Consider the following 115,343-nt stretch of genomic DNA (forward strand, 5'->3'; position numbering starts at 1 on the left):
TTAATGGTAAGATGTATGTGCTCGAAGAAGCTTTTAAAGCCGATTACGCCTTTGTAAAAGCTTGGAAAGGTGACGAAGCCGGAAATCTAATTTTTAAGGGGACGGCCCGTAATTTTAATGCATGCATGTGTGGTGCCGCAAAGGTAACGGTCGCAGAAGTAGAAGAATTGGTTCCCGCAGGGGAATTGGATCCTAACCAAGTTCATGTACCCGGTATATTTGTCCAACGAATTTTTCAAGGAAAGAGTTATGAAAAACGAATAGAACAACGCACCGTACGTCAAAGAAACTGATATTAACGAACCATGTTGGATAAGAACGGAATCGCCAAGCGAATAGCACAAGAAGTCAAAGACGGGTATTATGTGAATCTAGGCATAGGTATCCCCACTTTGGTTGCCAATTTTGTACGCGATGACATCGATGTCGAATTCCAAAGTGAAAATGGTGTATTGGGTATGGGGCCATTTCCTTTCGAAGGAGAGGAAGATGCAGACATTATTAATGCCGGTAAACAAACGATTACGACCTTGCCAGGGGCTTCTTTTTTTGACTCTGCGACCAGTTTCGCAATGATTCGGGGGCAGCATGTAGATTTGACTATTTTGGGCGCCATGGAAGTTGCTCAAAATGGAGATATAGCGAATTGGAAAATACCCGGTAAAATGGTAAAAGGAATGGGAGGGGCTATGGATTTGGTGGCTTCTGCCGAAAATATTATTGTCGCCATGTTGCATACCAACAGGGCGGGAGACTCTAAATTGCTTAAGAAGTGTACATTGCCTTTAACGGGCGTGGGCTGTGTAAAAAAAATCGTGACAAATTTGGCCGTTTTAGAGGTAACCCTTCGTGGGTTTAAATTGCTAGAGCGAGCACCCGGAGTTTCTGTGGAAGAGATACAAAAAGCTACCGAAGGCACTTTGTTTTTTGATGGTGAGGTGCCCGAAATGCAACTATAACAGGTAATAGGAACTTTTTTATCGGGACTATCCCATAAATAGGTTGTGTTATCAAACGAATATGAAAAATTGGTCGGCGTTTTTAGTTTTATGGTTTGTAGTACCATTTTACGCTCAAACTTCTGAAAAGACCATTTCAGGCAAGGTGACCGATGTATGGGAAACACCGATTCCTAATGTAAACGTTTTGCTAAAAGGTACCGACCGCGGAACACAAACAGATGGTGACGGGTGGTTTTCGTTAAGAGTACTTACCAAGGAGGTTTTGCTAATATCCGCCCTAGGATATGGTAGTGTTGAAATTACCGTGCCAGAAACGGAGGAAGAACTTAAAATTGTCTTATCTCCAAGGGCAACTGAATTAGATGAAGTGACCGTAGGGAAAAGGAAACGAAAAACCCAAAAGGACATTTTGGCCGAATTTCCCGAAAATCCAAATCTTTTAAAAACCTCAATGGGTGTTTTAAACAAGGATCGTTCTTCATCGGCCTTGCGGGTAATCAGTGGCAAAGAATTGGTGGCTACTGGACCTGATTTTTTATCTTCTTTAAAGAACCTTAGTCCTAATATGAGGGTCGTTAGACCCCCTTTTGCCCCTGATGTTGAGGTGTATTTGTTCAGAATCGTTTATACTTCCCTTGATGATGAACTGGATATACCTCCGAAAGCTATTTTTGATGTAGATGGATTTATACAAGAGACCGCGCCAACATATCTGTCAGCACACGATATAGACCGTGTAGCGATACTCGAGCGCAATGCAGCGATTACCAGATATGGGCCAAGGGGTACCGGAGGTGTTATTGTAGTCAACACCAAGGCCACGACCCAAATGAACCAATTTGGGGTAGACGAGCGTTATGATAATTCCGTTTTGCATGACAGTCTAAGCGAACTGTTTATAGACCAAAGGTATTATGTGCCAAAACCTCCTGATTACATGGAAGCTTATATAGAGACCACCACCGCAGAGGAAGCAGAGGGGTTATTGGAAAGGGACATAGAACTTTACTCTAAAAACCCGATCTTTTTTTTAGATTTGGCTTATTATTTTAGGGAACGTTGGAAAGATTACAAGACTTCAGATAAGCTACTTAAGCAGGTTCATCAACGCTTTCCGGAAAATAGTACAGTATTAAGGTCGCTGGCATACAGATATGATATTTTGGGGAGAAAGGATAAAGCTTTAGATCTGTTCCTAGAAATTTTGAAGTTAGATTCGTCGGTCGCTCAATCCTATTGTGATGTAGCGAATGCCTATGCTGAAAAAGGAGATAATAAGAAAGCCTCGATGGTCTATGAGAGCTACCGGGAAGTCAGGAATAGGAGTAGTATTGCCTTCGACAAATATGGAGCAGACCTAATGATGACTATTGAATCCCTTAACAACCTGCAAGCCCGAAAAGAAAAAATAAGTTGGAAAAAATTGGAGAACGAGGCAGGGGTTGAAATTTCGAGAACGCGAATTGTTGCAGCTTGGAGCAACCCTAAAATTAGTATAGGATTTCAAATTGTAAACCCTGAATCAATGTACGATACTTGGGAAAATACTGGGAAGCTAAATGAAATGCAAGAAGGGCAAGCACTTAGGGGGTATGCTAGCACACAATTTTTTCTTGACGATGACAAAACAGGCGAATGGCAGTTGAATCTACAGCATTATAAAGGAACGGCCCAAGATCCTACCTATTTACATATATCGACTTTTTTTGACTATGGACTTCCTACCCAGCGCAAGATATTACGATTGTTCAAATTGACACCAGAATATGAGGTTACGGGCCTTCTCACCGTAAACACTCAATCGAATACTATGGTTAGTGATTAAATATTGTATGTTTAGGGAAAAATTTGGGAGAGATTATTCCTTATTAGGATGTCTATGGTACTAAAGTGAAATTGTCAATATTCAATTTGGCTTTTATCCGGTTGTTCCATTTTAACAAGCTCTTGTAGTCATTGCCCTGACGGGTTTCCTTTTTAAATTTTTTTACTTCGGATGAGGCTCCAACGTGCATTTCGTCATAAACTGATTTTACTTCATCAAAGGTCATATTCTCGGTAATCCGGGAAGCTCCCAATTGCCTATACACCTCATAAATATCAAAAATAATATTATAATAGACCAACTTATTCTTTGCGCGCTCTTCGCTGAATCGAGAAGAATTAATATCCAACAAAGTTCGGCTTAGCATTTTTTCGATCCCATTTTCATCTTTATAGCTATCCACAACATAACAAATATTGATATTGGCTTTGCTATTTCGAGAAGTTTTGCTTTGTAGTTGTTCAAACGGTGTATCGTAGGCTTTGCCTGTTGTTAAATCTTTTCCTGGGTTAGTATTTATCCCGTCGTTTTCATTTTCTTTCGAAGACATATCATCTATATGTTTCCATTTAAGCCGTCTTTCGTTTTGCCAAGAAAGAACTGTGGGGTTTGTATATTTTAAGTCATCTAGTGGAATGTAATTATCATAATTAATCAGGAACCCATTTTTTTTCATAAAATCCATCGACCTGTTTTCGCTGATACTCTTAGGGAATTGGTAGTTGGTCTCCCAGAAATCGTCGGATGCCCGCAAGGCAATCATTTTGTCATAGTCGTTGTTAAAAGGAATCGTCTTGGTGAAATAGGGGTCTTTAAAAAAAGTGTCGTAGTCAAAGAAGTATAGAAAAGTTTGGGAATTAATGGTCTCAGAAACCTTTTTGGATTCATAGCCCATTCTAAAGGTAAGGTTCAGATACTGTATTTTTTCGAGGTCCATGGGATTAAAAACAATGTTGAGCAGAATTTCCTTGGGGGTCAAGACAACATCTTCATTGATTGAAGTCAATGCTTTTGTTATGGGGTCGTTGGTCCAAAGTTCAATTTTTTTGACCACCAAAAGCTGAGGATCTACCAACATTTTTCCATGAAACAATCTGCCATTGGCCTCTTTAGGCGAAAATGAAAGAGATACCTCCTTCTCGCCACAGGTAATGCAGTCATCAATTTTCACATCGTATTTTCTTTGAATGGCGTTAGAAGTCAGATTGCCCGGATAATCGGGAAATATTTGCTTTGAGGTCCCAAAAAGCTGAAAGTCACTTAAAATTTTAGTGTTGTCCAAGCTATAGAACGGGAACGATTTGTTTTGGCCAAACCGGCCACTTTTGACCCGGAGTTCTAAAATGCCCTTAGCTAAATTTTGTTCGCTATTGTAGAAACCCTCTACTTGCTCGATAGGAATATTTCTTGTAGAGGAATTCATGGTCAAAAAGGCCTTGCTGGCCGTTGTATTTATGCTCTTTCGGTACACGGCTATAATCCTGTCCAACAATTTATAGGGATAATCTTTGGCTTCACCGGCGGTTAGAATAACCTCGTCCAACACAGAAACATCCATTTTTAAATAAAGTTTGGACTCTTTCTCGAAATAAGATAGCGCTGCTTTTTTTGGTTTAAACCCTAAGTGTCTTATTTCTAACGAATCCTTATAAAAATCGCTGTCGACCGCGAACTTACCATCTTCGTTTGCTATGGTATATTGGGTTTTTGTACCGTAAATCCTTATCGTGCAATAGGGCAATGGATCATTTGTCGTCTCGTCATAAATAAACCCTTCTATTTTCGACTGCGCCATACTTTTTGTGCAAATGATGATGATTAAAAGAAAAATGATTTTTTTCATACCACTAATTTCTTCCCAAATGTATTGCTACACTAAAATAACCGTTTTATTTGTGAGGTGTGGTTTAATCGGAGGTTTATTGACAAGGTTCGTCAAAAAGGGTGTGCCCAAATTTTTTATGTAGTGGTTGTGTCTGTGGGCCTATGGAAAAGGGTCGGGTTATTGATAAAAGTCCTACCCCTGCTATTTTTAACGTGCACATTTAATAAGATGGTGGAGATCTATTCGATACTTTTTTGAAATACGTCTTTTACAACACAAAGAGAACCGTTCACAACATTAATTTCGAACCTTGCCCTCTTCAGTGTATATTTATCTTGTAATTAATTAGAAGTCTCCAATATCATTGGACCCCCAAATCAGAATTTTTAAAAATATACTTAACTATGGAAGCCCAAATTAACCACACCTCAACCGAAAAAGAGATTCAAGTGTACAAAAACGATTTTTTAAGTGGAATCGTAATGTTGGCAAGAAAGCTGTTTATGCTATAACAGTTTTTGAACAAAATTTAAAAAAGGAACGACTAATCTATAGTCGTTCCTTTTTTGTTTTAATTCGTTCTCGGCCAATTTGGTCAAGAGAAGCGATGTGGTCACCTAACAATGGTTTTATTGCACCACATCGGGGAAATTCCCTATATGCAAAACTTTATTCCTTTAGCACTTTTATGAACTCCGTATTCCCCTCTTCATCCATAACATTGAGTAATAACAGTCCTTTCGGGGCACTGGAAACATCAACGGCAAAACTGTTACCTACCGAATCGATAGCGCCTTGTTTTATCATAACGCCAGATAGCGTATACAAAGCAAACTGGGTATAAGAAGCATTTGCTGGTAACGTAACATTCATACTTCTTTGCACTGGGTTTGGATATACCGATATTTTCGAACTTTCAAGTTCGGGTTCGGTCGAGATTCCTTCTCCTATCCGGGCCTTAAACGAACTTGATTTTGGGCTTACAGTAAGGTAAACGCTGGTTTGGCAGCCATTTGCCGAGGTCAACACATATGTACCGCTGTCGGAAGAAGTTAAATTTTGAATTCTGTAGTTGTCGCCTACTGTAGAACCATTGGGTCGTTTAACAGTAAGCCCGATGCCATTAGGAAGCATACTAAAGGTTACATCTTTTCCTTCTACGGCTGTGATGCTGCTACTTCCACTTCCCCATACACCATTAACCCGGTATTCCGATGTTATTCCCGTCGAACAACTATTGTTGTTCGAATTGCTACCAGAGGAGGATCCGCCGACACTTAAGTTTAAGGTCGTTTGGCAGCCATTTGCAGAAGTGAGTATATAAGCCCCGCTATTTGCAGAAGTTACCTTTCCAAGCCGATAATTATCCCCTACGGTTGATCCGTTGGGGAGTTTAATAGTCAGTCCAACTCCATTAGGAATCATACTCAATATTACGCTAGTACCCTCGGCCAGACTAAGATTATTCTGGCCACTCTGCCAAGACCCGTTTAAACTATATTCAGGAGTAATGTTTCCTGAAGGACAGTCGTTACCGGAATTGCTATTGTCATTGCCACCGGTTGAGTTTCCTACTGTCAGGTTCAAAGTGGTTTGACATCCATCTTCAGAGGTAATTATGTAGCTTCCCGCATCGGCTTCCGTTACCTTACCGAGCCTGTAATTGTCACCTGCGGTCGAGCCATTTGGCAAGGTTATGGTGAGGTTTTTTCCATTTGGGAGCATACTCAAAACAATATCTGTACCCTCAGCCACTGTTAAGCTCTTTTGGCCACTGGCCCACGACCCGTTCAAGCGGTATTCTGGAGTAATATCGCCTGAAGGGCAATCATCTTTTGCACTACTACCGGGATCTCCAACAGTCAAGTTTAGGGTTGTCTGACACCCAGTTGCAGAGGTCAACACATATGCCCCGCTATCAGCTGTCGTAACTTCGCCGAGCTTAAAATTGTCTCCTGCCGTTTTGCCATTTGGAAGCTTGATAGAGAGTCCTATTCCATTTGGAATCATGCTTAATATAACATTCGTGCCTTCGGCAACGTTCAGATTGGTTTGTCCGTTTTGCCAAACCCCATTCAGACTATATTCTGGAATAACAGTGCAAGAACCGTTACTATTGTTATTGCTGTTCTGGGAACCTTGATATTCGTGCGGGCCTATGTCAGGTGTTGAAACCAATGAATTACCATTCAAATCAGTGGAACGTGCAGAATAGGCTACTCCTGCATTTATGGCAGGGCTGGTCGCTTTTAGCTTATATTTTGCGGATTGGGTTCCTGAATTGGTGAATAACGGGTTGGTATTCTTCGTACTTGAAAAGCCGGTAGTCGGTGTTGTAAAAGAATTATTATGAAAGATATTGTTATCGCCATCAACCGATATACTCCCTGAACTTATTGTAGCCCATTTCTTTGAGGTGGAATTAATAACAATATTATTTTTAAAATTCATTGAGGTTCCTGAGTTATAGTAGCGTATACCTCCAGACTGCCCATCAAAAACATTATTGTAAATGTCAATATTCTTGCTTGTCGTGGTTTCGTAACTTCCTTCGCCAAAAGAGACAATTCGACGACCACCTTTGAATACATTGTTAAAGACTTTGATGTTATTAGGGCTCGCTGAGGAAACCATTGGATTATATCCCTTAACTATGAATAGCAGTGCAGCATGGTCGCATTCGAGATAGTTGTTTTTCAAGGTTATATTGGTCGCCCCGTTTTCAATTGTAACTTGGTTGTCATCGGAGCCAGTCATACTATTACCTTCAAAAACTGCTCCCGATGAACTGGGATATCGTACCTCTATAATGGTTCTATAGATAAGATTATCTTTCCAAGTGTTGTTTCGGCCACCTCCATTAGATAGACCATGGCCGTTATGGGAACCACTGTGCAAACGATAAATTCTATTGTTTTCAAAGGAATTATTGGCGGCTGTATTTGAATCGTTTCCTTTGTAGCGGGTCGTAAGATAATAATCGGTCTGACGACTCGTGTCATCGTTACGATATTCATTGTACTTTATGGTATTGTTATTTCCTTTTGAAGAGGTATGTGGATCGATAAAAATAAATGCATATGCCGAATTTTCACCATAACAATTGCTAACCGTATTATTATTTCCTCTGATATAAACTGAAGACCCCTGGTAACCTTTTGTATCTAAACTTAGATCGGAGAACGCAAGATTGTCGAGCTTGTTGTTATTTCCTTGTACCAGTACAGCATAACCTGCCCTTCCATACGGATCGTTAAACCCAATATTATGAAGTTCGATATAATTACCTCCTACAAAGATTGCGTATGAATCACTGGAATTGGTTGGTTTTATTACCGGGAAACCGATTGAATTTATTGAGTTTCCGTAATCCATTGTGCCATAGGCTTTGCTTGAGATATCGCCTGGACTAGAGGTGTATCCCCTAAAAACAATAGGTTTAGAGCTTGTGCCGCTTTGCTTGAACCAGAGGCCGGATACATTATAGCTTCCAGATTTAACGTATACTACATCTCCAGCCTGAACTCTGTCAACAGCAGCGTCCCAGTTCCAGGCAGAAGCTTCCGAGAGTCCGCTATTACTAGATTTTCCACTTGTGGTTATATAATAAGTCTTGCTCTGAGCTGTTAGTGATTGAAAAAAAGAAACGGATAAAATAAGTAGGGTTAAAACGTATTTATTGTAGGTCATGGTACTAGTGTTCTAGAAAGATTAATAGTTTAAAAAAGTGGGGCGCTTTTCTTTATTTAATTAAAATCGATTTATGAATTGAAAATGGGTTTATTTAATAGCTAACGCTGTAATTTCTTCAAATTTTAAAATGGTATTTTATTGGGGCATTCCCAAAAATTGATTTATATCTGTTTATAAAATGGGGGAGTTTGAAATGTTACTAAGCCTTCAGTATCTTTTACTTTTTTAAAACTTTTAAAAATTCACTATCACCATTGTCATTACTTACATTTAGAAGGATTAAGCCTTTTTGTGCTTTTGAAACGTTTATGGCAAAATTGCTTTCACCGGTTTCAATTGTTCCTTCCTTAATCAAAATACCAGAGGTGTTGAATAACCTATAGGTCGTGTAATTGGAATGATTTGGTATGGATACATTAATTTCTCTTTGCACCGGATTAGGATATACCGTAAGCTCATCAACTGCATTTTGTAAGGTTAAATAATCTTGCGCTGCTGCATTTGCTTCTTCAGGGTTAAATCGGACCTTCAATGAAGTTCCTTTGGGTTCAACAGAAAGATTTATAACGGTTTGGCAACCATCTTCTGAGGTTAGTAAGTAAGTTCCACTGTTGGCTGCGCTTATGTTTGTAAGGGTATGATTGTCGCCAACGATAGAACCGTTGGGTAGTTTAATGGTTAGCCCGACCCCGTTGGGAAGCATACTCAATGTCAAATCTTCTCCTTCGCTCACACTAATGTTGCTGTCGCCACTTCTCCATAATCCGTCATATCTATACTCTGGAATAATATTACCCGCTGGGCAGGTATTGATAACCTCATCGCCTACGGTCAAATTCAAGATGGTTTGGCAACCTTCTTCAGAGGTAATAATGTAGGTTCCGCTATCTGCTGAGGTCACACGGCCTAAATGAAAGTTGTCTCCTACGGTCGAACCATTTGGGAGCTTAATACTAAGGTCCGCTCCGTTGGGCAGCATACTAAGTACAACATCGGTTCCTTCACCAACATTCAAATTGCTTGTTCCGCTGGCCCAAACACCGTTTAACCTATATTCTGGAATAACATACCCTGTTGAACAATTTGTGTTGTTCGAGCCATCACTACTATTATTATCTGAATCTCCTACGCTTAAGTTCAAGGTTGTTTGGCAACCGTCTTCCGAAGTGATTACGTAGGTGCCGCTGTCTTCCGAGGTGACTTTGCCTAGTGAATAGTTGTCTCCAACGATGGAACCGTTAGGCAATTTAATACTTAAGTCAACTCCGTTAGGCATCATACTTAGTAAAACGTCGGTTCCCTCATCGACATTTAGACTGTTTTGACCACTGTTCCAAGTACCGTCTAATCGATATTCAGGAACAATTGTTCCTGCTGCACAACCATTGTCATTAGCGTCATTGCCACTAGAACCAACACTTAAGTTCAACGTAGTTTGACACCCATCTTCTGAGGTTAACAAATAGGCGCCACTATCGGCAGTGGTCACCTTGCCCAGGTCGTAATTGTCACCAACTGTAGCTCCGTTCGGAAGTTTGATCGTTACCCCTACACCATTGGGATACATGCTTAACGTAACATCGGTGCCCTCTTCTACATTCAGATTGGTGGATCCATGGTTCCAAGCCCCGTCCAAGCTATATTCTGGTGTAATGGTTTCTGTACAGTTTTTACCTGTTTCTTCGGTACCGCCAACTTTCTCCATACGGTCAAAATCCCCTGCGGAGTAGGCCAAGTATATTTCTAGGGCAGAATATCCCGCGTTATTGATTACTTGATAACTTCCAAAGTTGTAGCTTTCCTTTACTTGACTACTAGAAGTGATACTATGTGATGATTCAAAACTGTCAGGTATATGGTTGTTATTGCTGTCTGTTGGGGCTGATCCGCTTTTGATACTAGGGAAGGAACCACTACTCGCCGATCCCCCATTGCCATTTTTATATTGATTAATAAGTCGGCTATCTACAGCATCGTGATTCGAAAAGCTAGCACCTACATGCGGCAATAAGCTACTCTCTATTTCCGATGCAGGTATGGCCGAACCAACAAGCCCTGAGGTTTTATAAGGTGAAGATTTGATGTAAGGGGAAAGGTTGGAGCTATATTGCCCTTGCCCTGAAATTTGAATGTTTCCTTTAATATAGGCATGGGTATTTGATGTCGACCCGGTTCCATCACTTTCTCCATTTACAGAAGTGGAACCTTTAGAACTTACTTGACTAGAGGCCTTATACTTATTATTTAACACTGTGAATTTTGTGCCAAGACTAGTGTTCGTTCTCCATAGTGCGCCATGGACCAAATTATTGACCATTTCATATTGTAATTTGGAAGACTGTGGGTGATTGCTTCTTATATTTCTTTCCCTATTATGTATAAAAAGATTTCTAAATACAGAGATATTTTCATTTTTCTTATAGCTTAAAAGGCCATAATTGCTTTCCGCAATTATGCAATTTTGAACCGTAACATCTTTGATGGTCGAGCCCGAAAAATTTCCAACAAGTGATAGGTTTTCGTCCCTTGCCCAGCTCAGACTACAATGGTCAATGATTATATCTTCGATATGGGTTCCATTATAGGCCGATATGTTGATGCAATCCTCATTACTTCCTGTACTTGAACTTGATTGCCGGATTCTCAATCCTCGAATAATAACATTTGAGGCACTAATACGTATTTCACCACCTTTTATCAATATACCATCGCCAGGTGCTGTTTCGCCGGCAACCGTAACGTTTCCAGCGCTATAAGGAATATCGAGATAGTTGCCTCCACTATGGGTTATCGTCCCTGATACCTTGAAAACAATAATTCTAGGACCGGTCATCTTGAGGGCGGCATCCAGACTTCCCGAACCACTTGAGTTAAGATTGGTAACCGCAACTATTCTTCCGCCTCTTCCACCAGTGGCATATTTGCCATATCCTTCGGCGGTGGGAAAAGCTTTTTTAGAGGAAAGTGTTATGGTAGGTATTGGAGGGTTTGGATAGTAACTATTCGATTTGATAGTGGTAGAGCCGTTCGCTGTCTCAGGTAGGTGCGTATAAAAAACAATAAGAATTGCACAGAAAAATGTGGTAAGTAAAAATTTCGTCATTTAGGGCAAATATTGGGGGTATTAGTCTAACTGATTGGTAATGAAATCTCAAAACCGCGGCAAAGATGCCTTAAAAGGCTCCCCAATTATCTTAAAAAAGTCTTAAAAAAGAGTTAAACTCGACGAAATGCAACAAAAAAAATCGTTATACGGACAAAAAAATCGACAAAGTGCGAAAATTCTTCGTTTTATGTTCACTTTAACGAATTTAAAATGTTAATGGCCTTTTTTAAGGTAGCTTGTGTTTTTGCAAAGCAAAATCGAAGTTTTTGGTTGTCTTTTTGATCGATATTAAAGACTGAGATGGGAATGCAAGCCAGCCTGTGGTTGGTGATAAGTTTTTGGGCATAGCTTACATCATTTTCGTCGGTTAATGCTGAATAGTCCAATAGTTGAAAGTAGGTACCTTGGGAGGGAAGTACCTTAAAGGAAGACTGGTTCAAGGCATTTATAAAATAGTCTCTTTTTTTTTGATAAAAGTCAGATAATTCTAAATAGTGCTTTGGTTCTTGGAGGTATTGGGCCAAGGCCCGTTGCGTCGGGTGGTCTACACTAAATACATTAAATTGGTGAATCTTTCGAAATTCTTGCATCAATTCGGCTGGGGCGACACAGTAACCTACCTTCCATCCCGTCACATGAAAAGTTTTGCCAAAAGAACCACAGACAATGCTACGAGATGCTAAATCTGGGAAACGAGAGACACTTTCATGTGTTAAATCGTCAAAAACAATATGTTCGTAAACTTCATCGCTAATTAGAATAATGTCGGTACCCAAAAGACTTTGCTGTAACGCTAGCATATCATTTTTTGAAAGAAGGGTTCCGCTTGGATTGTGTGGGGTGTTTATTATTACCATTTTGGTTTTGGGCGTTATTCGGACCCGAAATTTCTCCCAATCTATTTTAAAGCGATCCCCGTTCATTTCTACTAAAATTGATACGCCCCCATTAATCGCTATTGCCGGTTCATAGCAATCATACGCGGGTTTGAATACAATAACTTCATCGCCCTGATTTACAAATGCAGTAATTGCAGTATATATTGCCTGTGTGGCACCTACGGTAATGGTGATTTCTTTTTCGACATGGTAGCTCTTACCATGAAGTGCTTTTATTTTTTGAACAATGGCTTCGCGCAACGGAAATGATCCAAACATCGGAGCATATTGATTATATCCATCGCTCATTGCTTTGGTTACTAATCGCATTAATTTCGAATCGGCTTCAAAATTCGGGAACCCTTGGGAAAGGTCGATGGCATTATGCTGTCTGGCCAAGTTGCCTATTGTTGTGAAAATGGTGGTTTTTGCGTTCGGAAGTTTAGAGGAAATATTTTTCATATGCAACGACGTTGTAAATCGGATGAATTTGATAAAAGTACGAAAACATCGATGCGTTTGGCCATAAAAAAACCCCGGCAACAGCGCCGGGGATAATTATCTCAAATTGTTTTATTTATACAATCTAGGCATGTTGCTCTTCGTGTTTTCCCTCTTTAATTTCCTCAATCAATTTTGAGTTGAATGCGGGTAAATCGTTGGGGTTTCTACTGGTTACGAATCCTTGGTCTACAACGACTTCTTCATCTACCCAGTTTGCACCGGCATTTACTAAGTCGTCTTTAATAGAATTAAAACTGGTCATCTTACGACCTTTGACGACGTCTGCGCTTATAAGTGTCCAGGCAGCATGACATATGGCCGCTACGGGCTTTTCCTGCTTAAAAAAGTCTCGAACGAAAGTTAATACCTTCTCTTCCCTTCTTAATTTATCCGGATTGATGACACCACCAGGTAACATCAGAGCATTATAATCTTCAGCTGTTACTTGGCCTATGGTCTTATCGACTGTATACGAATTAGACCAATTTCCATTGGCCCAGCCTTTAATTTCTCCAGATTCAAGACTTACAATATCCACTTTAAAGCCTTCTTGCTCCATGGCTTCCTTTGGAGACTTTAATTCACTTTCTTCAAATCCATTTGTAGCTAAAATTGCTATCCTCTTCATAGGTGTTATTTTTTAATGATTATTAATATAATTTAGTAGCAATATACAAGCAACACATGGGATAGGTTGACGGAAAACAAGTTGATTTTTGCTCTATTGATACGATTGTAAATGCTCGATGACCTTTGTCAAACATTCATCGAGTTCTTTTTTTATTTCGGTTTCCCAGAATCTAAAAACTTTATAGCCCAACCGGTCCAATGCTGCGTTCACCTCGCTGTCACGCTGCATATTACGTTCGATTTTTGCAATCCAAAATTCACGATTTGTTTTTACTTTGGGTTTTCGTTCTTTCCAGTTATAACCGTGCCAATATTCGCCATCAATAAAGATTACGGTCTTATATTTGTTTAACACAATGTCGGGTTTGCCAATCAATTTTTTGTAGTCGACACGATAACGGTATCCAGAAGCATATAAGGCCTTTCGAAAAGCCAATTCGGGCTTGGTGTTCTTTCCTCGGATTTTTCCCATGATTTTAGATCGTTCAGGGGTAGTGTAAAACCCTGATTCTTCATTGAAGCGAGGGACTTTAATGCGTTCTTCGGAATACTTTTTGGACATAGTTTAAAATACAAAAAAATCCCAAAATCCATCATTTGGACTTTGGGATTTTTTACGTTCCGTTAGAGTCGGTATACAAGGTTATGTTATTCGGCAATACGATTTGACTCCGAAAAACCTGATCTATCCTTTTGAAGTGGCACTCAAATATTCCCGATTCATACGGGCAATGTTTTCTAAGGAAATTCCTTTAGGACATTCGATTTCGCATGCACCGGTATTGGTACAGTTTCCGAAACCTTCAAGATCCATTTGTCGCACCATACTTTGAACACGTTCTGTAGCCTCTATCTGTCCTTGAGGCAATAAAGCAAATTGAGATACTTTAGCCGAGGTGAAAAGCATGGCACTGGCATTTTTACATGCGGCAACGCAAGCACCACAACCTATGCAGGTCGCGGCGTCCATCGCCTTATCGGCATCATGTTTGTCAATAGGAATTGCATTGGCATCGACGGTATTTCCAGAGGTGTTTACCGAAATATACCCACCTGATTGTTGTATGCGGTCAAAAGCACTACGGTCTACTATTAAATCTTTGATTACGGGAAATGCGGTAGCACGAAAGGGCTCGATAACTATAGTGTCACCATCTTTAAATTTGCGCATATGTAATTGGCAAGTAGTCACCAAGCGATCCGGGCCATGTGGTTCACCATTAATTTGAAGGGAACAAGTGCCACAGATACCCTCACGGCAGTCATGATCGAATTCAACGGGTTCTTCTCCTTTGTTTATGAGCTCTTCATTAAGAACATCCAACATCTCCAAAAATGACATATCTCCTTCTACATCTTTTAAGACATAGTCAACAAGTTCGCCGGAGGATTTGGCGTCTTTTTGGCGCCATATTTTTAGGTTTAGTTTCATAGTTTTTGTTTTGTTGTTGGTTGATTGCTATTTGTATATGCGTAAACAATCACCATAAACTATTTATAACTTCGTGTTTTCAATTCTATATTCTCGTAAACCAAATCTTCTTTATGCAAGACGGCATTTTTGGGTTCGCCTTTAAACTCCCAAGCCGCTGCATATTTAAAGTTTTTGTCATCGCGCAGGGCCTCGCCTTCCGGAGTTTGGTATTCTTCCCTGAAGTGCCCACCACATGATTCATTGCGATGTAAGGCATCTTTGGCAAAAAGCTCACCTAGTTCTAAAAAGTCGGCTACTCGTCCTGCTTTCTCGAGTTCTTGGTTCATCCCCTCCATTTTTCCTGGAATCTTTACGTTCTCCCAAAAATCGGCACGCAGCGCGGAAATTTCTGAAATAGCTTCCTGCAAATCTTTTGCGTTTCGCGCCATTCCACATTTGTTCCACATAATTTTACCCAATTTCTTATGGTAGTGGTCGACGGAATGTAGGCCCTTGCCGCCCATAAGTTTCTCCAATCTTTCAGTAACTGCATTTTCAGCCGCATCAAATTCAGGGGAATCTGTTGGTATTTCCCCAGTTCTAATGTCTTTGGAAAGATAATCGCCAATGGTATAGGGCAATACGAAATAGCCGTCGGCCAAGCCTTGCATCAATGCCGAAGCTCCTAATCGGTTAGCACCGTGATCGCTGAAATTAGCCTCCCCGGCACAGTAACAACCTTCAATGGTGGTTTGTAGGTTGTAATCGACCCAAAGGCCACCCATAGTATAATGTACGGCAGGGTAGATCATCATTGGGGTCTCGTATGGGTTTTGATCTACGATTTTTTCATACATCTGAAAAAGATTCCCATATTTAGCCTCAATAACTTCTTTTCCTAATTTGGTAATTTCTTTATCATCGGCATTTTTTATACCGTGTGTCATGGCTTGTTCTTTACCATACCGCTGAATCGCTGAGGCAAAATCAAGATAAACGGCTTCCCCTGTTTTGTTAACCCCGAAACCGGCATCGCAGCGTTCTTTAGCAGCTCTTGATGCAACATCGCGAGGCACCAAGTTTCCAAAGGCAGGATAGCGTCTTTCCAAATAATAATCCCGATCCTCCTCTTTTAATTGGATCGGTGTCAATTTACCTTCACGAATCGCCTTCGCATCATCAAGTCGTTTGGGTACCCAAATACGGCCATCATTTCGCAACGATTCTGACATCAATGTTAATTTCGATTGATGTTCTCCAGATACAGGAATACATGTGGGGTGTATTTGTGTGTAACAGGGGTTGGCAAAGAATGCGCCTCTTCGGTGTGCTCGCCAAGCGGCCATTACGTTACTTCCCATGGCATTTGTAGACAAAAAGAAAACATTGCCATAGCCACCAGTAGCCAAAACAACGGCATGTGCCGAGTGGCGTTCGATTTGACCGGTAACCAAGTCACGGGCGATGATACCTCGCGCCTTTCCGTCGACAAGCACAAGATCCATCATTTCATGACGGTTGAACGGTTTAATTTTTCCTCTGTTGATTTGACGGTTCATGGCTGCATAGCAACCCAATAATAACTGTTGTCCGGTTTGACCTTTTGCATAAAAAGTTCGAGACACAAGCACCCCTCCAAAAGAACGGTTGTCCAATAATCCGCCATATTCACGTGCAAAGGGAACACCTTGTGCTACGCATTGGTCAATAATATTTCCTGACACTTCGGCCAAACGGTATACGTTGGCTTCCCTTGAACGATAATCACCTCCTTTTATAGTATCGTAGAACAATCGATAATTACTGTCCCCATCGCCTTGGTAGTTTTTTGCGGCATTAATTCCACCTTGTGCGGCAATGGAATGCGCACGACGCGGTGAATCTTGATAGCAAAAGGTCTTTACGTTATAACCCAATTCGGCTAGGGTTGCAGCTGCCGCACCACCGGCAAGGCCAGTACCTACAACGATAATATCTATATTGCGTTTGTTGGCAGGGTTTACAAGGTTAATGTCGTTTTTATGTTGAGTCCACTTATTGGCCAATGGCCCTGATGGAACTTTTGAATCCAATATGCCCATAATTAGTGTGTTATCGGGTTAAAGTGATGGAATAAGGCAATAAAAATGAATCCCAACGGGATGGCTATTGCATATATCTGGGTGAAGGTTTTGATACCGGGAGTGTATTTGTTATTAACCCCCATACTCTGAAAAGAGGAGGCAAAACCATGCCACAGGTGTAAGGCCAGCAAGACAAAGGAGATTACATATAAAATGGTACGCCAAAAAGGCTCGAACTTTTCAACGGTTTCCTCATAATATCGGGTAGGGTCCTCTGTGTTGCCCGTTAGGTATTTGTAGTCTATTTCATGAATCCAAAAATCATATAGGTGAAGCCCTAAAAATGCAAGAACCACCAAGCCGGTAATAATCATATTTCGGGATACCCAAGATGCATTTGCCCCACCGCTATACTTTTTATACTTTATTGCCCTCGCCTTATTGTTCTGAAGTTCGAGCCTGATGCCCATAACAAAATGGATAATAACCCCAGCAATCAGAATAGGCTGTAAAATAAACTGCACCAAGCCGTTGTAACCCATAAAGTGAGACCAAGAGTTAAAGGTATCGGGAGCGATAACAGAGGTTATGTTTATTACAAAATGTTGTCCGAGAAAGAAGACTAAAAAAAGTCCCGATAAGGCCATGACGACTTTTCGGGCTATCGAAGATTTTATCAATCCGCTCATTGTAGATTAGGTTGGAGTTAAAAATGAATGCAGACAAAATTAGTCCATAGCCTCGGCTTTAACAAACTTTGCAGAGGATTAGTATCATATTTAGACCCATTTTAATCTAGTTGACAATTTGCTCTTAAACATCGTTATATGGCCTAATCTGGAATGTTAAACCGCTCGGCGATCCCTTCATAGCTCATTTTCGAATAGTCTAGAACTTTTGTTTTTGAATCGATTTGCGGGCCAGTTTCTGACGGTATCCCCCCTGGGATTATGACATAACGATAATCGCCATTGAGATGAGGGGCGCCAATATCTAGATTATTGGTAGAGAACACCCGTACGGCTATAAGGTCATCGTTTATATCAAAAAGACGAAATTCATAGTGTTCGTTGATGCTCCCGAAGAAAGTGTTCGGAATGGGATATATGAACGAACCCTGCCGGGCAAATACTAGTATTACCCCGGTATCATGTACCAATTGGGTCAACTCTGGAGCAAACATTTCCCATTGCTCAAAAGAGTCATCGATTGTTTCTGGGAAGTCAGAAGGAATCCAGTCTGAATAAATGACATTGGCGGTTCCGGTTGCACCATCTTGCCCATCATTGCCAGGTTCACCCTTAGGGCCTTCCGGGCCTTGTTCGCCCTGATCACCTTTTGGTCCTTGTTCCCCCTGTTCACCTTGATTGGCTGCCGCACCATCTTGGCCCGGATCACCTTTATCGCCTTTGGGGCCTTGCTCACCCTGTATACCTGGTTCCCCTTGTGGACCAACGGTGTCATCTTTTGAACAGGCCACAATTAGAGTTACCATTAAAAGAGTGGCGAAAAATTTACGTGACAATTTCAGTTTTGCTCTCATAATCTTTGATTTTTGTGGATTAATACTAGTGCTAATTCAAGCTAAGACAGCTGCATCATCCAATGCATCTTTTACGGTACCACTTCGTTAAAAATAATTCTGTAACTATCACCATGAGATTTTGTTCGTTTCTAGCCCGATCTCAATACCTATCGGAGTCGATTGCCCTATACATCATTTCAACTTTACACTGGTACAAACCTAAGAGCTATTCGAGATATGAATGTCCTGAATATTTAAGAGCCAAAGAAATAGGACGCAATATAGAACGCTGATATACAGGGTTATGTGTTGAATTTATGCCATTTAAAATCGAAAATGGTTCATCTGTAATCGATTTGCGACCGTTCTTACAAAAGCGCATAAAAAGGTATTTTAGGTGTATTTTTTTACATTTTATGATTTTCGTTTTGGGGGGCTTGCTTTAACTGCCAGTGGCTTACATAAAACGAAGTGCAAGGTGGGAGCTACCTCAGGCAGATCGGTCCCGAATAGCGTGAGGCGCTGATATAGCTTGGTTTTCCTTGAACTGGGAAGGTGTGATACCCGTATGTTTTTTAAAGGCGTTATAGAATGCGGATTTAGAATTGAAACCAGCTTCTAGACCAACGGATACAATGGTATAGTGTTCATATTCTTTGGAGTGTAAATTTCGTTTTACATCGGCTATACGGTAGCCGTTGATATAGTCGATAAAACTTCTTTTGCTGATTGCATTCACCATACTTGATAAATACCCGGATGATATACCCAATACCGCTGCGGCCATGCTCAAACTGAGATCAGAATTTGTGTAAATCTTATCGAACCGCATAAGGTGCTGCAACTTTTTAAAATAAATATTATCGGGTGTAAAGGTATTTTTGGAACGACTACTCAGTTCCTTTATTTTCTGGGCGCACAAGGCCGCAATAATCGTTAATAAATATAGGTGCTTTTCGGTAAAAAAATGCTTTTCCGGATGTTCGGAATCAATAACTCCAAATAACTTATCGCCTATAAGAATGGGGACGCATATTTCGGAAAGTCTATTTTCGTCGTCAACAATATAACGGGGATCTTTTGAGGTGTCTTGAATCAATTCTGCTTTCTTGTTTTTTGCCACACTTCCAACAATACCATCGCCAAGCGGAATTGAAATTTGGTTATGGATAATTGTATCCGAAGGATTTTTTTGTCCGTAGGCGGCACACTGGAGGAGAAGTTCTTTTTCCCTATCGAACCTATAAATGACACAATCCACGAAGCCTAGTTGATGTATGACGTTCGTGGTAATATCCCATAGTACCTCTTCCACCGATTCCTTATTGCGGAGTGATATGGAGAAAAAACTGATCGCCATTATTTTATCTAGACGGTATGTCGTATGATTCTTCATCAATAATAATCCCTATTGATATACTTTTTTATGTTCCTTCACTTGAACTTTGGAAACAGTTACTCCTTTTAAAAAAAAATGGGCCCTAAATAAAGAATGCCGACAATTTGGTCTTGTACCATATGCCGTTATCTGTCGCTTACAGACCCAAATGATAGTCGTGAACTTAATTTCATAATAAAGGTAGCTAGTGAAGAATAGGAAACGTAGCACATATGTAACAGGGTATAAAAGAAATGTAACAAGCAATAGCTTCATTAAGTGAAATAGCTTGACGTAGAATTTCACATTAGTTGTATTTTTTGACCCTAAAAGAGTATGGTTTTCATTACATGATGTATAGATGGCAAAAGCGGAGTCTTTTCGATAATTTTTACCTCTAGACTCGGCATATTCCGTTTTTTAACCGATATTCATATTCCTAAATAAAAAAGCACTCGGTTAAATAATGAATATTGGTCTTCTTTCTGTAAGCATGAATGTCTATTCTACAAGAAGGATAATGCAAGAGGCTGAAGAATTAGGCCATTATGTCGAACAAATAGATCACACCAAATGTGCGGTGAAACTTGGTTCGGGAAAATCTAAAATCTATTTGGGGGATGAAGACATCACCAACGAGTTTCATGCGATTATTCCTAGAATCGGTACAAAAGTTACACGGCATGGCGCTGCAATTGTAAAGCAATTTGAAATGAACAAGGTGTTCAGTTCGGCGCGTTCTTCCAGTATTATAAATGCCCGTAACAAAGTTCGTACGTTACAGATTATGGCGAATAGGGGCATTCCGGTACCCGAAACCTTATTCTCGATTAACCCCGATAATATTGAAGAACAAATCAAGTTACTGGGCGGTGCCCCAGTAGTGATTAAGTTACAAGAAGGCACTCAGGGATTGGGAGTGATTCTGGCCGAGACCAAAAAATCGGCAAAGTCTATTATTGACACCTTTTATAAAATGGACACCAGTATTCTTGTTCAAAAATTTATTGAAGAAAGTAATGGGGAAGACATACGCATTATTGTAGTAGGAGATAAAGTGGTAGCGAGTATGAAACGCCGTAGTACTGTAGACGATTTCAGGTCAAACCTTCATCGAGGCGGGAATACGGAAGAAGTTAAATTATCAGACAAAGAAAAAAGTATGGCGTTGAACGCTGCAAAATACGTAGGCTTGGGTGTGGCAGGAGTAGATTTGATACGGTCAAAAAAGGGCCCGTTACTTATTGAGGTCAATGCCTCTCCTGGTTTACAAGGTATTGAAGCAACTACTGGAGTTAATGTGGCACGCGAAATTGTATGGTATGTTGAAAGGAATGGGAGTAAGAGCAAGAGAAGAAAAAAGTAGAATTTAAGCGGTTGTCATATGCAGTTTCAATCTTTGAGAAAAAGTGAAGATATTATTATAGGAGGGGAAACGGTCTCTCCAGGAAATTCCAGATTATTGCAAATTAGTATTGATAGGCTGCCTACCGGTACGTTGATCGATATTCCGGTCTATGTGTTCAACGCTAAAAAACCCGGCCCGCACTTACTGGTTCAGGCAGGGTTACATGGTGATGAAGTCAACGGTGTTGAAATTGTGAGACGCATGTTACACGAGAAACGCTTTCGCGTAGCGCGGGGTGCGGTAATCGCCGTTCCCATTCTCAATATTTTTGGATTTATTCATTTTTCTAGGGACGTGCCTGATGGCAAAGATGTCAATCGTAGTTTTCCAGGAACCAAATCGGGTTCAATGGCCAGTAGAATGGCCTACCATTACACCTCCGAGATTCTTCCGCAGATTGATTTTGGAATTGATTTGCATACTGGTGGAGGGCAGCATCATAATTTTCCTCAGGTGCGTTATACCAAGGGAGATGAAAACAGTAAAAAATTGGCAGAAATATTTGCGGCACCCTTTTCCTTTTCCTCGAGGTTGATAAAGGGTTCTTTCCGAAATATTACATATCGTCTGGGCATACCTACCATTGTCTTTGAAGCGGGTGAAAGTATGCGTTTTGACAACTGTGCTATTTTAGCGGGTATGCAGGGTATTTTGAATGTGCTTGCCCATTTTGACATGGTCAACAAACTTGAGCCGCAATATGCTGAACGAAGTGGAACAATTTCACTTTCCGATCGCAAATGGTTACGTGCGCCAACTGCAGGAATGTTTATTCCTGAAATAACCAATGGTGGTAAAATCAAAAAGGGACAGACACTTGGTATGGTTTCCGATACATATGCCAAAAAAGCTAAAAAAATAAAAGCTCCTTTTGATGCATATGTGATTTGTATAAATCACCAGGCCGTGGTCAATCAAGGAGATGCACTCTTTCACGTGGGGAAAGTTCTTCAATAGTCTAAAATTTAACTGGAACACGTTGTTACGCCAAACGTTTTTTATATTTAAAATGCGAACGAACAAAATCAATAATAGACCATCTGGTCTGTTAATTGGTTTTTGATGGAAATAGTCTTGCAATTCTGACATATAATCGAGGTTTAGTGTTCAAAGTCGATGGCCGATTATTCAGAATGACAAAAGAGACAGAAGATAAGCGACCAGGTGGTCGGAAACCCGAAACATTGGTTAGTTAAGGAGTGTCCATATCTTTTAATTGAATGGAAAGCGCTTTTGTAGACAATTGTACTTCGACAAGGCTTAGAATTAATGAAATCATTAGGGCCAACAAGCTGACGCCAAATATTAAATTGGCCCAAAACCTTAGTTCTACATAAATTAGAAACATAGTTATTACGGCCAGTAAAAAGCTGAGTATGGCGACGGCCTGCATATTTTTAATTATCGATAGTCTTCTTCTCAATTTTCTTACTTGAAGGCCGACTTCGGGCGATTCGGTTTCCTGAAATTTTTGATGCAACTGCCGAATAAGTGCGGCAATTGCCAAGTAACGTGCGTTATAGGCCAGCATGGTTAATGAAATGGCCGGAAAAAGTAAGGCGGGAATGCTAAGCGATAGTTCCATTTAATTCTTTTCGAAAGTACGAGAACTTGATGTAGTAGCTGTTGGAAAATCTTCGGGAATTTTTTGGGTAACCTTTCCTGTAGCGGCCCATTCAGACCCCCGAAGCATGCTTGTCAAAAACCCGACGCATTGTACCGAGTAGTCGACATGTCCCATAATATTGTGAAAAACCCGACCCTTGCCATAGGTCAAGGCCATTAACGCTGGTTCATGTCTGCCTGTTCCTTTGTTTTCTGTATCGGAATAAGCCGTGGCCAAAACTGTCATGTTTTCCGCAGGTCCTCTAAGACTGTTGTAAAGTTCATCTTTAGTGTGCATCCAAATTAAGGGCATTCCCTTTGTAATCGGATGATTGGTTTGACGTATTTGAATCTGATATTCACTTTGCGGCCCATGTGCCCCTCCCTTACCAGGGGAAGCGTCGCGAATCAGTTTGCCTTGATCGTTATAATAAACGTAAGGGCCGTCTTTCTCGTTACGTTCGCCCCAACCGCCAAGACCGATCATTTTATTGTAAGCCTCCCATTTAGGGAAAGAATTATCGGCCGCATGAAAAACGACTAAACCTCCACCGTTTGCAATAAATGTTTCAAGGTTCTTTTTTGTTTTCTCAGGCCAGGGCGCCGCATTCCAACCGAAGTTACAAATAACCAAATCGTATTTTGAAAAATTGGGATTATAGTTCGGGTCTGGTTTCGGTTTGTCAAGACTTTGGCTTTCCGGCATACCATCAATAGCGTATGCCTTTAAAAAATCATCGCCTTTCCAGGTAAAAGCTGTTCGTTCTACATCGACCGTAAACAGCCCGGTATCTTCCATTTGGCTTTTTAACATATATGTGATTTTGGGCCATTCGTTGTGGTTATTCTGACCATCAATAATAAGTGTCTTGATTATTTTAGAAGATTTTTTGGATCGGTTTTGCGAATAAACCCATGTGCACGCAAACAATGCTATTATCGCGATGAACAAGCTGTATTTTTTCATGAAGTCATTTTTTAACGGTTTCAATATAGTTAAAAATTCTACGATTCATGAAGATGCTTGTGGCTAAAACCATCTAGGCTTGCGTTGACTGATTCTTAACTTCACAAATTACGGTTGTTAATACCTTCTGGTTTTTTGACTGCCTTTCTTAATCGTAAAATAGTCAACAGTAGCGTTCCTAGTTTTTTATTTAAGGAGTTTTTATTTCAAAATCCGTTTGCGTCTTTTTCCCATTGCCGGAGATTATTACCGTGTACTTTCCTTTGGGTAAATACGTTTTGCCATTTTCTGCTTTGGGAAGCTCCTTTTTATTGTTTTTTAAGTAAGATGCCTTCCCACTTTTTGAAAAGGCAAGGTCATATGATAGAACATTAAGACCTTTGTCGGCCTGTATTTCCGAAGAACTTACTGTAGTACCGTCGGCAGACTTTATCGTGGCCAGAAAGCTACTCGCTTTCGAGGAATAGAAGGTTAAATCTAGTCCCGGAGTAGTGGGTTTTGACCATGCCCCGGAAGCATGGCCCCAACTGGGATTATAATGGATATTATCGACCTCGAAGAGGTGCAGGGCTTTGCCTAGAATATTGGCGGTCATTTTTTGAAGAGGTGAAATGTCGGCTTTGTAAATACTTCTTCCATGTGTGCCGACCAAGAGATGTTTGGCAGTGGGTTGAATTACAAGGTCATGAACCGCTACATTTGGCATTCCGTTTTGGAAAACCTCCCAGGTCGTCCCACGATCGAAAGAAACATATAGCCCGTTATCGGTACCCGAGAATAGCAGGTTTTCGTTTACAGGGTCTTCAATAATCACATTTACGGGCGACGCCGGAATGGTATTCGAAATATTGTTCCATGTTTTTCCGTAATCTTCGCTAACATAGATATAAGCTTTAAAATTGTCCCAACGATACCCATTTAAACTGACGTAGACCCGTTGTTTTTTGTGTTTTGAGGCCACTACACGACTTATCCAAAGGCTGGTTCTGTCATTTGACACATCTATGTTCTTGTCAATTGGCGTCCAACTAGCTCCCCCGTTTTGGGTGACTTGAATACGACCATCATCACTTCCTGCGTAAATAAGTCCGAATTTAAGGGGAGATTCCGAAATGGTGGTCAATGTTCCGTAAGCTACGTTGCCCTTTCGATTGCCTTGTGTCAAATCGGGGGAAATGGTTTCCCAACTGTTGCCTTGGTCAAGTGAACGGTGCAAGTGATTACTGCCCAAATAGAGAATATCTTGATTGTGGGAAGAAAGCAAAATAGGAGTTTGCCAATTGAACCGGTACGGATGTTCGCCCAGTTCATGTTTTGGCTGAATGTATTTTCGTTTGCCTGTTGATAGGTCTATACGCGAATAATTACCGAATTGAAACCCCGTATAGATGATGTTATTGTTTCTGTTATCGATTTGGATCTGCATACCGTCTCCGCCCAGTATAGGTTTCCAGGGGTATGATCCGGTTTGATGCCATTTGTCATTTTCTACCGCGGTGTGCGGCCCCATCCAAACCCCGTTGTCTTGCAGGCCTCCATAAATGTTATAGGGTCTTTGATTGTCTACGTTTATTGCGTAGAACTGACCCGCTGAGGGAGAATTATTTTTAATCCAATGGGCGCCATCGTCATAAGATATATTCACGCCCCCGTCATTACCATTGATTAAATGACCCGGCATTTTTGGGTCTACCCAGAGGGCATGGTGGTCGGCGTGAACATTGGCACCACTAATTGATGAATAGGTCTTACCGCCATCATCAGATTTTATTAGCGGAACACCTCCGATATAAATTTTGTCACGCTCTTGGGGAGCGACCCGTATTTCGCCAAAATAATAACCGTAGCTATAAAACAGATTATCAAGATAATTGGTGTTCATTTTTGTCCACGTCGAACCGCCATCATTACTCCGGTATACTTCGGCTCCTACGACAGGGGTGTCGAATAGCCGTGAATTGGCATCCTCCAGATAATTAGCCAGATCTACCGGTCTAGTCGCGCCACTACGCACCATTTGTTTTATATTCTCAGCCCTATATTTTTCTCGAAACCCATTTGTTTTTAAAAATTCATTGAGCTTTTTGTCGTCTAGTTTTAGAAAACCTTCTACGTCCATCGACTTAAAATCTTCCTTGGTCAATACATCGGTTTTTTTGGTATTATCGGCTTTTTCCGGTCTGCGAAACTGATTGTCGTATAGGGCATATATCGTATGCTCGTCAAAAACGGCCAACCCGATACGACCGACACCTTCACCTGTTGGTAACCCACTGTCTTCCGTCGACAAAATTTTCCAACTATTTCCGCCATCTGTACTTTTATAAATTGCAGAAGCTGCCCCGTTACCCTTAAAATCCCATGCTTTTCGATCCTTTTCCCAAGCAGCGGCGTACATGATTTTAAAGTTTTTGGGATTAGTGGCTACATCAATTATACCCGTACTATCGTTGATAAAAAGAGTTTTTGTCCAAGTCTGGCCACCATTGGTTGTTTTGTAAATACCGCGATTTTCGTTTTGTGAGTAGAGGTGTCCGGTTACGCCGATGACCACTTCGTCGGCATTTTCGGGATTGATGACGATACGCCCGATATGTTGGGAGTCGGGCAATCCCATGTGTACCCAAGTCTTTCCATGATCGATTGATTTTAATATACCGATACCTGCGTAAGAGGATCGTGATGCGTTGTTTTCACCCGTACCAACCCAGATGGAACCCGATTTCCAATCCACGGCGATATCGCCGATATTTTGAGTGTCGGAATCATCTAAAACAGGTGTAAACGATGTTCCATTGTTATTGGTATACCACAATCCCCCGGAGGCATAGCCAACATAGAACTCAATCGTATTGTCGGGGTTGACGTCTACATCGACGACACGACCACTCATTACGGAAGGCCCTATATTCTTCAGTGGAATATTTTTGACCAATGACCGTGCGGCAAGCTGTCTTTTCTGTTGGAGGGCATTCATAACCTCGGTTTCCATTGTGGGAACGGGTTGGGAAATGCCAAGCAAACCTATACCTAACAAGATAACCAAGCATGCAATTTTCATTCTAAAATGGTTTTAAGAGACTGTTTTTAATTGGTGAGCGGAAGATACGGAATTACAAAATCACCAAATATGTAACAAAATAGAATTATAAAAGAAAGAAACAGACTACCTATTGTGCAAATCATCGATTTTAGTCTTAAATAATTTCGTTAAACCTTAATTTTCTGTTAAATTGACCTCGTTATACGTTGCATCGCTGTTCGCATTTGGTCAGTGGTCAACAAAGAAATATAACCAACTTTAAACCTTAAGGGACTTTATTTAAGTCCCTTTTTTTGTTGCTCCTTATCGAATCTTTATTTTTGGGATATGAAATATGATTTGATAAGCAACAGACTATTCAGCAAAAACCGCAAAAAGTTCATGGATCGAATGGAGCCAAAGAGCATTGCTGTTTTTAATTCCAATGATATTTATCCTATCAGTGCCGACAGCACACTACCCTTCCAACAACATCGCGACATATTTTATCTCAGCGGTGCCGATCAAGAAGAAACCATTTTAGTGCTTTTTCCCCATGCCATGGATAAAAAGCACCGTGTAGTATTGTTCGTGCGCGAGACCAATGCCCATATTGCAGTTTGGGAAGGCGAAAAATTAACTAAAGAAAAGGCTACGGAAGTTTCCGGTATCGAAACGATATATTGGTTGTCAGATTTTGAAAAAATATTTTTCGATCTGATGACCGAGGCCGATACGCTATATCTGAATACCAATGAGCATTACCGCCAGGCGGTTACTACCCAAACCCGGGAGGCTCGTTTTGTCGAAAAGGTAAAGCACGATTTTCCGGCGCACAAAGTTGCCAAGAGCAATCCTATTTTGCAGCAAATACGCGGGGTAAAAGAGCCCGAGGAAATTGAGTTGATGCAAAAGGCCTGTGACATTACCGAAAAGGGATTCCGTAGGGTGCTCGAATTCACAAAACCGGGGGTTTGGGAATATGAAATCGAGGCCGAACTATTACATGAGTTTGTTCGTAACCGTTCAAGGGGCTTTGCATATTCGCCGATCATTGCTTCGGGCAACAATGCCAATGTGCTCCATTATTTGGAAAACAACAAACAATGTTTAGCAGGGGATTTGATTCTGATGGATACCGCTGCAGAGTATGCCAATTACTCTAGCGATTTAACCCGAACCATTCCTGTAAGCGGAAAATTTACATCGCGGCAAAAGGAAGTCTACGAAGCGGTACTCCGCGTAAAAAATGAGGCGACCAAAATGATGGTGCCCGGTACGCTTTGGGCCGAATACCATAAAGAGTGTGGTAAAATAATGACTTCCGAACTGTTAGGCTTGGGACTGTTGGATAAAGCCGATGTACAAAATGAAGACCCTAAATGGCCCGCCTACAAAAAGTACTTTATGCACGGCACCAGTCATCATATCGGGCTCGATACCCATGATTACGGCGAACTTAAAACGCCGATGAAGGCCAATATGGTATTTACCGTCGAACCAGGCATCTATATTCCCGAAGAGAAAATGGGTGTACGTCTCGAAGACGATGTGGTCATTCAAAAAGAGGGAGAACCCTTTAATTTGATGAAAAACATTCCCATCGAGGTCGAGGAAATTGAGGAACTGATGGCGAAATAGTTTTTGGGCGTTGGTGATTAATTATAAAACTTAGAAGCACCTCCCCTTAAGTAAGGGGAGGTGGCCCTGACATTTTAGTCAGGGTCGGAGGGGTTTGCTATAAAATTAGATGCTGTATTGGTTCATTTTCTTTAATCATGCAGTAGAAAATGGGTGGACAATCGGCCTAAATTTATCTTGCTTCTTGGCCCGAGTACAACTACTTTCAGGTATCAGACAATAAAATCATTAAGACCAATTTTAAACAAAACGCTATTGGTTATTATCTAAACAAAGAAATTTATGAACACCTATAGTATAAAATAGGTTAAGGTATATTTAACTTATGGTAAGCAAGTTGCTTTTTCCGTGATTTAGTATTATGTTATCCAATCGCTATTCACAAACGTGAAGGATAATGCAAACAGAAAAAATCGCCATGTGGTTAAACGCATCATGTTTACTTGAATTTCAAATACCGGTTCCTACTCCGTTTTTACTAATGCTGCGTCCGCGGAGTGGAGGGAATCAGTGGATTGCGCGTGAAGAATATGTTTTGTCACCGAGCACGCCGGTGAATGAGTTTACAGATATGTTCGGCAACCTTTGTCAGCGACTGGTTGCGCCAGCAGGATATTTTTCTGTGCGAACATCTGCCCATGTGGAAACGGCGGACTCCTCTGATACCGCCCCGAATGCTCCATTCATCGAAGTACAACAATTGCCTGATGAAGTATTGCCTTTTCTTTATCCAAGCCGTTATTGTGAGTCCGATCGATTTACTGAAATGGCTGCATCACTTGTAAGGGGGCTTTCAACCGGTTATGGTCAATGTACTGCCATCGTAGATTACGTGCGAAGCACGATACAGTATACACCAGGTGCAGGGCAGCAGATCATCAGTGCTACAGAACTAAACCAGTCTAGTAGCGGAGTATGCAGGGATATGGCTCATTTGGGAATAGCTTGCTGCCGAGCGCTATCGATACCTGCCCGCATGGTAGTGGGCTATCTTGAGGGACTTGAGCCAATGGATCTACACGCATGGTTCGAGGTCTATGTTGGAAATCGTTGGTATACACTCGATCCTACACAAGCTGAATTAAAAGGAGGGCGTATCGCAATCGCTTATGGTCGCGACGCAGCCGACGTTGCTATCTTTACACAATTCGGAAATCCCGTAGGTCTTTTGAATATGAATGTTAGCGTTGAACGGATGCCAAGACCGAATTACTAAAACAATGAAAGATTTTTACTAAGTAGGCCGATTTAATTTGCTGCTGAAAAAGTAGATATTCCTAAAAATCCTAGAGAACAACAAGTTTGTAGCCAATATTTTTTGGTATAGGTATTGCTCAAATAATTACTGTTTCCGCTCCAATACATTTATCGCCCCAAAAACCACTACGGCAGGCACTGTCCAACCCATACTAAATTGACTTAACGGAATATAGGTGGGTAGCGAACCCAATACAGCTTCCCATCCGATACTATTTAAAAAATCAGGAATACTAAAAAGTATGGTGGTAAGGACCACTGCTTTAAAAACCTGGGAGGATGCATACCGTTCGGGTACGACATTTAACAAGATCAAAACAATGGTAATCGGGTAGATAAACATCAGGGCCGGTAGGGCAATGGCGATAATGTAATCGACTTTAAGCTGCCCCATAACCACACCGAGTACACAACCGATAATAGCCGTAATAATATAGGCATTTTGTGAATTATGGATCCGGCTTTTGATAAAATCGGCAGTTCCCGTAACAATCCCCACTGCCGTAGTAAAACAGGCCAACCCCACCAACAAGCTTAAGAATAGGTTGCCGATGTTTCCCAAGGAAGCGATGCTTATGCCCTGAAGCAACGAAGTTCTAGAGATATCAGCATCGAATTCTGAGTGCAGCACACTCCCTGTAATAATAAGTCCGGCATAGATAAGGGTGAGCGCGATTCCAGCAAGAAAAGCTGCTCGTCTGATAAGGACCTTCTTTTCTTGATAGGTTGCTTTCTGGTTTTTCAAATTGATAGAAACAATAAGTACGCCACCTACGACCACGGCACCAATGGCGTCAAAAGTTTGGTAGCCCTCGAGAATACCATCGGAAAAGGGGCTCATAAAAACCGTCTCCCCAAAAAGAAAATCGCATGAAAAGAGGGTAATACCGATAATTGCGAGTAGTATCAAAATAATGGCGGGGGTCAACAGCTTTCCGAGAATATTCAAGATTTTAGAGCGGTTGATGGCAAAAACAAAGACCAAGACGAAATACCCGATACTCGTGGTCAGTGGTGATATATCAAAAAACGGAGCTATGGCCATTTCATGGGTGACCGCCGCGGTACGAGGAGATGGCAGACTCGCCGAAATCACGTAGATAAGCAGCGAATACACTAGGCTGAATGTTGGGGAGACTTTTTTGGCAAAATCGAAAAGAGTGCCCTGAAGTTTGGCGTGGGCCAATATTCCGAAAATGGGAATGATGACTGCGGAGATACAAAACCCAAGTGCCACCAACCACCAAAGTGCGCCAGATTTAAAGCCTAAAAGGGGTGGTAATATAAGGTTGCCGGCACCAAAGAAAAGCGAAAAGAGCGCAAAGGCGGCAACAAAGATTTCTTTGGTTCGGTTCATGGACTTTTATTTCGGTCGAAATATAAATGTTAATCGCTCTACTAGGGAGCGTCTAAGCACAAAAAACAGTCCGTTTGTCGAAAATATGTCATTTATTTAACAAAACACCCAATAAAAGACAGGTGAGGGCGTTCGTAGTATAGATTATCGTCATTAATGATACGATGGTCACCAAACTGATTTTGAATAAGATCCCAAAGTCTTATTTGCCACTTCTTAAAACCTACATTATGAAAAGAGTATTTTGCCATATTTTTGGCCACCACTACTCGGTGTCTAAAAAAGTCACCCTACACATCAAAGAGTACAAATGCATTCACTGCAACAAGCAGGTTACTACCGACGTAAGCGGAAGTCTTTCTGAATTAACCCCTGAGTTGCAAGACATTAATAAAACTTTAGAAGTTATTTATCAAAAAAGACATAGGGCTGCACAACAAGTAGCTTAACACTGAACTTTATTCAGTGTCACCTATGCTTTGGCAAAGGAATTCCAGCCCTGAGCGGTCAACGGAATTTTAGAATTATTCCTGGAAATTAAGAAAGCACCTTCATTCATGTCTGTCGTATGCCCCACAACAGTCAGGTTAGGATTGCCCTTTATTTTCGGGAATTCTTTTTGGTCTATGGTGAACAACAATTCGTAATCTTCCCCACCACTTAGGGCAACCAATGTGCTATCTAATTTAAACTCTTCGCAACTTGAAATTACTGTAGGGTCCAACGGAATTTTATCCTCGTACAAATTGCAGCCCACATTGCTATTCTTGCACAAATGCAATATTTCCGAAGATAGCCCATCGCTAATGTCGATCATTGAAGTCGGGTGCACGTCTAAACTTTTTAATAGGGCCACAATATCTTGTCGTGCCTCGGGCTTCAATTGCCGTTCCACGATATAAGAATAAGGTTCGAGGTCGGGTTGGCTGTTGGGGTTCACCTTGAATACTTCCTTTTCACGTTCCAATACCTGAAAGCCCATATAGGCGCCTCCCAAATCACCGGTAACGACCAAAAGATCGTTGGGTTTTGCCCCGCTGCGATAAACAATTTCTTCCGAGACGGCTTCACCAAGGGCTGTTATGCTAATAAGCATTCCCGTACGTGAAGATGTTGTGTCACCTCCAACAACGTCGACTTTATGTACTTTGGCGGCCAAAGCAATTCCTTCGTAAAGTTCTTCAAGGGCTTCCAAGGGAAAACGATTCGAAACAGCAATGGAAACCGTTATTTGGGTTGCCTTTGCGTTCATGGCATAGATATCGCTGAGATTGACCATTACAGCCTTGTAGCCCAAGTGTTTTAATGGCATATAGCTGAGGTCAAAATGTACGCCCTCTACTAAAAGGTCTGTGGTGACGATTGTTTTTTTGTCTTTGAAATCCAACACGGCGGCATCGTCTCCGATTCCCTTTATGGTTGATTCATGATTGATGGGGAAATCTTTCGTCAAATGGTCGATGAGTCCGAATTCTCCTAAGGACTCCAAGGTTGTTTTTTCTTGATTCTTATCTTCTAACATATGGCAAAAATACGGAGTAATTGCGAAAACTCTGGCTTTGAAGCGGGCTTTTGCTGTGGTGGAGAATGAATAGACAACACCGGATAAAAAAATAAAGCTGATGTTCGGCAAGAACATCAGCTTTATTCATTAAAAACATTGCTGTTTCCTGTTAAATGTTATCCTAAAGAATAACCGTCACTATAGGTACGTTTTACGTATTTATTGGCCGGTTCGAAGTTGGTGATCTTCATGTTAGCGGCATCCCATTGCAATCGTTTTCTTCCATAATATTGCGATCCACCAGACCAGAAGCCTTTGCTTTCTGCATTTGGGTCTATTTCAAAATAGGCCTTCAATGCCAAGTTACCGATAAGAATACTTTCTGTAAACGGACCGGCATAATCAAATGAAGAACTGGTTTCGGCATTGCCGTAACCTGCCATACAAGCATTTACCCATTGTAGGTAATGACCCTCAGGAACCCGGGCAATGGTCTCTTCAACTTCAAACTGTTCGTTGAGCGTCAACGGCAGTAATCTTGGGTTGGCACCGTAACAATCGGCGAGCAATTTTCCTTTTGTACCTATGAAAAGTACACCACCATCCCAGTTTCCAAGTGCTTCGTCATCGCCCATTTCCTCGGGTCGTTCGGGTAATAGTCCACCATCCATCCAAGTAACCTTCACGGTACCTTTACCATCGGTTCTTGGATAGCTCAAATGAATTTTGCTCGAATTCGGAAAACTTTTGGGGTAATCCGCTGTTTCAAATTTCCCTTTAAAGGAATCAGAAACGCTACACTCTACATGACTCGGATAAAGAATAGGGAGTATTCTATACACAGGGTCCATAATATGACAGGCCATATCACCTAGGGCACCAGTTCCAAAATCTGACCAACCTCTCCAATCAAAAGGCAGATAAGCATCGTTATAGTCCCGTTTTTCGGCAGTTCCCAGCCATAAATCCCAATTTAAACCTTTTGGTATTTTATCTTTTTTTGTTGGGGTTTGGAGTGCTTGGGGCCAAATGGCACGGTTTGTCCAGCATTTAACGGTGTGCACATCGCCAATGATCCCTGTATCATATATTTCTTTCATGGTACGTACGCCATCACCTGAGCCGCCTTGATTGCCCATTTGCGTGACGACCTTGAATTTTTTGGCAGCTTCGGTCAACATTCTAGCTTCCCAGATATCATGGGTAAGTGGTTTTTGAACATAAACGTGTTTGCCCATTGCCATAGCTTGATAGGCAGCGACTGCGTGGTTATGATCAGGGGTAGATACTGAAACGGCATCAATGTTGTCTTTTTCCTTTTCGAGCATATCCCTAAAGTCGTGGTAGTAATTGGCTTTTGGAAACGACGCTCTAGATTTAACCGCCTGCCTGTCATCGACATCACAGAGGCCAACAATATTCACATTCGGGCTTTTTGCGAACGATGCAATATCGCTCTCACCTTTTCCCCCAGCACCAATACCGGCGATATTTAGTTTGTCACTTGGCGGTATAAAACCAGGACCTCCCAATACATGTCTTGGTACAATCATAAATCCTGCTGCGGCGAGTCCCGAGCTTTTTACAAAATTCCTACGGGAGGTGTTGTTTAATGGGGTCTTTTTTTTAGACATAATTTTTGAAAATTTTCTATTTTTTAAAAATGGATTTGAATTTAATTTAATTTTTTATAACGAGCATAAAGATATTTTAATAAATTTTGTTAATAAATATATTACTAGCCTTAAAACATGCACTAACATTGTGATATTCGTTAATTATGCCATGGAGAATAAAAATATTAAACGTAGGTATATGTGCTGATAAACCATCAATTAGGGCTTTTGTTTCCTCCTGAAGATTAATCGCTTAAGTGGCGGTCAGTTTATTTTCATACTTCTATTTGTCTTCTAGTTTTAATACACCAAAAGCCTAAATATACCATTACATTCAAACATTTCCGTATCCCTTCGGGCATTATCTTGTTTTTTGCCAGGATCACTTTCTCTTACGAACATGCTGTGAGCTATAATCGACCTGAAGCTACCTCTTGGGTATTTAGATCGGTCATAGACAATCAACCGAGAGTGTTGGCGGTTAGCTTGAACGAAGAATTATATACGTGCCATTTACTTGCCGATCTCAGGAACCTTGAGGGGAATAAGGGAGAATTTTTATGTAGAATTTCAAAGGTATATAAATCGAATGAACGGGCCGACAAAATATTTAAGGTAATCAGGGATGATGGGTCGGTGTTCCGGTAGGTGCTGCATAAGCTGAAGGCCTATTGTAAATAACTTTAGCGCTATAAGGTTTGTTGATTTCGTTATTCGTTATAATAATGTTAGGAATCATGGTAGAACCCTACTAATACCGTATATTTGTAAACTATTTAGAACGAAAAAAAACAATGATACAGGTTTCAGAAACAGCTAAGAAAAGGGTGGTCAGCCTTATGACGGAAGAAGGTTTTGATGCCGCGAAAGACTATGTACGCGTTGGTGTGAAAAGTGGTGGGTGCAGTGGTTTGTCCTATGAATTGAAATTTGACGACAAATTTGACGAATCTGACAAAGTGTTCGAAGATAACGCGGTTCGTATCATCGTGGACAAGAAAAGCTTTTTGTACCTAGTCGGAACTACATTGGAGTATTCCGGCGGACTGAACGGAAAGGGGTTTGTGTTTAACAACCCTAATGCGCAGCGTACCTGCGGATGCGGGGAGAGTTTCTCCCTATAGACATAGAATTTGAGGGAAGAAAAGTTTTTCAACTTGAAAATCTTCGAATTTATAATTTGAAAAGTATGGCATATACAGAGGAAGAATTAAAAAAAGAACTCGAAACGAAGGAATACGAATACGGATTCTACACGGCTATTGAGTCTGATACGTTCCCGAAGGGATTGAATGAGAGCATTGTTCGCGCTATCTCAAAAAAGAAAAATGAACCGCAATGGATGACCGACTGGCGTCTAGAGGCTTTTCGTATTTGGGAAGAAATGGAGGAGCCCGATTGGGCAAATGTGAACTATCAAAAACCAGATTTTCAGGCAATCAGTTATTATTCGGCCCCCAAAAAAGATCCCAAAAGATCATTGGATGAAGTCGATCCTGAGCTATTGGCGATGTATAAGAAATTGGGAATTTCTGTTGATGAGCAAAAGAAACTGCAAAATGTTGCTGTTGATATTGTAGTTGATTCCGTTTCGGTGGCAACCACATTTAAAAAGACCTTAGGAGAAAAGGGAATTATTTTTATGCCCATTTCGGAAGCTATTCAAGAACATCCGGAATTGGTCAAAAAGTATATGGGTACGGTCGTTCCTAAGACCGACAACTTTTATGCAGCTTTGAATTCTGCCGTGTTTACTGATGGGTCTTTTTGTTACATTCCGAAAGGGGTAAAATGTCCCATGGAATTGTCGACCTACTTCAGAATTAATGAGGGCGGAACAGGTCAATTCGAACGAACTTTGGTAATAGCCGATGAAAGTAGTTATGTAAGTTATTTAGAAGGCTGTACTGCACCGTCAAGAGATGAGAATCAGTTGCATGCCGCAGTGGTTGAACTGATTGCCTTAGATGATGCCGAAATAAAATATTCCACGGTACAAAACTGGTACCCTGGGGATAAAGAAGGGAAAGGCGGGGTGTACAACTTTGTAACCAAAAGAGGGTTATGTGAGAATAATTCAAAAATTTCTTGGACACAGGTGGAAACAGGTTCTGCTGTTACGTGGAAATATCCTTCCTGTATTTTAAAGGGAAATAATTCAGTAGGTGAATTCTACTCGATCGCCGTTACCAACAATTTTCAACAAGCGGATACTGGTACCAAAATGATTCATTTGGGTAAGAACACCAAAAGCACGATTATTTCAAAAGGTATATCGGCAGGAAAATCCCAAAATAGTTATCGCGGATTGGTTCAGATTGGTTCAAGGGCCGAAAATGCCCGAAACTTTTCACAATGTGATTCCCTTTTGATGGGGAATGAATGTGGGGCGCATACTTTTCCTTATATCGAGGTAAAGAATAAAACGGCTCAAATTGAACATGAAGCGACGACCAGTAAAATAGGGGAAGACCAAATTTTTTATTGCAATCAACGGGGAATCGAAACCGAAAAAGCCATTGCTTTGATTGTAAATGGGTTTAGTAAAGAAGTATTGAATAAACTTCCAATGGAGTTTGCTGTGGAAGCACAAAAATTATTGGAAATTAGCCTTGAAGGCTCAGTAGGATAGTAAAAAACACCATAAAGTAGATTGAATATGTTGAAAATCAATGACCTACATGCACATGTAGACGATAAAGAGATTTTAAAGGGAATCAACCTAGAGGTAAAGGCAGGGGAGGTACATGCAATCATGGGGCCTAACGGTTCTGGTAAAAGCACGCTAGCTGCTGTAATTGCAGGTAAAGAAGAGTTTGAAGTAACCAAAGGTTCGGTGTGTTTAGATGGTGAGGATTTAGAAGATGCAGCTCCCGAAGAACGCGCACATAAAGGAATTTTCCTATCATTCCAGTATCCAGTGGAAATCCCCGGGGTATCGGTCACCAACTTTATGAAAACGGCTATAAATGAATCGCGAAAAGCCCGCGGATTGGAAGATATGCCGGCCAATAAGATGCTCAAGCTCATTCGTGAGAAATCTGAATTGCTTGAAATTGACCGTAAATTTTTATCGAGATCCTTGAACGAAGGGTTTTCCGGAGGTGAGAAAAAGCGTAATGAAATTTTTCAAATGGCCATGTTGGAGCCGAAATTGGCTATTCTTGACGAAACTGATTCTGGTTTGGATATTGATGCTTTGCGCATCGTGGCCAATGGTGTCAACAAATTGAAAAGTAAAGATAATGCGGTCATTGTCATAACCCATTACCAAAGATTATTGGAATATATCGTTCCTGATTTTGTCCATGTACTACACGATGGTAAAATTGTAAAATCCGGCGGTAAGGAACTTGCTTTCGAGTTAGAGGAAAAAGGGTACGATTGGATTAAACAAGAAACTGTAGTTTAATGAGTAAAGCGTATGCGGTAGGCAGTGAACAGTACTGTTTACGCTACACTATTTACTGCTTACTGAGAAAATATGGATTTAAAAGATAAATTAGTTTCATCATTTTTAGCCTTTGAAGATAAGGTCGATGTGCATAATCCTGTACACGATATTCGGTCAGAGGCGATGAAGACTTTCGAGGCGAAAGGTTTTCCTTCAAAAAAAGAAGAAGCTTGGAAATATACTTCGTTGAACAGTTTGCAAAAAGTAGACTTTAGTATATTCCCGAAAGAAGAAAATACCTTGGAATACCATGACGTAAAGAAATACTTTCTGCACGAAATAGATTCCTATAAAATTGTTTTTATCGATGGTATTTATAGCTCTTATCTTTCGGAAACAACGCATGATGGTGTCGACATTTGTTTGATGAGTGCCGCACTTACAAAACCGATGTACAAACAGGTAATTGATGTGTATTTCAATAAAATTGCGTCTAAAGACGATTCACTTACCTCGCTGAATACTGCCTTTAGCCGTGAAGGGGCCTATATTTATATCCCCAAGAACAAAATGCCTAAAAAACCCGTTGAAATTTTACATTTTGCTACGGGTAATGAGGCTTCACTGATGTTGCAACCACGTAATTTGATCGTTGTTGAAGAAAATGCCGAACTTCAAGTTATTGAAAGACATCAAAGTATTACGGGCAATGAGGTGCTTACCAATTCGGTAACCGAGATTTTTGCGGCCAAAAATGCCATTGTAGATTTTTATAAAGTACAGAACGATGCGGGTACGGCGTCTTTGATAGACAATACCTATATCAACCAAAAAGATAAAAGTGTGGTAAACGTGCACACTTTTTCATTTGGAGGAAAATTGACGCGTAATAATTTGAACTTTTTCCAAAACGGGGAGTATGTCGATTCTACCATGAAGGGTGTAACCATTATTGGAGAGAAACAACACATTGACCATCATACATTGGTGCACCATATTGAACCCAATTGTGAGAGCCATCAAGATTATAAGGGTATTTATGGTGAAAATGCGACAGGTGTTTTCAACGGAAAGATTATTGTAGACAAAATTGCCCAAAAAACTAATGCCTTCCAACAGAACAATAATATTTTGGTTAGTGACAAGGCAACTATCAATACAAAACCGCAATTGGAAATTTTTGCTGATGATGTAAAATGTTCCCATGGTTGCACTATTGGGCAGTTAGACGAAGATGCCCTATTCTATTTACAGTCAAGGGGAATTCCAAAGAAGGAAGCCCGTGCTTTGCTGATGTACGCTTTTGCCAATAATGTATTGGCGAGTGTTAGAATTCCTGAACTTAAAGTGCGGATCAATAAATTGATTGCCAAGAAATTAGGGGTTAACCTCGGTTTTGATCTGTAAAATATAGTAAGGATCAAATTACTTATTGCTGTTCCGAGGCTTGCACAATCTGTACAAAAATTAGTTTACTTCCGATATGATTGAAACAGTACATGATATTCAAACTATTCGCAAAGATTTTCCCATATTGAACAGAAAGGTTAATGGGAAGCCTTTGGTCTATTTAGATAATGCGGCGACCTCACAAACGCCCCAGCAGGTCATTGATGCTATTGTAGATTATTATCACAATTTCAATGCGAACATACATAGAGGCGTTCATGCGCTTTCGCAGGAGGCCACGGATAAGTACGAACAGGCACGTCAGAAAATAAAGGAACATTTCAATGCGGCGAAATCACAGGAAATCATATTTACTTCTGGAACTACCCACGGTATAAATCTTGTGGCAAATGGATTTACATCCCTCATAAAGAAAGGAGATGAAATTTTGGTGTCAACGATGGAACACCATTCGAATATTGTGCCGTGGCAGATGCTTTGTGAGCGAACAGGGGCAATTCTTAAGGTGATTCCCATGAACGAGGAAGGAGAATTGTTGATGGAGGAATATGCGAAATTACTATCTGGACGAACAAAATTGGTATTCTGTAACCATATTTCGAATGCATTGGGCACTATCAACCCGATAGAAGAAATCATTGAAAAGGCTCACAAGGTAAGCGCCGCTGTTTTAATTGATGGTGCACAGGCTGCCCCACATGTAAAGGCAGATATGCAGGCTTTAGATGTGGATTTCTATACGGTTTCTGCCCATAAAATGTGTGGTCCTACAGGGGTAGGTGTTCTCTACGGTAAGGAAGAATGGTTGAATAAGCTACCGCCCTATCAAGGAGGAGGCGAAATGATTGCCGAGGTAACCTTCGAAAAAACGACCTATGCCGATTTGCCCCATAAATTTGAAGCGGGAACGCCTAACATTTGTGGAGGTATTGCTTTTGGTGTTGCATTGGATTATATGAACGCCATTGGTTTCGATGCAATTGCGGAATATGAGCATGAACTTTTGCAATATGCTACCGAACGGCTGTTAACCATCGAAGGGCTTAAGATTTACGGAACTGCCAAAAATAAGACTTCGGTAATCTCCTTTAATATTGGTGATATTCATCCGTATGATATCGGTACGATATTAGATAAATTGGGAATAGCGGTTCGCACGGGACACCATTGTGCTCAGCCTATAATGGACTTCTACAAGATTCCCGGAACGGTTCGGGCCAGCTTTAGTTTTTATAATACCAAAGAAGAGGTAGATGTGCTGGTGGCTGGGGTAGAACGAGCCCGAAACATGCTTTTATAGGCAATCAGTTATGGTTTCCTTAAAATATTGAATACCAAGCTTACTTATCGTATTTTTACACAAAATCAGTCTATGATGATTAAAGAGATACAAGAGGAAATAGTAGATGAGTTCTCAATGTTCGAAGATTGGATGCAACGGTACGAATATATGATCGAACTGGGTAAATCACTACCATTGATCGACGAAAAATATAAAACAGAAGAAAATATAATTAAAGGGTGCCAAAGCAAGGTCTGGGTCCATGCCGAATTGGAAGACGATAAATTGGTGTTCACGGCAGATAGTGATGCGATTATAACGAAAGGCATTATTGCTATTCTAATACGGGCTTTTAGCAACCAAAGACCGCAAGACATTATTAATGCCGATACGGCTTTTATCGATAAAATAGGACTTAAAGAGCATTTATCGCCTACCCGGGCAAACGGATTGGTTAGTATGATCAAACAGTTGAAGTTATATGCAGTGGCATACCAAACACAATTGAATTAGAAAAAATGAGCGAAGAAACAACAATAGACACCCAAGATCTGGGTGAAAAAATAGTAAAGGTTTTAAAAACGATTTACGATCCTGAAATTCCTGTAGACATTTATGAATTGGGTTTGATTTATGACGTTTTTGTGAATGAGGATAATGAGGTAAAAATACTAATGACTTTGACATCACCCAACTGCCCGGTTGCAGAAACTTTACCTGTTGAGGTCGAGGAAAAGGTGAAGTCGTTGGATGTTGTTAAAGATACAGAGGTAGAAATTACTTTCGATCCACCATGGACCCAAGATTTGATGAGTGAAGAAGCGAAATTAGAACTTGGGTTACTTTAATTTTCTTGGTTTGAAAAAATGATGCCGTGATCAGAGCGTATAGTCGAGCGGCGATTGGAAATTTATTATAGCCTTAATTAAATATGTCGGAAGAAATTATAAACAGGGTTGCGCAGAGCAAACTGCTTACTTTTGATCTTGAGGATTATTATCCCCAAGGCAAGAGAATGCTTCTTGATATCAAAGATTGGCTCCATGAAGGTTTTATTCTTAGGGAAAAGGAATTTCGAAACCATGTTTCAAACCACGATTGGAGTCAGTATACCGATGCTTTTGTGGCCCTTCACTGTTCGACAGATGCTATTGTGCCAGGTTGGGCGTATATGCTTGTAGCCACTAAACTGCAGCCCTTTGCAAAAAAAATAGTTCAAGGAAATCTTGAGCAAATGGAAACTATTCTCTATCAAACCATTATTGAAAACATAGACGTTTCCGAATTTAAAGACAAGTCTGTTATAATCAAAGGCTGTAGTCATAAACCGGTTCCGCCTAACGCATACCTATCGATAACCACTCGCTTAGTGGGCGTAGCCAAGAGCATAATGTATGGCGAGGCCTGTTCTTCCGTACCCCTTTTCAAGAGAAAATAATAGTCAAGAACCCTGTTTTATCTTCTGTCAACAATTCTTACATTTGCCCCATCATAACTATATTAAAAACACAAAACCATGAAGAAGTTAGTATTATCGGCAGTTGCTGTTATGTTTGCCTTTTCGGCAATACAGGCACAGACGTTAGATGAATTAAAAGCAGAAAAAGCATCAAAAAATGATTCCATTGCTGCAATTCAAGGAAGGGTCAATGCCCTTCAAGGAAAAATCGATGCTTTTCCGGGCTGGAAAAAAGGAGCTTTTGGCACCATAGGGGCCAACATCTCCGGGTTCAACAATTGGTACTCCCAAGGAACGCCCAATAACTCCGCCGGAAACATAGGTGTAACAGGTAATGTATTCGCCAACTTAAACAGGGATAAGTTTTTCTGGAGAAACTCCGGAAATATTAATCTACAGTGGGTGAAATTAGATGATAAGGATGATCCAGCCGATGATGATAGCTTCAACGGTACCACCGACGTTTTTAATATTACTTCTTTGTACGGGTATAAATTGAGCAAAAAATTTGCGATTTCTGCCTTGGGGGAATATCGAACGTCGATTATCAATAATTTCAACGACCCGGGATATCTTGACCTTGGGTTAGGTGCTACTTGGACACCTATTACGGATATGGTGGTAGTAATACATCCTTTGAACTACAACTTTGTTTTCACAAGTGAGGATAATATTTACGAATCGTCTGCCGGTGCTAAAATAGTAGTTGACTATACGAAGAAGTTGGGGAAGGTGAACTTCAAGACAAATTTCTCAACCTTTCAGAGCTACAAGAGTTCCGATTATTCAAACTGGACTTGGATAAACTCTTTCGGTTATACACTTTGGAAAGGCATAGGCCTTGGGTTTGAATTCGGTTTAAGAAACAATAAACAAGAGGCTTTGGATTATGCCTTAAATGGCCCAAACCCTTCTGCAGGTGCTACTTTTGACAATATAGATGTAAAGACACAAAGTTATTGGATGTTCGGGCTCAACTATGCTTTTTAAATAGCCGTTAAACCCTGTTTACCCTAAATCAATTATAAAAAGAATGCCCTCCAAATTTTTGGAGGGCATTTTTAGTTAAGTAGGATACGTTAAATTTGGCGGTTGCACAGTCAATAAAAAAACAAACTTTCTTTGTCAGAAAGTATTTGATAAGCAGCGGTTAAGAAAAAGTTTTATCGGGACATAACGCTAAATATTAAATACAATACGAATGTAATTTCACGCTTTTAAAATGCTAAATTTTTGTTGTGAAACTAATCCAGGTTGTTGTCAAATGGAGATATTCGCATGTTTCATCGATGAAATGCACCTGATTATTTCTATAAAATCTGATTTTTACTAAAAAACCCTGACCGTAAGGTCAGGGCAATTTTTTGGTTAAGTAGGTATGCTGTAAGATTTGATTTTCGATTGCTCGAACAAGCTTTTTAGGTCAAGTGCCGATTTGGGGTCAACACTTTAATTTCGGTTAAGATCACAGTTCGATTTGGTTCCGATAGCTATCGGTTAACACTATCACTTAATTACACTGTAAATGTATGTCAGATATGCGTTTTCTTGAAATTATTGTTGTGAACGAAGTTTAAAATGTTGTGAAAAATATAAGTGGTATTGTTTCTCCGATGAATAACCTGAATGTTTTATATGGTCTGAAATACAGTTTGTTAGGGCTGGGGGTCGAAGTAAGTGTTAAGCTCCGACATATCATTAGGTGTTTGCAAACAAACAGAGGTCATTTTTTCATTTTCACATAAAATTGTAATAGGTTGAAATAGGGTCAAAAAAAAACCTCGAGATGAATCGAGGTATTTTTTTAGTTAAGTAGGTATGCTGTAAGATTTGATTTTCGATTGCTCGAACAAGCTTTTTAGGTCAAGTGCCGATTTGGGGTCAACACTTTAATTTCGGTTAAGATCACAGTTCGATTTGGTTCCGATAACTATCGGTTAACACTATCACTTAATTACACTGTAAATGTATGGTGTATCTGCGTTTCTTTGAAATTATTGTTGTGAACTAAGAGTAAAATGTTGTGAAAAATAGCAACGGTTCGTTTTCTTCGACAAACGGTATTAACGAGCGTGAAAACGGAAGTGCAAATATTTCTAATTGTATGTCTGAAGAATAGACGCTAAACTATTTAAATCACGGATGGGTCTTTTAATAAAGCTCTAAAAGTCAATATTCATCCAAGTGTTCGGGATATAAAAAGTTGTTATAGGGAAAGCGAGTTACATGAATATCGCGCACCTCTTCATATACCCGAGTACGAAACTCATCTAAATTTTCTTTGTTCAATGCAGAAATGAAAAGTGCATTTTTCCCCACACGTTGCATCCATGTTTTTTTCCACTCCGTTATGGTAAAATGTTTGGATGTTTTTTCGGTCATCAGGTCATCGTCATCGATGGTTTCGTGAACATATTGATCTATTTTGTTAAAGACCATAATGGTTTCTTTATCGGCACTCTCTATTTCATCTAAAATTTGGTTTACAGAGGCTATATGCTCCTCGAAATTAGGGTGTGATATATCTACAACGTGCAATAGCAAGTCGGCTTCGCGTACCTCGTCGAGCGTACTTTTAAAGCTTTCGACCAATTGTGTAGGCAGTTTTCGAATAAATCCTACGGTATCACTTAAGAGAAAGGGAAGATTGCCAATAACAACTTTTCGAACCGTAGTATCTAGAGTTGCAAAAAGTTTGTTTTCGGCAAAAACATCACTTTTACTGATGACGTTCATAAGCGTAGACTTTCCGACGTTCGTATAGCCCACCAATGCAACTCTTACCAATGAGCCCCGGTTGCCTCGCTGGGTTTCCATTTGCCTATCGATTTTCGTCAATTTTTTCTTGAGCAACGAAATACGGTCGCGAACGATACGTCTATCCGTTTCGATTTCTGTTTCCCCTGGGCCACGCATTCCAATACCTCCCTTTTGACGTTCTAAGTGTGTCCAAAGGCCGGTCAGCCTTGGTAAGAGGTATTCGTATTGCGCCAATTCGACCTGGGTTCGGGCGTAGCTCGTTTGGGCTCGCTGGGCGAAAATATCAAGTATTAGGCTGGTGCGATCCAAAATTTTACAGCGAAGCTGCTTTTCAATGTTACGCTGTTGACCTGGGGTTAGTTCATCATCAAAAATAACGGATCCAATGTCATTTTCCTTTACATAGGCTTCTACCTCCTCCATTTTTCCGCTACCGATTAAGGTTTTAGGGTTGGGGGTGTCCATACGCTGTACGAAGCGTTTGGCAACTTCGCCACCGGCCGTATATGTCAAGAATTCTAACTCGTCGAGATATTCGGTCACTTTCTTTTCATCCTGTTCCTTGTTCAGTACCCCGATTAGAACGGCTTTTTCGTATTCTATGGATTTCTTTTCTAGCATAACTTTATTAAAGTGCAAATTTAAGCAATACTGACCAAGCAATTTTCGTAAATTTATTTGCTCAAAAAAAAATCATGCTTTTTTCATTCTTCAAGCGAAGTAAAAGGAGGCAACTTCACACCATTGCATTCTATAACTTAGAGAATCTGTTCGATACCAAAGATGATCCTAAAACCTTGGACGATGATTTCACCCCAAAAGGTGCTAAAAAGTGGTCGAATAAACGTTACAGAAGAAAGCTTTATAAACTGGCCAAGACCATTTCAGAGATAGGTAACGAGCATACCACCGCTCCGCCGGCCCTTGTCGGAGTTGCCGAGGTCGAGAATAAAGATGTGATGGAAGACCTTATCGGGTCAGAGCCTTTATGTGATATCGATTATGATTATGTGCATTATGATTCGCCTGACGAAAGAGGTATCGACACTGCCTTGATCTACCGTAAAAGCAATTTTACCGTAAAATATTCAGAACCCATTACCCTGTTCGTAAATAACCCCAATGGCGAGCGTGATACCACGCGCGATATTCTCTATGTGTTAGGAGAACTCAACGGAGAAGAAGTACATGTTTTCGTAAACCACTGGCCATCTCGTCGAAATGGTGTAAATGAAACAAATTATAAAAGGGTAATTGCGGCGGAAACATTAAAAAGGTATATGGCCAAGATAGAAAGAGAATTTGTTGACCCCAATTATATTATTATGGGTGATTTCAACGCTGGGCCTAAATCGGAAAGTATCAAAAACTTGATGGAGTTGCCATATTTGTACAATCCCATGGAAAAATTGCACATACCACATGAAAGGGGAAGTGTGAATTATAAACGTAGTTGGAGCTTGTTCGATCAGATTATGGTTTCACATAATTTTTTGAACCATAAAAAAGGGACACATAGTTTTGCCCACGCCAATATTTTTGATGAGGTTTTTTTGACCGAGTTCAAAGGGAAATTTAAAGGCACGCCATACCGTACATATGTTGGGCGTAAGTACATAGGAGGCTACAGCGATCATTTTCCCGTTTATATTCAACTAAAGTTTAATGGATAAGACTTTTGGTGTTTGAAAATCAAACTTTCTTGATTTCACTTTCATCTAATAGTTCGTCGTTCCGCAATCTCAGAAAAACCTGAGCCGTGGTAACCACATCCAATTCACAATAGTTGATTATACGATCTAAATCGTTTTCCTTGTAAAAGACATCGCGAACCATACTGCCATCGATATCTTCCTTAGGAGATGGTATACCCAGAATGTTGGCCATCAGTTTTAAAGAAGTGAAGTGCTTATAATCACCAAATTTCCAGAGATCCATAGTATCTAAATGCGGCACCTCCCATGGCTTTTTTCCGAACAGATTTAACTTATAAGGAAGCTCTATACCCTGAATAATCATTCTCCGTGCTATGTATGGAAAATCAAATTCTTTAGCATTGTGTCCGCACATCAAATGTTTAGACCCACTGAAATGACCATTCAATAGGTTTTTAAATTCTTTCAATAGTTTAGCTTCAGGGCCATGAAAACTCGTGGTCCGGAATGTTCTTAGATCACCTTTTAAATGAAAATAACCTACTGATAAACAGATGATTTTTCCGAATTCGGCCCAGATTCCTGCACGGTCATAGAACTCCTCTGCCGTGAATTCATCTTTACGCTGATATCTTGTCTTCTGCTCCCACAAATCTTTCCTTTCATCATCTAATTGGTCGTAATTTTCATTTTCCGGTACGGTCTCAATATCCAAAAATAGAATATGCTCCAAGTTGATTTTTTGTAACATTTTTATACCGATGTTGTATTATTGAATTGAAGATACGAACAAATTTTTGGAAGACATTGCCTACAAACATCATTCTCGATATAGAGTTGTTTGGATATTGGATGATTTTGTATAAGTCGCGGTAAGGTAGACTGTGTAGTCTATTTTTTATTTTTAGTAGGGGGTTCTTTATTTTAGTATCTCGTTTTGTGGAGATATCCTGGCGACAAACGGAAGGTGTAAACCTTTTTATCAGTAATTACACTACTACAACAAACCTATCAGTCGGTTGTCAATCAAAAAGCGATTGCTGTTTTACGGGGTTTTCATGATTTAAAAGCCATTTCTTACGATGTAAACCGCCAGCATATCCTGTTAAAGACCCATCGCTACCAATGACGCGATGACACGGAATGACAATCCATAACGGATTTTTGCCGTTAGCCGCAGCGACCGCACGAATGGCCTTTATATCGCCTAAGGTTTTAGCGAGCTCTAGATATGACATAGTTTTGCCGTAAGGGATATGCCGTAGCGCTTCCCATACTTTTTTTTGAAAATCAGTGCCCTTGGGATTTAAATTTATAGTGAAGGCTCGGCGCTTTCCCTTGAAATATTCTTGCAACTGATGAATCGCATCTTCCAAAATTTTGGGAAAAATAGCATCAGGTTCTTGATTGGAATCTAATATAGTAATTGAGGACAACCCCAACATGTCCCCTTCAATTTTTACCATACCGAGCGGTGTTTTTATATTAGCTGACTCCATTATTCTTCTTTAGGAGCTTTTTCAATGACTCCGATTCGCTTGGCACGCTCTTCCCAATTCTTTCGTGCCAATTGTTGTAAATCGGCCACATTATCGCTCTCGTCCATGATTTCAAGCCCTAAGAGGGTTTCGATAACATCTTCCATGGTAACCAGACCGCTAATCGAGCCATATTCGTCTACGACCAAGGCAATGTGTTCTCGTTTAGATATCAAAGTATTGAATAATTGAGGGATTGGCGTGTCTCGGGCTGTAATTAGAATTTCTCTTTTAATTTCTGATAAGGGTAGGTGACCATTATCGTTTACCATTTCCTCTAAAATATTGTCTTTGAGAACAAATCCGGTGATATTATCTACCTTACCATTATAGACCGGAATACGCGAAAATCGCATTTTAGGATTATTTTCGAAAAATTCTGCGATAGTTTTATCCTCTGCCGCAATTTTTACTACGGCGCGAGGTGTCATAATGTCTTTGACCAGAACTTCGTCGAAACGGAGTAGGTTTTTAATAATCGTAGATTCAGATTTTTCAAAAACACCCTCCTCATGTGCGATATCGGTCATGGCCGTAAAGTCTTCGCGGCTTAAAACGCTTCCGTGATGCCCCTTTCCTCCCACTAGTTTGGTAAACAATTGTAGTACCCATAAAAGACCGGTCCATTTTAGGGCCAATACCATAACTTTTAAAGATTTAGCGGTGAAATTGGCCAATTGTCTCCAATAGGTGGCTCCAATTGTTTTCGGAATAATTTCAGAGGCTACTAAAATTAAAATGGTCATGATTGTCGAAACGACACCGACCATAAGATCTTCTGTGAATTCAATACCTAAAAATGTTCTTTGGGTAGTACCGTATAATTCTGAATAGGCAGCTTTGGCTTGTACCCCCACCAATATTGCACCTACCGTATGCGCTATGGTATTTAGTGTAAGAATGGCAATTAGAGGCTTATCGACATCATTCTTTAATGTTTCCAAGGTATCTGCGTAGGTCTTGCCTTCTTTTTTCTTGATGTTTACAAAGGTGGGATTGATGCTGAGTAAGACGGCTTCTAAGACCGAGCACAAAAATGAAAAAAAGATAGAAATAACCGCATAAAAAACCAACAGGCCCATAGAGTCAGATTAAGATACTAAGATACCAATAAATAAAGAATCACTTGATGCTATTGCGATGGTAATTTGCCCTTATAAAAAACTTGTTGAACAGCTGACCGTATATTCAATTTGTATAAATTTTGGTTCTTCCTTGTCGGATTTACACGATTTGAAAGAAAGATATAGACCAGTTTTTCCACGGGATCTGCCCAGATAAAAGTGCCGGTGAAACCACTATGACCGAAACTTTCTGGGCTCACCTCAGGGGCAGGATACGCGTCTTTTAAAGGAAGTTCTGCGTTATGTAAGAGCGGTTTATCAAAGCCCAATCCTCGACGATTATCATTTTCAGGGTATTGTACCCGGCTAAATTCCCTCATGGTAGCTTCCGAAATATACGTCTTACCATTATAGTTGCCATAATTCTGATATAGCTGCATAATTTTAGCCAAATCAGTTGCCGAAGCGAACAGCCCTGCATTGCCCGAAACACCGCCCAAAAGGGATGCATTTTCATCATGTACCCAATTTTTTGTGAGTTCATGCCTAAAAAGGGTATCCATTTCGGTGGGTACGATTGTATTGGAATAATTTTTTGTTTTGGGATTGAAACCCATTGTGGTGGCCCCTAAAGGCGCATAAAAATTGCTCGTTAAATACGTTTCATATGACTGGCCCGTAAGGTTTTCGATGAGTTTAGGGAAAATTAGGAAGGTCAGCCCCGAATATTTATATTTTTTTTCATCGCTTACCTTAGAGCGATTGATCATGCGATACATTTTACGGTTAAACCTATCCTTTATAAAAAGATGTTCGTAGGCTTGGTGGGTGTACCCCTTTTTTGGAGTAGACTTTACAAAGCGTTTTTTAATGGCCCCATTTTTTTTAATGACCTTATCAAGAAATACAATATAAGGCACGAGGCCAGCTTGATGGGCGAGAATTTCCCTTAGGGTCAAATCTTTTTTATCCTTTCTTTTGCGCCAGGGTTTCCAGTAGGTACTGAAGGGCAGGTCGAGATTGAGTTTGCCTTCGTCTACCAATTTCATAAGCGCCGGTAGTGGTCCTGTAATTTTCGTGACGGAAGCAAGGTCATAAATATCGTCTAAGGCTACTTTCGTCTGGTTTTCATAGGTGTGAAATCCGTAAGCCTTATGAAAAATTATCGTATTGTTCTTGGCAACCAAAACCTGTGCCCCAGGGAAAGCCCGCTGCTGAATGCCGAAGGCCATAATCGAATCTACTTTTTGATGGATATAAGTGGAATCTAACCCTACCTCGGAAGGAAAGCCCTTAGAAAGACTAGTGTTTTGAGCACTCAGGTATGAGAAAAATAAAATACTGGTAAGTAGATTGATTGCGTTGTATCGTGCCTTTTTCATATTGTCGAGCTACCACCCTGAATATTGGGGCGGTTCTATTTGATTGAGTTTTAAATATACGATCAATTGACCACGATGATGTGTGACATGGTCTTGAAGTAAATTCATAATTTGCATTTTTGTCTTTCTCCCGGCAAAAAAATCTACTTTTTCAGCAAGTTTTTCTGTTTCTAGGTTTGCAATAAGGGAGGCCGACACATCAAAACTAGTTTTTAGGGCGTCGATAAGCTGTTTTTTTGTGGGCGTTGTATTCGTCTGCTCTTTTTGGAGGCTGCCGTCGCCGAAATAGGTTTTACTTAACCAATCGATATTCCCTTTGATATGAATTAGCTGCTCCGCAAAAGTTTTTTGCTTCTCGGTCGGTTTATATGCGTACTGAGATTCTGGCATTGCTTCGGCCAATTGAATTAAATAAATTTTTGAATTTCCCCATTTTTCAAGAAAGGTGTCGATAAAGAGGTTTTGTGACATAGCATTCAAATGAATTAAACCAAAGAGTATAAAAAATATCTTTTTCATTTGGGAAGTTTCATTCTAAATATAGGTCCTGGTTATATTTTATCCTAGTAATTGCACGGCATCTTTAGCGAAATAACTCGCGATAATATTCGCACCGGCCCTTTTAATGGCGGTTAACTGCTCCATCATCACGGCATCATGATCTAACCATCCTCTTTCGGCTGCGGCTTTTACCATGGCGTACTCGCCGCTGACTTGATATACGGCCACCGGTACATCGACCTCATTTCGTATTTCCCGAACAATGTCTAAATAACAGAGGCCTGGTTTTATCATCACAATATCGGCTCCTTCATCAATGTCCATTTCCGTTTCCCGAATCGCCTCGAATCGATTGCTAAAATCCATCTGATAGGTCTTTTTGTCCTTGGGCACGTTTTTGATGTCTACCGGGGCAGAATCCAAGGCATCTCGAAAGGGGCCGTAAAAAGCTGAAGCATATTTAGCGCTATAGCTCATAATACCTGTATCGGTAAAGCCTTCGTCTTCCAAGGCCTCTCTGATGGCAAGTATGCGACCGTCCATCATATCACTCGGAGCTACAAAATCGGCTCCGGCTTTGGCGTGACTAACACTCATCTCTGCAAGCAGTTCGGTTGTCTCATCATTTAAAATTCGTCCTTCGGCTACAATGCCGTCATGGCCAAAAGAAGAGTACGGATCGAAGGCCACATCGGTCATAACCAACATACCCGGACACGCATTCTTAACGGTTTTAATGGCACGCTGCATTAGTCCGTTCTCATTAAGTACTTCGGTACCTTTGTTATCTTTTAACGTATCGGGTACTTTTACAAAGAGCAATATCGCTTTCAGTCCCATTTGCCAGAGTTCTTTTACCTCTTTTTCTAAATTGTCAAGGCTTAACCGATAATAATCGGGCATTGAGGTAATTTCTTCCTTAATCGTTTTGCCTTCCACCACAAAAAGTGGAACGAGAAAATCGTTTGGCGAAATGGCAGTTTCTTGTACTAAAGAACGAATGGCAGATGAAGTTCGCAGTCTTCGGTTTCTTTTAAGTGGATACATTTATACGTTTTTGTTGTTCAATTTCTGAATCCCTATCACTATTTTGAGACATCGACAGAATCTTTTGATTGTTCATGGCATGTGATAATATGGCTCAAATCTTTATCTAATTCAAATGTACGCCATAGTAATGAATCCTTTTTTAGTTTAACCGGATTTTGATCTGAGTCGATATAGTTTCGAAGAGAGGTAATGATAGGGTCATCAAAGCTTCTTATTTTTAAAATAGAGTTTCCTCCGGGGATGCTGTAGGCATCCTCAAAATCATAACAAGATACCGAAACGGTGTCACCTATTTGCAGACCCAAATCATAAAAACAATCAGTGCGGACAAATTTTTGGTTGGCATATGAATCTCTTCCTACTTCCTTGATTTTGAAAACTTTTTCGATTTCAATAATTCCTTCCTGTACCGTGTATAAAGGACCTGCATTTTTGTTCGGCTTTTCAAGCTGCTTCAATATACCAACGAATACCAGTGACAGTTCCTCACCGCAGTCACCGATAAAAGGCCCCGATTGCGGCCACCAATAGGTATAGCCCACATCAAGGGTATCACGGGTAAAGGCGATTTCAATATCGCTTTTCGACTTTTTTGTTTGACATCCAAACAAAACCAAGATTGAGATAACCATGGTTAAAATTCTTGTTGCTAATTTCATGTTGCAATACCTAAATAAGTCCAATGCCCATGTTCTTTTTTAAAAACCGATTTTTCGTGAATGACCTTTAATTTACCATTCTCGTAGTAATATGCATTAAAAGTTACGGTGCCCTCTTCATCGTGTTTAGTGCCTTTGGTTTTGGCAATAATTTCAAGTTTGACCCAAGTAACGGACTTGGCCCATTTTATAATTGCTTTTTTATCTTTAAGTGGCCTTGTCGAAGAATGGTGGCTTTGCATTAAATAATTGCCATTTGCAAGTACAAAAGCCGAATACCTAGAGCGCATCAATTGCTCGGCAGTAATGGCAATAGCTAGATTTGCGTGAACTTTACCACAGCAATTAGCGTAATCGTCCCGAAAACCGCAGAAACAAGTATTCGTATTCATAGGGTTTCGTTTTGAGTGTGCTTCATTTTGGCAATCGTTTTTAGCCGTTCCTTCCTTGTCTCCTTTTCTTTTTTAAGCTTGGCTTTTTTTCTGTTGAATAGCTTGGTGTGTTTGGCTTTGTTAACGGTGTTTTTTGCTTTTCCTTTTTTGGCCATAATCGTACATTAAACCCATTCTTTCGGATTTTGAAGAACTTTTAGAAGACGCTCTTCTTCGCTTCCCGCCTCAGGGTGATGGTCGTACCGCCACTGCACATGTGGGGGAAGACTCATTAAAATGCTTTCGATACGTCCATTGGTTTTAAGTCCGAAGAGTGTGCCTTTGTCATGAACCAAATTAAATTCGACATAGCGTCCTCTGCGAATTTCTTGCCATTCCCGCTGTTTGTCGGTATATCGAAGTTCTTTTCGTTTTAGAACGATTGGTATATATGCTTCTAGAAAACTATTCCCTACTTCGGTAACAAAATTGTACCAGTCTTGCATTTTAATCTCCTCGGTTGCTTTGCAATAATCAAAAAAGAGTCCGCCAACACCTCGGGCTTCATCCCGATGGGCATTCCAAAAATAGGTGTCACATCGCTTTTTATATTCTTGATAGAACAATGGGTTGTTTTTATCACAGGCTTGTTTGCAGACGGAATGGAAATGAACAGCATCTTCATCGAACAAATAATAGGGTGTCAAATCTTGTCCTCCACCAAACCATTGATCAACTATGCTTCCTTCTTTGTCGTACATTTCGAAGTAGCGCCAATTGGCGTGTACCGTAGGTACCATAGGGTTTTTTGGATGGATAACGAGACTTAATCCACAGGCAAAGAAATCGGCATCTTTGACCCCAAAATAATGTTGCATACTTTCGGGTAATGCTCCATGAACTGCCGAAATATTGACCCCTCCTTTTTCAAAAACGCTACCGTTTTCTATCACCCGCGAGTGACCGCCCCCGCCTTCTGCACGCTCCCAAATATCTTCCCGAAATTTAGCGGTACCGTCTACTTCCTCTAATTTTGAGGTAATTGTATGCTGTAGCTTCTGAATATAGGCGTAAAAAGTATCTTTCATTGTCTTTAGGTGTCCTGTTTTACTTCTTTATTTAAGCGTTTATTGTAGCGTGGGTTGACTTAATTCATACAATTCCATGTCTAAAGCCTTCTCTTTAGGAGGTGTATACGCCTCCGATAGCGTTCTTTTCCAAATATAACCACATTTTTCTGCTACCCGCAAACTTGCGGTATTGCTCTTATGTACAACAATTTGAAGTGTATTTAACCGAAAATGCTCTAAACTATGTCTGGAAATTATTTTAACCGCTTGGGTTGTCCAGCCTTTTCCATTATAGTTTTTGTCGATACAATAGGCCAACTCGCCCACACCATCGATCCAATTCAATTCTTTTAGAATGATAAGTCCGATTAATTTCCCTGAAGTGACTTCTTTTAGTGCCCATGTAAATTCAAAATTAGCTTCGAATTGCTCTTGTTTCTTACTAATAAAGTCTTGGGAGGTTTTAACAGTGAGGTTTTGTCGCAATGTATTCGGAAAAAAACGCTCAAAACGGGCCATATTGGAAACCATGAGGCGACAAAGGCCGACAGCATCATCTAAAACTAACTCATGAATCGTAAATTCTCTCGTAGACTCCATATGTTTGATTCAAGAAAGCGAAGAATTACATTTCATATTTCAAACGTTATGGCATTTCTTTACGGCCTATTCGTGATAGCTCTTTACGGCATCAATAAAGGCTTTTGCGTTTTCGACAGGAATATTCGGAAGAATACCATGGCCTAAGTTTACGATATAGTTGTCTTTTCCGAATTCTTTGATCATTTGAGCGACCATTTTCTTGATTTCTGATGGAGGAGATAATAATCTAGCAGGGTCAAAGTTACCCTGTAGCGGAATATTTCCTCCTGTCAAATATCTTGCGTTTCTTGCGGAGCAGGTCCAATCTACACCCAAAGCGGCCGCACCTGATTTGGCCATGTCACCTAGGGCGAACCAACAACCTTTTCCAAAAACGATTACGGGAGCTTCATCTTTTAAGGCATCGATAATCTGCTGGATGTATTTCCATGAGAATTCTTGATAATCGACGGGAGATAGCATGCCACCCCAAGAATCGAATACTTGCACGGCATCAACACCTGCCTTTATTTTTGCCTTAAGATAGGCGATTGTAGTATCGGTAATTTTTTGTAGTAGCTCATGAGCAACGACAGGTTGTGTAAAACACAGCTCTTTGGCCTTATCAAACGTTTTGCTACCCTGCCCTTGCACACAATAACATAAAATAGTCCATGGTGACCCGGCAAAGCCGATTAATGGAACCTCATCGTTTAATTTTTCCTTAGTTGCTTTTATAGCTTGCATTACATAATCAAGTTCAATAACAACATCAGGAACTATCACCGTATCGAGTTCTTTTTGGGAGCGAATTGGGTTTGGCAAATACGGTCCGAAATTCGGTTTCATCTGAACTTCAATATTCATCGCCTGCGGAATTACTAGGATATCGCTGAATAGAATAGCGGCATCCATTCCAAAACGTCGAATAGGTTGCACGGTAATTTCTGAAGCGAGTTCTGGTGTACGGCAGCGTGTGAAAAAATCGTATTTCTCCCTTATTTCCATGAATTCTGGAAGATATCGCCCTGCTTGACGCATCATCCAAACAGGTGGACGGTCAACGGTTTCTCTTTTAAGGGCGCGTAAAAATAAGTCGTTTTTTATCATATGTATGAGATAACTATTGCCTTTGTCTTTTCGCTAGTAAGCTATTTAGCCTGCGCGCCTCTTAGCCTAGTAGTTCAAAATAACTTTTCAATTCTATGTATGTTATGTTCTAATTCGGTGGTGATGACCATCAATCAACATAATCCTCATTCACTAAATCAATTACGCTTTCTGCTGTAGGTATTCTTGCAACTCGAACATCCTCAAAATGTTTTCTGGCTTCGGCAGCAGTAGTCTCGCCAATGCAATAGGCTATTTTGTCAGCAGTGTTCTGCATAAGATAGCTCGTTACTGTTGAAGGACTAAAGAACAAGACGCCGAGTGTGCTGTCATCGACCTTGACAGGAGCATGTTTTGTACGGTATGCCTCAATTTCGTTGACGGTAATATTGCTTTCGGCCAAAATGTGGGGAATATCGTCCATTCTTAAGTTACTACAGAAGTAGGTGACTTCCAATCCCTCCATATAATCAGTCAAATACTTGGCCAACTTTTTGGCATTTTTTTCTTGATGTTTTACAGGGCCAATTTTACGCTCGATCAGACGTTTCGTTTTTCGGCCTACGCAATAGATATTTTTAAATTTTAATTCTTCTGCGGGAACATTGGTTAAAAGTGCTTCTACCGCATTTTGGCTGGTCAAGATTACATTCTGCATTTCAGACTTTAAGACATTGGCCGCAATACGATTCGGACTAATCTTGATGAAGTCTTCCGATTTGACCCGAATACCTTCCTTGAATTGTTGTATTTGATTAGTAGTCAGGTTTTTTGTTGAAAACAGCGTGGCACTATCGCTGGTATTTTGTACATCGTTCATGAGACGTTTAGCCCCGCGCCCCAATATGTTTTCGGCACATTCTTTACCTAAGTTTTGGTGTAAACCTAACGGAGCGGTAAATTCAGCCTCTAATTTTTTACTGCCGTCCTCGGTTAACAATACTCCTTTCAAAGTAACCACATCTTGTTTGTTGATATATGCCAAGGCGCCGATAGGCGCAGTACAACCACCTTCGAGTATTCTTAAAAATTCTCTTTCAAGAGTTGTACAAATGGCTGTTGGCTCATGGTTCAGTTGCGCACATGCCTGGCGTACTTCGTCATCATTTTCCATGGCGACGACCATAATGGCACCTTGTGCCGGTGCAGGTACCATCCAAGTGAGGCCAATAGTATTTTCAGGTTCTAGACCAATGCGCTCCAATCCAGCCGCAGCAAAGATAGCGCCGTTCCAATCGCTATTATTTAATTTTTCGAGACGGGAATTCACATTGCCTCTCAAATCGACTACCGTATGTGTAGGATACCGATTGAGCCATTGTGCCTTTCGGCGCAAACTTCCGGTCGCGATTACCGCATGACGTTGGGCTAAAAACTCTTCATTGTCTTTAAAAGCCATAATATCCATGAAGTTGCCACGTTGCAAAACTGCGGCCTGCACAATTCCTTTTGGCAACATGGTAGGCACGTCTTTCATGGAGTGCACGGCAATATCAATAGCGCCATTGAGCATGGCGATATCCAAAGTCTTGGTAAAAACACCTGTAATGCCAAGTTCGTGTAAAGGTTTGTCCAATACAAGATCACCCTCGGATTTTACAGGAACCAATTGAGCGTGATAGCCTAATGCTTCAAGCTTTTGTTTTACAGTATTGGCCTGCCATAACGCTAATTCGCTATCGCGGGTACCTATTCGAATAGATTTGCTCATTGGGGTTCGACTTCTAGTTGAAATACTTTTTGGATAAGCTCCAAACTATTGTCTGCATCGATATCAGTTTCCTTGAGGTGATTGGCAAATTGTTTGGTAATTTTTTGAATGATGCGGTTCGATATTATATCGGCCTGTTCGGGATCGAAATCGGAACTTTTTTTAGACTGGTAGTCAAGTTCCTCTTCTTTCATAGTCTTTAATTTCCTTTTCAAGGCTTTGATAACGGGCGCGAATTTGCGGGTTTCCAGCCATTGGGTAAAATCAGACATAACCTCGTCGATGATAATCTCTGCTTGCGGAATAAACTGTTTTCTACGTTCCAGCGTATCATCAGTCATTCGTGACAATTGATCTAGATGTATTACCGTAACATTGTCGAGGGTAGCAATATCGTCCGATACGTTCTTAGGTATAGAAAGGTCTAAAACCAATAAAGGTTTTTTGGTGTAAATGAGTTCTTTTGAAATCGTGGGCAGTTGGGCACCGGTTGCTACCACCAGTACATCACTTTTGCGAATTTCTGCCTGAAGGTCGCCATGGTCTTTAACCGTAAGGTTGAATTTTCCTGCAATTCTTTCCGCCTTGTCCTTTGTGCGATTGATAAGTGTGATATGCGGATTTTTGGTGTGTTTGATAAGGTTCTCACAAGTGTTTCGCCCGATTTTCCCTGTTCCGAAAAGTAAAATGTTCTTCTCCGAAATATTCGGAACCTCTTTGAGAATATATTGTACCGAAGCAAAGGCGACCGATGTGGCGCCTGAAGAAATCTCGGTTTCATTTTTAATACGCTTGCTGGCCTGAATGACCGAATTGCATAAACGCTCAATAAACGGATTTGCAATATCAAGTTTTTTTGAACGATTGAAACTTTGCTTCAATTGACTTATAATTTCAAAATCTCCCAATATTTGACTGTCTAGCCCGGTACCTACCCGAAAAAGGTGGGCAATGGCCTCATTGTTCTTATACACGTAAGCCACTTCCTGAAATTCTTCCAAGGTGCCTTCGGTATTATCACAAAGTATTTTTATTAATTGAAAGGGATGCTGGGCGAAGCCATGTAATTCCGTTCGATTACAAGTCGAGGTAACCAAAAGACCGTCGATTTCTTGTGCCTTTGCTTGAACCAACAGACGTTCCATTGCTATAGGGTCAAGACTGAAATCACCACGAACTTTGGCATCGGCTTTTTTGTAGCTGAGCCCAATTGTGTAAAAAGAATTGTGCTTGGAGATGTGATACTCTTTCATGAAGTTGTTCAATCGGAAGCAAAAATAATTTTACATTATCAATAAAAATAACGCTAGAGGAACAATTAGTATCGATTAAAGTGTTTTTGTCTAATTTCAGCGTTAATTTGCTGTAAATCTGTTATTTTTGCAGTGAAATAGTGGTTTTTGAAGAATATTATTTAGAACATTTCTAAATAGAAATGCAAATACTAATAAAGCTATGTTGCAAGAAAATGTCGCTCAAGGTTCTTTTGACGAGGTGCTTCTCGAAGACGGATTTTATGTTTTGAAGATTCAGAACGATGCCTCCGACTTTCAGAAGGTTACCCGTCAAATCGACAGTACTTTTATACAGTTCCACTTTTGTTTAAAGGGCCGCGCAAAGTTCATTTTTAACGAGGGAAGGTATGCGTTGGATGTGTCGGAAGAAAACTCTCTATTATTGTACAATACTCAAATGGATTTGCCAATGAACCTTGAATTGGCACCCAATTCATGGATGGTGTCTATAATCATGACAATTCGTAAATTTCACTCCCTCTTTTCAAAAGAGGCTGATTTCATTCCCTTTTTGGTAGAAGGAAACAAAGAAAAAAAATACTATGCCCAAGAAGGGGTTTCGCCTGGAATAGCCGTTATTTTGAGTCAAATGATGAATTACAACCTACACCCGTCCATAAAACAACTGTATATAAAAGGTAAGGTGTATGAGCTTATTTCGTTATATTTTAACAAGAGTGCCGATGCCGATGCCGAGCAATGCCCTTTTCTTGTTGATGAAGATAATGTAAAACGTATTCGAAAAGCGAAGGAAATTATTATTTCTCGAATGTCGGAACCACCAAGTTTAGCGGAACTCGCACAAGAAATAGGGCTATCATTAAAAAAGCTCAAAGAAGGCTTTAAACAGATTTATGGTGATTCGGTATATAGTTTTTTGTTCGATTACAAGATGGAGCACGCCCGTAAATTGTTAGAATCTGGCCAGCACAATGTTAATGAGGTAGGCCTTCGGGTAGGGTATAGTACCAGCAGTCATTTTATTTCAGCCTTTAAAAAGAAATATGGCACCACCCCCAAAAAATATGTGATGTCTTTGGCAAATTAATTTGTCGCAGTATAGTTTTAATTATGACCTAAATCAACGTCGATTACAGGGTTAAATAGAAATATAGTACTTAAAATGTGTATAATATTTGATTAAATCGAGCGAAAATATCGATATTTATCTTTCTATAAACTTTGAAACCCTATGAGAATATTTTTGCATGCCTTTGTTTTATGTGTCGCACTTACTTTTTTGGTAGGATGTGGTGCCACTAAAATCGATCAAGACGTATCCTTTAAGCAAGAAGCCGGAGTCGCACTCGATAGTCGGTATAAGATACCACCTGCCCAACTTTTGGTTTTTACGAAAACTAATGGCTTCAGGCACAAATCAATAACCAAAGGTGTAGCTACCCTTCGTAAGTTGGGTCTTGAAAATAATTTCGGGGTGGTTCATACCGAAGATTCGCTGCAGTTCAATACGGAGACTCTAAAAAGATACCAATTGGTAGTATTTTTAAATACGACTATGGACATTTTAGGAGATAGGCAAGAAGCTGCATTCGAAGATTATATAAATAACGGAGGGAGTTACATGGGCATACATGCCGCCGCCGATACAGAGTATGAGTGGCCTTGGTATGGTAAATTGGCAGGGGCTTACTTTTTAAGCCATCCCAAACAACAGGAGGCTAGAATAGAGGTTGTTGATGGAACTCATGCCTCAACCAAGCACTTAAGTGATTCTTGGAGGCATTTTGATGAATGGTACAACTACAAAAATATTAATCCTGACTTGAATATAGTTATGAAGTTGGATGAAAGTAGTTATGAGGGAGGCAAAAATGGCGACAATCACCCGATTGCCTGGTACCACGAGTTTGATGGCGGACGTGCTTTTTACACTGGTCTTGGTCATACTGACGAGGCTTATGACCAACCCGATTTCAGACAACATTTGTTGGGCGGTATTGAGTATTGTTTAGGCCGTAAATAAGCTAATTCTAGCTTTTGTTGGTGTATAAAGTAGAAATGGTAAAACCGACTCATGAGTCGGTTTTACCATTTTTTGAGATGGATGCATTGATTGAATTCCCCTTTGAAAAGACATTAGAAAACGACAGAATTCTATTTAAGGATGGCTTACTTGCAAAGCATCGGGTTTCTAGACTGAACAGTTGGTTTATCTTCTTGGTTACTTATGTGCGTACATGGGTTAAATCGGTCTGGCAACCATGATGCCGGTGTTCTTTTTTATGTGCTTCAAGTAGTCGGTAAGGGGTAATTTAGAAATTTCGACTTTCATGGAAACCGTTGAAGCGTGAAGTAAATGAATGCGGCCGTCTTTCTCTCTTGTGGCAATACCCGTGTGGGTTACATCAAGGCCATTAATAGATGTCGCCAATGCTATGATGTCTCCAGTTTGAATTAAGTGTTCATTGGTTTCAATTGCCGATTGCGGCAAAACGCAAATGGATTTGTTGTTCAAATAATTTTCGGAAGCCTGAATTTTTTTGAAGTTGGCGTTATCCTTTAAAAAGGGATATAGTTCGCGATGGGTACTCATAAAATTGATGGGCTTGGTAATTTCCATCCCTCCGATTTCCGCGGTAATGTCCTTTAATAATCCTTTTTCTTCATTATTGGCGATCCATTCCGAAAAGTAATGAAGTCGGGAGGCATAACCATCTAGTTTTCCGTTATTATACCGAATGGTTTCTAGGTTTTCTGTAAAATCATCAAAGTTAAACCGCCCTTCTCGCTGCATGATTCCAAAGGCGAGTACATTTTCGACATAAGTTGTACAGTCAAGTCCTTGCAGGTTGATTACCAATGATTCGGTTTCCCCTATTTCCAAGGTCTTTGCTACATAGGGGGTGCCCATAAAGGTTTTTCCAATGGCAACGAGTGTTTTGCCAAAGTCGTTTTGGCCCAAACCCTTGATTTCAATAATCTTCTTTTCCACGGCTTGTTTATCGGCCGGGGAACAAGTGAGATCTTGAGAACTTATTGAATGGCTGAATAATAGAAACAGCCCAACGAAGATCACAAACTTCATAATTTTATTATTTAATTCAAAAGTACTCATTAAAACCCATGATACCCATATACGCCATACCCATTAGGTCGGTAAACTTCTGCCCGTTGCCTGTCTTTTAGTATAAAGGCCTCGGTGGCGTAATCCATGGCTTCTTCGTTACTATCGGTGTCTTCAATATGTAAGCCATCATTCTGATAAAAAGGGGTAGTGGTCAATGCCTTTCCCTTTTCAAAGACCAATAAATGCATATTGAAATTGGTGCTGTATTCCGATTGATCGCGTGTTTTGAAATAATAACCCGTAAATTTTTTGCCATTGTACTTTAGTGGTCGTTGATCCAGAAAAACAGGGGTGTCTTGTTCTTCGTTCTCCAACTCTGAACCCGTGAGTACAGTGGCTGCCAAGTAACACTGGTTTCGGTATTTGGAAGGGAATAGATTCAACTTTCCGATGGACTTTAATCTGTTAAAAAGCAGGCCCCTACTGTCATTATTCGCTGCCAGTTTGTCGAGCATGCCTTTCGGCAATGGTAATCCGTCTTCGGCCAATAAAATAGCATATATCGTTTGTATGCGATGATCATCGACATGTTGCAATCGATCAAAAAACTGGCTTACTGCTTTTTCCTTTATAAACGGGTAAAGCAAAATGGCATAGTCTTCCAATACTGATTTTTTAGCACTGTGTTTTCGTTCTATGCTGGCATTGACCGAAAGTCCCGATAGCCGTTTCAGTTGAATTTTGGCATCGCTTAATATTTGTTTGCGATACTTTTTGTAACTCTTTGGTTTGACCAATCCCTTCGCCTTTAATTTGGCCAACAACGAAAAAATGGGAGGTTTATACTCTTCAATGGTACTGAAATCCATCAGTTGGGGATATAACTTTCGTGCTTTTGGCAAACTGTCAAAATAAGGTTTGAAAATTTTCCTGATTTCAAAGGTGTTTGACACTAAAGGCAAGTCTTTGCCCATAAGCTCCAATAGTAATTTGGTCGATGCTCCATCTGATTTTTTGGCAACGGCTTGTAAAATTTTGGTCTGGGCGCGAGAATTATTATAAGACTTTACGTAAAAGTCCTTTATAAAGCCGACCGTTCCGGGCTTCTGCAATGTGCCTAGTTTTTGAATAAGGTAGGCTTGAATATACTTTTTGTCATCAGGATATTCGAATTCGGAAATGTAATATTCCAATGAGTCGATATGTTTGTTTTCAAATTTGATTAGCGGATAGCCATCTACCATAATACTATCGTTAGTCCTTAAGGCAGCGAAAAAGTCTTGGGTTTTGTCACCTATAATGCTTCTACCAATAAGTGTGTCAAAGGGTCGGAAATTTTCAAAAAATTCGGAAACAAACCGGCTAGGCGGGCCGAGAGTATCGATCTGCGCCTTTACCTCGTAAAGAAGGCCGCCTTGAACAACATTTTTGATTAGAATGCCTCTTGTACTCGCAGTGTCGGTCAAGGTCAATTGCATTTCATAGTAGTCTTTTGAAATTACAGACTCCTTGGTTTCGTGAATTATAAAGTTTTTTCGAGTGTACAGTTTTTTACGAAGGGCCCATACCGAGTCGATATTCGCAAACATTAAGAAATCGTGCGATTTATTAAGTTCAACGGTTATGGCTTCGTTATCCTTGTTTTGATAGATTGTTTTCTTGTTGAATGCATTATATGCTTTGGGTTTTGCTTTGCCCGAAAAATAGTTGCTACTACTCTCCACAAACTTGGGAGGATCTACATTGCTTATGGTTCGGAAAAATAAGGCTGTATCAACTACTGCTTTGAATTTTTCTTGATAAACCGGCTCCTTTATTTGAAAAGAATCGAAATATAATGAAGCTTCACTATCATCAGAGGTCAAGACTCCCAGAAGATAGTAGTCACCTCTTTTAAGTGTTGTTTTTAAATGCAAAGTTTTATTTTGTGAAGAATCTATGATTGCCGAAGATGTTAGGACAGTACCGTCAAAGGGCTTATAGACGGGTTTGAGTTTGAGGTTTTGATAGAACCTTTTCTGAATCTGTTTTAATTCAAAAGTGTCAGCTTCGATAAAATTGAAATCGTTGAGTGTGGCTTTGCGAAGAAAAAAATAGCTGTCGGCAATCGAATCGTAGCCTTGAATTGTTCGATTGCCATTACGAAACCTATTGGTGAAGGTGTGATATGTCGGCATTCGCACCTTGAAATCTTGAAATCCGGAGGAAATAGCGGCATAGGCCCCATCTTGCTTATTAAAGTGGATGCTATTGAAAATCGTGTCGGAATGTTGGGTTACATAATCACCGTCACCACCCATTTTAAAAATAAGGATTTCAAGGGGCGTAACATATATATGATAGCGTTGATAATCGCCATTCTTTAACCGGTTTTTAATATCCAGTCCAGAGAATCCGGCATTTTCTATTCGTTTTTTTTCAATAATCTTCCCCGGAATGTTTTCGAACAGTAATTTATCAAGGTCGTCAAGCGTATAGACGTTGTCTTGTTTTAAATGGGAAAAGGTGGGTATACGGTTTATCATTACATAACTTCCGTTCGCCAAGTCTGGTGAAATGTAGGTGGTATTGATGTTTTCCGATACAGCATATAATTTGTGTGGAAGATCAATACTAAAAAGTCCATCATCGGGCCCTTGAGGGGCATAGGTATTCTCCCGAAAAGAACTTTCGAATTTTTCTTTCAGTTTTTGGCCTCTTAAACCAGCTTTTGAAGTCAGCGCTTTTACGGTATACCCCAAATTTCTCAATAGGGCGATTACTCCCTTTTTCCCGGGTAAATGGGCCGCGCCAATACCCGTAAAAACCTTTGCCGTCCGCATTACTGAATCAAGCTTTTGCGCCATATTGCCGTTGCGCACATAGAGCATATTATTCATGTAATGATCCGTGTACATGGCCTTGTCTATTGAATCTAGTAAATCGATGTCTCGATTGCGATAGGCATCTTGTAATATTGTTGAGGGGTCCTGTAGGCGCATTTTTTTCTGTAACCATTCATCGGGCCTTGGTTTCATGGCGTTTAAACTCGCTCGACCTACCAAGGCCGCCGATTCGGCAAGATCTTCCAAGGCAACTACCTTTTTTTTAAACTTTTTCCCTGCTTGATATATGAACATATCGAGATAAGTGTCTTCCTCAAAGTTCTGCGAATATGCATCGGTTCGATACAAAATACTGTTTACCCGTCGATCTTCGAAGGCCAAATAGGCCCCAATCTCTTTTTTACTCGGGTTTCGTATGACAAACGGATAGGTATAAAAACCTTTGGAGACAAAACCATTTCCTTGGCCGTAACCCCTCAGACCTACCCCATGGCCTTCTTCGAGCCAGGTGCCAGGGTCTGACTCAAGAGCGATAACCTCGCTTTTGTCTAAAGCATCATAGAATACATCGTCTAGTCGAAAAGCAATTCTTTTGCTGACATGCATAGTGCCATATAGGTAGGAGGTCTCTTTTAGGCCGTTACCAGAAATTTCCCAAAGCAAACTGTTATTTTCTTGGGAGAAGCCAAAAAACGGACTTAAAAATAAAAGTAAAATGTAAGCCGAGCGCATATTAAGAAAAGCCATTACGTGTGTTGACCTTATGTGTTTCCAGAGATATTCTTTTTTTCGAACAACCATTGCAAGAAAATATAGGAATAGGGTCAAAGGTATAACGAACATTAGATGTTTCTATTTTTTGCTTCTTCCATATTTTTAATGTACAATCGGGTATGGGCCAAACTTTCTGGATAATTTTTCTGTAAAAATGAAATTAATTCTTCACGGACAAGTACCCGTAAATCCCAAGCATCTGAAGAATTTCTGGCACTCATAAGAGCCCTTATTTCTACAAAACCTGATTTTGAATCGGTTACCTGAATATTGTTTACCTCACCGTCCCAAAGTTCTGATCCTTTCAAAATATTGGTCAATTCAGCTCGCAACGCGTCGAAGGGCACCATGTAATCGGTGTATAAAAAGACCGTTCCTAAAATGTCCGATGAGGTCTTGGTCCAGTTTTGAAATGGTTTTTCGATAAAAAAGGTTGTAGGTACCACCAATCGTCGCTTATCCCAAATTTTAACAACTACATAGGTTAAGGTGATTTCCTCGATACGGCCCCACTCTCCCTCTACGATAACCACATCATCGAGTTTAATCGGTTGGGCTATGGCGATTTGAATTCCAGCTAGAATGGTGCCAATCATTTTTTGCGCTGAAAAACCAATGATGATTCCAGCTACACCCGCAGAGGCAAAAATGCTTACCCCGATTTCGCGAATACCTTCAAAGCTCATTAGCGCGATACCCAAGGCAAGAATAACTATTATAAATATTGCTATACGCTCTAAAATGTTGAACTGAGTGGTTATTCTTCTTGCCTTTAAATTATCGGCGGCGTGAACATCGTACTTTTCAATGACACGGTGTTTGACAATTTTGAGAATGTTTAATGTGAGCCAAGTAAAGGAAAAAATGAATAAAAGGGTGCTGGATTTTTTGAACCAATAACCATAGTCATCAAGGCCAATAAGCAATCGGAGCGATTGCATTCGAATTAAAAAAGAAAGAAAAATAAGCAATAGTGGCCGACTTATTTTTTTTACCGCCTCAGCAGGAATCAAATATTTGGGATTCTTACCGTAAGAATTTAATATTCTGATCACAATAAAGTAAATGATCAATATAAGAAGAAACGCCCCGCTTAGATAAATTAATGAAGGGTTGTTCACGTTATTAAAAAGGGAGTCCAGCATTTGATGGTGTTGTTTTGGCTTTGAGATACAACTTATAAAAAAAGCAGGTTTAAGCTGTTAAAACGGTGTGAAAAATTGTTTTTTTCTATACAGTGATTAGAAAGTAATAAGGTGTATTGAGATAAAACACGCATACAAACACTATTTTTGTGGCTCGAAAATTGAAATGGTATGAAAGGAGTTTTACTAGTTAATTTGGGTTCGCCCGAGAACCCTACGCCTAAAGATGTCAAGCCCTATTTGGATGAGTTTTTAATGGACGAACGTGTAATCGACACTCCAAAGTGGTTAAGAAATATCATTGTACGTGGTATTATTTTACAAACTCGGCCGAAGAAATCGGCAGCGGCATATCAAAAGATCTGGTGGGAAGAAGGTTCCCCATTAATAGTGATTTCAGAGCGCTTTGCCGAGAAAGTCAGTAGGGAAACCAAAATGCCGGTTGCTTTGGGAATGCGTTATGGCAGTATGACAATTAAAAAAGCCTTAGGGGAACTTAAGACGAAAGGGGTTGATGAAGTACTCTTGGTACCTTTATATCCGCATTATGCTATGTCATCTTATGAAACGGTAGTCGTAAAGGCAATGGAAGAGCAGCAAGCACATTTTTCGGAAATGCGTTTGACCACCCTACCCGCATTTTATAAAAATGAAGGTTATATCGAAGTGTTATCAAAAAGCATTGCAGAAGGATTAAAAAATTTTGATTACGATCACATTCTGTTTTCATATCATGGTATTCCGGAACGTCACATTCGAAAATCAGACCCTACCCGTTTTCATTGTAAAATCGATGGTCAGTGTTGCACTATTAATTCCGTAGCTCATAATACCTGCTATCGTCATCAATGTTTTGATACGACTGAGCGTGTTAAAGCATATTTGGGCTTGCCGGACGAAAAGGTAAGCAATTCGTTTCAATCGCGTTTGCCCAACGACCCGTGGTTAAAGCCTTATACCGATTTTGAATTTGAACGATTTCCGAAGGAAGGCATAAAAAGGTTGGCGGTAATTACTCCAGCTTTTGTGTCGGATTGTCTTGAAACATTGGAGGAGATCGCTATGGAAGGCAAACATCAATTCCAAAATGCCGGGGGAGAAGATTACAAGCATATACCTTGTTTAAACGATGATGATGCCTGGGTGCAAGTAATGGCAAAATGGGTCAATAATTGGGAAACAACAGGAGAGCTACCTTCTTAATCGTAAAGTGTAAGAATACTTCAAAATTATATAAAAACGCAGTTTCATATGATAGACAGTTTGGTTGGGAAAAAGCGACATAGTATTGGCCCATCTTTATCCATGTCTTTTACGACAAAAGGTAGTAATGAATAATACATGGCAAAAGTATCTACAGCGCAATTAGGTTCAGAACCCATTGGTAAACTATTAGTAAAGCAATCGGTACCGGCAGCAATCGGTATTCTGGTAATGTCGCTCAATGTTTTGGTCGACTCCATTTTTGTTGGCAATTGGATTGGGTCTATTGCTATTGCCGCGATTAATGTTGTTTTACCGGTTTCTTTTTTTATTGGTGCATTGGGCATGGCCATTGGTATCGGCGGGTCGAGTATAATTTCTCGTGCTTTGGGTGCGGGGAACAGGGATAAGGCCTTAAAAACATTTGGAAACCAGATTACCTTGACACTTTTGGCAACTGTTTCAATGGTCGCCCTAGGTTTGTTTTATGTTGATACGCTGATTCCTGCCTTCGGTGGTAAGGGAGCCATTTTCGCTCCTGCAAAGATTTATTATACCATAGTGCTCTATGGGGTTCCTTTTTTGGCCCTTTGTATGATGGGCAATACGGTTATAAGAGCTGAGGGAAAACCAAAGTTTGCCATGATTGCTATGATTATTCCTTCGGTAGGTAATCTGGTTATGGATTATCTTTTTATATACATTTTTGATTGGGGCATGAGTGGTGCTGCTTGGGCAACGACTGTGGGTTATGTGTTGTGCTTTGCTTATGTTTTGTATTTTTTTCTTTCCAAAAATTCGGAATTAAAAATAGATTTTTCACATTTCGGACTTAACAAAAATATTTTAAAGGAAATCGGCTCCCTTGGTTTTGTAACCCTTTCGAGACAAGCGGTGACTAGCGTGGTCTATCTACTGATGAATAATATTCTTTTTGGTTTGGGAGGTGAGGCCATGGTTGCAGTTTATGCTATTATCGGACGTATGCTGATGTTTGCTCTATTTCCTGTTTTCGGGGTAACTCAGGGCTTTCTGCCTATTGCGGGGTTCAATTATGGGGCGAAAAAATATCACAGGGTACGGGAATCGATAAACACGGCTATTAAGTATGCCGCTTTTATGGCGACCATCGTATTTATTGGTCTGATGGTTTTTCCGGCGGAGATAGCGGCATTATTTTTAAGTGATAAACCTGGAATGTCTGCGATGGAGCTCGCGACCAATACCTATGTTTTGGAACATACGCCTTCGGCTATGCGGTGGGTTTTTGCCGCAACCCCAATTGTTGCATTGCAATTGATAGGGGCGGCCTATTTTCAGGCCATAGGTAAGGCTGTTCCTGCACTCCTTTTAACATTAACACGGCAAGGCTTCTTTTTTATACCGCTCATTTTAATTCTTCCAATTTATTTCAAGGAACTTGGTGTTTGGATATCTTTTTCAATTGCTGATGTTCTTGCGACATTGGTAACAGGGTATTTTTTGCGAAAAGAGATAAAGGCCACCCTGTTAAATGTCACTTCATGATATGCGGTAATCGTATACGATTGATGATTTGCTTTTGAAAGGTCAGTATTTCCTTAGTATTCTTCTTTTTCAATACCTATTCTTGTTACAATGGTTGCCTTTAAAGAGTTGTGGTTTAAACGAGTGATTCGGTTATTTTAAACCCGTTCTTTCGTAATTTTCTCGAACTAAACTTTCACCATACTTCCGTTCCAGTCTTCTAACGGTAAAATGTGCTTGAGCCATATTCTGAAAATGATTAATAAAAGCTAAATTGATGGCGGCGCCTCCTGCCGCACCAATAAGAGGAATAGCTTGTGCAACGAATTTTTCCGATACCTGAACACTAAAACGCGACGCTATCACACTTATAAAACGCAAAAGCGGATTGCTACTTCCCTTCAGAAATCCTTCTACTAATTTGGCCGATGCCCCTTTCACAGCCGTATTCAAAGCAACTCGGGTAGCATAGTATCCTGTTTCAAGTCCGTCATCATGTTTTGATTTACCTCCTAAAGCGAATACCTGTAAGCATGCCAATTGCGTATCAAATTCTGTAAGGTTTTCACCTTCGCTACGGGCAATGTCCATAATAGATCGCATCATAAATTTTGTGGCTACGGTAAGGTCCACGGCAAAGGCTGTAGCTCCCAAGGCACCTCCGACAGCACCTGAAGAGGTAACGAAAGCTTTGTAAGCTCCATTCCATGGCACCAAATTACTCTTGTGCGGCTTCATGGTTATTAAGTTTGATTTTACCACGGTATGGAGTACTTTATGGGTAACCTGTTGTAGCCATTGCTGTTGTTTTTGAGGTAATAGGTCAATACGGTTTTCAATTAGTGTCCCTACTTTATTAAGGCCTTGCATGGCCCATCCGATACGTTCCATTTTAAGTTTTGCCTGCTTCAGGTCAAGTAGGTCTTCAGAACTAAGTGTGCTTCTTGAGGTTGTATTTGTCATTGGAATTGAAGTTATGCGTAAACTGCTGAAATATTATCCAACAATTGTACCGTTTTCCGGAGTATATACTTTTTTAGTTAAAGAGATTTTAAATGAGCAAACATGCGGTCTCGACCTTTTGCGTCTGGTAATGACCCATATCCGGCGCCCATATTATCAATGGCATGATGGGGTTTTGAAGTACCCGGAATTACGCAATTGACCGCTTTATTTGAAAGAATAAATTTTAAGAAATACTGTCCCCAACTATTGATATCATATGCTTGGCACCATTCGGGAAGGGTCTTTCCTTTTACAAGACCAAACAGGCTGCCACTTTCATAGGGTTGATTGATAATAGTGGCTGTTTTATTTCGCTGACAGGTTTCAAAAAGTGATTTTTCCGCATTTCTGGAGCGAATAGAGTAATTGAACTGAACAAAATCAGGCTTTTCCTGACGAATTATTTTTTCTAATCTGTCATGTGCCGAGTCTACATAGTGGGTAAGTCCCCAGTATCTAATTTTGCCTTCTTCTTTCCATGCTTTCAAGGTCTTTACATGGGTTTGCCAGTCGACGAGGTTATGAATCTGCATCAAATCCATAGTGGTCCGTTGCATTTTTTTAAATGAATCGTTCATCTGATCGATTCCGGCAGCCTTTCCCGAGGTCCATACTTTGGTGGCATAAAAAAAAGCTTTTTCAAAATCAGGGCTATTCGTCAGTTGGCCAACCACTGCTTCCGAACTACCATACATAGGGGAAGAATCGATGACACTTCCGCCATATTTCTTTATTTCATTCAGTACTTGTTTTAAAACGGCCAAATCATGTGTTGAATTGCCTACATCAAATGTTTGCCATGTGCCTATGCCCACAATAGGAAGTTGTTCGCCTGAACTGGGAATAATTCGTGTACCCACTTTTTGCATTTTGGGAAAACCGAAAAGAGAGGGGGAAGCAACCAAACTTAAACTTCCTAACCCGTACATTTTAAGAGCATCCCTTCTTGATAGTGCCATGTAAGTCGTGTTTTCCTATTTTGTCCTTTAAATTAAGTTTTTATAGCGACATCCTGTGTTAAAATTGGAAAGTACGGTGTCTTTCTCGGAAGTGCACATCGATGTCATACCTCCATAGATTTGATTTGTTCATGGTTTATGGTTGAACTTCACCTATTTCCGTTTCGGTCTTTTTTGTTACATTTAAAGCCATAGAAACCAGGAAGAACTAAACCCTAAAATCGAAAAAATGTCGACCCGAAAAATACGTTTGCTATTTGTAGCACTTCTTTTGCCAATTTACGTCTTTGTAAATGCTCAAACGCAAAGCAGACCAAATGTAATTCTGATCATAACCGATGATCAAGGTTATGGTGATTTAGGGGTTACGGGCAATCCACATATAAAAACTCCGGTTCTTGACAAGCTGGCCTCAGAAAGTATTCGATTCAATAATTTTAACGTTTCTCCAGTATGTGCACCTACAAGATCTAGTTTGATGACGGGCCGGTATTCGTTACGCACGGGTATGCGCGACACCTATAATGGAGGGGCGACTATGGCAGGTAGTGAGGCAACACTAGCCGAGATATTGAAACAGGCCGACTATAAAACAGGGGCTTTTGGTAAATGGCATTTGGGCGATAACTACCCGAGTAGACCACAAGACCAAGGGTTTGATGAGTCGGTGATTCATCTTTCGGGAGGTATGGGCCAAGTGGGCGATTTTACAACTTATTTTAAGGGTGACCGTAGTTATTTCGACCCTGTTCTTTGGCATAACGGGCAACAAGAGGCCTATACTGGCTATTGCAGCGATATTTTTACTGATAGAGCTATTGACTTTGTTACCGCTCACAGCGAAGCGCCTTTTTTCTGCTACCTGTCATTTAATGCACCCCATACGCCACTTCAGGTACCTGATAAATATTATGAGATGTATAGGGATATCGACCCCAGTTCAGGTTTTGGCGATGGTCGACCGTTTCCCGAAATGAGTGAAAAGGATAAAGAAGATGCCCGAAAGGTGTATGGCATGGTGACCAATATCGATGATAATTTGAAGCGCCTATTTCGGAAGCTAAAGGACTTAAAAATCGATAAGAATACCATTATTATCTTTATGACTGATAACGGTCCGCAACAGGCAAGATATGTTGCGGGTATGCGCGGGAAAAAGGGAAGCGTCTATCGTGGAGGCACCCGTGTACCCTTTTACTTTAAATATCCTGAACGGTATAAAAAGGATGGGGATATTGAGATAATGGCGGCTCATATCGATGTATTGCCCACACTCGCGGAAATCTGCAAAGTGCAAGTGCCGCACGATCGCAAGATTGATGGTAAAAGCTTGGTTCCTTTATTGAACGGTGCTTCTGTGGAGTGGACTGACAGGCCTTTTTTTTCCTATTGGACAAGAAGGTATCCCGAAAAATATAATAATATGTCACTACAAAAAGGTGATTATAAGCTTGTAGGCCATACTGACTACGACGCATCTATTAAAGACTTTGAACTCTATGATCTCAAATTTGATCCTTTCGAACAATATAATATTGTTTCGAAACACCCCGAAATGGCAAAAAGTTTAAAGATAGAACTAGATCGTCAATATATTGAGCTCATACAATCCCACAACTTGGTCAATCCGCAAAGTATACATATAGGCACGCAACATGAAAACCCGATTTTTCTTAATAGGAATGATGCCGATGGCGAGCGGGGTATTTGGGCACAGGAGGAAATCTTCGGAAAATGGGCGGTGAATATTACCGAGGGCCGCTATAATATTAAATTCAAATTTGTTAAACCCTTACAGGAAGCAGGCCAAATGGTATTGGAGACCGGGACCATAATAAATCAGTTTAAAAATACGGATACCGGTATTGATGTTCTGGAAATGAACGATGTGTATTTACCCCATTTAAAAGGTGACTTAATACCCGTATACAATTCTAAATCTAAAAAAATACTTCCATTCTGGGTTGAACTGGAAAAGCTTTAGGCAGTTCTTTTGCTTTTATGATTCCTGAAAGCGAGGCCGTCGTCATGATAGCCCGTATGTCTAAACGTCAAAAACCTCAATAAATTCAGGTTGAACACCACTATTAACTGGGGGGCGTTTACCCCTTTTTGTGCGGCGTTTATCCCCTTTATACAACCCATATATTATGTAAATAATTGTTTTTCAGAGTTTTATGGTTTGTTTTTGTATTGTGTCTTGTTTTGTTGCCTTTTTTCAGGTGGTTAATATGGTACTTTTAATCTAAGAAATCACTAAAAAATGGCGAAATGGAAACTTCAATAAGCGAAAAATTAATTTGTAGAATCAATTACTGTCTTATCATGGCCGTAGCGGTCATAGGTATTATACTTATTTGTATAAGTATCAGTAATGCAGTGTGAAAAAGATGAAATTGAAATATAGGAAACGATTTTTCGTCTAGAATATTTCTTTCTATCTTTAATGAAAAGGTGTTGCCAAGGTGACTATTTCGGCAACTTTGACTTTTACAGTTTTCTTCCCCCGTTAAAACATATTTCTAAACTTTTAACACATATATTATGAATGAAAAGAGAAATCTTCCATGGGTTTTTTGGGTCTCGATAGCCCTCAACGTTTTACTCTTGTTATACATGTTTTTTTGGGGCAAGGGTTCTTCAATTGCCACAGATCCCGAAAAAGCTATTAGCAAACAATTGATCAGCATTTCTCAAGCCGATTCTTTGGGTAACGAGTATGTGAAAACCAGGTATAATCTCATAAATGAGAGTTTGGGTTACGATGATGACCGTAATTTTTGGTTTTCAATGACCACATTGGAAAATTATATTGCCTATGTAAAAAAGGAATCAGCGAAAAACGGATATAAAAATTTGGGTCTGCGCATTTACAATGCTGCTTATCCCAAAAGGTCTGATGAAACATGGCCAAAACCAGGCTATTCAACGGTTGTGGTCGTTCCGACCTTTGATGAAGAACATCCTGAACGTTCAGGTTTTGTACCCATGCCTCCGCCTCCGCCAACAGACGCGGCCAATATTAAAAGATTGAATTACGCCCATGGCGGAAATTAAATGAGTCTACTGACATTTGTAAACGGTTATTTTCCAAATAGGCTTTTACCGATGTCATTTTATAATTGCAATACAATCTTTGAAGTTTGTTTAATCATGGGAAGGAGACAATTTTCAAACGTTTTAATTTACTTAGGGTATAAAAAAAGGCGAAGTATTCATATGAAAAAGGGCAATAGTGTTAATGCGTTGTTTGTATGTCAATAAACCATCTATTTCTAATTACATTTCTTGAGTTGGTGACAGCCATCATTGCGGCGGTCCTATTTAAGAAATATGTAGCTTCTAAAGAGAAGTATTTTCTATATTTTTTATGGTTTACGCTCATATTTGAAATTATTGGTGCGGTGATGCGCTACGTATTCGAATGGAAGACTATTGGGTATTATAACTTTTACATTTTGATTAGTTTTTTATTCTATTATTATTGGTACTATACCATAATACAAAGCAAATCCATTAAGAATGTAGTGTTGATATTTAGTGTGCTATTCTTGGGGGTGGCGCTCTATAATCTACTTTTTCAAAGTTGGTTCGAGTACCACCAATACACTTTCATTGTAGGTGCATTACTTACCTTGGTCTGTACCATTTTCCACTTCTGGCAATTGCTGCATAGCGACGAAATTTTAGAGTTAAAATATAAATTGAGCTTTTGGATTTCTACAGGTTTACTATTGTTCAACATTGGTATGGTGCCTTTTATGTTACTTTCGCACCACCTAAATTTTAAGGGGAACAGCTATTATTTAATTCTTATCACATTAAATGTTATTTTGTATGGTTGTTATATAATCGGTTTTCTATGGACGAAGGAGAAGTACAATCGTTTCTAATTATCTTTTCGGTAATAGCCATTTGTTTGGCATTGACAGTAATCGTACTCTTTATCGTTTTTCTACAGCGTAAAAACAAGCTTTTACTGCAACAGGCGAAAACAAAAGAAGCTTTTGAACGTGAGCTGTCGGAGACACAGATTGAAATTCGAGAAGAAACTTTGCGCAATATTAGTTGGGAGTTGCACGACAATATTGGTCAGTTGATGACGCTGGCTAAAATTCAGGTGCAAATGGAAGAACACCGCTCGGAAAGCATCAAAGAAGCCTCCGACACGATAGGTATGGCTCTTCAAGAATTGCGGGTGTTGTCAAAGTTAATTAATCCAGAGGCGTTAAAAAGTTTGTCATTGGAAGAGGCTGTACAACTCGAGATTGAGCGCTTTAATCGATTGCAAGTATTAGAAGCATTATTAAAAGTTGAAGGAGAACCGAGAACCTTGAACCCTAAAGAAGAGATTATTATTTTCAGAATACTGCAAGAGTTCTTTTCCAATACCATAAAACATTCGAAGGCGTCAATTTTGATTGTTGAGATTCAATATCACGGGGCTTACCTTTCAATAAGGGCTGCTGATAATGGCATTGGATTCGAGCAAATTGACGAAAAGACTTCGGGTATCGGTATGAAGAATATGAAGAATAGGGCAAAACTGGTAAGTGCCGACCTGAAAATTACAGCTGAAAAAAACAAAGGTACCCAACTCACATTGGTTTATAATTTTGTAGATTGAAACAACTAGTGATTTTATAAGAAAACTATGACCTATTCCGTCGTAATAGTCGATGACCATATTTTATTATCGCAGGCCATAAGTGGTCTTGTGCAGAGCTTCAGTAGGTTCAATGCGCTATATATTTGTAAAAATGGGAAAGAGTTATTGGATAAATTCGAGAGCCCCAAGAATATACCCGATATCGTTTTGATGGATATCAATATGCCCATTCTAAATGGAATTGAAACTACCGGGATTTTAAAGAGCAAATATCCTGATGTAAAGGTTTTGGCACTTTCTATTGAAGAAAATGAAGAGACGATTTTAAATATGCTTAGAGCAGGGGCACGAGGTTACTTAATGAAAGATACCAAAAGGGAAATTCTTGAAGAGGCCCTTTTACAGATCGCTGATAAAGGGTATTATCATACCAATACTGTCACGAAAATACTGGTGGGTACTTTAGACAGGAAAATGCCAGAAGTCCATTTGAAAGAGCGGGAAATAGAGTTTTTGAAGTTGGCCTGTACCGAAAAAACCTATAAAGAAATTGCCGATGAAATGTGTTTGAGCCCCAAGACTATAGAAGGTTATCGCGATGCACTTCATGAAAAGCTTCATATAAAAAATAGAATAGGATTGGTGCTTTATGCCATACGAAATAAGATTTTTTCCCCTTGAACACTATTGTTTGATTTATTGTAGCAGAAACACTTCGACAACTTTTTTATTTTTACTTTAGGGGTGCTCAAATAGAGTTTGGCTTATTCACTTTGGTGAACGCTTTCCGAGGGAAAAAATACAATGGGAGAATACTATCAATACATCAAGGCATTACACCTTATTTTTGTGATTACCTGGTTTGCGGGACTTTTCTATATACCGCGGCTATTTATTTACCATATTGAGGCTTCTCAAAAACCTGCACCAGAAAAAGATATACTATCAAAGCAATTGCAGTTAATGGCAAGGCGTCTCTGGCAAATTATTACATGGCCTTCAGCAATACTGGCCGTTTTCTTCGCAATTTGGTTATTGGTGCTGATGCCAGAATGGTTGCAACAATCATGGATGCATATTAAATTGGCTTTTGTACTCCTTTTGATTTTGTACCATTTAAAAACGCATCAGATTTTTAAACAATTGCAGCGTGATGAAATAAAGTACACTTCGCGCTTCATGCGTATTTGGAACGAAGGAGCAACCTTGATTTTGTTTGCAGTGGTTTTTCTTGTAATTCTCAAAAGTGCCTTCAGTTGGGTTTTTGGCGTGGTTGGTATTATGGTCCTGGGAATTTTGTTGATGTTGGGCATTCGTCTATATAAACGAATTCGGAATAACAATAATGAGGTTTAATGGTGCCTTCGCGAATTGTCGTGCTATGTCTGATGAAGTAACCGCTATTGCTTTCACTTACTGAGGTGTTTTTTTTCTAAATGATAATAACCTATCTGTTAATTTCCCACTACAGTCTTAATACGATATATTCTCAAAACATCGGAGTAAAACACACATCAAAAAATGGTGTGATATTTGCTACCTTTGAACCTTAAAGCCAGACCCTTGCTTCAAAAGCTATCACTCCGTTACCGTATATTCTTTGCCATGATTCTGTTGGTGGTCATCGCTTGGATATTGATTTCGGCCATAACGGTCTATCAATATCGTGAGCAGCTGCAAGATTATCATGAAAATCGTCTGGAACGTAAAGAGCAGCAAATCAAACAAAGTCTGAACTATACACTACATGAAACTACTTATCCTGTTACAACCGAAAACCTTGGATTGATATTTCGAGAAGAGATTTATATTATCGCAGATGTTCATAATAAGAACTTCAATATTTATGATCTTGAAGGTCAGTTGATCAAGAGTTCCCGACCCAAATTTGACAATGAATCGGTTCCTACGTGTCTTGATGCAAAAGTGATGAATTCATTGGAAGCTAGTGTTTCCAAACGATATGTAGAGGAAAATTCGGCTGCAGGCGATAATTATCTAGCGTCTTACACTTATATAAACGACGGTAGATTTAAACCAATTGGTATTTTAAATATGCCGTATTATGAGGACAATTCCTTTTATGATATGGAGTTGCGAGAGCTATTGATGCGTTTGGGGGGAGCCTTTTTGCTTATGTTGTTCATTGCCATTGGGTTGGCTTATTTTATTTCGAAATATATTACACGTTCTTTAGAGACCGTTTCCGATATGTTAGAGAAGACCAATCTGACCAAGCAAAACCAGAAGATATTTATTGAAGACCCTAGTGAAGAGATTGAGAAATTGGTAACTTCCTACAATGCCATGATTGATGAATTGGAACTAAGTGCGGTGAAACTCGCCCGTAGTGAAAGAGAGCAGGCTTGGCGTGAAATGGCCAAACAGGTGGCGCACGAAATTAAAAACCCCCTGACTCCAATGCGGTTGAGTGTGCAAAGTTTTGAACGAAAGTTCGATCCAAAGGACCCGGATATCGAGAAAAAGGTGGGTGAATATTCCAAAACCTTGATACAACAGATCGATACCATGAGTAGCATCGCTTCTGCGTTTTCTAATTTTGCCGAAATGCCGGCCCAGCAGAATGAAACACTAAATGTCGTTAAAATCGTTAAGCTGGCCCTTGATATCTTTAATGAGAATTATATTCATTTTATAGCAGACGAAGATGAAATCGTAGCAAAAATGGATCGTACCCAATTGATTCGTGTAGTGACCAATTTGGTCAAAAATGCGATACAGGCCGTTCCAGAAGTTGATGCTCCGAGTATTTTAGTTTCTGTGACCTCTGAGGAAAATTATCTTAAATTGTGTGTGGCGGATAATGGTATAGGTATTTCCGATGATTTTAGCGATAAAATCTTTGAACCTAAATTTACGACAAAATCTAGTGGTATGGGCTTGGGGCTCGGTATGGTAAAAAATATTGTAGAAACCTATAAAGGCAGTATTGAGTTCACCTCCAAACCGGGAAAGGGCACGGTATTTATAGTTAAACTTCCAAAAGCAAAAGCAATGCAAATAGTATAATTTTCGTAAACTAATTCATTATGTCATATAATACACTTATAGTTACCAAAAAAGGCGCTATCGCTACGATAGCGATTGATCGCCCCAAAAAACTTAATGCACTTAATAGGGAAACGATACAAGAATTGCATGACGCTTTCGAAGCACTCGAAAATGAAGAGGTCATAAAGGTCATTATTCTAACAGGTAATGGTGAAAAGGCTTTCATAGCGGGAGCTGATATTTCAGAGTTTGCCCGTTTTTCGGAAGCGGAAGGAGGCAAACTGGCGGCACAAGGTCATGAACTGCTTTTTAATTTTGTTGAGAACTTATCGACGCCTGTGATAGCGGCTGTTAATGGGTTTGCCTTGGGTGGAGGACTTGAATTGGCCATGGCCTGTCATTTTAGGGTAGCCAGTGAAAATGCCAAAATGGGATTGCCCGAAGTTTCCTTGGGTGTAATTCCTGGTTATGGTGGTACACAACGACTACCCCAATTAATAGGGAAAGGTAGGGCAATGGAACTTATTATGACGGCAGGTATGATTTCTTCCGATGTGGCCCTGCAATATGGTTTGGTGAACCATGTGGTATCCCAAGAGGCGCTTATCTCTTTTTGTGAAAAACTGGCAAGCAAGATATCGAATAATTCTCCAGTTGCCATTGGCAATGCAATAAAAGCGATAAATGCGGGTTTTAAGAATAACGAAAACGGATTTGCTACTGAGATCGAGGCCTTTGGGGCCAGCTTTGGAACCGAAGATTTCGTAGAGGGCACTTCGGCCTTTTTAGAGAAACGAAAGGCTGAGTTTCCAGGGAAATAGTAAATCACCAAATACCTACTTATGAACGTAAGAAAAAGTCTTCCCATGCTTTTTTTTGTTTTTTGCCTAGGGGTTTCCCACACGCAAGGCCAGGATATAGCTGTAGATTATACTTTTGGGGAGAAATATAACGACAGGTACAAATTTTCCAATCTGCTATCCATTTCTAAAGATGCGAACGGCGGTTCGGTACTTGTTCGAGCCTATTACACGGGTTTAATTCTTAAGCCCAAGGGCTATTTTATTGAACACTACGATAAAGATTTAGTGCTGCTTTCTGAATATAACTATAAACTAAAGAATGCCAATTTCGTGGAGGGTTATGTTCGTAACGGTCAAGTGTATCTTTTGTTTTTAGATTATAATTACGATAGTCAATCGTATGAGTATATCGTGCACCGAAGCCCCATAGCAGAAATGAATTTTACAGAGGAAACCCTGCTTACTATTCCTTCAAAAGAAGTGCAAAACCCTTTAGATAAGAATTATTATAATAGAAATTTCACTTCGGGTTTCAGTACTTCAGTACTTTTTGATGAAGAGAAAACGGCTTTTGTCATTAGCGCACATTTTAAGAAAGGCAAGAGCAACAATCATTTTATCTATATGTTCGACACAAGCTTGAGAAAGTTGGTGGAACACGACTTCTCGGCAGAGGTCGAAGAAAAGAACTATGCTTTCGAAAGTGTAGCCATTTCTAAGAACTTGGGAACGGCCTTTATTATTGGTAAAGCCTACTTTAAAAAAAGAAGGTTTACTGCCCAAGAACGGAAATTTCAGTACGAACTGATTCAAATCTCAAGTAATGGCAGCAGAATACAAACCTTTGATGATGCCGGTAAATTCTCCGAGGGCCTTAAACCCATTATCAACGGTACCGATTTATTCTGTGTAGGGTTTTATGCAGATAGAAAAGACAATCGCTATAACGGACTTTCGTATTTTAAGCTGGACCCAAATAGTTTAGCTATTAGGTCAAAAAAATACAACCCCTTCTCCGAACAATTTATGATGGACAAGTTCGGGCGTGAAGAAGACAAAGAAATCAAAAATCTAGTTTTTAAAAATGCAAGTGTTACTGATGAAGGTGATCTCTTGTTCAATGCAGAAGAGTATTTTGTAACTTCAAGTGTTCAGGCAAACTCAAGCGGAGGTAGGATAAAAGTACAACGGTACCATCATAATGACATCGTAAGTGCAAAGCTAAATGCCAATGGTGAAGTCATCTGGATCCGAAATATAAATAAGGCGGAGGTCACTCAAGGTGATGGTGCCTATGCTTCCTATAGTTCTTGTACCAAAAATGGAAACACCTATTTCTTTATAAGCACAGCTGCTGAAAATCCACAAATACTGCCAGGCGAAAGACTACTTTTCAAGCAAGGTCTTAGTCGCAATCGCAACGTTTTTACTATACGACTTGATCCGCAAGGGAACATTAGCTATGAAAAACTTATCGATGATAAAGAGGCACGACTACCTTTGATGGTCTCTAAACCGCTGATAGCACCTTCGAATGATTTACTATTCTACGCCAAACGTGGCAGTAAAAAGCAATTGGTTAAAGTTGTTTTGTGACAATCCCCTCCCTTTGAATGAGGGTTTTTCGGGAAGTATGGTCTTATGCGTATGAAAAAGAAATACTTCTGTTAATTAACATTCGTGTTCTATTTATTTTGGATTAAATCCATAAATTTGGAATAAATCCAAATAATTGAACAAAGAAAATTATTTAAAGGGTCGCGGAGCACAGCAAAATACGAACAATAAATTCTCGGAATTCAGCGCTGAAACCCGAGATGATTTCTTGGAGTTTTGTCGTATAGAAGGCGAAGAGGCAGACAATAACAAGACCCAGTATATCCCTATCTTCCCAAAGACCATTGTGAATAAGGTTACGAGTCCAGATGTAGGAATGATGTATTCTATGAACCCCTATCAAGGGTGTGAGCACGGTTGTATTTATTGCTACGCACGTAATGCCCATGAATTTTGGGGCTATAGTGCCGGACTAGATTTTGAAAGGAAGATATTATTGAAAAAGGAAGCGCCTCAACTCCTTGAAAAAAAACTAAAAAGTAAGAACTGGAAGCCTGCCACTATTGTGCTATCAGGAAATACCGATTGCTATCAGCCTGTAGAAAAAAAGTTTAAGATAACTAGAGGATGCCTGGAAGTCTTTTTAAAGTATCGCCATCCGGTTGGCATCATTACGAAAAATGCATTGGTTTTGCGCGACCTTGATATTCTAAAGGAGCTTGCCAAAGACAATCTGATTGCTGTAAACGTATCGGTTACTTCATTATCGGAAGAAACGCGACGTATCTTGGAACCCCGAACGGCCACCATAAAAAAGCGCCTAGAGACTATTCGAGTACTTTCTGATAATGATATTCCCGTAAATGCCATGTTGGCTCCCATTATCCCTGGTATTAATAGCCATGAGATTATGAATTTGGCGAAAGCTGTTTCCGAAAACGGCGCAAGTTCTTTTGCCTTCACGGTAGTACGTTTGAATGGGGCAATAGGTCAGATTTTTACAGATTGGATAAAAAAGGCGCTTCCCGATAGGGCCGAAAAAGTTCTGAATCAAATACAGGAATGTCATGGGGGCACCTTGAACGATAGCCGGTTCGGAATTAGAAGCCGGGGCGAGGGTAAAATAGCTACTCAAATACATGATTTGGTGCGGTTAGCGCGTCACATCTATTTCAAAGATAAATCATTCCCCAGCCTGAACATGACACTTTTTGAACAGTACAAAGAGGGTCAAATGAAATTATTCTAAAAAAAAGTAGCATTAGTGTCCAATAATAGCTGTTGAAAACGTCTTTAGAATATAGAAACAATTAAAACCTTGGAATCATGAGCAATTTTTTATTTTTATTTAGAGGAGGAGACGCAACTTGGACTGAACAAACACCCGAAGAAATGCAAGCACATATGCAAAAATGGGGCGCTTGGATGGGAGGCCTAAAGGAAAAAGAACAATTGGTAGATGGCCTGCCATTGGCAAAAAGCGGAAACGTAGTGCATAAATCTGGCGAAGTGATTACCGATGGCCCCTTTGCCGAGGGGGCTGAGGTGGTCGGTGGATATCTCATCGTTTCGGCAGATAATCAAAAAGACGCGATAGAAATTTCAAAGGGCTGCCCCATTTTTGAACACGATGGTAATGTTGAGGTTAGGGAGATTATGTCAATGAATATGTAGTTTCTACACACATTTTGCATGGAGAAGCCCGGTAATTGTATCGGGCTTTTTAATTTTATCTTATGGAGGAAACAAAAAATGAACAGCTGGTCGAACATGTCTTTAGACATGGCTATGGTAAGATAGTTTCTTTTCTGGTGCATAAATTCGGTCCAACACATTTAGAAAGAATTGAAGATGCCGTACAAGAGGCTTTGCTTAAGGCAATGCAGGTTTGGGGCTATGAAACACCTCCGAAAAACCCCACTTCCTGGTTGTTACGTGTCGCCAATAATCATCTGATCGACACGCTTCGAAGAGATAAGAAAGTGGTTCAAAGTTATGATGCCTCAATTTTTAATACGGAACGGTCTGCGCAAGAAGAGGTCTGTTTGAACGAGAGCATCAACGATAGTCAGTTGAAAATGATCTTTGCATGTTGTCACCCTTCACTTTCGCAAGAGTATCAGATAGTTCTCAGTTTAAAATTGATCGGTGGTTTTGGAAATAGAGAAATAGCCATGGCCCTCTTTAAAAAGGAGGAGACAATCGCCAAATCATTTACTAGGGCAAAAAAACGATTGAAGGCACATGTAAAAACTTTGGATATTCCCTTGGAGTTGGCTCTTAGGTCGCGATTGGCCATCGTCTTAAAAATTATCTATCTGCTTTTCTCCGAGGGGTACTCCACAAGTTTCGGAGAGACATTAATCAAGAAAGACATCTGTCTCGAAGCCATTCGTCTGGCTTTATTGCTGTCGCAGAATAAATATTCAAATCAACCGGAAGTTCATGCATTGTTGGCGCTTATGTGCCTACATACGGCTAGGTTCGAAGCTAGGGTGGATCAGAAGGGTAATATGGTAGATTTAGAACATCAAGATAGGAGTTTGTATAATCAAGATCTGATTAAAATCGGGATACACCATTTAGAAAAGGCAGCTGTTGATAGTGAACCTTCAAATTACCATTTACAGGCGGCAATATCGTATTACCATTGTACTGCCGGCAATTTTGAGAAAACCGATTGGAAAAGTATTTTGAGGTTGTATAAGCTACAGTTATCTAAGCAGTACTCACCTATCGTGCAGTTGAACAGTATAGTACCCTACTATAAAATACACGGAGCGCAGAAAGCCTTGGGGGTGCTTCATGATTTTGAAAAGAGTGACTATTTTTTGAAAAATGCCCTTTTCTATGGGATTAAGTCTACTCTTTTACTCGATTTGAACCTTACTAAAGAGTCGAAGTTGGCATTGCAAATGGCCATCTCTTTGACAACCAATACAAAAGAAAAACTATATCTTTCTGAAAAGTTGAAGACAATGGGGTGATACATTAGGTGTTTTCGAAATTTTTGGTCCTATTATATCGTATTGGTGGGCTTGCCATGTTTACCTTTTAATTTTGATGGAACTAATGGTTATAAATTTAAACTTATGATCATGAGAAAATCATTATTTTTTGCAACAGTATTTTATTTAACGCTTCTTACCGCTGAAGCACAAGATTTTAATTTTGGAGTAAAGGGAGGAATCAATGTAGCTTCTATAGGGGGTAATTCTTATGTAGGCCTGGGTGGTTTTGGTTCTAAAGTCGGTTTTCATCTGGGGGGTGTGGCCGAAGTTCCTGTTTCTGAGAAATTCTCGATTCAACCCGAATTACTATATTCATCGCAGGGCAGCAAATGGAATTTTAATTCTTCGGATGGGAATCTAAAATTAGACTATATCAATTTGCCAATTCTGGGAAAATATCATATTCTTAAGGGGTTGAGTGCCGAAGCCGGTCCATTAGTAGGGTATTTGATTTCTACGAACGAAGAAGTGGAGAACAGTCGTTTTTCAAAATTGGATGTAGCCTTTGCCATAGGTGCTTCATATCGCTTGAACGATAATGTTTCTGTTGGTTTGCGCTATAATAAGGGAATATTGAATATAAATAGCGATTCTAATATTGATGGTAGTAATCAAAACAATGTGTTTCAGATTTTTGCCGGGTATTCGTTTTAGAAGCTTATAATTCATAGCAGACCCTTTAGAAGAGCGATTATTGAGGCCAATTTAAGGTAGATGTTGTGGTGTTCCATGATTTCGATGAGATGCTTAAATTGGTCTCTATTATTTTCGGGTATTCATGAACAATTCATCTTAATAGCTTCCTAAGGTAAAAGTCGTATTTCAACCTTTTATTCCCAATGGGTTCCATTCCTTATAGAATTGCTCTAAATATGCTAACATGAAATGATGGCGTTCTTCAGCCAATTTTTTACCGGTTTCAGTATTCATTTTATCCTTTAAGAGCAAAAGCTTTTCATAAAAATGATTGATAGTAGGAGCGTTCGACTTCTTATAATTTTCTTTTGTTTGCTTTAATTTTGGGGCAATACTTGGATTGTATAGTTCCCGGTTTTTAAAGCCTCCATAATTAAATGCACGGGCAATTCCGATAGCTCCCATGGCATCTAAACGATCGGCATCTTGAACTACCTGTAACTCTAAAGAGCTAAATTGACTATCCTGCGCTTGTTCAAGGCTGTTCTTGAATGAGATGTTCTCAATGATTTTTATAACGTGTTGAACCGTCTTTACGTCGACGCTCAGGGCGCTCAAGAAGTCGTTGGCAAGCTTGGGGCCAATGGTCTCATCACCATTATGAAATTTAGCGTCGGCAATATCGTGCAATAGGGCCGCTAGACTAACGGTTAAGACATCTACTTTTTCATCTTTGGCGATAAGCAGGGTATTATTGAACACCCGCTGAATATGAAACCAATCATGACCTCCTTCTGCACCTTGTAACGTTTCTTTGACAAAGGCAATGGTTTGTTCTACAATTTCTGTATTATTCATGTATTGTGAATTCCTGAAATTACTTTTTCCTCCACTTCGCTTATTAGTAGATCAAAATCACCATTATTTTCTAAAGGCAGATGAACTTGAAAGGAAATGTGATTGCCGATGCCATAAGGAAATTTGCCATATTTAAGCATTTTCCATGAATTATTGATGCTGATGGGTACTATTAAAGCATTGGGAGCATTTTTCAATAACAATTTTAGGCCAGTAGGTTGAAATTTTTTAGGGTGGCCATCACGACTTCGGGTACCTTCAGGGAAAATTACGGCTCCTCGGTTGTGTTCGGCTATATATTTTCCCAATTTGGCAATTTCCCGAAGGGCTTGTTTGCTATCTTTTCGGTCGATAAGTACCGAGCCACCATGTCGAAGGTTATAGGAAACGCTCGGTATACCACGTCCTAACTCTACTTTGCTTACAAATTTCGGATGGTGCTTGCGCATATACCAGCTGATAGGTGAGATGTCGTGCATACTTTGATGGTTAGGTACAATAATCAAAGGGCGATCCGTAGGAATAGTATATGAATTGGAGAAAGAATAGGTAGTGCCTAAAACATGTGTGCAACGTATCAAGCACAAATTCATAAGGCTAACACTTTTTTTATGTGCCTCGTATCCAAAAATTCGATGGCAGCACCACTGTATGGGGTGAAAGACCAAAAGTGTCAGAGCAAAGAAAAATAAATAGATGACCGACAAAGGATATGCGAGTAACTTTTGCATGGCACAAAAATACAAGAGCCCATCTAAAAAGCCTAACCCATACTTAATTACGAATCCTGAAAAATAGAGATGAAGTAATGTAGATACTGATATTCAGTAACTTGTATGTTTATTTCTTCTTCGTAAAAACGTTTTCAAAGACTTTTTAGATGGGCACTTATAAAAAATGTTTTTTGGTAAAGATTATTAGCAGAACTCGTTGTAGGCCTCGATCAAATTTTCAGCAATAAGTTCTGCGGGACGGCCTTCAATATGATGTCTTTCGATCATATGCACCAATTCACCGTTTTTGAACAATGCCATACTAGGTGATGACGGGGGAAAAGGGACCATAAGGTTACGGGCGGCATTGACAGCTTCAGTATCTACCCCGGCAAAAACAGTTACGGCATGGTTTGGAGTTTTGTCATTATGAAGACTGAGTTTAGCAGCAGGTCTTGCATTGGCGGCAGCACAACCACATACTGAATTTACCACAACAAGTGTTGTGCCTTCTTGATTGATTGCTTTTTCGACTGCTTCGGCTGTATATAATTCTTCAAATCCAGCAGAAGCCAAATCGTTTCTCATTGGTTTTACTAATTCTTCGGGATACATAATCTTTCTGTTTATATTATTTGTGGGTTGTCAAAGATACTACATCTGTCGCATTAAGTAGGTAGACCTTAACTTTTCATTAAAAACTACCTGGCAGAAACCCTAGGCTTCTTGTACTGAAAGGATTAATGATCATAAAGAGTGATTAAGGGCAAATAGCTTTTTGGTTTGAAAAGTATCGGCCCTATAATAATTTAAGGTGTTCTTTTGATATATATATCACTGAGGGTAAGGTAAAATTAGGAAGACATCTCTCCTATGACTTAAACAACGCACACTTCTTTTCCTGCAAAGTCATATCTTTGCCAAAAATCAAACAATTCATGGTTAAATGGTTTGCTGCCATCTTAGGATATTATCTTTTTCGCTTTCCTGGTGCAATTCTAGGATTTCTGGTAGGTAGTTTTGTTGACAACCTGAGTGGAGGTGGTCGTGCAAAAACCGTTTTCAGTGATATGACGCGACAAAGCGTATCGCCGGCTGATTTTGAATTGAATCTGCTGTCACTCTGTTCCATAGTAATCAAGGCCGACGGACAGGTCAGTCAACGTGAAATGGACTATGTACGGCAATATTTTGTGGGTACCTATGGCAAAGATAAGGCAAACGCTATTTTTCGAACTTTCAATGAAATCAATAAAAAACACGAGATTTCAGCTCAGCGGATATGTACATTTCTAAACCAACGTACACGTTACGAGGTACGTTTGCAATTGTTGCATTTCTTGTTCGGTATTGCCCAAGCCGATGGTTCGGTAAGCAAGCTAGAGGTAGATAAAATTCGTGAGATTGCGGGATACTTGCGCGTTGCATTGCGCGATTTTGAAAGTATAATGGCCATGTTCATCAAGTCGGCCGATAACTCTTATAAGATTTTGGAAATTGAAAAATCGGCGTCTAATGAAGAGGTTAAAAAAGCGTATCGTACGATGGCCAAAAAGTATCACCCCGACCGCGTAAATACTGAAAACGAAGCTATTAAAAAAGGTGCGGAAGAGAAGTTTAAAGAAGTACAGCTGGCTTATGAAACCATTCAAAAAGAGCGAGGCATCAATTAACGGGTTTCTTATTTATTGACATACCCTAAATCTGTTGGCAAGAAACAAATGGTAATCTGGTCAGCGCTTCTGTTTGGTCAGGGTGTTCGTGGCGATTGCCGAAGACCTCCACTTCACTTGGTCTTAGTTCGAAACCTTATTTCAATTTCAAACTTAATACAAGAGTTTCGATCTTGTCGCGTTGTAGTTTCCGGAGTAGTGTTTCGTGTCCTACAGAGGTGACTTTGAAGGTGTTATTTTCAGAGGGAATATTTTGGGCTTGAAAGTCCTCTCTTCGGTGACGAAAGTCGTTTGGTGATCCCTTCTAGCACAATTATAGCAAAAGATACTGGTTGATTGTTTGGGTTTTTTACCGTTCCACTTAGCTTAACTCTTTAGACGTTCTAATTGTAGTGTTAACAGGGCTACAAAGAGTGCATATATTATCATTGCATTTTTTAAAATATAAACAAATGCAATCATTGAAGTGTTTAAAAAAAATGTTTAGCATGATATTGCTAATATATTCTTAACACTTTGAAATCCTTAAAGTTGTGATGGGTGTGCTGTTTTGATGCGGTTAAATTCAGCACACCTTAAAGAATTATCGTATGTTTGCGTTTGGTTAATTTTTTATTATGGATGATACATGGTTCTACATAAAACTCGGCCTTGAACATGTGCTGGATTTGGGAGCTTATGACCACATTCTTTTTTTGACGGCCCTTGCCATACCCTTTACCTTTAAGGAATGGAAAAAGGTGGTTTTATTGGCAACCGTATTTACAATAGCTCATTGCGCTTCACTATTGTTGTCGGTATATGATGTTTTTAGGGTTGATGTCGGTCTAATTGAATTCTTGATTCCGGTAACTATTATTTTGACCGTGTTTTTTAATAAATTCAGTATAAATGATGGTTTGACATCTTTAGGCTTATACCTACACATATTGGTTACCGCCTTTTTTGGGTTGATACACGGTTTTGGTTTTTCTAATTATTTTAACATGCTTATGGCAGGGGAAGAACAAAAATTGATGCCCCTTTTCGGTTTTGCATTGGGTATTGAATTTTCCCAAGTATTTATAATACTAATGGTTTTATTGATTGCTTACATCGTTCAAGATGTCTTTAGGGTCGATAATACCCGTTTTGTTAGGATGGCATCGATTTTGGTGGCAATTATTACAATACCGATGCTCATTACTGCGTTCCCATGGTAACATTTTTGACTAAAAATTAGCCGGGTAAAATTGCGAGTGTTTTAAAAGCCGGTATCTTAGTAGTTCGTTACGTTTTAATCAGTTGTCTCGAGCATGAAAAAAATCAAGCAAGAAAAATATGATAGGGCCTATTTACGAATGGCTGAGGAATGGGGCAAACTGTCTTATTGTAGACGGAAACAAGTGGGAGCTATTATAGTTAAAGATCGTATGATTATATCTGACGGATACAATGGTACGCCTACTGGTTTCGAGAATGTTTGTGAGGATGAGGAGGGGTATACCAAATGGTATGTTTTACATGCCGAGGCCAATGCTATCAGTAAAGTAGCCGCTTCGACACAGTCATGTGAAGAAGCTACATTGTATATTACCTTATCTCCTTGTCGTGAGTGCAGTAAATTAATTCATCAGTCTGGCATAAAACGTGTAGTGTATCAGAAAGCGTACAAAGATGATTCTGGATTACAATTTCTAAGTAAGGCCGGAGTTGAGTTGGTACATTTGCCAGTGATTACGGAAACCGTAATCTAAAAACCTTAGAAATGAAAAAGAAATATACCTACATATGGCCGACCGTAATAGCTGCCACGCTGGCATTGGGTATCTTTGTAGGTGGCAAGCTTCATTTTTCCGATTCTACTGAAAGACTTTTTAGTTCGAATTCAAATAAAGATAAGTTAAATCGGCTTATTGATTACATCGATTATGAATATGTAGACGAAATTGATACAGATAGTATAGTCGATGTTACCGTGAACAATATTTTGGAAAAATTAGACCCACATTCCGTGTATATTCCAAAAAAAGAGATGGGCAAGGTGTCAGAGAATATGAAAGGTGATTTCGTAGGAATTGGCATTAATTTTTATCCTTACAAGGATACCATTTCTGTAATAAGAACGATTGAAAATGGGCCAAGTTTTTTGAACGGTATTAAGGCAGGTGATCGTATTCTAATGGCTGACGATGACACCTTATACGGAAAAAACATATCGGATGAAGCAATTATAAATAGACTCAAAGGTAAACAAGGAGCACCGGTAAACTTAAGGGTCTACCGAAAAACAGAGGACAGAATATTTAACGTAACCGTAAAACGTGATGTTGTGCCCCTAAAAAGTGTGGAGGCCTATTATATGCTGACTCCTGAAATGGGATACCTTAAGGTGAATCGTTTCGCGGAATCAACTTTTAAGGAGTTTAAGAAGACCCTTAAAGCGTTGCGAAAGCAGGGGGCCAAGAAACTTACGTTAGATCTCAGAGATAATCCTGGAGGCTACTTAGGTATTGCCGAACAAATGGCCGATGAATTCTTGGAGGAAGGTAAGCTCATTTTGTTTACTAAAAACAAAAAGGGAAAGGTTGATAAAATTTATGCCACCGATAACGGTGATTTTAAAGACAAACCGGTTTATGTGCTAATTAATGAACGTTCTGCCTCTGCCAGTGAAATTATTGCCGGGGCGTTGCAAGATAATGATGTGGGTACAATTGTAGGACGTCGTTCTTTTGGGAAAGGTCTTGTTCAGCGTGAGATGGATCTGGGTGATGGTTCGGCAGTGCGATTGACCGTATCACGATATTACACGCCAACCGGACGTTCTATTCAAAAGTCTTATGATGGGGGCAACAAAGACTATTATCAGAAATTTATAGATAGATATCACAGTGGAGAATTGGTGTCTGTTGATAGTATAAAAGTAGCTGATTCACTTAAGTTTACCACACCTAAAGGTAAGGTGGTCTATGGAGGTGGCGGTATTATTCCTGATGTATTTGTGCCTATCGGTACTAACGAAGAAGAGGTACTTGAAAGTATCGAAAGTTTGTTCTCGTATTTTGTTTTTGAACATCTTGATAAAAATCGATCAAGTTATGAGGGGGTGTCCCGCGAAGAGTTTGCTAGTGAATTTAGAGTAGATGATATTCTTTTCGAACAATTTCTTGATTATTTGGTTTCCCAAAGGCTTAAAATGAATTTCTATGATTTCGAGGGCCGCATTAAACTTTATTTGAAAGCAGCCTTGGCCGAACAACTATACGGTCCCAACCTTAGCGCTAAAATTAGAAGCAATGCAGATGCAATGCTCCAGCAAGTGCTCGAAATAGATATGCCCACTGCCGAGGCACAAAAAGAAATCGATCGTATTGGTGCGGTAAACCACTGATTCGCCGATGCGTAATCTAATCTTCCTCTATTTTCTTCTGTATTTTCTTTGAAGTAAGATAAATGAGTAGAAGTACAATGGCACATAACGAAGCTACAATGCCAATTAAGGCAATGACACTATTCCCTTCCAACGGATTTTCGTAATTAACCAAGGTTACATTATAACCTATCAGTAAAACGGCCAATGTAATTAGTATGATTGTTAAAGTCTTGTTCATTTTTTATAAAATAATTAGGTTTAGCTTTGCGCTGTCTGCGGTTAACGAAAACATGAAGGCATTTTAATAAGTTAAGAGTTGAACAGTTCATTGATGTTCGCTGTAAACAATTTTACCGCTATCGCCATTAAAATTACACCAAATATCTTTCTAATAATATTTACACCACTTTTACCCAGCACCTTTTCAATACGCCGTGATGACTTTAAAACAAGGTAGACAAAAACCGTATTGATTACAATGGCCACGATGATATTTTCAACGTCGTATTCGGCTCTGAGCGATAGTAATGAAGTAAGTGTTCCGGCTCCTGCTATTAATGGGAATGCAATTGGTACTATTGAAGCGCTCTCGGGTTCGTCATCATGATATAATGAAATCCCTAAAATCATTTCGATAGCCAAAAAGAAAATTATAAAGGCCCCGGCAACGGCAAAAGAATTCACATCGATTCCGATAAGGTTTAGAATTTCATCCCCTACAAATAGAAAAGCAACCATAATAATGGCGGCTACGACCGATGCCTTTTCAGATTGTATGTGCCCCACTTTATTGCGAAGACCAATGATTATTGGAATACTTCCCAAAATATCAATTACTGCAAAAAGTACCATTGTTGCAGTAGTTATTTCCCTGATGTCAAAACTCAAATTTAACGACATGGCTTTGAAATTTTCGGCAAAGCTACATTTTCCTATGCGGATTTCTAGTTAGTTACATAGATTTATTATATAAAAAGTACATTGGAAAAACTATCTTTGACCCCAGATTCGAATGAGATGTTTCAGTTAGGAAAAACTATAGTATCAGAAGAAATTATTGAGCAAGATTTTGTGTGCAATCTTAATGCATGTAAAGGGGCCTGTTGTATAGATGGAGAAGCAGGAGCACCGTTGGAAGATAAAGAAACCGAGATACTTGTAGATATTTATAGTAAGGTAAAGCCTTTTTTACGCCCTGAAGGTATTGCTGCAATTGATGAACAAGGGTGTTTTGTAAAAGGAGATGATGGAGAATGGGAAACTCCGTTAGTGAACGGTAGCGAATGCGCTTTTGTTACATTTTCTGAAAGCGGAATTACGAAATGTGGTTTGGAGGAGGCATATATACAGGGAGCGACTAAATGGAAAAAACCGGTCTCATGTCATTTGTATCCAATACGAGTGAGAGAATATACGGAGCTAACCGCCGTTAATTATCATAAATGGGAAATTTGTGACCCCGCTTGTGCTCTTGGTGAAGAATTGAAAGTGCCTATTTATAAGTTTGTCAAGGAAGCCTTAATACGAAAATTCGGTACAAAATGGTATGCTGAATTGGAGCAGGTGGCCCAAGAATACACTAGATCGTAGGAATGTGCAGTATTACTTGCGTGCCTGCTGCGGTATTGTCTTCATGGTAAAGATCAACAATTTCAATATCAAATGAATTTTGGTAATCCTTTGAAAAATTCGCCAATCTTTCTTTGGTAATGGCAATGCCTACCGATTTTCTTTTGAGCACCTTGCTTTCTTTTATTTTTTCGGCTGCGTGACGCCCAACACCATTATCTATAATACTGATATGCATAAAGCCCTTGTCATCTTTTGTAATATTTAGTTCTATTTTCTTTTCATCATTTTTAGACGAGAGACCATGCCATAGGGCGTTCTCCAGAAAGGGTTGGAGGATCAAAGAAGGAATTTTTACCTGATGCACGTTGATATTATCGGCTACCGTAATTGTAAAATTGATTTCATTCGAAAAACGAATATTTTCGATATTCATATACAACTCCACCGTTTCCAGCTCTTCGGCCAAGGGTATTTCTCTTAAAGAGGATGCTTCTAGTATTTTACGAACCAATTTTGAAAACTTGTTGAGGTAATGTACTGCATTCTTCTGTTCATTGTTGATGATGTACAATTTGATGGAATTCAAAGAATTGAACAGAAAATGAGGATTCATCTGACTGCGGAGCATACTTTGTTCCAAGGTCAATAATTTTTTTTCATTTTTGAGCTGATACTGCCGGTAAAGAATATAAAAAATTCCTGCTAACAGTGCCAAGGCAATACCGGTAATCAACAAAATCGTATTGGTTTTTTGATTCGTTTTTCGAAGTTCCTCTTTATAGCCCTGACTTTGTTTATCTGTATTATAACGGAGCAGTATGTCATAAACATACCGAATGTTACGGTCGTTCGAAATTTCATCATCAAAATGCCTGGCTTTTTTATAATATTCCATAGCACTTTTATAGTCTTCTTTCCGAACGGCCAGTTCCGATAAGAGCTGATTGGCCTGTGAAATGGTACTTGGTAAGTTGTAATTCATGGCCAGATGCAAGCCCTCCTTTAGATTTTCTTCTGCTTCGTCGTGACGTTTTAATTGCATCAGTCCCCAACCTAAATTAACGTAAGTGCTCGATATTATCTCTTGATTTTTTAACTCTTTCGCTACGGTTAATGCCGTATCAAGTAGCTGTAAGGCTTCTTCTGATCTATCTTGTTTTATAAATACCTTAGAAATGCTGTTTTTGCAGATAATGCGGCCCATTTCAGAATCTATTTCCTCATTATAAGCCAAAGACAGTTTGTATTTTTGAAGTGCCTCATTTAGATTTCCTTGCGCTTCTAGACATTCGCCAATATTTTGGTTATTAATGGCCATGCCCAACTTACTCCCCAGTTCTTCTTCGATTTTCAATGATTGCCGGAATTTTTCCACCGCAAGGTCGTACTGTTCCAAGGTCTGATAAATATTGCCGATGTTGTTCAATGACACGGTAATGCTTTTCTTGATTCCTTTAGACGGGTTTTTAACGCTATCGGCTAACTCCAATGCCTTTTGAGTATAGTCAAGCGCCGATTTTATTGCGTCGATTTTACGATAGACCACACCTATCATATTGAGGCTATAGACTTCAAATTCGAGGCTGTTGGCTGTTTTTGCAATTTCAAGGGCTTTTTCGTGAAGGATCAGCGCTTTATTGAACTGTGAGATATTTCGATAGCGTCTTCCCATTTGGTTCAGCGCATACGTTTGCCCATACAAGTATTTTTTTTTGCCCGAAACATCGGCAAAATACCTCATAAGAAGGGTGTCGTAGACATTTGACCCAATGGCTTCGTCGATTCCAAAATAAGTTTTGGGTTTTGACGAAATAAGACTATCGACCGCTGTTTTAAAACTTGTGGGGATAGTCTGAGAAAAAGAACTCAAGGAAAAAAGGCAAAAAAGTATTAAAATAATTCGTCTATCCCACATAATTGAGGTCAAAGCCTTTTTCCAATATATATGTAGGGTAGTTGACAGCATAGAAATGACCTATAACATGTCAAGAAAATCTGATTTCTTTTGTCTAGAAACCGGTATTTTATGATTCGACTTTAATACGACGTAACCATCAGTTTTAAGGAATTCCTTTATTTTATTTAAATTGATGATATAGGAATTGTGGATGCGAAAAAAAGAATCCTGGGGGAGCAGCTCATTTACTTCCTTTAATTTTTTGGTCAAAACTATTTTTTGTCCATCGGAAAGAAATATCGTGCTATAATTTCCATCAGATTCGGCGTACAGTATCTCATCACTTTCCAAGAACATCAACTTTCCATCTGTATTGAGTGTTATCTTCTTGTGCACGGAATTTGAATTAAAATTCAGAAGTATTTTTTCCAATCTTTCTGCTGTGAAGTTTTTGGCATTGAATTTTTTAATTTTTACAATGGTGTCTTTCAAGTCATCCGTATCTATTGGTTTAAGTAGATAATCAATGGCCTCGTTCTTAAGGGCCTTAATGGCGTACTGGTTGTATGCAGTGGTTATAACCACGGGGAAATTCTTGTTCTTTAATTTTTGTATGAATTGAAAACCATCCATTGTAGGCATTTCAATGTCAAGAAACAAACAGTCGGGAGTATTACAGTCTAGGTAATCCAACGCCTCTATTGGATCTGTAAAGGATGCATTCACCTTAATTTCATTGCTGAAATTGGTGAGTTCCCAAGAGAGGCTCTGTAGGGCTTTTATTTCGTCATCGACTATTACGGCTTCCAACATAATATATAGGTGTAAAAAAGGGTTGTGGTTAATGCAATTATGAGATTCTGTAAGTTACCCAAATATAAAGTTAAGTATGCAATTTTCGAGAAAAGATGTACCGATGGATATAATTTGAGTACAATCGGTATGAAATTATGCTAAATCGGGGTTGGGGTTCGCCAATTGCTCACAAATAATATAGGTAGAACCATAAGTTTAGTATTAATTACGGGGTGTTTACCGATTATACAGAATACCTTACCATTTATACAATATGGCTTTCGACGTGGCTATGCTTCATATACTTTAGGGCAAGATTAAAATAGATTAAACATGCAGAATTTCGGGTTCCCCGTATATATGAAAATTAAAAATACGAGTTATAGAAACTAATTCCGAAGTCATGAAAAAATGTGTAGTAATGTTTGTACTGTTCATAGCGGCCTTGGTTATTACAATTTATATTGAACCAGAAAGAAAAAATAACAATGGTCAAGATTTAGTCGTTCACGATAACGTTCAAGTAAGGGATTTGGCCGAACAAAAAACAGTATCAACCAGTTTTGAACAACAAGTTTCCTCATATGTGCATGTTGTCGACAATCAATAAGTAAAGTGTAAGTGCCTATTATAGTTGTTGATGTTGGTTTTTTGAAATTATGACTGTTTTTAAATTAAAGCATTGAAAATAAAAACTTTGTAAGTTAATTCGTTATCTTTAAAGTAAGTCTATAGTGTGAAAGGTAGATTGTGATTGGTGTTTTTGTAATTAAAATTTCTCTTGGGAATGGTAGGCTGACCTGATAATTGTGCGCCGGTTTAGATAGTTTTCTGGTGTGAGAAGGATTAATATGGAGGATATCGGCTTTTAATGCTGTTTAAGTCGTGTGAGAGTGATAGTATTTAAGGCTGCAGTAGCGGTCGCAAAGGTTTGTACGTTGAACATCTGAAACGGTATTGCGTTATGATAAATGTTAGATGATTTTATTGGATGGGTAAACAAATGGGAGTGTTGAAGGCATTCTTTAATCGAAAAATATATAGTGAAATGATAATTATTTTATGAAACTGCCATTCCAAAAGGTACGGCTCTTGGGACACATGTTGAAAAAAGAGCATGTTAGTGTTTATAGACAGCCTATCTGATGAACTGTTGCAGCTTGAATGCTTAGCCAACTAGTTGGTTATGTGTAGTGTTTGACAACTAGGTTTCGGGGGAACTACCTAAGTCAACGACAACTGTAGCATGAATCAATTTTGATACATCGGAGGGGCCGTACGGTTTGGCGGTATCATAATTAATTTTGAATTGTTTATTTTATAAGCCGGAAATCATATTTTCTGGCTTTTTTTATGTTATTTTTTTTCGGTTATCGGAAAATTTGTCATAATTCAGCTCATATCTAGAAAATGAGCAAAACGCTCTGAACGGCTATGAAAAAAAGGAAAACTGTAGTTGGCTTTTCAAAAATGATGGGTTTTGCCTTAATCTTTATAGGCAGTTGCCACCTTTTTTCACAATCCCAAATTACTTTTAGGCAATTGTCAATAAAAGATGGGCTTTCCCAAAATAGCGCTATATCTGTTTCTCAAGATAGCATAGGGTATTTATGGATTGCTACCCAAGATGGACTTAACCGGTATGACGGTCGGTCATTTACCACTTTCCCCTACACTTTTGTAGATATTACCAAACCTGATTACAGTAATCTCGGCAAAGTTTATACTGATAGACGTGGAGGGGTTTGGATAATTCCTATGGATCGCACACTCCGAAAATTCAAACCGACAAAGCAAATTTTCGAACACATTCAAGAAATCAATGATGCTAGCACCGTCTTTCAAGATGACAAATTTGACTATTGGGTCGGCACTTACAAAAACGGATTATTTCGAATAAAATCTGATGTAAAGGGGATTTCTGAGCATAAGGTAGAGCAAATATTGTCTTCAGAACAACTCAACACCACTGTTTTTAATATTGTGCAACATCCCGATGGGAAACTTTTAATTACTACCGAGAAGAAAATCATCGCATTTGATCCAATTACCTTAAAAACGGAATATATTGAACCTACAACCCTCTATGGAGATACCATTGCCGTAAATTTTAGTGATATTGTGTTGGACAAAACAGGTAGGGAGTGGATTGGTACCTATGGCGACGGGTTGTATTTTGGAAATATTGGCGGCAATGGTCTTCGGCGTATTTCAGATCTGAATTTTACCGACCCCCTACCTCAAAATCTCAATATTATCGATTTGCATATAGATGCTCGAAATCGGTTATGGATCGCCACCTACGGTCGAGGACTGTATATGATAAATTTCGATCAGGAAAAAATTCAACATTTTAGTTCCGAAAAACACAATCCTCAGGCCTTGCATTATGACGATATCCTCTGTATATATGAAGATTATTCCGGAACCTTATGGTACGGTACCGATGGTAGCGGGCTAAGTTATTATGACGAGTATCTTGAAAAGTTCAATTCGTTTACCAATTTTCAGACGCCAGAACGTATAAGTATCGACGTGGTGCGTGCCATTACTTTGGATAAGGACGAAAATGTATGGATCGGCACATCGGGAAAGGGACTGACCCAATATCAATCGGCGTCCAACAGTTGGCAGACATTTATAGCTGAAACAAATGACACCAATACTATTTCCTCCAATAGAATTATGGCGTTGCATAGCGATGCCGAGGGTAACCTTTGGATCGGCACACAGGGCGGCGGACTTAATATTATGGACAATGACGGACAATTCACGCATTTTTCATCTACAAGTGAACCTAGCTTATCGGCAAACACCATCTGGGCCATATATAAAGATGGTAAGAATAGATATTGGCTGGGTACACGTGAGCAGGGTCTGGTACAATTCAATAAAGAAAAAGGAGAAATACTTGCATTCAAGTATGATTCCGATGATGGCAAAGGGCTCTCTAGCAACAATATAAGGGCAATTACAGAAGATGATAACGGCAATTTGTGGATGGCTACCGATGCCGACGGAATTGTTCACTTGAATCTTCGCACGAACACTTTCACCCACCACGTTAATGATTCAGCCAATAATACGTTGTCAAGCAATAGCCTGAAAACCTTATATTTTGCACCGAACGGTATTTTGTGGATTGGAACAAACGGTAGCGGGTTGGACGCTTTTGATACCAAAAGTCAAGAATTCTATAATTATAATGTGCAAGATGGGTTGGCCAATAACGTCATCTACGCCATTTTACCAGATAGTGAAGGTAACCTATGGTTGAGTTCCAATAAAGGAATTACAAGGTTTACACCAGGTGACAACTTGAAACTAAAGCCGCAAATTGTAAATTATACTAATTATGATGGGCTTGCCACTGAATTCAATACCGGAGCCTATTATAAACACACAAATGGCACGCTTTACTTTGGAGGGTTAGATGGGTTCTATTGGTTTAAACCCGATGAGATTAGAGAGAACAATATCCTTCCCAAAACGACCATTACCCGATTAGATGTGCTGAACAAACCCTATCCTCTCCAAAGAAATAATGAACTGAGACACGATCAGAACACATTGACCTTTAGTTTTTCAAGTATGCAATACTCCTTGCCCGAAAAAAATCAGTATCAGTATAAATTATTGAACTATGATAAAGACTGGGTCTATTCGGGCAACACAAATTTTGCACGGTATACGCAGTTGCCTCCTGGAGATTATGAATTTCTCGTAAAAAGTAGCAATTACGATGGGGTTTGGAACGAGCACCCTGCAACCTATAGCTTTTTGATAACACCTCCTTGGTATTTAAGTTTATTGGCGAAAATTGCATACTCGCTAGTATTCTTAGGGTTGATTTTTGGTATATATCGCTATTTAGTTTGGAGATGGAAATTGAAAGTAGACCTTGAGCGAAAGGAATTGGAAACCCAAAGACTTAAAAACTTAAATGATTTTAAATCAAAACTATATACCGATATTTCTCATGAATTTCGTACGCCCTTGACATTAATTTCTGCCCCCGTAGATCAGAAAATGGCAGCGGGAAATTTATCCCATGACGATTTCCTAATCTTTTCAATGATCAAACGCAATACCAAACGCTTAATATCCTTGGTAGATCAACTGCTACATTTGGCAAAGCTTGAGAAGGGCAAATTAAAGTTGAGGGTTGACAGGGGCAATCTCGGCCTTTTTTTGGGAATGATAGCCACTTCTTTTGAATACAAAGCACAACAGAGTGATATCACATATACCATAACTATTGAAAATTTGGAAGTAGCTTGGTTCGATGAAGATGCGCTGGAGAAAATCGTTTCCAATTTGCTTTCAAATGCTTTTAAGTATGGACTTCAAGGAGGCGAGTGCCACTTTAAAGCCATACGGTCAGATGGAAATGTGATGATTAGTGTCAAGAACACTGTAAAAATGCATTCAATTATTGATGTAGATAAGTTGTTCACACGTTTTTACCAACAAGATGCCTATGCCGAAGGGGCAGGAATAGGACTTTCATTGGTGAAGGAACTGGTACAGTTATACCATGGACGGACATCGGTAAGTATCGAGAGCGACAACCTTATTCACTTTCTAATAGGTTTACCAATTGAAAAAGAAGCTTTTGGAGATGACGACTTTTGTGAAATAAACTCAGAGGAACACGATAAGTCGTTTGATGTTATCACTTCCAGTGCTAAAACCTCGGAGATAAGGCAAAAAGAAGAAGATCGGCCGATACTTTTGATTGTCGAGGATAAGAAAGAGATTCGCGAATTTCTTAAATCAGTTTGGCGCACAAAGTATAAGCTGTACGAAGCGGCCAACGGACAAAAAGGCATCGAAAAAGCTTTGGAGATTGTGCCCGACCTTATCATTAGCGATGTACGTATGCCTATTTGTGATGGTATAGAATTGTGTAACAAGCTAAAGACCGACGAACGTACGAGTCATATTCCCATTATTTTGCTGACGGCAGGCATAAGCGAAGAAAATGAACTAAGAGGGCTGCGTTCCGGGGCTGATGATTTTATAACCAAACCCTTCAAGTTGAATATTCTTGAAACACGCGTGGCAAATTTTATAACAACTAGAAAAAATCTTCGAAGCCGTTACAGCCAAGAGTTGGTGCTCGAAGCCAAGGATATCGCGATTACGCCCACAGATGAGATTTTTTTAAAGCGGGTACAGGATATTTTAGATGAACATTTATCCGACGCAGGTTTCAATGCGGCCGTGTTTTGTGAACGTATAGGGATGAGCCGCATGCAATTGCACCGTAAATTACAAGCTTACACCGATCTGAGTACTACCGAGTTTATTCGCTCGCAACGATTGAAGCAGGCTGCACAAATTCTAAAAACTTCAGACATTACAGTTAACGAGGTGGCTTATACGGTGGGCTTCAATACACCATCCTATTTTATCAAATGCTTCAAGGAAACATATAAAAAAACACCTTCCGAATACCTTCAATCCTCTAAATAAATGCCATTGCCTGCTGTGTTACATTTATTGCATAGATTGTTACATATGTAATATTCGTTTTGTACTAGCTTCAATAGCTTTGATTTATCGAGTGGGTAGTAGTTTTGGCCCTTTTCTGTGTTTAAAATATCAATTGAAAAATCAACAGAAAGATGTCTTGTTTACCCAATACCGTTAAAAACTCTGTAGTTGACCATAGCTACCCTAAAACCAGTCAAAATTGAAGTATAAACGTAATAAAGGTATGAAAGTAATGTATGTGCTGACAGTAGTATGTATTGTTCAACTATTGGGTTCATGTGAAGATTTAGGAGATGATATTAGAGAACGAATAAAAGAGAATACAGGTGAAACCTGTGGGTTCTCCAACAAGACGATTCCTCAATATATGCGAGAGCTAAGAGAAGAATATAATAACCAAAAGTTGATGCCTGATTCTGAGGGCAATCAGCAATCTTATGAAAAATGTAAGGCGGATCTTCAGGCTACGGAATTATATCGAGAGAAGTTGGATAATGTAAATCATATTTTAGACGATTATTGTGTCGACCGTAATAATCAACGAAACCAGGAACACAGAAAAAATGTGGAAAAGCTACGGGCAGACCTTAAAAGACAAATTGATGAAACAGATTGTGAGTCGCTTTACGGGGAAGGGTAGTGAGAAATTGAACGATCATGGCTTCGAAAACTGCTAAAAAATATATAACAACAATGCATGAATTACTGAGAATAAATTGATGGAAAAGCTTAGGTATTTTTTGCTTATTGTTTTTATGGGCAACTGTTTAGTATTAGGGGCACAGACACATAGTACCAAAGAAACTAAGGTGATATTGGTCGTCAATATCAATACAAAGACAACAACCCATATCGTTTTGTTCAACTCCTTTGAAAAACTGAAAAGACAACAAGTTGAATCGGCTTTTCCGAATAGTAGGTTCTACATAGGTCTTTTAAGAGGGAACTACACTTTGAACGATTATGGACTTAAACCTGAGAAAGATACTGAGGTGGTCATTTATACAAACCGGCAAGTTTTTCAAGAAGAACCTTTTTTGGCAGGGGAAGAAGTTGGTTTGGGTGATAAGATTAAGCTAGGTAACAAGACCGCACGCATAATTTCAAGGAAAAAAGGAGAAATAATGCTGAAAACGTACTAAAAAAGATTTGAAAAAATGATTAAAATGACAAGTAAAAAAATTGAACGAAGTATCAATATGGTTTTTCTGAGTATTTTTATTTTGGCCATATTTCTTATTGTCGCCGCATTATCGGCAAACTATTTTTAATTCATAAAATTTAGTAGATCCCATGTTTAGATTACGGTTTGTACAGAAAACTTTACAATTGGCACATAACTTCTTAAACCCTTCTTGCTAGCTATTATTTTTCCAATCTTTTAGTAGATAGATGTGAGTCTGATTCTTTTAAGAGAGTTAAAGTCCATGTTTACTTTTTCAAAATTGAGACACCAACAAGTATAAAACCATAAATTATGAAAATGATGAACTATTTAGTCGTGATTACTTTAATACTCTTCGGGTTATCCTGTTCTGAAGAAGAGTTACCAGAGGAAAACCTGATTGCTACAAATTTTAGTTATTCCTTGGTACAGGAAACCAAATATTTAAATGGGCTGGAACTTTATAAAATAGGGGCAATGCAAAGTCTTTCGCTCGTTAAACAAGAGATTTCTGAATTAAAGGAAGCTATTGATATCAACAGGGGACGGAAGGGCCTTATGCCAAGATTGGAAGCAGCCCAGAGGAAAGAGTCGGAACTCAACGATTTTAAAAGTGGATTGGTAAGTATTAAGATGCCAAAAGGAGGTAAATGGCCTCCAAGGCCTCCACGAGGTTGTTTCGACAATCCAGAAAGCGATTGTGTGCCCAAAAAACTCAATATTACAGGATACTCGGGAATTGAGGTTACCGATGGCTTGGAACAGGTTCAGGTAATAATTCGCCAAGGCAATCGAATTGTGGCCAAGGGAGGTGAAGTAACTCGAAAAGGTGACGGGAAAATGATTATGGATATCAGGGGCAATTTTACCGGAGAAGCGGTTATGCTCATTGAAACTCTTAAAAATCGAACCTATGGCCAAGGAATTGTTATAGAGGTTCCTGTTTACAAAAATTGACTAAATCTATTTTTATTAAATTAAGTCCTTTGCATTCTAAAGTGTGAAGGGCTTTCCTATATGAAATATATTAAAAACATAGTGTGGGTTTTTTTATGCGGCCAGGTATGTTGGTCGCAAGGGCAAGCGAATATAGACAAAGCTTTCGAGCAAGCACTGAACTTTCATTATGTCAATAAAGACAGTACCTACTTCTATTATGAAAAGACCATTGCTTTGGCCACTGAACAGGGTAAGTTAGATTACGTGTTGGGTAGTCTGAGCTATCTGATCAACGCAAACAGTAATTTTTATGATTTAAGACGATACAGACGCAATCTTCAACGTATGGATTCTTTGCTCAGTTATGACGAGCGGGTCGATAGTTTAGTTGCTGTTCAAGACTTTAGAAATCGGTTGCTTTTTGATAAGGGCAACTTCCATTATAAATTAAAAGAGTATGCGAAGGCTCAAAAGTTTTTTTTGATATTGTATGCCCAGTTGAATCTGATATCCCATGAGTCACTTACCGCTCTTGATATAGATACCCTGTCGGCAATCTATAGTTTTCTTGGGTTAATTTATAACCATACCGGTAGGTTTGAACAAGCCGAGTTTTACTATAAACGAGACCTAGAATTCATAAACCAATATAAAGATAGTATTGGAGAATGGCAATCAGCCGTATTCAATACGAAAAAATTACTCTCGCAAGTTTATGAAAAACAAGGCAAGACCGATAAGGCCAATGAATTATTGGAGGAGGCACTGCAGTTTTATCGGCCTAAAGTTGACAATCCCCGTTTCAAAAACAACTTTCTATCGGTTTATATTCTTTTGGCAAAGAATTATATAAAACAAGGTAATTATGACGCTGCATTAGCTGTTTTGGAGCAAAATGACCTAGTTCCCGAGACGGATAATCCCTTTTTGAAAGAAATTAACGTACTATATGCTGATACCTTTTTAGGAAAGGAAAGCTATGATCTAGCATTAGAAAATTATGAAAAATCGTTGAAAGCTTATCAAAACTATCGTCAAAATTTACCACATCAAGATGTAGCGGAAATCTATGGTAAGATTGCTAAGCTATACTTAAAACAACATAAATTTCAAAAAGGGTTGGACACGCTAAAAAAAGCATTTGCTTCGGCGGGAAATACTATAAAAACAACTACTACTTCAGTCAACCTTGATCCAGAAGAGGTTTTTTCAAAAATACAATTTCTCGATTTACTTGATATAAGATTACAACTACTTACTGAAAATTATACGTTGACAAACAGCACTGCCGATTTAAAGGCGGCCGTTGGAACAAGCCGGCATATTCTTAAAACTTTTGATCTCCTAAAAGTGGAATTTGAAAGCAAGCTTAACAAACAGTATTTGATTGAAGATGTATATCCTATTTTTCATCGTATGATGGGGGTTGCATTTATGGCCTATCAAAAAGAACATTCGCCCGAAGTTCTAGAGCTAGCTCTGAATATTGCCGAAAAAAACAAGGATTTTGTTTTGTTAGAAGCCCTTCGAAACACTCAAGCTACTGAATATGGTGATGTGCCCCAACAAGTATTGGATAAAGAGGCGCAGCTGCGAGCAGAGATCACCCATATTGAAAAGGAAATTTTCGATACCACCGGCGGTACAAGCGAATTTTCAGACCAGCTTTTTACCTTAAAGCAGCAGTACTATGGCTTTTTGGATACATTGAAACAGAAATATCCTAAATACCACAATTTGAAATATGGTAATCGGACCATTGATTTTTCGACAATACGCAATACCGTTCTTAATCATGGGAATACGATGATATCCTTTACAATGACCGATAATTATTTGTATGCTATTGTGCTCAACAATAAACAGGAAGACTTTATGAAGCTCCCTTTTTCTGAAGCTGATAGGGCAGATATCAGAAATTTCTACAGTTTAATTTCCAAACCAACAATAAGTGGGTCGGAAGAAAAAATTGCGGTTTTGGGAGGGCGCCTTTTCGACAAAATTCTAAAAGAACCTTTGAAAGATTTCAAGGCGTCGGATTTGACTATAATTCCCGATGGAGAACTTCATTACCTACCATTTGATCTTTTGCGTGAAAATGGGTCTTATCTATTAAAAACAAAGCGTATCGGTTACGGTAATTCGGTAGCCTCCCTTAGTGGGCTTAATGAAAAAAAATCTACCCAAAAGAACAAGGTCTTGGCTTTTGCCCCTAGTTTTAACGATGCTGTAGTATCAAAAACCGACCGACAATTCGGAAAACTGTTGTATAACGCTGATGAGGTAGCGAAAATTGGCACGTACTACAATACCCAAACGGTTATAGACGAAAAGGCCACCTTGGCTAATTTCTTAACAAAAACCTCAAATTTCAATATATTTCACATGGCAACCCATGCCTCGGCCAATGATGAATATCCTGATTATTCGTATTTAGCCTTTAGTCAGGGTAAAGATAGCAGCGAGAGTAACATTCTTTATATTAAAGACCTTTATAATACTACCCTGGGTGCCGATATGGTGACCTTGAGTGCTTGTCAGACAGGTATCGGAAAACTACAAAAAGGGCAAGGCATGCTAAGCCTATCAAAAGGCTTTTATTATGCAGGGGCAAAATCATTGGTCAATACCCTTTGGAAAATAAACGATAAAAGCAGTGCAAAGCTTATGGGGTACTTTTATGAAGGGCTAAGTAACGGACTGGGTAAATCGGAGGCCTTGCGAAAAGCAAAGCTTAAATATCTAGCAAGTACCGATGATGATTTATTGAAACACCCTTACTATTGGGCTGCTTTTGTCGTTTCAGGAGATGTTTCCCCCATAAGTGCCGATCACTTTTGGGAATATACCGTTATGGGTATTATGACATTGGGAGTTCTTCTTCTTTATATTGTTGGGAGGAGAAATTTTTTTCGTCGTAATCGAAATACCTACAATATTAAAATAAACATGAAAAGGTGATGAAATTTACAAGCCGCGGCTAATCGATTTTTTGTAATAGCTCTTTTGCCGCTTCTTGTTTAAAGCCTTTTTGGTCAACAAGTTGTCGCAATTGATTTTTGCTTTTTGCTATAGCTTTGAGTTTAAGGAAGGAAAGTGCCAAATACCACCTGGCCCTATCTTTTAGCTGGCCGTTATTTTTGATATAGGTTTCCAATAACGAAGCGGCCTCTTGGTGTCTGTTCAGTTGCATCAGCACGACAGCCTCATAAAAATCAATATAAGAATCACTCTGTTCAATTTGCAGCTCTTTAAAGAGTTCGAGTGCCAACAGGTAATCTTGATTCTCGTAGGCCGTAAATGCCCTGGTCTTAAGATCAGCTAGTTGTTCGCCTCGTTCGATGGGGTGTACAACGTTCTCGTAAGGCGCAAAATTGGCAGCGTACAACTGGTCGGTATTCACGTCGGCATTGTTGAAGAACAAAAGCCAAGAACCAAGTCCGATCAATAAAGCGACCGAAGCGGCCACCAACCATGGTCGCATTGGTATAACCTTGGTTTGTGGGGTTCCTTCTTCGGGGGTAAGACCGTTGAATAGTGTTTTAATTTCTTGACGTTCATTTTTTTTCAATGCAGTTCGCAGTTCGTTTTGAAACTCAAAGTCTGAGGCGAATGTGGCATCCGTCTTGAGCAAAAGTTCGAATTCCTCCAATTGATTATCGGAGAGGGACCCTTCTAAATGTCCGTTAATCAATTCGTCTTTATCCATCGTTATATTGAATTAGCTCTTTTAATGATTTCAGACAGCGTGATTTCTGACTTTTGACCACGTTTTTGTTATCGTAGTCCTGTATGCTCACAATTTCTTCCAATTTTAGACCTTGTAAATAGAACAACTCTAAAATTTCACGGCACTTATCCCCTAATTTTTTAAAACCTGCTACCATTTTTTTTTGGTATTCACTAGGGCCTTCATCTTCATATACATCATACATCACTGCTTTTTCTCTTTGGTCAAAAATATAGGTCTCGTCAGTGGTTATTTCCTTGGCATCCCTAAACTTTTTGAAGAGCATAAACTTTCCGATACTGAATAGGTAGGTTTTTAGACTGCTATTCAAGTTGTCAAGCTTTCCGGCTAGAGCGTTTTCATAGAGTGCTATAATAGCATCCTGAAAAATATCTTCTAGCGTGTCATTTGTTTTAGTATATCGAGAAGCAAACCTGAAAAATTCGGTCTTGTATTCGCGATATACATCTTTTAACGCATTTCTGTCCCGCTTTTTCAATTGGGTTATCAACTGCCGGTCATTCATTAGTGTCGGGTTAGTACAAAGGTAAACATCCCTTAAATATATATTTTTTTATCCGCGATGTTGACCTTTTTAAATGTTAGGTACTAATGTGTGTAAGATACAGGGAATATGTATGTAAAATGCCTAATAAGTCAGTTGAAAAAACATTTTTTAAAGTAGGTTTTTTATAGCATGTTACATCTCTTGCATACTAGGTTACATTTCTTATATGATTAGTTGGAAGTCCATGTTAGATTGAGCTTAAAAAAATGAATAAGAACACAAAAATCAGAAAAATGAAAAAAAGGAAAAGTAGTGCGGTGACAATTATTCTATTTCTATTGATAGGAATGAACACTCAGGCTCAATTCTTTAAAAAGATTGCCAAAAGTGCTGAGAAAGCGGCAGAGCGTACCGTATTAAAGAAAACAGAGGAAAAAGCTTCTGAAAAAACCGATCAAGCCCTAGATGATATTCTTAATATGGATTTCGGAGCAATGGGCCGATCCAATGTTGACCCTTCCTCTTTGCCAAAATCATATGAATTCGATTGGCGCTATACTTTACAGATGTCACACGAAAAGGGGGATATGAAATTTCATTATTTCTTATCGGAAGGGGGAGGCGCCTTTGGTAGTAGACCTGAAATTACACAAGGTGCAACCGCAATGAGCAATATGCTCATGATAATTGACCCAACACTATCACTGACCACCATATTGATGAACAATGATGGGAGAAAAACAGGTACCGTAATGTCTAATCCTGATGTGGTCGGCGAAGCCCCACAAGATAACAATTTAAGCGATTATGAGTTCAAAGAGATCGGCACGAAGCAAATTCTTGGCTTTACATGTCAAGGCTTTCAAATGGAAAATGAAGACACAAGAATGATCATGTACGTGGCCTTTGATACTCCGGTTAGCTTCAATAGCCTGTACAGTGGTAGCAACTCTAAACAGATGCCCAAGGGTTTTGATTCCAGATGGTTAGCGAAAATTGGCGACAATAGCCTAATGATGGAAATGGATTTTCATAATAAAAAGAAACAGAAACAGAATGTTAAGATGAGCTGTGTGGCTTTAGAAAAGGAACCCTTGTTAATCGATGTTTCCCAATATGAGTTTCTACAGATGCAAATGCAAAAATAATAGCGTAATAATAATCAAATTTTAAAATCATGAAAACAAGTAAAGAAATGAAAACAAGACTTCTTTTGATCGGGTGTAGTGTTGCAATGGTCTCATTCATAAGTGGATGTAGCAAAGACAGCCCTTTGAATCCCAGTGGAAACTGTTTTGGTGGAAATTGGGCTGCACAATATGCCGATGAGTTACAAGCGTGGTCGAATGCTGCCACTACCTATAGTGAAGAACCAAACCAAACAAATTGTGCGAATTACAAAAACGCTGCAACATCTTATCTGAACGCCCTCAATGACATTTATGACTGTGTTCCCAATACAAGTAGGGCCGAGATAGACCGGGCCATAAATGAGGCAAAGGCCGATATTGATGAAGAGAGCTGTGATTGAGAATTTTAAAAAAACCATAATAGCATGTCGTAGTACCCTGAAATATTTTGGTCAAGACGAGCGGTTGAGATTCATGCGCAACAGACCTGTTATAAAGGGCAAAATGAGACGGCACTTCAGTTTAGTTTATATACGATAAACGGTTCGGGGTGATGGTCAGCGCAGTGAACTTGAATCCTGATAAAACTTGGGCGATGGTACAAAAATTAAATTTGAAAAAGTTGACCGACACAACTGAAAGAATTACCAATCTTAAAAGTTTAAATCACTTAAAAATTTATAACAATAAAAATGGAAATTACTAAAACAAAATCGCAGGAAGCCGAAGCGGCAACTGTAAATGAAGAATCGAAAAAAACCGCTATAATTGCCTATATCACATTTATCGGGCTAATCATTGCCTTTCTTATGAACAATGATAAAAAGTTGAAGTTTGCCAGCTATCATATTCGGCAGTCTTTAGGTCTTTGTATCACCGGACTTGCCCTAAGTATTATTGGTGTCATTCCCATATTGGGTTGGATTATCAACATGCTCGGAATATTCGTACTTCTTTATATGTGGATAGTTGGTTTAATGAACGCCATCAACGAAAAAGAAAAATCTGTTCCAATCTTGGGGAAGAAATATGAAAAATGGTTTAAGAACGTATAGATGCGGGATCTGAGTGATAATCATAGGAGTCTCTCACATCACCTTCTGCAGCAGGTAATGTTTTTGATACAATTGCCAAATCGAAATAACCTGTTTTTTTGAAAGTGGCTGCTTATACGCAATCGATACAAAATTTGATGCCGATTATACAATTCCAAAAGATGTTGGCACAAGGTTTGATACCTTGGTATTCGAATTAAGGAGGGTGAACATTGTTGAGTTTGATTAGTATTCTAAACGTATGAGAGCCCCTAGACTGAAGTTTAATCCTTAATGTTTTTACATTAACAGCAAACACCACAAATCATGAAGTCTATTGTAACTTATGTTGTATTACTTACGATTGCTTTTCTAAGCCTTATTTCTTGTTTAAGCATGGCACTTACCTAGTTAAGAGGGTTGTTACTTTAAAATATGTGACGTATAGTATAAGTAGGGGCAAATTATAGCGGTCTGTTGTAGAATCAAGAATGGGTTTGTAAATTGCTTTGTAATAGTGTATTAACGCTTTTGTAAAGTGTTGAGGTGGTCAAATAGCACCTGAGACCTATGGCGCCTAAAGCGCAAAAATATTTTAAACCAAAAAGTATCTTATTATATACTTTTTGGTTTGTTCTTTTAAAGTCCTTTTTTTTAAAATATCAACGCTTTCCGAAAGGTCAATGAACATCACTTGCCAAGCTACATTTCAACAGATCGTGTTAAAAACTTTGTATTCTTAATGCCGGAATCCTCTTTCCGGATCGCCTATAATTTTCCATCTTTGTTAATCCCGACAGTGAGGTAATTTTCACCCTAACTTATCGAAGGTTAAATTTAATTGCACATACCAATTGTCTTTTCCACTTTATTAAAAAAATGGAAGTGTAAGGCAAGAGAAATGAAAAACGCAATCGATTTTTGGGCGAAATAATCAAGTAAAAAAGAAAACAAAAATAATAGCATCATGTCAACAGCAGTAGAACCCATTTTAGCCGAAAACGAAGACCGTTTTGTGATTTTTCCTATCAAACACCATGATCTCTGGGATTGGTATAAAAAATGTGAGGCCTGTTTTTGGACTGCTGAGGAGATAGATCTTCATCAAGATCTTACCGATTGGGAGAACAAATTAAGTGGTGATGAACAATATTTCATCAAACATATCTTGGCTTTCTTTGCGGCTTCCGATGGAATTGTAAATGAGAATCTTGCAGAAAATTTTGTTAGTGAAGTGCAGTATGCCGAAGCTAAATTCTTTTACGGTTTTCAAATCATGATGGAAAATATTCATTCTGAAACGTATTCGCTCTTGATTGATACTTATGTGAAAGACGAAAAGGAAAAGAATATCTTGTTCAAGGCTATCGAGAATTTTCCGGCGATCAAGAAGAAGGCCGATTGGGCCTTAAAATGGATCGATTCTCCTAGTTTCGCAGAACGATTGATTGCTTTTGCCGCTGTAGAGGGAATCTTTTTCTCAGGTGCATTTTGTTCAATTTTTTGGTTGAAGAAAAGAGGGTTGATGCCTGGGTTGACGTTCTCCAATGAACTAATTTCCCGTGATGAGGGTATGCATTGTGATTATGCTGTGCATCTGCACAACAAACACTTGGTGAACAAAGTGCCCAAAGCACGAATTACTGATATTTTGACAAACGCTCTTGATATAGAACGGGAGTTCATAACAGAATCGCTTCCTGCGAGTCTTATCGGAATGAATTCTAAGCTTATGACCCAGTATTTAGAATTTGTCACGGATCGTCTATTAGTTGAACTCGAATGTGATAAAGTCTATAATTCAACGAATCCATTTGATTTTATGGATATGATTTCGCTTCAGGGAAAGACCAATTTCTTTGAGAAACGTGTGTCAGAATATCAAAAAGCCGGAGTTCTTAACAATAAAGAAAAGGACGAAGATTCTCAGAAAATAAGTTTTGACGCTGATTTTTAGTCGAGACTCTATGCTTGCGTGAAAATGGACTAACAGGCATCTTTTTAAGATGTCTTCCTTATAGGAAAAAACAAATCGAAACCCCAGAGTTGAGTAGTATGCTGTGTCGTAATTACTTGATTATAAAAACCTTAATTCAGAAACTATGTATGTATTAAAAAGAGACGGAAGAAAAGAGCCGATGATGTTCGATAAAATCACGGCCAGGGTAAGAAAACTATGTTATGGCCTGAACGAACTGGTGGATCCTATCAAAGTCTCCATGCGTGTTATTGAGGGGTTATACGACGGGGTAACAACTTCTGAACTTGATAACTTGGCGGCTGAGATTGCGGCTACCATGACCACTACGCATCCTGATTTTGCCAAATTGGCTGCACGAATTTCCGTGTCCAACTTACATAAAAATACGAAAAAGTCTTTCTCTGAAACTATGAAAGATTTGTATGAGTATGTGAACCCTAGAACAGGCAAGAAGGCCCCTTTATTGTCTGATGAGGTTTATAAGGTGATTTCTGAGAATTCTGAGCAATTAGACTCGACGATTATCTACAATCGTGATTTTGGCTACGATTATTTTGGGTTTAAAACTTTAGAGCGTTCGTATCTTTTGAAGTTGAACGGTAATATTGCCGAACGACCGCAGCATATGTTGATGCGTGTTTCTATTGGGATTCATTTGAATGACCTCGAAGCGGCTATTGAGACCTATGAACTTATGTCAAAGAAGTATTTCACACATGCAACACCGACGTTGTTCAATTCAGGAACCCCGAAGCCACAAATGTCTTCTTGTTTCCTTTTGGCGATGAAAGATGATAGCATCGACGGAATATATGATACGTTGAAGCAGACCGCTAAAATTTCGCAATCGGCAGGGGGCATCGGATTATCTATTCATAACGTGAGAGCGACGGGATCATACATTGCGGGTACCAATGGAACCTCGAATGGAATTGTACCTATGCTAAAAGTATATAACGATACGGCGCGTTATGTTGATCAAGGAGGAGGGAAAAGAAAAGGAAGTTTTGCAATCTACGTAGAGCCTTGGCATGCCGACATTTATGACTTTTTAGATTTGAAAAAGAATCATGGGAAGGAAGAAATGCGAGCTCGTGACCTTTTTTATGCGATGTGGATTCCTGATCTGTTTATGAAAAGGGTAGAGGCCAATGAGGATTGGACTTTGATGTGTCCTAATGAATGTCCTGGACTTTTTAACCATCACAGTGAAGAGTTTGAAGAATTATATCTAGCATATGAGGCTGAAGGCAAAGGTCGTAAGACGGTAAGGGCTCGAGAGCTTTGGGAAAAAATATTGGAGTCGCAAATTGAGACCGGTACACCCTATATGCTTTATAAAGATGCGGCCAACCGTAAAAGTAACCAACGGAATTTAGGTACCATTCGTTCTTCCAATCTTTGCACTGAGATAATGGAGTACACCTCTCCAGATGAAGTTGCGGTATGTAACTTGGCGTCGATTGCCTTACCAATGTTCATCAAAGGAGGGAAGTTTGATCATAAAGAACTATTCCGTGTAACCAAAAGGGTTACTAAGAACTTGAATCGCGTTATAGACCGAAACTATTATCCGGTAAAGGAAGCTGAAAATTCAAACATGCGCCATAGGCCTATAGGTTTGGGTATTCAGGGGCTTGCTGATGCATTTATTATGTTGCGCTTGCCTTTTACTAGCGATGAAGCCAAGAAATTGAACCAAGAGATTTTTGAGACCTTATATTTTGCCGCGGTTACCGCTTCTATGGAAATGGCTCAAGAAGAAGGAGTGTATTCTTCTTATGAAGGATCACCTATATCACAAGGTGAATTCCAGCACAATCTTTGGGGTATAAAAGACGAAGAGCTCTCTGGAAGATGGGATTGGGGCAAACTTCGGAAAAGTGTCAAAAAACATGGTGTACGCAATTCACTATTGGTAGCACCGATGCCAACGGCCTCTACTTCTCAAATATTAGGTAACAATGAATGTTTTGAGCCCTACACATCTAATATTTATACACGCAGGGTACTGTCTGGTGAATTCATAGTTGTAAACAAGCACTTGTTGGAAGACTTGGTGAATTTAGGCCTGTGGAACGAGAACTTAAAGCAAGAGTTGATGCGGGCCAACGGTTCTATACAGCATATTGATAATATTCCAGAAGATATCAAGGAACTCTATAAAACAGTATGGGAGTTAAGTATGAAAGATATTATCGATATGAGCCGTCAGCGTGGTTACTTCATTGACCAAAGTCAGTCATTGAATTTGTTTATGGAAAATGCAAACTACTCAAAATTGACCTCTATGCATTTCTATGCTTGGAAAAGTGGATTGAAGACGGGAATGTATTACCTACGTACGAAGGCTGCCGTAGATGCCATCAAATTTACTTTAGATAATACGAAGAAAAAGGAAGTGCCGGTGAGCGTAACTGCAGAAGCTGAAGTTGTTTCTGTTTCCCCCACTGCCGCTAAAGCGATAGAAGTAAAGCCTACGGCGATTTCAGAATCACCTCAGGCCACCGTCGAGTCAGACATACAACCGATGAGTGCAGAAGAAATGCGTGAAATGATTGCACGAGCGAAAGAAGGCCAAGCAGATGACGATTGTCTAATGTGCGGGTCTTAATTTCTAGCATCAAACGATAATTGTTTTATTGATTAAAAACCCTAGTAGACATACTGGGGTTTTTTATGCTTTACTTCCACGGCACCACATACAAATATGTGGTATATCGGTCCATTTAAGTTTGATGGTAAAGAGTATGCACAACTGCGTGAATGATAAATCAAGGAAAGGTATTTTTTTGACGGAAGGTAAACTTGATATAGGTCAACTAGATGCATAATACACCGTGAGAAAGTGTATTGCGAATTAAATGAAAACCGATGGTATTTTATTTTTTAATATAAGGCCTTAGCGACACCGATAAAGTATATGCCGCAATATAAATAAGTAAGATAGTTAAATAATTGTCCATGCCTTTAAAACTTTTGAAGTATATAATAATATACGTGTAAACGACAGACTATAGATGTCGAATAAAATATATTTGACAAAAAACCGTGTTAAAATTTGTGAAATGTGGGATTTGGAGTTGATTTATAAGATTTACGCTAAAAGGAGACGGTTCAAGAATCAATAGTAATGGCTGTAGTATTTGTGTCGCTCAACCCATGGGTTGTTGTTCTTGGGGCAGGTTTTAGTCAGAAGCCGCGGTGTGTGATACTTTTATTTTTAATGGAATGGGCTGTGACATGTCTAAAAATAAGCCTCACATTCCTTATATTTAGATTCCATTTCATTAAAACAATTGAGTATGAAGCAACGTAAATTTACACTTGAGGAACATGAAATTCCTGAAAACTGGTATAACATTGTAGCTGATATGCCCAACAAGCCCTTGCCGCCGTTGCATCCGGGTACTTTAGAACCATTGGGCCCCGAGGCACTTGAACCCTTGTTTCCAAAGGCATTGATAGCGCAAGAAATGAGTACCGACAAATATATATCCATTCCTGAGGAAGTTCGGGATATCTATTCGTTATGGCGACCAACACCCTTGTATCGTGCTCACGGGCTAGAAAAGGCATTGGACACTCCTGCCAAGATTTATTACAAATATGAGGGGGTAAGCCCTTCGGGCTCACATAAGCCCAATACCGCTGTTCCACAAGCATATTATAGTAAGATGGAAGGTGTGAAACGGATTACTACGGAGACTGGTGCTGGGCAATGGGGTAGTGCGCTTAGTTTCGCCTGTCAACACTTTGGTCTCGAGTGTGATGTTTATATGGTAAAACTTTCTTATCACCATAAACCTTATAGAAAATCGATGATGAATGCTTGGGGAGCTAATGTTTATGCTTCCCCGACTAATATGACCGAGGCCGGTAGAAAGATATTGGCGCAAAATCTAGAGAGTCCTGGTTCTTTGGGAATTGCTATTTCCGAAGCTGTTG

Annotated in this window: 99 protein-coding genes (2 of these 99 running past the window's edge); 53 read left to right on the plus strand and 46 right to left on the minus strand. The window is 39.5% G+C overall.

The genetic code is table 11. The features are described from left to right. The 3 genes from AACZ88_RS13315 to AACZ88_RS13325 form a co-directional block, all read left to right on the plus strand. Positions 1 to 293, plus strand: the 3' portion of a protein-coding gene (locus AACZ88_RS13315; protein ID WP_339711138.1) for a CoA transferase subunit A. 409 nt of this gene lie to the left of the window's left edge; 293 of the gene's 702 nt are visible here — the last part of the coding sequence; its start codon lies off the left edge, out of view; it ends in the stop codon at positions 291 to 293. A gap of 12 nt (positions 294 to 305) precedes the next feature. Continuing rightward, a complete protein-coding gene (locus AACZ88_RS13320; RefSeq protein ID WP_339711141.1) occupies positions 306 to 959 on the plus strand; it encodes a CoA transferase subunit B in 654 nt (217 codons plus the stop codon). A 61-nt stretch (positions 960 to 1,020) separates the two neighbouring features. Further along, positions 1,021 to 2,787: a carboxypeptidase-like regulatory domain-containing protein gene (locus AACZ88_RS13325; RefSeq protein WP_339711144.1), complete on the plus strand. Its 1,767-nt coding sequence runs from the start codon at positions 1,021 to 1,023 to the stop codon at positions 2,785 to 2,787. A gap of 52 nt (positions 2,788 to 2,839) precedes the next feature. Here the strand turns inward: AACZ88_RS13325 and AACZ88_RS13330 are convergent, their stop codons facing one another. The 11 genes from AACZ88_RS13330 to AACZ88_RS13380 all read right to left on the minus strand — a co-directional run bounded on the left by AACZ88_RS13330 (position 2,840) and on the right by AACZ88_RS13380 (position 19,821). Continuing rightward, a complete protein-coding gene (locus AACZ88_RS13330; protein ID WP_339711146.1) occupies positions 2,840 to 4,630 on the minus strand; it encodes a carboxypeptidase-like regulatory domain-containing protein in 1,791 nt (596 codons plus the stop codon). Positions 4,631 to 5,281: 651 nt separating this feature from the next. Next, the gene (locus AACZ88_RS13335; RefSeq protein WP_339711149.1) at positions 5,282 to 8,302 is read right to left on the minus strand and encodes a choice-of-anchor Q domain-containing protein; all 3,021 of its coding nucleotides are present in this window, start codon (positions 8,300 to 8,302) and stop codon (positions 5,282 to 5,284) included. A gap of 220 nt (positions 8,303 to 8,522) precedes the next feature. Next, entirely contained in the window at positions 8,523 to 11,408 is a 2,886-nt protein-coding gene (locus AACZ88_RS13340) for a T9SS type A sorting domain-containing protein (RefSeq protein ID WP_339711151.1), read from the minus strand. A 194-nt stretch (positions 11,409 to 11,602) separates the two neighbouring features. Continuing rightward, the gene (locus AACZ88_RS13345; RefSeq protein ID WP_339711153.1) at positions 11,603 to 12,751 is read right to left on the minus strand and encodes a methionine aminotransferase; all 1,149 of its coding nucleotides are present in this window, start codon (positions 12,749 to 12,751) and stop codon (positions 11,603 to 11,605) included. Positions 12,752 to 12,875: 124 nt separating this feature from the next. After that, positions 12,876 to 13,421: a type 1 glutamine amidotransferase domain-containing protein gene (locus AACZ88_RS13350; RefSeq protein ID WP_339711155.1), complete on the minus strand. Its 546-nt coding sequence runs from the start codon at positions 13,419 to 13,421 to the stop codon at positions 12,876 to 12,878. 93 nt (positions 13,422 to 13,514) lie between these two features. Continuing rightward, positions 13,515 to 13,985 carry a very short patch repair endonuclease gene (locus AACZ88_RS13355; protein WP_339711158.1) on the minus strand — a complete coding sequence of 157 codons (471 nt, stop codon included), beginning with the start codon at positions 13,983 to 13,985 and terminating at the stop codon, positions 13,515 to 13,517. A gap of 123 nt (positions 13,986 to 14,108) precedes the next feature. Continuing rightward, complete coding sequence (locus tag AACZ88_RS13360; protein WP_339711160.1) at positions 14,109 to 14,855, minus strand: succinate dehydrogenase/fumarate reductase iron-sulfur subunit; 747 nt, start codon at positions 14,853 to 14,855, stop codon at positions 14,109 to 14,111. Between the two features lie 59 nt (positions 14,856 to 14,914). Beyond that, entirely contained in the window at positions 14,915 to 16,918 is a 2,004-nt protein-coding gene (locus tag AACZ88_RS13365; RefSeq protein ID WP_339711163.1) for a fumarate reductase/succinate dehydrogenase flavoprotein subunit, read from the minus strand. Between the two features lie 2 nt (positions 16,919 to 16,920). Beyond that, positions 16,921 to 17,589, minus strand: a complete 669-nt coding sequence (locus AACZ88_RS13370) for a succinate dehydrogenase cytochrome b subunit (RefSeq protein WP_339711165.1) — start codon at positions 17,587 to 17,589, stop codon at positions 16,921 to 16,923. Between the two features lie 143 nt (positions 17,590 to 17,732). After that, complete coding sequence (locus AACZ88_RS13375) at positions 17,733 to 18,443, minus strand: hypothetical protein (protein ID WP_339711167.1); 711 nt, start codon at positions 18,441 to 18,443, stop codon at positions 17,733 to 17,735. A gap of 472 nt (positions 18,444 to 18,915) precedes the next feature. Next, a complete protein-coding gene (locus AACZ88_RS13380; protein ID WP_339711169.1) occupies positions 18,916 to 19,821 on the minus strand; it encodes a helix-turn-helix domain-containing protein in 906 nt (301 codons plus the stop codon). A 448-nt stretch (positions 19,822 to 20,269) separates the two neighbouring features. Here AACZ88_RS13380 and AACZ88_RS13385 point away from each other — a divergent pair, with 448 nt between their 5' ends. Both AACZ88_RS13385 and AACZ88_RS13390 read left to right on the plus strand, forming a co-directional pair. After that, positions 20,270 to 21,169, plus strand: a complete 900-nt coding sequence (locus AACZ88_RS13385) for a RimK family alpha-L-glutamate ligase (protein ID WP_339711171.1) — start codon at positions 20,270 to 20,272, stop codon at positions 21,167 to 21,169. Positions 21,170 to 21,187: 18 nt separating this feature from the next. Next, complete coding sequence (locus AACZ88_RS13390; RefSeq protein ID WP_339711173.1) at positions 21,188 to 22,168, plus strand: succinylglutamate desuccinylase/aspartoacylase family protein; 981 nt, start codon at positions 21,188 to 21,190, stop codon at positions 22,166 to 22,168. A gap of 235 nt (positions 22,169 to 22,403) precedes the next feature. Here the strand turns inward: AACZ88_RS13390 and AACZ88_RS13395 are convergent, their stop codons facing one another. From AACZ88_RS13395 to AACZ88_RS13405, 3 genes are all read right to left on the minus strand, one after another. Beyond that, positions 22,404 to 22,796: a DUF2721 domain-containing protein gene (locus AACZ88_RS13395; RefSeq protein ID WP_339711175.1), complete on the minus strand. Its 393-nt coding sequence runs from the start codon at positions 22,794 to 22,796 to the stop codon at positions 22,404 to 22,406. Next, positions 22,797 to 23,783, minus strand: coding sequence for a ThuA domain-containing protein (locus AACZ88_RS13400; RefSeq protein WP_339711178.1), 987 nt, complete (start codon positions 23,781 to 23,783; stop codon positions 22,797 to 22,799). A 190-nt stretch (positions 23,784 to 23,973) separates the two neighbouring features. Beyond that, positions 23,974 to 26,844 (minus strand): glycosyl hydrolase, encoded by a 2,871-nt coding sequence (locus AACZ88_RS13405; protein WP_339711181.1) that lies wholly within the window; start codon positions 26,842 to 26,844, stop codon positions 23,974 to 23,976. A gap of 309 nt (positions 26,845 to 27,153) precedes the next feature. On the opposite strand from AACZ88_RS13405, the gene AACZ88_RS13410 reads away from it, so the two are divergent. Beyond that, complete coding sequence (locus AACZ88_RS13410) at positions 27,154 to 28,446, plus strand: aminopeptidase P family protein (RefSeq protein ID WP_339711184.1); 1,293 nt, start codon at positions 27,154 to 27,156, stop codon at positions 28,444 to 28,446. Positions 28,447 to 28,927: 481 nt separating this feature from the next. Next, entirely contained in the window at positions 28,928 to 29,662 is a 735-nt protein-coding gene (locus AACZ88_RS13415) for a transglutaminase family protein (RefSeq protein WP_339711187.1), read from the plus strand. A gap of 126 nt (positions 29,663 to 29,788) precedes the next feature. On the opposite strand, the gene AACZ88_RS13420 is transcribed toward AACZ88_RS13415, so the two are convergent. Further along, entirely contained in the window at positions 29,789 to 31,060 is a 1,272-nt protein-coding gene (locus tag AACZ88_RS13420) for a branched-chain amino acid transport system II carrier protein (RefSeq protein WP_339711190.1), read from the minus strand. Between the two features lie 230 nt (positions 31,061 to 31,290). Here AACZ88_RS13420 and AACZ88_RS13425 point away from each other — a divergent pair, with 230 nt between their 5' ends. Further along, on the plus strand, positions 31,291 to 31,509 hold the full coding sequence (locus AACZ88_RS13425; RefSeq protein ID WP_089889299.1) for a hypothetical protein: 219 nt from the start codon (positions 31,291 to 31,293) through the stop codon (positions 31,507 to 31,509). A gap of 23 nt (positions 31,510 to 31,532) precedes the next feature. On the opposite strand, the gene thiL is transcribed toward AACZ88_RS13425, so the two are convergent. After that, on the minus strand, positions 31,533 to 32,582 hold the full coding sequence (gene thiL, locus AACZ88_RS13430; RefSeq protein WP_339711197.1) for a thiamine-phosphate kinase: 1,050 nt from the start codon (positions 32,580 to 32,582) through the stop codon (positions 31,533 to 31,535). Positions 32,583 to 32,740: 158 nt separating this feature from the next. Further along, positions 32,741 to 34,198: a Gfo/Idh/MocA family oxidoreductase gene (locus tag AACZ88_RS13435; protein WP_339711200.1), complete on the minus strand. Its 1,458-nt coding sequence runs from the start codon at positions 34,196 to 34,198 to the stop codon at positions 32,741 to 32,743. A 387-nt stretch (positions 34,199 to 34,585) separates the two neighbouring features. Between AACZ88_RS13435 and AACZ88_RS13440 the strand changes: the two genes are divergently transcribed. The 10 genes from AACZ88_RS13440 (at position 34,586) to AACZ88_RS13485 (ending at position 42,715) form a co-directional block, all read left to right on the plus strand. After that, the gene (locus tag AACZ88_RS13440; RefSeq protein ID WP_339711202.1) at positions 34,586 to 34,828 is read left to right on the plus strand and encodes a hypothetical protein; all 243 of its coding nucleotides are present in this window, start codon (positions 34,586 to 34,588) and stop codon (positions 34,826 to 34,828) included. Between the two features lie 146 nt (positions 34,829 to 34,974). Further along, positions 34,975 to 35,304 carry an iron-sulfur cluster assembly accessory protein gene (locus tag AACZ88_RS13445; RefSeq protein ID WP_339711205.1) on the plus strand — a complete coding sequence of 110 codons (330 nt, stop codon included), beginning with the start codon at positions 34,975 to 34,977 and terminating at the stop codon, positions 35,302 to 35,304. Positions 35,305 to 35,369: 65 nt separating this feature from the next. Further along, on the plus strand, positions 35,370 to 36,812 hold the full coding sequence (gene sufB, locus AACZ88_RS13450) for a Fe-S cluster assembly protein SufB (protein ID WP_339711208.1): 1,443 nt from the start codon (positions 35,370 to 35,372) through the stop codon (positions 36,810 to 36,812). A gap of 27 nt (positions 36,813 to 36,839) precedes the next feature. Continuing rightward, on the plus strand, positions 36,840 to 37,592 hold the full coding sequence (gene sufC, locus AACZ88_RS13455) for a Fe-S cluster assembly ATPase SufC (RefSeq protein WP_339711211.1): 753 nt from the start codon (positions 36,840 to 36,842) through the stop codon (positions 37,590 to 37,592). Between the two features lie 72 nt (positions 37,593 to 37,664). Then, positions 37,665 to 38,981, plus strand: a complete 1,317-nt coding sequence (gene sufD, locus AACZ88_RS13460; RefSeq protein WP_339711214.1) for a Fe-S cluster assembly protein SufD — start codon at positions 37,665 to 37,667, stop codon at positions 38,979 to 38,981. Between the two features lie 76 nt (positions 38,982 to 39,057). Beyond that, a complete protein-coding gene (locus AACZ88_RS13465) occupies positions 39,058 to 40,284 on the plus strand; it encodes a cysteine desulfurase (protein WP_339711217.1) in 1,227 nt (408 codons plus the stop codon). Positions 40,285 to 40,356: 72 nt separating this feature from the next. Beyond that, positions 40,357 to 40,779, plus strand: a complete 423-nt coding sequence (locus AACZ88_RS13470) for a SufE family protein (RefSeq protein WP_339711220.1) — start codon at positions 40,357 to 40,359, stop codon at positions 40,777 to 40,779. 5 nt (positions 40,780 to 40,784) lie between these two features. Next, positions 40,785 to 41,114, plus strand: a complete 330-nt coding sequence (locus tag AACZ88_RS13475) for a DUF59 domain-containing protein (protein WP_339711223.1) — start codon at positions 40,785 to 40,787, stop codon at positions 41,112 to 41,114. A gap of 83 nt (positions 41,115 to 41,197) precedes the next feature. Continuing rightward, positions 41,198 to 41,704, plus strand: coding sequence for a DUF2480 family protein (locus tag AACZ88_RS13480; protein ID WP_339711226.1), 507 nt, complete (start codon positions 41,198 to 41,200; stop codon positions 41,702 to 41,704). Between the two features lie 78 nt (positions 41,705 to 41,782). Continuing rightward, on the plus strand, positions 41,783 to 42,715 hold the full coding sequence (locus tag AACZ88_RS13485; RefSeq protein WP_339711229.1) for a DUF3078 domain-containing protein: 933 nt from the start codon (positions 41,783 to 41,785) through the stop codon (positions 42,713 to 42,715). Positions 42,716 to 43,894: 1,179 nt separating this feature from the next. Here AACZ88_RS13485 and hflX read toward each other — a convergent pair. After that, positions 43,895 to 45,106: a GTPase HflX gene (gene hflX, locus AACZ88_RS13490; RefSeq protein ID WP_339711232.1), complete on the minus strand. Its 1,212-nt coding sequence runs from the start codon at positions 45,104 to 45,106 to the stop codon at positions 43,895 to 43,897. A 74-nt stretch (positions 45,107 to 45,180) separates the two neighbouring features. Here hflX and AACZ88_RS13495 point away from each other — a divergent pair, with 74 nt between their 5' ends. Continuing rightward, positions 45,181 to 46,158, plus strand: coding sequence for an endonuclease (locus AACZ88_RS13495; protein WP_339711235.1), 978 nt, complete (start codon positions 45,181 to 45,183; stop codon positions 46,156 to 46,158). A gap of 19 nt (positions 46,159 to 46,177) precedes the next feature. On the opposite strand, the gene AACZ88_RS13500 is transcribed toward AACZ88_RS13495, so the two are convergent. The 14 genes from AACZ88_RS13500 to hemA all read right to left on the minus strand — a co-directional run bounded on the left by AACZ88_RS13500 (position 46,178) and on the right by hemA (position 58,431). After that, positions 46,178 to 46,891, minus strand: coding sequence for a 3'-5' exonuclease (locus AACZ88_RS13500; RefSeq protein WP_339711238.1), 714 nt, complete (start codon positions 46,889 to 46,891; stop codon positions 46,178 to 46,180). Positions 46,892 to 47,162: 271 nt separating this feature from the next. Then, on the minus strand, positions 47,163 to 47,639 hold the full coding sequence (locus AACZ88_RS13505) for a methylated-DNA--[protein]-cysteine S-methyltransferase (RefSeq protein ID WP_339711241.1): 477 nt from the start codon (positions 47,637 to 47,639) through the stop codon (positions 47,163 to 47,165). After that, positions 47,639 to 48,760: a hemolysin family protein gene (locus AACZ88_RS13510; protein WP_339711244.1), complete on the minus strand. Its 1,122-nt coding sequence runs from the start codon at positions 48,758 to 48,760 to the stop codon at positions 47,639 to 47,641. The genes AACZ88_RS13505 and AACZ88_RS13510 overlap by 1 nt, the downstream gene beginning before the upstream one ends. Before the next feature lie 50 nt (positions 48,761 to 48,810). Further along, positions 48,811 to 50,124 (minus strand): serine hydrolase, encoded by a 1,314-nt coding sequence (locus AACZ88_RS13515; RefSeq protein WP_339711247.1) that lies wholly within the window; start codon positions 50,122 to 50,124, stop codon positions 48,811 to 48,813. A gap of 9 nt (positions 50,125 to 50,133) precedes the next feature. After that, positions 50,134 to 50,643, minus strand: coding sequence for a DinB family protein (locus tag AACZ88_RS13520; protein WP_339711250.1), 510 nt, complete (start codon positions 50,641 to 50,643; stop codon positions 50,134 to 50,136). Between the two features lie 39 nt (positions 50,644 to 50,682). Further along, positions 50,683 to 51,672 carry a porphobilinogen synthase gene (gene hemB / locus AACZ88_RS13525; RefSeq protein WP_339711253.1) on the minus strand — a complete coding sequence of 330 codons (990 nt, stop codon included), beginning with the start codon at positions 51,670 to 51,672 and terminating at the stop codon, positions 50,683 to 50,685. A gap of 38 nt (positions 51,673 to 51,710) precedes the next feature. Next, positions 51,711 to 52,334: a hypothetical protein gene (locus AACZ88_RS13530; protein WP_339711256.1), complete on the minus strand. Its 624-nt coding sequence runs from the start codon at positions 52,332 to 52,334 to the stop codon at positions 51,711 to 51,713. After that, positions 52,331 to 52,726 (minus strand): YchJ family metal-binding protein, encoded by a 396-nt coding sequence (locus AACZ88_RS13535; protein ID WP_339711259.1) that lies wholly within the window; start codon positions 52,724 to 52,726, stop codon positions 52,331 to 52,333. The genes AACZ88_RS13530 and AACZ88_RS13535 overlap by 4 nt, the downstream gene beginning before the upstream one ends. Then, a complete protein-coding gene (locus AACZ88_RS13540; protein ID WP_339711262.1) occupies positions 52,723 to 52,881 on the minus strand; it encodes a hypothetical protein in 159 nt (52 codons plus the stop codon). Before AACZ88_RS13540 ends, AACZ88_RS13535 begins: the two co-directional genes overlap by 4 nt. Before the next feature lie 9 nt (positions 52,882 to 52,890). Next, entirely contained in the window at positions 52,891 to 53,793 is a 903-nt protein-coding gene (gene hemF, locus AACZ88_RS13545) for an oxygen-dependent coproporphyrinogen oxidase (protein WP_339711264.1), read from the minus strand. Positions 53,794 to 53,832: 39 nt separating this feature from the next. Beyond that, positions 53,833 to 54,375: a GNAT family N-acetyltransferase gene (locus AACZ88_RS13550; protein WP_339711267.1), complete on the minus strand. Its 543-nt coding sequence runs from the start codon at positions 54,373 to 54,375 to the stop codon at positions 53,833 to 53,835. A 66-nt stretch (positions 54,376 to 54,441) separates the two neighbouring features. Next, a complete protein-coding gene (hemE, locus tag AACZ88_RS13555) occupies positions 54,442 to 55,467 on the minus strand; it encodes a uroporphyrinogen decarboxylase (protein WP_339711269.1) in 1,026 nt (341 codons plus the stop codon). Positions 55,468 to 55,597: 130 nt separating this feature from the next. Next, positions 55,598 to 57,178, minus strand: coding sequence for a hydroxymethylbilane synthase (hemC, locus tag AACZ88_RS13560; RefSeq protein ID WP_339711271.1), 1,581 nt, complete (start codon positions 57,176 to 57,178; stop codon positions 55,598 to 55,600). Continuing rightward, a complete protein-coding gene (gene hemA, locus AACZ88_RS13565) occupies positions 57,175 to 58,431 on the minus strand; it encodes a glutamyl-tRNA reductase (protein ID WP_339711274.1) in 1,257 nt (418 codons plus the stop codon). Before hemA ends, hemC begins: the two co-directional genes overlap by 4 nt. Positions 58,432 to 58,633: 202 nt before the next feature. Here hemA and AACZ88_RS13570 point away from each other — a divergent pair, with 202 nt between their 5' ends. Then, entirely contained in the window at positions 58,634 to 59,521 is an 888-nt protein-coding gene (locus tag AACZ88_RS13570) for an AraC family transcriptional regulator (protein ID WP_339711276.1), read from the plus strand. A 144-nt stretch (positions 59,522 to 59,665) separates the two neighbouring features. After that, positions 59,666 to 60,457, plus strand: coding sequence for a ThuA domain-containing protein (locus AACZ88_RS13575; protein WP_339711278.1), 792 nt, complete (start codon positions 59,666 to 59,668; stop codon positions 60,455 to 60,457). Positions 60,458 to 60,676: 219 nt separating this feature from the next. Here AACZ88_RS13575 and AACZ88_RS13580 read toward each other — a convergent pair whose 3' ends face one another. The 3 genes from AACZ88_RS13580 to AACZ88_RS13590 all read right to left on the minus strand — a co-directional run bounded on the left by AACZ88_RS13580 (position 60,677) and on the right by AACZ88_RS13590 (position 66,245). Continuing rightward, positions 60,677 to 61,519, minus strand: coding sequence for an N-acetylmuramoyl-L-alanine amidase-like domain-containing protein (locus AACZ88_RS13580; protein WP_339711281.1), 843 nt, complete (start codon positions 61,517 to 61,519; stop codon positions 60,677 to 60,679). A 29-nt stretch (positions 61,520 to 61,548) separates the two neighbouring features. After that, a complete protein-coding gene (locus AACZ88_RS13585; protein WP_339711283.1) occupies positions 61,549 to 65,073 on the minus strand; it encodes a TraB/GumN family protein in 3,525 nt (1,174 codons plus the stop codon). A 95-nt stretch (positions 65,074 to 65,168) separates the two neighbouring features. Further along, positions 65,169 to 66,245, minus strand: coding sequence for a mechanosensitive ion channel domain-containing protein (locus AACZ88_RS13590; protein ID WP_339711285.1), 1,077 nt, complete (start codon positions 66,243 to 66,245; stop codon positions 65,169 to 65,171). A gap of 171 nt (positions 66,246 to 66,416) precedes the next feature. Here AACZ88_RS13590 and hemH point away from each other — a divergent pair, with 171 nt between their 5' ends. After that, a complete protein-coding gene (gene hemH / locus AACZ88_RS13595; protein ID WP_339711288.1) occupies positions 66,417 to 67,448 on the plus strand; it encodes a ferrochelatase in 1,032 nt (343 codons plus the stop codon). Between the two features lie 138 nt (positions 67,449 to 67,586). Continuing rightward, positions 67,587 to 68,975 (plus strand): MATE family efflux transporter, encoded by a 1,389-nt coding sequence (locus AACZ88_RS13600; RefSeq protein ID WP_339711291.1) that lies wholly within the window; start codon positions 67,587 to 67,589, stop codon positions 68,973 to 68,975. Positions 68,976 to 69,107: 132 nt separating this feature from the next. On the opposite strand, the gene AACZ88_RS13605 is transcribed toward AACZ88_RS13600, so the two are convergent. Together AACZ88_RS13605 and AACZ88_RS13610 are read right to left on the minus strand one after the other, a co-directional pair. Further along, on the minus strand, positions 69,108 to 69,917 hold the full coding sequence (locus tag AACZ88_RS13605; protein WP_339711293.1) for an EcsC family protein: 810 nt from the start codon (positions 69,915 to 69,917) through the stop codon (positions 69,108 to 69,110). Positions 69,918 to 69,994: 77 nt separating this feature from the next. Next, positions 69,995 to 70,918, minus strand: a complete 924-nt coding sequence (locus AACZ88_RS13610; protein WP_339711295.1) for an aldo/keto reductase — start codon at positions 70,916 to 70,918, stop codon at positions 69,995 to 69,997. Between the two features lie 229 nt (positions 70,919 to 71,147). Here AACZ88_RS13610 and AACZ88_RS13615 point away from each other — a divergent pair, with 229 nt between their 5' ends. The 13 genes from AACZ88_RS13615 to AACZ88_RS13675 all read left to right on the plus strand — a co-directional run bounded on the left by AACZ88_RS13615 (position 71,148) and on the right by AACZ88_RS13675 (position 84,564). Next, positions 71,148 to 72,902: an arylsulfatase gene (locus AACZ88_RS13615; RefSeq protein ID WP_339711297.1), complete on the plus strand. Its 1,755-nt coding sequence runs from the start codon at positions 71,148 to 71,150 to the stop codon at positions 72,900 to 72,902. Between the two features lie 560 nt (positions 72,903 to 73,462). Next, the gene (locus AACZ88_RS13620; RefSeq protein ID WP_339711299.1) at positions 73,463 to 73,975 is read left to right on the plus strand and encodes a hypothetical protein; all 513 of its coding nucleotides are present in this window, start codon (positions 73,463 to 73,465) and stop codon (positions 73,973 to 73,975) included. Between the two features lie 197 nt (positions 73,976 to 74,172). Then, on the plus strand, positions 74,173 to 74,811 hold the full coding sequence (locus tag AACZ88_RS13625) for a hypothetical protein (protein WP_339711302.1): 639 nt from the start codon (positions 74,173 to 74,175) through the stop codon (positions 74,809 to 74,811). Continuing rightward, entirely contained in the window at positions 74,781 to 75,545 is a 765-nt protein-coding gene (locus AACZ88_RS13630; RefSeq protein WP_339711304.1) for an ATP-binding protein, read from the plus strand. The genes AACZ88_RS13625 and AACZ88_RS13630 overlap by 31 nt, the downstream gene beginning before the upstream one ends. A 27-nt stretch (positions 75,546 to 75,572) precedes the next feature. Further along, positions 75,573 to 76,208 carry a response regulator transcription factor gene (locus AACZ88_RS13635; protein WP_339711306.1) on the plus strand — a complete coding sequence of 212 codons (636 nt, stop codon included), beginning with the start codon at positions 75,573 to 75,575 and terminating at the stop codon, positions 76,206 to 76,208. A gap of 123 nt (positions 76,209 to 76,331) precedes the next feature. Then, positions 76,332 to 76,883, plus strand: a complete 552-nt coding sequence (locus tag AACZ88_RS13640) for a CopD family protein (RefSeq protein ID WP_339711309.1) — start codon at positions 76,332 to 76,334, stop codon at positions 76,881 to 76,883. 249 nt (positions 76,884 to 77,132) lie between these two features. Further along, the gene (locus AACZ88_RS13645) at positions 77,133 to 78,557 is read left to right on the plus strand and encodes an ATP-binding protein (RefSeq protein WP_339711503.1); all 1,425 of its coding nucleotides are present in this window, start codon (positions 77,133 to 77,135) and stop codon (positions 78,555 to 78,557) included. Positions 78,558 to 78,577: 20 nt separating this feature from the next. After that, entirely contained in the window at positions 78,578 to 79,360 is a 783-nt protein-coding gene (locus AACZ88_RS13650; protein WP_339711312.1) for an enoyl-CoA hydratase-related protein, read from the plus strand. 21 nt (positions 79,361 to 79,381) lie between these two features. Continuing rightward, on the plus strand, positions 79,382 to 80,938 hold the full coding sequence (locus AACZ88_RS13655) for a hypothetical protein (protein ID WP_339711314.1): 1,557 nt from the start codon (positions 79,382 to 79,384) through the stop codon (positions 80,936 to 80,938). Positions 80,939 to 81,074: 136 nt separating this feature from the next. Next, on the plus strand, positions 81,075 to 82,148 hold the full coding sequence (locus tag AACZ88_RS13660) for a PA0069 family radical SAM protein (RefSeq protein WP_339711317.1): 1,074 nt from the start codon (positions 81,075 to 81,077) through the stop codon (positions 82,146 to 82,148). A gap of 77 nt (positions 82,149 to 82,225) precedes the next feature. Then, entirely contained in the window at positions 82,226 to 82,573 is a 348-nt protein-coding gene (locus tag AACZ88_RS13665; protein ID WP_339711319.1) for a YciI family protein, read from the plus strand. 62 nt (positions 82,574 to 82,635) lie between these two features. Further along, complete coding sequence (locus AACZ88_RS13670) at positions 82,636 to 83,886, plus strand: sigma-70 family RNA polymerase sigma factor (RefSeq protein WP_339711322.1); 1,251 nt, start codon at positions 82,636 to 82,638, stop codon at positions 83,884 to 83,886. Positions 83,887 to 83,997: 111 nt separating this feature from the next. After that, the gene (locus AACZ88_RS13675; protein ID WP_339711325.1) at positions 83,998 to 84,564 is read left to right on the plus strand and encodes a porin family protein; all 567 of its coding nucleotides are present in this window, start codon (positions 83,998 to 84,000) and stop codon (positions 84,562 to 84,564) included. A 168-nt stretch (positions 84,565 to 84,732) separates the two neighbouring features. Here the strand turns inward: AACZ88_RS13675 and AACZ88_RS13680 are convergent, their stop codons facing one another. From AACZ88_RS13680 to AACZ88_RS13690, 3 genes are all read right to left on the minus strand, one after another. Next, complete coding sequence (locus AACZ88_RS13680; RefSeq protein ID WP_339711328.1) at positions 84,733 to 85,404, minus strand: HD domain-containing protein; 672 nt, start codon at positions 85,402 to 85,404, stop codon at positions 84,733 to 84,735. Next, complete coding sequence (locus AACZ88_RS13685; protein WP_339711331.1) at positions 85,401 to 86,135, minus strand: lysophospholipid acyltransferase family protein; 735 nt, start codon at positions 86,133 to 86,135, stop codon at positions 85,401 to 85,403. Before AACZ88_RS13685 ends, AACZ88_RS13680 begins: the two co-directional genes overlap by 4 nt. Positions 86,136 to 86,321: 186 nt before the next feature. Then, the gene (locus tag AACZ88_RS13690) at positions 86,322 to 86,732 is read right to left on the minus strand and encodes a BrxA/BrxB family bacilliredoxin (RefSeq protein WP_339711334.1); all 411 of its coding nucleotides are present in this window, start codon (positions 86,730 to 86,732) and stop codon (positions 86,322 to 86,324) included. A 323-nt stretch (positions 86,733 to 87,055) separates the two neighbouring features. Between AACZ88_RS13690 and AACZ88_RS13695 the strand changes: the two genes are divergently transcribed. The 4 genes from AACZ88_RS13695 to AACZ88_RS13710 all read left to right on the plus strand — a co-directional run bounded on the left by AACZ88_RS13695 (position 87,056) and on the right by AACZ88_RS13710 (position 91,163). Further along, positions 87,056 to 87,790, plus strand: coding sequence for a TerB family tellurite resistance protein (locus tag AACZ88_RS13695; RefSeq protein WP_339711336.1), 735 nt, complete (start codon positions 87,056 to 87,058; stop codon positions 87,788 to 87,790). Positions 87,791 to 88,407: 617 nt separating this feature from the next. Then, entirely contained in the window at positions 88,408 to 88,992 is a 585-nt protein-coding gene (locus tag AACZ88_RS13700; RefSeq protein ID WP_339711339.1) for a HupE/UreJ family protein, read from the plus strand. A 93-nt stretch (positions 88,993 to 89,085) separates the two neighbouring features. Beyond that, the gene (locus AACZ88_RS13705) at positions 89,086 to 89,526 is read left to right on the plus strand and encodes a dCMP deaminase family protein (protein ID WP_339711341.1); all 441 of its coding nucleotides are present in this window, start codon (positions 89,086 to 89,088) and stop codon (positions 89,524 to 89,526) included. Between the two features lie 11 nt (positions 89,527 to 89,537). Next, positions 89,538 to 91,163: a S41 family peptidase gene (locus AACZ88_RS13710; RefSeq protein WP_339711343.1), complete on the plus strand. Its 1,626-nt coding sequence runs from the start codon at positions 89,538 to 89,540 to the stop codon at positions 91,161 to 91,163. 16 nt (positions 91,164 to 91,179) lie between these two features. Here the strand turns inward: AACZ88_RS13710 and AACZ88_RS13715 are convergent, their stop codons facing one another. Beyond that, a complete protein-coding gene (locus AACZ88_RS13715) occupies positions 91,180 to 91,383 on the minus strand; it encodes a hypothetical protein (protein WP_339711345.1) in 204 nt (67 codons plus the stop codon). Positions 91,384 to 91,454: 71 nt separating this feature from the next. Further along, positions 91,455 to 92,045, minus strand: a complete 591-nt coding sequence (locus AACZ88_RS13720) for a MarC family protein (RefSeq protein ID WP_339711347.1) — start codon at positions 92,043 to 92,045, stop codon at positions 91,455 to 91,457. A 117-nt stretch (positions 92,046 to 92,162) separates the two neighbouring features. Between AACZ88_RS13720 and AACZ88_RS13725 the strand changes: the two genes are divergently transcribed. After that, on the plus strand, positions 92,163 to 92,735 hold the full coding sequence (locus AACZ88_RS13725; protein ID WP_339711505.1) for a DUF3109 family protein: 573 nt from the start codon (positions 92,163 to 92,165) through the stop codon (positions 92,733 to 92,735). On the opposite strand, the gene AACZ88_RS13730 is transcribed toward AACZ88_RS13725, so the two are convergent. Together AACZ88_RS13730 and AACZ88_RS13735 are read right to left on the minus strand one after the other, a co-directional pair. Then, positions 92,725 to 94,632 carry a tetratricopeptide repeat protein gene (locus AACZ88_RS13730; RefSeq protein ID WP_339711349.1) on the minus strand — a complete coding sequence of 636 codons (1,908 nt, stop codon included), beginning with the start codon at positions 94,630 to 94,632 and terminating at the stop codon, positions 92,725 to 92,727. The two genes, AACZ88_RS13725 and AACZ88_RS13730, sit on opposite strands and share 11 nt — an antisense overlap. A 60-nt stretch (positions 94,633 to 94,692) precedes the next feature. Then, a complete protein-coding gene (locus tag AACZ88_RS13735; protein ID WP_339711352.1) occupies positions 94,693 to 95,427 on the minus strand; it encodes a LytTR family DNA-binding domain-containing protein in 735 nt (244 codons plus the stop codon). Positions 95,428 to 95,812: 385 nt separating this feature from the next. Between AACZ88_RS13735 and AACZ88_RS13740 the strand changes: the two genes are divergently transcribed. From AACZ88_RS13740 to AACZ88_RS13765, 6 genes are all read left to right on the plus strand, one after another. Further along, positions 95,813 to 96,019: a hypothetical protein gene (locus AACZ88_RS13740; RefSeq protein WP_339711354.1), complete on the plus strand. Its 207-nt coding sequence runs from the start codon at positions 95,813 to 95,815 to the stop codon at positions 96,017 to 96,019. An 824-nt stretch (positions 96,020 to 96,843) separates the two neighbouring features. Then, the gene (locus tag AACZ88_RS13745) at positions 96,844 to 100,887 is read left to right on the plus strand and encodes a two-component regulator propeller domain-containing protein (protein ID WP_339711357.1); all 4,044 of its coding nucleotides are present in this window, start codon (positions 96,844 to 96,846) and stop codon (positions 100,885 to 100,887) included. Positions 100,888 to 101,107: 220 nt separating this feature from the next. Continuing rightward, a complete protein-coding gene (locus tag AACZ88_RS13750) occupies positions 101,108 to 101,548 on the plus strand; it encodes a hypothetical protein (protein WP_339711359.1) in 441 nt (146 codons plus the stop codon). 115 nt (positions 101,549 to 101,663) lie between these two features. Further along, positions 101,664 to 102,050, plus strand: coding sequence for a hypothetical protein (locus tag AACZ88_RS13755; RefSeq protein WP_339711362.1), 387 nt, complete (start codon positions 101,664 to 101,666; stop codon positions 102,048 to 102,050). 335 nt (positions 102,051 to 102,385) lie between these two features. Then, on the plus strand, positions 102,386 to 103,030 hold the full coding sequence (locus tag AACZ88_RS13760; RefSeq protein ID WP_339711364.1) for a hypothetical protein: 645 nt from the start codon (positions 102,386 to 102,388) through the stop codon (positions 103,028 to 103,030). A 60-nt stretch (positions 103,031 to 103,090) separates the two neighbouring features. Continuing rightward, positions 103,091 to 105,973, plus strand: coding sequence for a CHAT domain-containing protein (locus tag AACZ88_RS13765; protein WP_339711366.1), 2,883 nt, complete (start codon positions 103,091 to 103,093; stop codon positions 105,971 to 105,973). A 19-nt stretch (positions 105,974 to 105,992) separates the two neighbouring features. Here the strand turns inward: AACZ88_RS13765 and AACZ88_RS13770 are convergent, their stop codons facing one another. Continuing rightward, positions 105,993 to 106,721 carry a hypothetical protein gene (locus AACZ88_RS13770; RefSeq protein WP_339711369.1) on the minus strand — a complete coding sequence of 243 codons (729 nt, stop codon included), beginning with the start codon at positions 106,719 to 106,721 and terminating at the stop codon, positions 105,993 to 105,995. Continuing rightward, a complete protein-coding gene (locus AACZ88_RS13775; protein WP_339711371.1) occupies positions 106,714 to 107,268 on the minus strand; it encodes a sigma-70 family RNA polymerase sigma factor in 555 nt (184 codons plus the stop codon). Before AACZ88_RS13775 ends, AACZ88_RS13770 begins: the two co-directional genes overlap by 8 nt. 275 nt (positions 107,269 to 107,543) lie before the next feature. On the opposite strand from AACZ88_RS13775, the gene AACZ88_RS13780 reads away from it, so the two are divergent. The 6 genes from AACZ88_RS13780 to AACZ88_RS13805 all read left to right on the plus strand — a co-directional run. Next, positions 107,544 to 108,398 carry a DUF4412 domain-containing protein gene (locus AACZ88_RS13780; RefSeq protein WP_339711373.1) on the plus strand — a complete coding sequence of 285 codons (855 nt, stop codon included), beginning with the start codon at positions 107,544 to 107,546 and terminating at the stop codon, positions 108,396 to 108,398. A 29-nt stretch (positions 108,399 to 108,427) separates the two neighbouring features. Beyond that, positions 108,428 to 108,781: a hypothetical protein gene (locus AACZ88_RS13785; RefSeq protein ID WP_339711375.1), complete on the plus strand. Its 354-nt coding sequence runs from the start codon at positions 108,428 to 108,430 to the stop codon at positions 108,779 to 108,781. A gap of 291 nt (positions 108,782 to 109,072) precedes the next feature. Beyond that, positions 109,073 to 109,435: a hypothetical protein gene (locus AACZ88_RS13790; protein ID WP_339711378.1), complete on the plus strand. Its 363-nt coding sequence runs from the start codon at positions 109,073 to 109,075 to the stop codon at positions 109,433 to 109,435. Between the two features lie 946 nt (positions 109,436 to 110,381). Next, on the plus strand, positions 110,382 to 111,371 hold the full coding sequence (locus AACZ88_RS13795) for a ribonucleotide-diphosphate reductase subunit beta (protein ID WP_339711381.1): 990 nt from the start codon (positions 110,382 to 110,384) through the stop codon (positions 111,369 to 111,371). 145 nt (positions 111,372 to 111,516) lie between these two features. Then, positions 111,517 to 114,009, plus strand: coding sequence for a ribonucleoside-diphosphate reductase subunit alpha (locus tag AACZ88_RS13800; RefSeq protein ID WP_339711384.1), 2,493 nt, complete (start codon positions 111,517 to 111,519; stop codon positions 114,007 to 114,009). 691 nt (positions 114,010 to 114,700) lie between these two features. Continuing rightward, positions 114,701 to 115,343: the start of a TrpB-like pyridoxal phosphate-dependent enzyme gene (locus tag AACZ88_RS13805; RefSeq protein ID WP_339711387.1), read on the plus strand. The gene runs 728 nt beyond the window's last position; the window shows 643 of its 1,371 coding nt (coding positions 1-643); it begins with the start codon at positions 114,701 to 114,703; its stop codon lies beyond the right edge, outside the window.

Origin of the sequence: uncultured Kriegella sp., from assembly GCF_963975415.1 — a bacterium.
GTDB lineage: Bacteria > Bacteroidota > Bacteroidia > Flavobacteriales > Flavobacteriaceae > Kriegella.

What these genes read in the sequence shown, in the direction of transcription:
- AACZ88_RS13575 (WP_339711278.1), top strand. Translation starts at nt 59,666, where the DNA reads ATGAGAATATTTTTGCATGCCTTTGTTTTATGTGTCGCACTTACTTTT.
- AACZ88_RS13390 (WP_339711173.1), top strand. Translation starts at nt 21,188, where the DNA reads ATGCAGTTTCAATCTTTGAGAAAAAGTGAAGATATTATTATAGGAGGG.
- hemB (WP_339711253.1), bottom strand. Translation starts at nt 51,672, where the DNA reads ATGTATCCACTTAAAAGAAACCGAAGACTGCGAACTTCATCTGCCATT.
- AACZ88_RS13670 (WP_339711322.1), top strand. Translation starts at nt 82,636, where the DNA reads ATGGAGGAAACAAAAAATGAACAGCTGGTCGAACATGTCTTTAGACAT.
- AACZ88_RS13645 (WP_339711503.1), top strand. Translation starts at nt 77,133, where the DNA reads ATGATTCTGTTGGTGGTCATCGCTTGGATATTGATTTCGGCCATAACG.
- AACZ88_RS13540 (WP_339711262.1), bottom strand. Translation starts at nt 52,881, where the DNA reads ATGGCCAAAAAAGGAAAAGCAAAAAACACCGTTAACAAAGCCAAACAC.
- AACZ88_RS13320 (WP_339711141.1), top strand. Translation starts at nt 306, where the DNA reads ATGTTGGATAAGAACGGAATCGCCAAGCGAATAGCACAAGAAGTCAAA.
- AACZ88_RS13635 (WP_339711306.1), top strand. Translation starts at nt 75,573, where the DNA reads ATGACCTATTCCGTCGTAATAGTCGATGACCATATTTTATTATCGCAG.
- AACZ88_RS13380 (WP_339711169.1), bottom strand. Translation starts at nt 19,821, where the DNA reads ATGAAGAATCATACGACATACCGTCTAGATAAAATAATGGCGATCAGT.
- AACZ88_RS13480 (WP_339711226.1), top strand. Translation starts at nt 41,198, where the DNA reads ATGTCGGAAGAAATTATAAACAGGGTTGCGCAGAGCAAACTGCTTACT.
- AACZ88_RS13395 (WP_339711175.1), bottom strand. Translation starts at nt 22,796, where the DNA reads ATGGAACTATCGCTTAGCATTCCCGCCTTACTTTTTCCGGCCATTTCA.
- hemF (WP_339711264.1), bottom strand. Translation starts at nt 53,793, where the DNA reads ATGAAAGATACTTTTTACGCCTATATTCAGAAGCTACAGCATACAATT.
- AACZ88_RS13330 (WP_339711146.1), bottom strand. Translation starts at nt 4,630, where the DNA reads ATGAAAAAAATCATTTTTCTTTTAATCATCATCATTTGCACAAAAAGT.
- AACZ88_RS13505 (WP_339711241.1), bottom strand. Translation starts at nt 47,639, where the DNA reads ATGGAGTCAGCTAATATAAAAACACCGCTCGGTATGGTAAAAATTGAA.
- AACZ88_RS13770 (WP_339711369.1), bottom strand. Translation starts at nt 106,721, where the DNA reads ATGGATAAAGACGAATTGATTAACGGACATTTAGAAGGGTCCCTCTCC.
- AACZ88_RS13705 (WP_339711341.1), top strand. Translation starts at nt 89,086, where the DNA reads ATGAAAAAAATCAAGCAAGAAAAATATGATAGGGCCTATTTACGAATG.
- AACZ88_RS13605 (WP_339711293.1), bottom strand. Translation starts at nt 69,917, where the DNA reads ATGACAAATACAACCTCAAGAAGCACACTTAGTTCTGAAGACCTACTT.
- AACZ88_RS13610 (WP_339711295.1), bottom strand. Translation starts at nt 70,918, where the DNA reads ATGGCACTATCAAGAAGGGATGCTCTTAAAATGTACGGGTTAGGAAGT.
- AACZ88_RS13370 (WP_339711165.1), bottom strand. Translation starts at nt 17,589, where the DNA reads ATGAGCGGATTGATAAAATCTTCGATAGCCCGAAAAGTCGTCATGGCC.
- AACZ88_RS13775 (WP_339711371.1), bottom strand. Translation starts at nt 107,268, where the DNA reads ATGAATGACCGGCAGTTGATAACCCAATTGAAAAAGCGGGACAGAAAT.
- AACZ88_RS13650 (WP_339711312.1), top strand. Translation starts at nt 78,578, where the DNA reads ATGTCATATAATACACTTATAGTTACCAAAAAAGGCGCTATCGCTACG.
- AACZ88_RS13470 (WP_339711220.1), top strand. Translation starts at nt 40,357, where the DNA reads ATGATGATTAAAGAGATACAAGAGGAAATAGTAGATGAGTTCTCAATG.
- AACZ88_RS13550 (WP_339711267.1), bottom strand. Translation starts at nt 54,375, where the DNA reads ATGGAGTCTACGAGAGAATTTACGATTCATGAGTTAGTTTTAGATGAT.
- AACZ88_RS13675 (WP_339711325.1), top strand. Translation starts at nt 83,998, where the DNA reads ATGAGAAAATCATTATTTTTTGCAACAGTATTTTATTTAACGCTTCTT.
- AACZ88_RS13520 (WP_339711250.1), bottom strand. Translation starts at nt 50,643, where the DNA reads ATGAAAAAGATATTTTTTATACTCTTTGGTTTAATTCATTTGAATGCT.
- AACZ88_RS13585 (WP_339711283.1), bottom strand. Translation starts at nt 65,073, where the DNA reads ATGGCTTTTCTTAATATGCGCTCGGCTTACATTTTACTTTTATTTTTA.
- AACZ88_RS13760 (WP_339711364.1), top strand. Translation starts at nt 102,386, where the DNA reads ATGAAAATGATGAACTATTTAGTCGTGATTACTTTAATACTCTTCGGG.
- AACZ88_RS13510 (WP_339711244.1), bottom strand. Translation starts at nt 48,760, where the DNA reads ATGGGCCTGTTGGTTTTTTATGCGGTTATTTCTATCTTTTTTTCATTT.
- AACZ88_RS13445 (WP_339711205.1), top strand. Translation starts at nt 34,975, where the DNA reads ATGATACAGGTTTCAGAAACAGCTAAGAAAAGGGTGGTCAGCCTTATG.
- AACZ88_RS13710 (WP_339711343.1), top strand. Translation starts at nt 89,538, where the DNA reads ATGAAAAAGAAATATACCTACATATGGCCGACCGTAATAGCTGCCACG.
- AACZ88_RS13515 (WP_339711247.1), bottom strand. Translation starts at nt 50,124, where the DNA reads ATGAAAAAGGCACGATACAACGCAATCAATCTACTTACCAGTATTTTA.
- AACZ88_RS13485 (WP_339711229.1), top strand. Translation starts at nt 41,783, where the DNA reads ATGAAGAAGTTAGTATTATCGGCAGTTGCTGTTATGTTTGCCTTTTCG.
- hemH (WP_339711288.1), top strand. Translation starts at nt 66,417, where the DNA reads ATGAAAGGAGTTTTACTAGTTAATTTGGGTTCGCCCGAGAACCCTACG.
- AACZ88_RS13625 (WP_339711302.1), top strand. Translation starts at nt 74,173, where the DNA reads ATGTCAATAAACCATCTATTTCTAATTACATTTCTTGAGTTGGTGACA.
- AACZ88_RS13345 (WP_339711153.1), bottom strand. Translation starts at nt 12,751, where the DNA reads ATGAAAAATATTTCCTCTAAACTTCCGAACGCAAAAACCACCATTTTC.
- AACZ88_RS13630 (WP_339711304.1), top strand. Translation starts at nt 74,781, where the DNA reads ATGGACGAAGGAGAAGTACAATCGTTTCTAATTATCTTTTCGGTAATA.
- AACZ88_RS13355 (WP_339711158.1), bottom strand. Translation starts at nt 13,985, where the DNA reads ATGTCCAAAAAGTATTCCGAAGAACGCATTAAAGTCCCTCGCTTCAAT.
- AACZ88_RS13800 (WP_339711384.1), top strand. Translation starts at nt 111,517, where the DNA reads ATGTATGTATTAAAAAGAGACGGAAGAAAAGAGCCGATGATGTTCGAT.
- AACZ88_RS13715 (WP_339711345.1), bottom strand. Translation starts at nt 91,383, where the DNA reads ATGAACAAGACTTTAACAATCATACTAATTACATTGGCCGTTTTACTG.
- AACZ88_RS13640 (WP_339711309.1), top strand. Translation starts at nt 76,332, where the DNA reads ATGGGAGAATACTATCAATACATCAAGGCATTACACCTTATTTTTGTG.
- AACZ88_RS13420 (WP_339711190.1), bottom strand. Translation starts at nt 31,060, where the DNA reads ATGAACCGAACCAAAGAAATCTTTGTTGCCGCCTTTGCGCTCTTTTCG.
- hflX (WP_339711232.1), bottom strand. Translation starts at nt 45,106, where the DNA reads ATGCTAGAAAAGAAATCCATAGAATACGAAAAAGCCGTTCTAATCGGG.
- AACZ88_RS13790 (WP_339711378.1), top strand. Translation starts at nt 109,073, where the DNA reads ATGGAAATTACTAAAACAAAATCGCAGGAAGCCGAAGCGGCAACTGTA.
- AACZ88_RS13410 (WP_339711184.1), top strand. Translation starts at nt 27,154, where the DNA reads ATGAAATATGATTTGATAAGCAACAGACTATTCAGCAAAAACCGCAAA.
- AACZ88_RS13795 (WP_339711381.1), top strand. Translation starts at nt 110,382, where the DNA reads ATGTCAACAGCAGTAGAACCCATTTTAGCCGAAAACGAAGACCGTTTT.
- AACZ88_RS13530 (WP_339711256.1), bottom strand. Translation starts at nt 52,334, where the DNA reads ATGAAATTAGCAACAAGAATTTTAACCATGGTTATCTCAATCTTGGTT.
- AACZ88_RS13780 (WP_339711373.1), top strand. Translation starts at nt 107,544, where the DNA reads ATGAAAAAAAGGAAAAGTAGTGCGGTGACAATTATTCTATTTCTATTG.
- AACZ88_RS13400 (WP_339711178.1), bottom strand. Translation starts at nt 23,783, where the DNA reads ATGAAAAAATACAGCTTGTTCATCGCGATAATAGCATTGTTTGCGTGC.
- AACZ88_RS13375 (WP_339711167.1), bottom strand. Translation starts at nt 18,443, where the DNA reads ATGAGAGCAAAACTGAAATTGTCACGTAAATTTTTCGCCACTCTTTTA.
- AACZ88_RS13365 (WP_339711163.1), bottom strand. Translation starts at nt 16,918, where the DNA reads ATGGGCATATTGGATTCAAAAGTTCCATCAGGGCCATTGGCCAATAAG.
- AACZ88_RS13785 (WP_339711375.1), top strand. Translation starts at nt 108,428, where the DNA reads ATGAAAACAAGTAAAGAAATGAAAACAAGACTTCTTTTGATCGGGTGT.
- hemA (WP_339711274.1), bottom strand. Translation starts at nt 58,431, where the DNA reads ATGAAAGAGTATCACATCTCCAAGCACAATTCTTTTTACACAATTGGG.
- AACZ88_RS13350 (WP_339711155.1), bottom strand. Translation starts at nt 13,421, where the DNA reads ATGAAGAGGATAGCAATTTTAGCTACAAATGGATTTGAAGAAAGTGAA.
- AACZ88_RS13425 (WP_089889299.1), top strand. Translation starts at nt 31,291, where the DNA reads ATGAAAAGAGTATTTTGCCATATTTTTGGCCACCACTACTCGGTGTCT.
- AACZ88_RS13325 (WP_339711144.1), top strand. Translation starts at nt 1,021, where the DNA reads ATGAAAAATTGGTCGGCGTTTTTAGTTTTATGGTTTGTAGTACCATTT.
- AACZ88_RS13730 (WP_339711349.1), bottom strand. Translation starts at nt 94,632, where the DNA reads ATGTGGGATAGACGAATTATTTTAATACTTTTTTGCCTTTTTTCCTTG.
- AACZ88_RS13495 (WP_339711235.1), top strand. Translation starts at nt 45,181, where the DNA reads ATGCTTTTTTCATTCTTCAAGCGAAGTAAAAGGAGGCAACTTCACACC.
- AACZ88_RS13695 (WP_339711336.1), top strand. Translation starts at nt 87,056, where the DNA reads ATGGTTAAATGGTTTGCTGCCATCTTAGGATATTATCTTTTTCGCTTT.
- AACZ88_RS13465 (WP_339711217.1), top strand. Translation starts at nt 39,058, where the DNA reads ATGATTGAAACAGTACATGATATTCAAACTATTCGCAAAGATTTTCCC.
- AACZ88_RS13745 (WP_339711357.1), top strand. Translation starts at nt 96,844, where the DNA reads ATGAAAAAAAGGAAAACTGTAGTTGGCTTTTCAAAAATGATGGGTTTT.
- AACZ88_RS13655 (WP_339711314.1), top strand. Translation starts at nt 79,382, where the DNA reads ATGAACGTAAGAAAAAGTCTTCCCATGCTTTTTTTTGTTTTTTGCCTA.
- AACZ88_RS13335 (WP_339711149.1), bottom strand. Translation starts at nt 8,302, where the DNA reads ATGACCTACAATAAATACGTTTTAACCCTACTTATTTTATCCGTTTCT.
- AACZ88_RS13600 (WP_339711291.1), top strand. Translation starts at nt 67,587, where the DNA reads ATGGCAAAAGTATCTACAGCGCAATTAGGTTCAGAACCCATTGGTAAA.
- AACZ88_RS13765 (WP_339711366.1), top strand. Translation starts at nt 103,091, where the DNA reads ATGAAATATATTAAAAACATAGTGTGGGTTTTTTTATGCGGCCAGGTA.
- AACZ88_RS13405 (WP_339711181.1), bottom strand. Translation starts at nt 26,844, where the DNA reads ATGAAAATTGCATGCTTGGTTATCTTGTTAGGTATAGGTTTGCTTGGC.
- AACZ88_RS13475 (WP_339711223.1), top strand. Translation starts at nt 40,785, where the DNA reads ATGAGCGAAGAAACAACAATAGACACCCAAGATCTGGGTGAAAAAATA.
- AACZ88_RS13385 (WP_339711171.1), top strand. Translation starts at nt 20,270, where the DNA reads ATGAATATTGGTCTTCTTTCTGTAAGCATGAATGTCTATTCTACAAGA.
- AACZ88_RS13590 (WP_339711285.1), bottom strand. Translation starts at nt 66,245, where the DNA reads ATGCTGGACTCCCTTTTTAATAACGTGAACAACCCTTCATTAATTTAT.
- AACZ88_RS13680 (WP_339711328.1), bottom strand. Translation starts at nt 85,404, where the DNA reads ATGAATAATACAGAAATTGTAGAACAAACCATTGCCTTTGTCAAAGAA.
- hemE (WP_339711269.1), bottom strand. Translation starts at nt 55,467, where the DNA reads ATGATAAAAAACGACTTATTTTTACGCGCCCTTAAAAGAGAAACCGTT.
- AACZ88_RS13620 (WP_339711299.1), top strand. Translation starts at nt 73,463, where the DNA reads ATGAATGAAAAGAGAAATCTTCCATGGGTTTTTTGGGTCTCGATAGCC.
- AACZ88_RS13615 (WP_339711297.1), top strand. Translation starts at nt 71,148, where the DNA reads ATGTCGACCCGAAAAATACGTTTGCTATTTGTAGCACTTCTTTTGCCA.
- sufC (WP_339711211.1), top strand. Translation starts at nt 36,840, where the DNA reads ATGTTGAAAATCAATGACCTACATGCACATGTAGACGATAAAGAGATT.
- AACZ88_RS13720 (WP_339711347.1), bottom strand. Translation starts at nt 92,045, where the DNA reads ATGTCGTTAAATTTGAGTTTTGACATCAGGGAAATAACTACTGCAACA.
- AACZ88_RS13570 (WP_339711276.1), top strand. Translation starts at nt 58,634, where the DNA reads ATGTTGCAAGAAAATGTCGCTCAAGGTTCTTTTGACGAGGTGCTTCTC.
- sufB (WP_339711208.1), top strand. Translation starts at nt 35,370, where the DNA reads ATGGCATATACAGAGGAAGAATTAAAAAAAGAACTCGAAACGAAGGAA.
- AACZ88_RS13685 (WP_339711331.1), bottom strand. Translation starts at nt 86,135, where the DNA reads ATGCAAAAGTTACTCGCATATCCTTTGTCGGTCATCTATTTATTTTTC.
- hemC (WP_339711271.1), bottom strand. Translation starts at nt 57,178, where the DNA reads ATGAGCAAATCTATTCGAATAGGTACCCGCGATAGCGAATTAGCGTTA.
- AACZ88_RS13360 (WP_339711160.1), bottom strand. Translation starts at nt 14,855, where the DNA reads ATGAAACTAAACCTAAAAATATGGCGCCAAAAAGACGCCAAATCCTCC.
- AACZ88_RS13535 (WP_339711259.1), bottom strand. Translation starts at nt 52,726, where the DNA reads ATGAATACGAATACTTGTTTCTGCGGTTTTCGGGACGATTACGCTAAT.
- AACZ88_RS13755 (WP_339711362.1), top strand. Translation starts at nt 101,664, where the DNA reads ATGGGCAACTGTTTAGTATTAGGGGCACAGACACATAGTACCAAAGAA.
- AACZ88_RS13735 (WP_339711352.1), bottom strand. Translation starts at nt 95,427, where the DNA reads ATGTTGGAAGCCGTAATAGTCGATGACGAAATAAAAGCCCTACAGAGC.
- AACZ88_RS13580 (WP_339711281.1), bottom strand. Translation starts at nt 61,519, where the DNA reads ATGAAGTTTGTGATCTTCGTTGGGCTGTTTCTATTATTCAGCCATTCA.
- AACZ88_RS13435 (WP_339711200.1), bottom strand. Translation starts at nt 34,198, where the DNA reads ATGTCTAAAAAAAAGACCCCATTAAACAACACCTCCCGTAGGAATTTT.
- AACZ88_RS13690 (WP_339711334.1), bottom strand. Translation starts at nt 86,732, where the DNA reads ATGTATCCCGAAGAATTAGTAAAACCAATGAGAAACGATTTGGCTTCT.
- thiL (WP_339711197.1), bottom strand. Translation starts at nt 32,582, where the DNA reads ATGTTAGAAGATAAGAATCAAGAAAAAACAACCTTGGAGTCCTTAGGA.
- sufD (WP_339711214.1), top strand. Translation starts at nt 37,665, where the DNA reads ATGGATTTAAAAGATAAATTAGTTTCATCATTTTTAGCCTTTGAAGAT.
- AACZ88_RS13415 (WP_339711187.1), top strand. Translation starts at nt 28,928, where the DNA reads ATGCTGCGTCCGCGGAGTGGAGGGAATCAGTGGATTGCGCGTGAAGAA.
- AACZ88_RS13500 (WP_339711238.1), bottom strand. Translation starts at nt 46,891, where the DNA reads ATGTTACAAAAAATCAACTTGGAGCATATTCTATTTTTGGATATTGAG.
- AACZ88_RS13740 (WP_339711354.1), top strand. Translation starts at nt 95,813, where the DNA reads ATGAAAAAATGTGTAGTAATGTTTGTACTGTTCATAGCGGCCTTGGTT.
- AACZ88_RS13700 (WP_339711339.1), top strand. Translation starts at nt 88,408, where the DNA reads ATGGATGATACATGGTTCTACATAAAACTCGGCCTTGAACATGTGCTG.
- AACZ88_RS13340 (WP_339711151.1), bottom strand. Translation starts at nt 11,408, where the DNA reads ATGACGAAATTTTTACTTACCACATTTTTCTGTGCAATTCTTATTGTT.
- AACZ88_RS13665 (WP_339711319.1), top strand. Translation starts at nt 82,226, where the DNA reads ATGAGCAATTTTTTATTTTTATTTAGAGGAGGAGACGCAACTTGGACT.
- AACZ88_RS13725 (WP_339711505.1), top strand. Translation starts at nt 92,163, where the DNA reads ATGTTTCAGTTAGGAAAAACTATAGTATCAGAAGAAATTATTGAGCAA.